This window comes from Trinickia dinghuensis, assembly GCF_003367175.1.
In the GTDB taxonomy this organism is placed as follows: Bacteria; Pseudomonadota; Gammaproteobacteria; order Burkholderiales; family Burkholderiaceae; genus Trinickia; species Trinickia dinghuensis.
Genome location: NZ_QRGA01000015.1, coordinates 1 through 112,896, shown reverse-complemented (window position 1 = coordinate 112,896; position 112,896 = coordinate 1). Strand labels below are relative to the sequence as shown.

General features: G+C 62.9%; 109 protein-coding genes (1 of these 109 only partly in view). 65 read left to right on the top strand and 44 right to left on the bottom strand.

Annotated elements, in window-relative coordinates; genetic code table 11:
* The 18 genes from DWV00_RS24360 to DWV00_RS24275 all read left to right on the top strand — a co-directional run.
* On the top strand, positions 1-2,209 hold the 3' portion of the coding sequence (locus DWV00_RS24360) for an efflux RND transporter permease subunit (RefSeq protein ID WP_115536179.1). 152 nt of this gene lie to the left of the window's left edge; only the last 2,209 of its 2,361 coding nucleotides appear in the window; its start codon lies off the left edge, out of view; its stop codon occupies positions 2,207-2,209.
* A 70-nt stretch (positions 2,210-2,279) separates the two neighbouring features.
* Positions 2,280-3,251 carry a WD40/YVTN/BNR-like repeat-containing protein gene (locus tag DWV00_RS24355; protein WP_115536178.1) on the top strand — a complete coding sequence of 324 codons (972 nt, stop codon included), beginning with the start codon at positions 2,280-2,282 and terminating at the stop codon, positions 3,249-3,251.
* A gap of 252 nt (positions 3,252-3,503) precedes the next feature.
* Positions 3,504-4,442, top strand: coding sequence for a helix-turn-helix domain-containing protein (locus DWV00_RS24350; protein ID WP_115536177.1), 939 nt, complete (start codon positions 3,504-3,506; stop codon positions 4,440-4,442).
* A gap of 315 nt (positions 4,443-4,757) precedes the next feature.
* The gene (locus tag DWV00_RS24345; RefSeq protein WP_115536176.1) at positions 4,758-6,257 is read left to right on the top strand and encodes an aldehyde dehydrogenase family protein; all 1,500 of its coding nucleotides are present in this window, start codon (positions 4,758-4,760) and stop codon (positions 6,255-6,257) included.
* Positions 6,258-6,355: 98 nt separating this feature from the next.
* Positions 6,356-7,804 (top strand): APC family permease, encoded by a 1,449-nt coding sequence (locus DWV00_RS24340; RefSeq protein WP_115536175.1) that lies wholly within the window; start codon positions 6,356-6,358, stop codon positions 7,802-7,804.
* Between the two features lie 267 nt (positions 7,805-8,071).
* Entirely contained in the window at positions 8,072-9,433 is a 1,362-nt protein-coding gene (locus DWV00_RS24335) for a DUF1329 domain-containing protein (RefSeq protein WP_342767005.1), read from the top strand.
* Positions 9,434-9,504: 71 nt separating this feature from the next.
* Positions 9,505-11,328, top strand: coding sequence for a DUF1302 domain-containing protein (locus DWV00_RS24330; protein ID WP_115536174.1), 1,824 nt, complete (start codon positions 9,505-9,507; stop codon positions 11,326-11,328).
* A 62-nt stretch (positions 11,329-11,390) separates the two neighbouring features.
* Positions 11,391-13,751, top strand: a complete 2,361-nt coding sequence (locus DWV00_RS24325; RefSeq protein WP_115536173.1) for an efflux RND transporter permease subunit — start codon at positions 11,391-11,393, stop codon at positions 13,749-13,751.
* Between the two features lie 42 nt (positions 13,752-13,793).
* A complete protein-coding gene (locus DWV00_RS24320) occupies positions 13,794-14,762 on the top strand; it encodes a WD40/YVTN/BNR-like repeat-containing protein (protein WP_115536172.1) in 969 nt (322 codons plus the stop codon).
* Positions 14,763-14,884: 122 nt separating this feature from the next.
* Positions 14,885-16,186, top strand: coding sequence for an NAD(P)/FAD-dependent oxidoreductase (locus DWV00_RS24315; protein ID WP_115536171.1), 1,302 nt, complete (start codon positions 14,885-14,887; stop codon positions 16,184-16,186).
* A 39-nt stretch (positions 16,187-16,225) separates the two neighbouring features.
* A complete protein-coding gene (locus tag DWV00_RS24310) occupies positions 16,226-16,588 on the top strand; it encodes a cupin domain-containing protein (protein WP_245965012.1) in 363 nt (120 codons plus the stop codon).
* 152 nt (positions 16,589-16,740) lie between these two features.
* Entirely contained in the window at positions 16,741-17,889 is a 1,149-nt protein-coding gene (locus DWV00_RS24305; protein WP_115536297.1) for an amine dehydrogenase large subunit, read from the top strand.
* 29 nt (positions 17,890-17,918) lie between these two features.
* Complete coding sequence (locus DWV00_RS24300; protein ID WP_115536296.1) at positions 17,919-18,473, top strand: MauE/DoxX family redox-associated membrane protein; 555 nt, start codon at positions 17,919-17,921, stop codon at positions 18,471-18,473.
* The gene (mauD, locus tag DWV00_RS24295) at positions 18,473-19,072 is read left to right on the top strand and encodes a methylamine dehydrogenase accessory protein MauD (RefSeq protein ID WP_115536169.1); all 600 of its coding nucleotides are present in this window, start codon (positions 18,473-18,475) and stop codon (positions 19,070-19,072) included. Before DWV00_RS24300 ends, mauD begins: the two co-directional genes overlap by 1 nt.
* A 37-nt stretch (positions 19,073-19,109) precedes the next feature.
* A complete protein-coding gene (locus DWV00_RS24290) occupies positions 19,110-19,643 on the top strand; it encodes a methylamine dehydrogenase light chain (RefSeq protein ID WP_115536168.1) in 534 nt (177 codons plus the stop codon).
* Positions 19,640-20,149 carry a c-type cytochrome gene (locus tag DWV00_RS24285; protein WP_115536167.1) on the top strand — a complete coding sequence of 170 codons (510 nt, stop codon included), beginning with the start codon at positions 19,640-19,642 and terminating at the stop codon, positions 20,147-20,149. Before DWV00_RS24290 ends, DWV00_RS24285 begins: the two co-directional genes overlap by 4 nt.
* Positions 20,146-20,616, top strand: coding sequence for a c-type cytochrome (locus DWV00_RS24280; RefSeq protein WP_115536166.1), 471 nt, complete (start codon positions 20,146-20,148; stop codon positions 20,614-20,616). The genes DWV00_RS24285 and DWV00_RS24280 overlap by 4 nt, the downstream gene beginning before the upstream one ends.
* Before the next feature lie 25 nt (positions 20,617-20,641).
* Positions 20,642-21,847 (top strand): MFS transporter, encoded by a 1,206-nt coding sequence (locus DWV00_RS24275; RefSeq protein ID WP_115536165.1) that lies wholly within the window; start codon positions 20,642-20,644, stop codon positions 21,845-21,847.
* 58 nt (positions 21,848-21,905) lie between these two features.
* Here the strand turns inward: DWV00_RS24275 and DWV00_RS24270 are convergent, their stop codons facing one another.
* From DWV00_RS24270 to DWV00_RS24225, 10 genes are all read right to left on the bottom strand, one after another.
* On the bottom strand, positions 21,906-22,847 hold the full coding sequence (locus DWV00_RS24270; protein WP_115536164.1) for a helix-turn-helix domain-containing protein: 942 nt from the start codon (positions 22,845-22,847) through the stop codon (positions 21,906-21,908).
* Between the two features lie 47 nt (positions 22,848-22,894).
* Positions 22,895-23,431 (bottom strand): 4-hydroxyphenylacetate 3-monooxygenase, reductase component, encoded by a 537-nt coding sequence (hpaC, locus tag DWV00_RS24265; protein WP_115536163.1) that lies wholly within the window; start codon positions 23,429-23,431, stop codon positions 22,895-22,897.
* Positions 23,432-23,624: 193 nt separating this feature from the next.
* Positions 23,625-24,368: an SDR family NAD(P)-dependent oxidoreductase gene (locus tag DWV00_RS24260; protein ID WP_115536295.1), complete on the bottom strand. Its 744-nt coding sequence runs from the start codon at positions 24,366-24,368 to the stop codon at positions 23,625-23,627.
* A 47-nt stretch (positions 24,369-24,415) separates the two neighbouring features.
* Complete coding sequence (locus DWV00_RS24255) at positions 24,416-25,540, bottom strand: amidase (protein WP_115536162.1); 1,125 nt, start codon at positions 25,538-25,540, stop codon at positions 24,416-24,418.
* 33 nt (positions 25,541-25,573) lie between these two features.
* A complete protein-coding gene (locus tag DWV00_RS24250; protein ID WP_115536294.1) occupies positions 25,574-26,083 on the bottom strand; it encodes a nuclear transport factor 2 family protein in 510 nt (169 codons plus the stop codon).
* A gap of 24 nt (positions 26,084-26,107) precedes the next feature.
* The gene (locus tag DWV00_RS24245; RefSeq protein ID WP_115536161.1) at positions 26,108-26,485 is read right to left on the bottom strand and encodes a hypothetical protein; all 378 of its coding nucleotides are present in this window, start codon (positions 26,483-26,485) and stop codon (positions 26,108-26,110) included.
* Between the two features lie 59 nt (positions 26,486-26,544).
* The gene (locus tag DWV00_RS24240; protein ID WP_115536293.1) at positions 26,545-27,744 is read right to left on the bottom strand and encodes an acyl-CoA dehydrogenase family protein; all 1,200 of its coding nucleotides are present in this window, start codon (positions 27,742-27,744) and stop codon (positions 26,545-26,547) included.
* Between the two features lie 224 nt (positions 27,745-27,968).
* The gene (locus DWV00_RS24235) at positions 27,969-28,355 is read right to left on the bottom strand and encodes a tautomerase family protein (RefSeq protein WP_115536160.1); all 387 of its coding nucleotides are present in this window, start codon (positions 28,353-28,355) and stop codon (positions 27,969-27,971) included.
* A gap of 73 nt (positions 28,356-28,428) precedes the next feature.
* Complete coding sequence (locus tag DWV00_RS24230) at positions 28,429-28,932, bottom strand: aromatic-ring-hydroxylating dioxygenase subunit beta (protein WP_115536159.1); 504 nt, start codon at positions 28,930-28,932, stop codon at positions 28,429-28,431.
* On the bottom strand, positions 28,929-30,212 hold the full coding sequence (locus DWV00_RS24225) for an aromatic ring-hydroxylating oxygenase subunit alpha (protein WP_115536292.1): 1,284 nt from the start codon (positions 30,210-30,212) through the stop codon (positions 28,929-28,931). The genes DWV00_RS24230 and DWV00_RS24225 overlap by 4 nt, the downstream gene beginning before the upstream one ends.
* A gap of 167 nt (positions 30,213-30,379) precedes the next feature.
* Between DWV00_RS24225 and DWV00_RS24220 the strand changes: the two genes are divergently transcribed.
* Entirely contained in the window at positions 30,380-31,300 is a 921-nt protein-coding gene (locus DWV00_RS24220) for a LysR family transcriptional regulator (protein WP_115536158.1), read from the top strand.
* A gap of 45 nt (positions 31,301-31,345) precedes the next feature.
* On the opposite strand, the gene DWV00_RS24215 is transcribed toward DWV00_RS24220, so the two are convergent.
* Entirely contained in the window at positions 31,346-32,317 is a 972-nt protein-coding gene (locus tag DWV00_RS24215; protein ID WP_115536291.1) for a PDR/VanB family oxidoreductase, read from the bottom strand.
* A 217-nt stretch (positions 32,318-32,534) separates the two neighbouring features.
* Entirely contained in the window at positions 32,535-33,512 is a 978-nt protein-coding gene (locus DWV00_RS24210) for an AraC family transcriptional regulator (RefSeq protein ID WP_115536157.1), read from the bottom strand.
* A 181-nt stretch (positions 33,513-33,693) separates the two neighbouring features.
* On the opposite strand from DWV00_RS24210, the gene DWV00_RS24205 reads away from it, so the two are divergent.
* Both DWV00_RS24205 and DWV00_RS24200 read left to right on the top strand, forming a co-directional pair.
* On the top strand, positions 33,694-34,800 hold the full coding sequence (locus DWV00_RS24205) for an NAD/NADP-dependent octopine/nopaline dehydrogenase family protein (RefSeq protein WP_115536156.1): 1,107 nt from the start codon (positions 33,694-33,696) through the stop codon (positions 34,798-34,800).
* 288 nt (positions 34,801-35,088) lie between these two features.
* Positions 35,089-35,733 (top strand): response regulator transcription factor, encoded by a 645-nt coding sequence (locus DWV00_RS24200; protein ID WP_115536290.1) that lies wholly within the window; start codon positions 35,089-35,091, stop codon positions 35,731-35,733.
* 122 nt (positions 35,734-35,855) lie between these two features.
* On the opposite strand, the gene catC is transcribed toward DWV00_RS24200, so the two are convergent.
* Genes catC through DWV00_RS24185 form a run of 3 tightly spaced genes read right to left on the bottom strand, consistent with a single transcriptional unit; the run spans position 35,856 to position 38,255 of the window.
* The gene (gene catC, locus DWV00_RS24195) at positions 35,856-36,146 is read right to left on the bottom strand and encodes a muconolactone Delta-isomerase (protein WP_115536155.1); all 291 of its coding nucleotides are present in this window, start codon (positions 36,144-36,146) and stop codon (positions 35,856-35,858) included.
* A gap of 38 nt (positions 36,147-36,184) precedes the next feature.
* The gene (gene catA / locus DWV00_RS24190; protein WP_115536154.1) at positions 36,185-37,087 is read right to left on the bottom strand and encodes a catechol 1,2-dioxygenase; all 903 of its coding nucleotides are present in this window, start codon (positions 37,085-37,087) and stop codon (positions 36,185-36,187) included.
* Positions 37,088-37,121: 34 nt separating this feature from the next.
* Positions 37,122-38,255 (bottom strand): muconate/chloromuconate family cycloisomerase, encoded by a 1,134-nt coding sequence (locus DWV00_RS24185; RefSeq protein WP_115536153.1) that lies wholly within the window; start codon positions 38,253-38,255, stop codon positions 37,122-37,124.
* 90 nt (positions 38,256-38,345) lie between these two features.
* Here DWV00_RS24185 and DWV00_RS24180 point away from each other — a divergent pair, with 90 nt between their 5' ends.
* Together DWV00_RS24180 and DWV00_RS24175 are read left to right on the top strand one after the other, a co-directional pair.
* Positions 38,346-39,236 (top strand): LysR family transcriptional regulator, encoded by an 891-nt coding sequence (locus tag DWV00_RS24180; RefSeq protein WP_115536152.1) that lies wholly within the window; start codon positions 38,346-38,348, stop codon positions 39,234-39,236.
* A gap of 180 nt (positions 39,237-39,416) precedes the next feature.
* Positions 39,417-40,901 carry a PAS domain-containing sensor histidine kinase gene (locus DWV00_RS24175; RefSeq protein WP_115536151.1) on the top strand — a complete coding sequence of 495 codons (1,485 nt, stop codon included), beginning with the start codon at positions 39,417-39,419 and terminating at the stop codon, positions 40,899-40,901.
* Between the two features lie 29 nt (positions 40,902-40,930).
* Here DWV00_RS24175 and DWV00_RS24170 read toward each other — a convergent pair whose 3' ends face one another.
* The 3 genes from DWV00_RS24170 to DWV00_RS24160 form a co-directional block, all read right to left on the bottom strand.
* Complete coding sequence (locus DWV00_RS24170) at positions 40,931-41,704, bottom strand: pyrroline-5-carboxylate reductase (protein WP_115536150.1); 774 nt, start codon at positions 41,702-41,704, stop codon at positions 40,931-40,933.
* A gap of 33 nt (positions 41,705-41,737) precedes the next feature.
* Complete coding sequence (gene dapA, locus DWV00_RS24165; RefSeq protein WP_115536149.1) at positions 41,738-42,643, bottom strand: 4-hydroxy-tetrahydrodipicolinate synthase; 906 nt, start codon at positions 42,641-42,643, stop codon at positions 41,738-41,740.
* A gap of 120 nt (positions 42,644-42,763) precedes the next feature.
* The gene (locus DWV00_RS24160) at positions 42,764-43,666 is read right to left on the bottom strand and encodes an N-formylglutamate amidohydrolase (RefSeq protein ID WP_115536148.1); all 903 of its coding nucleotides are present in this window, start codon (positions 43,664-43,666) and stop codon (positions 42,764-42,766) included.
* A gap of 264 nt (positions 43,667-43,930) precedes the next feature.
* Here DWV00_RS24160 and DWV00_RS24155 point away from each other — a divergent pair, with 264 nt between their 5' ends.
* From DWV00_RS24155 to DWV00_RS24125, 7 genes are all read left to right on the top strand, one after another.
* Entirely contained in the window at positions 43,931-45,001 is a 1,071-nt protein-coding gene (locus tag DWV00_RS24155) for an ABC transporter substrate-binding protein (protein ID WP_115536147.1), read from the top strand.
* Between the two features lie 107 nt (positions 45,002-45,108).
* A complete protein-coding gene (locus tag DWV00_RS24150) occupies positions 45,109-45,957 on the top strand; it encodes an ABC transporter permease (RefSeq protein ID WP_115536146.1) in 849 nt (282 codons plus the stop codon).
* Positions 45,954-46,799, top strand: a complete 846-nt coding sequence (locus tag DWV00_RS24145) for an ABC transporter permease (RefSeq protein WP_115536145.1) — start codon at positions 45,954-45,956, stop codon at positions 46,797-46,799. Before DWV00_RS24150 ends, DWV00_RS24145 begins: the two co-directional genes overlap by 4 nt.
* Before the next feature lie 14 nt (positions 46,800-46,813).
* Positions 46,814-47,983: an ABC transporter ATP-binding protein gene (locus DWV00_RS24140; protein WP_115536289.1), complete on the top strand. Its 1,170-nt coding sequence runs from the start codon at positions 46,814-46,816 to the stop codon at positions 47,981-47,983.
* Between the two features lie 7 nt (positions 47,984-47,990).
* Positions 47,991-49,418 carry an FAD-binding oxidoreductase gene (locus DWV00_RS24135; protein WP_115536144.1) on the top strand — a complete coding sequence of 476 codons (1,428 nt, stop codon included), beginning with the start codon at positions 47,991-47,993 and terminating at the stop codon, positions 49,416-49,418.
* Positions 49,419-49,551: 133 nt separating this feature from the next.
* Positions 49,552-50,547, top strand: a complete 996-nt coding sequence (locus DWV00_RS24130) for a LysR family transcriptional regulator (protein ID WP_115536143.1) — start codon at positions 49,552-49,554, stop codon at positions 50,545-50,547.
* 314 nt (positions 50,548-50,861) lie between these two features.
* Entirely contained in the window at positions 50,862-52,415 is a 1,554-nt protein-coding gene (locus DWV00_RS24125; RefSeq protein WP_115536142.1) for a methyl-accepting chemotaxis protein, read from the top strand.
* Positions 52,416-52,494: 79 nt separating this feature from the next.
* Here DWV00_RS24125 and DWV00_RS24120 read toward each other — a convergent pair whose 3' ends face one another.
* Positions 52,495-53,127 carry a glutathione binding-like protein gene (locus DWV00_RS24120; RefSeq protein WP_115536141.1) on the bottom strand — a complete coding sequence of 211 codons (633 nt, stop codon included), beginning with the start codon at positions 53,125-53,127 and terminating at the stop codon, positions 52,495-52,497.
* Between the two features lie 74 nt (positions 53,128-53,201).
* On the opposite strand from DWV00_RS24120, the gene DWV00_RS24115 reads away from it, so the two are divergent.
* Positions 53,202-53,867, top strand: a complete 666-nt coding sequence (locus tag DWV00_RS24115) for a TetR/AcrR family transcriptional regulator (RefSeq protein ID WP_115536140.1) — start codon at positions 53,202-53,204, stop codon at positions 53,865-53,867.
* A gap of 79 nt (positions 53,868-53,946) precedes the next feature.
* Here the strand turns inward: DWV00_RS24115 and DWV00_RS24110 are convergent, their stop codons facing one another.
* Both DWV00_RS24110 and DWV00_RS24105 read right to left on the bottom strand, forming a co-directional pair.
* Entirely contained in the window at positions 53,947-54,696 is a 750-nt protein-coding gene (locus tag DWV00_RS24110) for an NAD-dependent epimerase/dehydratase family protein (RefSeq protein ID WP_115536139.1), read from the bottom strand.
* A 198-nt stretch (positions 54,697-54,894) separates the two neighbouring features.
* On the bottom strand, positions 54,895-55,935 hold the full coding sequence (locus tag DWV00_RS24105; protein WP_245965022.1) for a GlxA family transcriptional regulator: 1,041 nt from the start codon (positions 55,933-55,935) through the stop codon (positions 54,895-54,897).
* Between the two features lie 432 nt (positions 55,936-56,367).
* Between DWV00_RS24105 and DWV00_RS24095 the strand changes: the two genes are divergently transcribed.
* The 10 genes from DWV00_RS24095 to DWV00_RS24050 all read left to right on the top strand — a co-directional run bounded on the left by DWV00_RS24095 (position 56,368) and on the right by DWV00_RS24050 (position 68,977).
* Positions 56,368-57,642, top strand: a complete 1,275-nt coding sequence (locus DWV00_RS24095) for a serine hydroxymethyltransferase (RefSeq protein WP_115536136.1) — start codon at positions 56,368-56,370, stop codon at positions 57,640-57,642.
* Between the two features lie 76 nt (positions 57,643-57,718).
* Positions 57,719-58,690, top strand: coding sequence for a dipeptidase (locus DWV00_RS24090; RefSeq protein WP_115536135.1), 972 nt, complete (start codon positions 57,719-57,721; stop codon positions 58,688-58,690).
* 90 nt (positions 58,691-58,780) lie between these two features.
* A complete protein-coding gene (locus DWV00_RS24085; protein ID WP_115536134.1) occupies positions 58,781-59,314 on the top strand; it encodes a DUF5943 domain-containing protein in 534 nt (177 codons plus the stop codon).
* Positions 59,315-59,435: 121 nt separating this feature from the next.
* On the top strand, positions 59,436-61,499 hold the full coding sequence (locus DWV00_RS24080; RefSeq protein ID WP_115536133.1) for an NADH:flavin oxidoreductase: 2,064 nt from the start codon (positions 59,436-59,438) through the stop codon (positions 61,497-61,499).
* Between the two features lie 2 nt (positions 61,500-61,501).
* On the top strand, positions 61,502-63,427 hold the full coding sequence (locus tag DWV00_RS24075) for a (Fe-S)-binding protein (RefSeq protein WP_115536132.1): 1,926 nt from the start codon (positions 61,502-61,504) through the stop codon (positions 63,425-63,427).
* A 6-nt stretch (positions 63,428-63,433) separates the two neighbouring features.
* Positions 63,434-64,618, top strand: a complete 1,185-nt coding sequence (locus DWV00_RS24070; RefSeq protein WP_115536131.1) for an electron transfer flavoprotein subunit alpha/FixB family protein — start codon at positions 63,434-63,436, stop codon at positions 64,616-64,618.
* Positions 64,615-65,400 carry an electron transfer flavoprotein subunit beta/FixA family protein gene (locus DWV00_RS24065; protein WP_115536130.1) on the top strand — a complete coding sequence of 262 codons (786 nt, stop codon included), beginning with the start codon at positions 64,615-64,617 and terminating at the stop codon, positions 65,398-65,400. Before DWV00_RS24070 ends, DWV00_RS24065 begins: the two co-directional genes overlap by 4 nt.
* 140 nt (positions 65,401-65,540) lie before the next feature.
* Entirely contained in the window at positions 65,541-66,782 is a 1,242-nt protein-coding gene (locus DWV00_RS24060; protein WP_115536129.1) for an aromatic ring-hydroxylating oxygenase subunit alpha, read from the top strand.
* 20 nt (positions 66,783-66,802) lie between these two features.
* Positions 66,803-67,972 (top strand): FAD-binding oxidoreductase, encoded by a 1,170-nt coding sequence (locus DWV00_RS24055; protein WP_115536128.1) that lies wholly within the window; start codon positions 66,803-66,805, stop codon positions 67,970-67,972.
* A 141-nt stretch (positions 67,973-68,113) separates the two neighbouring features.
* Positions 68,114-68,977, top strand: coding sequence for a glycine betaine ABC transporter substrate-binding protein (locus tag DWV00_RS24050; RefSeq protein ID WP_115536288.1), 864 nt, complete (start codon positions 68,114-68,116; stop codon positions 68,975-68,977).
* Positions 68,978-69,119: 142 nt separating this feature from the next.
* On the opposite strand, the gene purU is transcribed toward DWV00_RS24050, so the two are convergent.
* From purU to DWV00_RS24025, 5 genes are all read right to left on the bottom strand, one after another.
* The gene (gene purU / locus DWV00_RS24045) at positions 69,120-69,998 is read right to left on the bottom strand and encodes a formyltetrahydrofolate deformylase (protein ID WP_115536127.1); all 879 of its coding nucleotides are present in this window, start codon (positions 69,996-69,998) and stop codon (positions 69,120-69,122) included.
* A gap of 145 nt (positions 69,999-70,143) precedes the next feature.
* Entirely contained in the window at positions 70,144-71,706 is a 1,563-nt protein-coding gene (locus tag DWV00_RS24040; RefSeq protein WP_115536126.1) for a methyl-accepting chemotaxis protein, read from the bottom strand.
* A 306-nt stretch (positions 71,707-72,012) separates the two neighbouring features.
* Positions 72,013-72,297 (bottom strand): DUF3331 domain-containing protein, encoded by a 285-nt coding sequence (locus tag DWV00_RS24035; RefSeq protein WP_115536125.1) that lies wholly within the window; start codon positions 72,295-72,297, stop codon positions 72,013-72,015.
* Between the two features lie 239 nt (positions 72,298-72,536).
* Complete coding sequence (locus DWV00_RS24030) at positions 72,537-73,784, bottom strand: NAD(P)/FAD-dependent oxidoreductase (RefSeq protein ID WP_115536124.1); 1,248 nt, start codon at positions 73,782-73,784, stop codon at positions 72,537-72,539.
* Between the two features lie 58 nt (positions 73,785-73,842).
* Positions 73,843-74,307 (bottom strand): Lrp/AsnC family transcriptional regulator, encoded by a 465-nt coding sequence (locus tag DWV00_RS24025; protein WP_115536123.1) that lies wholly within the window; start codon positions 74,305-74,307, stop codon positions 73,843-73,845.
* A gap of 161 nt (positions 74,308-74,468) precedes the next feature.
* Between DWV00_RS24025 and DWV00_RS24020 the strand changes: the two genes are divergently transcribed.
* The 3 genes from DWV00_RS24020 to DWV00_RS24010 all read left to right on the top strand — a co-directional run bounded on the left by DWV00_RS24020 (position 74,469) and on the right by DWV00_RS24010 (position 77,845).
* A complete protein-coding gene (locus DWV00_RS24020; protein WP_115536122.1) occupies positions 74,469-75,500 on the top strand; it encodes a histone deacetylase family protein in 1,032 nt (343 codons plus the stop codon).
* Between the two features lie 58 nt (positions 75,501-75,558).
* A complete protein-coding gene (locus tag DWV00_RS24015; protein ID WP_115536121.1) occupies positions 75,559-76,647 on the top strand; it encodes an ornithine cyclodeaminase in 1,089 nt (362 codons plus the stop codon).
* An 85-nt stretch (positions 76,648-76,732) separates the two neighbouring features.
* Positions 76,733-77,845: a branched-chain amino acid ABC transporter substrate-binding protein gene (locus DWV00_RS24010; RefSeq protein WP_425452824.1), complete on the top strand. Its 1,113-nt coding sequence runs from the start codon at positions 76,733-76,735 to the stop codon at positions 77,843-77,845.
* Positions 77,846-77,938: 93 nt separating this feature from the next.
* On the opposite strand, the gene DWV00_RS24005 is transcribed toward DWV00_RS24010, so the two are convergent.
* From DWV00_RS24005 to phnG, 7 genes are all read right to left on the bottom strand, one after another.
* Positions 77,939-79,072, bottom strand: coding sequence for an alpha-D-ribose 1-methylphosphonate 5-triphosphate diphosphatase (locus DWV00_RS24005; RefSeq protein ID WP_115536120.1), 1,134 nt, complete (start codon positions 79,070-79,072; stop codon positions 77,939-77,941).
* A gap of 76 nt (positions 79,073-79,148) precedes the next feature.
* The gene (gene phnL, locus DWV00_RS24000; protein ID WP_115536119.1) at positions 79,149-79,901 is read right to left on the bottom strand and encodes a phosphonate C-P lyase system protein PhnL; all 753 of its coding nucleotides are present in this window, start codon (positions 79,899-79,901) and stop codon (positions 79,149-79,151) included.
* 29 nt (positions 79,902-79,930) lie between these two features.
* Positions 79,931-80,701: a phosphonate C-P lyase system protein PhnK gene (gene phnK, locus DWV00_RS23995; RefSeq protein ID WP_115536118.1), complete on the bottom strand. Its 771-nt coding sequence runs from the start codon at positions 80,699-80,701 to the stop codon at positions 79,931-79,933.
* Complete coding sequence (locus tag DWV00_RS23990) at positions 80,698-81,612, bottom strand: alpha-D-ribose 1-methylphosphonate 5-phosphate C-P-lyase PhnJ (RefSeq protein WP_115536117.1); 915 nt, start codon at positions 81,610-81,612, stop codon at positions 80,698-80,700. Before DWV00_RS23990 ends, phnK begins: the two co-directional genes overlap by 4 nt.
* Positions 81,609-82,769: a carbon-phosphorus lyase complex subunit gene (locus DWV00_RS23985; RefSeq protein ID WP_115536116.1), complete on the bottom strand. Its 1,161-nt coding sequence runs from the start codon at positions 82,767-82,769 to the stop codon at positions 81,609-81,611. The genes DWV00_RS23990 and DWV00_RS23985 overlap by 4 nt, the downstream gene beginning before the upstream one ends.
* Positions 82,760-83,416: a phosphonate C-P lyase system protein PhnH gene (gene phnH, locus DWV00_RS23980; protein WP_115536115.1), complete on the bottom strand. Its 657-nt coding sequence runs from the start codon at positions 83,414-83,416 to the stop codon at positions 82,760-82,762. The genes DWV00_RS23985 and phnH overlap by 10 nt, the downstream gene beginning before the upstream one ends.
* Positions 83,413-83,895 (bottom strand): phosphonate C-P lyase system protein PhnG, encoded by a 483-nt coding sequence (phnG, locus tag DWV00_RS23975; RefSeq protein WP_115536114.1) that lies wholly within the window; start codon positions 83,893-83,895, stop codon positions 83,413-83,415. The genes phnH and phnG overlap by 4 nt, the downstream gene beginning before the upstream one ends.
* A 298-nt stretch (positions 83,896-84,193) precedes the next feature.
* Here phnG and phnF point away from each other — a divergent pair, with 298 nt between their 5' ends.
* The 7 genes from phnF (at position 84,194) to DWV00_RS23940 (ending at position 89,908) form a co-directional block, all read left to right on the top strand.
* Positions 84,194-84,982: a phosphonate metabolism transcriptional regulator PhnF gene (gene phnF / locus DWV00_RS23970; protein WP_245965011.1), complete on the top strand. Its 789-nt coding sequence runs from the start codon at positions 84,194-84,196 to the stop codon at positions 84,980-84,982.
* The gene (locus DWV00_RS23965; RefSeq protein WP_115536113.1) at positions 84,979-85,731 is read left to right on the top strand and encodes a DUF1045 domain-containing protein; all 753 of its coding nucleotides are present in this window, start codon (positions 84,979-84,981) and stop codon (positions 85,729-85,731) included. The genes phnF and DWV00_RS23965 overlap by 4 nt, the downstream gene beginning before the upstream one ends.
* The gene (phnN, locus tag DWV00_RS23960) at positions 85,728-86,273 is read left to right on the top strand and encodes a phosphonate metabolism protein/1,5-bisphosphokinase (PRPP-forming) PhnN (protein WP_115536112.1); all 546 of its coding nucleotides are present in this window, start codon (positions 85,728-85,730) and stop codon (positions 86,271-86,273) included. The genes DWV00_RS23965 and phnN overlap by 4 nt, the downstream gene beginning before the upstream one ends.
* 327 nt (positions 86,274-86,600) lie before the next feature.
* Positions 86,601-87,500, top strand: a complete 900-nt coding sequence (locus tag DWV00_RS23955) for a phosphate/phosphite/phosphonate ABC transporter substrate-binding protein (RefSeq protein ID WP_115536111.1) — start codon at positions 86,601-86,603, stop codon at positions 87,498-87,500.
* The gene (gene phnC, locus DWV00_RS23950) at positions 87,497-88,351 is read left to right on the top strand and encodes a phosphonate ABC transporter ATP-binding protein (protein WP_115536110.1); all 855 of its coding nucleotides are present in this window, start codon (positions 87,497-87,499) and stop codon (positions 88,349-88,351) included. Before DWV00_RS23955 ends, phnC begins: the two co-directional genes overlap by 4 nt.
* Positions 88,352-88,356: 5 nt before the next feature.
* Positions 88,357-89,151 (top strand): phosphonate ABC transporter, permease protein PhnE, encoded by a 795-nt coding sequence (phnE, locus tag DWV00_RS23945; protein ID WP_115536109.1) that lies wholly within the window; start codon positions 88,357-88,359, stop codon positions 89,149-89,151.
* A gap of 100 nt (positions 89,152-89,251) precedes the next feature.
* Positions 89,252-89,908, top strand: coding sequence for an LbetaH domain-containing protein (locus tag DWV00_RS23940; RefSeq protein WP_115536108.1), 657 nt, complete (start codon positions 89,252-89,254; stop codon positions 89,906-89,908).
* An 18-nt stretch (positions 89,909-89,926) separates the two neighbouring features.
* On the opposite strand, the gene DWV00_RS23935 is transcribed toward DWV00_RS23940, so the two are convergent.
* The gene (locus DWV00_RS23935) at positions 89,927-90,232 is read right to left on the bottom strand and encodes a 2Fe-2S iron-sulfur cluster-binding protein (RefSeq protein ID WP_425452821.1); all 306 of its coding nucleotides are present in this window, start codon (positions 90,230-90,232) and stop codon (positions 89,927-89,929) included.
* Positions 90,233-90,547: 315 nt separating this feature from the next.
* Here DWV00_RS23935 and DWV00_RS23930 point away from each other — a divergent pair, with 315 nt between their 5' ends.
* Positions 90,548-90,838, top strand: coding sequence for a DUF1488 family protein (locus tag DWV00_RS23930; RefSeq protein WP_115536107.1), 291 nt, complete (start codon positions 90,548-90,550; stop codon positions 90,836-90,838).
* A 154-nt stretch (positions 90,839-90,992) separates the two neighbouring features.
* Here DWV00_RS23930 and DWV00_RS23925 read toward each other — a convergent pair whose 3' ends face one another.
* The 3 genes from DWV00_RS23925 to DWV00_RS23915 form a co-directional block, all read right to left on the bottom strand.
* Positions 90,993-92,324, bottom strand: a complete 1,332-nt coding sequence (locus DWV00_RS23925) for an NCS2 family permease (protein WP_115536106.1) — start codon at positions 92,322-92,324, stop codon at positions 90,993-90,995.
* 137 nt (positions 92,325-92,461) lie between these two features.
* Positions 92,462-93,217: a slipin family protein gene (locus tag DWV00_RS23920; protein ID WP_115536105.1), complete on the bottom strand. Its 756-nt coding sequence runs from the start codon at positions 93,215-93,217 to the stop codon at positions 92,462-92,464.
* Entirely contained in the window at positions 93,214-94,725 is a 1,512-nt protein-coding gene (locus DWV00_RS23915) for an NfeD family protein (protein WP_425452823.1), read from the bottom strand. Before DWV00_RS23915 ends, DWV00_RS23920 begins: the two co-directional genes overlap by 4 nt.
* A gap of 143 nt (positions 94,726-94,868) precedes the next feature.
* Here DWV00_RS23915 and DWV00_RS23910 point away from each other — a divergent pair, with 143 nt between their 5' ends.
* A complete protein-coding gene (locus DWV00_RS23910) occupies positions 94,869-95,312 on the top strand; it encodes a helix-turn-helix domain-containing protein (protein ID WP_147297968.1) in 444 nt (147 codons plus the stop codon).
* Positions 95,313-95,409: 97 nt separating this feature from the next.
* On the opposite strand, the gene DWV00_RS23905 is transcribed toward DWV00_RS23910, so the two are convergent.
* Positions 95,410-95,784 carry a VOC family protein gene (locus DWV00_RS23905; protein WP_115536102.1) on the bottom strand — a complete coding sequence of 125 codons (375 nt, stop codon included), beginning with the start codon at positions 95,782-95,784 and terminating at the stop codon, positions 95,410-95,412.
* Positions 95,785-95,998: 214 nt separating this feature from the next.
* Here DWV00_RS23905 and DWV00_RS23900 point away from each other — a divergent pair, with 214 nt between their 5' ends.
* The 4 genes from DWV00_RS23900 (at position 95,999) to DWV00_RS23885 (ending at position 99,872) form a co-directional block, all read left to right on the top strand.
* Complete coding sequence (locus DWV00_RS23900) at positions 95,999-97,243, top strand: alkaline phosphatase family protein (protein ID WP_115536101.1); 1,245 nt, start codon at positions 95,999-96,001, stop codon at positions 97,241-97,243.
* A complete protein-coding gene (locus DWV00_RS23895) occupies positions 97,240-97,488 on the top strand; it encodes a hypothetical protein (protein ID WP_115536100.1) in 249 nt (82 codons plus the stop codon). The genes DWV00_RS23900 and DWV00_RS23895 overlap by 4 nt, the downstream gene beginning before the upstream one ends.
* Before the next feature lie 108 nt (positions 97,489-97,596).
* Positions 97,597-98,670, top strand: a complete 1,074-nt coding sequence (locus DWV00_RS23890) for an LpxL/LpxP family acyltransferase (protein WP_115536099.1) — start codon at positions 97,597-97,599, stop codon at positions 98,668-98,670.
* Between the two features lie 11 nt (positions 98,671-98,681).
* Entirely contained in the window at positions 98,682-99,872 is a 1,191-nt protein-coding gene (locus tag DWV00_RS23885; RefSeq protein ID WP_115536098.1) for a TCR/Tet family MFS transporter, read from the top strand.
* Here the strand turns inward: DWV00_RS23885 and gcvA are convergent.
* Positions 99,855-100,805 (bottom strand): transcriptional regulator GcvA, encoded by a 951-nt coding sequence (gene gcvA, locus DWV00_RS23880; RefSeq protein ID WP_115536097.1) that lies wholly within the window; start codon positions 100,803-100,805, stop codon positions 99,855-99,857. The two genes, DWV00_RS23885 and gcvA, sit on opposite strands and share 18 nt — an antisense overlap.
* Before the next feature lie 249 nt (positions 100,806-101,054).
* Here gcvA and DWV00_RS23875 point away from each other — a divergent pair, with 249 nt between their 5' ends.
* From DWV00_RS23875 to DWV00_RS23865, 3 genes are all read left to right on the top strand, one after another.
* Entirely contained in the window at positions 101,055-101,972 is a 918-nt protein-coding gene (locus DWV00_RS23875; RefSeq protein ID WP_115536096.1) for a DMT family transporter, read from the top strand.
* Positions 101,973-102,058: 86 nt separating this feature from the next.
* Positions 102,059-102,763, top strand: a complete 705-nt coding sequence (locus DWV00_RS23870) for an SDR family oxidoreductase (protein WP_115536095.1) — start codon at positions 102,059-102,061, stop codon at positions 102,761-102,763.
* A gap of 101 nt (positions 102,764-102,864) precedes the next feature.
* The gene (locus DWV00_RS23865; protein ID WP_115536094.1) at positions 102,865-103,440 is read left to right on the top strand and encodes a pyridoxamine 5'-phosphate oxidase family protein; all 576 of its coding nucleotides are present in this window, start codon (positions 102,865-102,867) and stop codon (positions 103,438-103,440) included.
* 31 nt (positions 103,441-103,471) lie between these two features.
* Here DWV00_RS23865 and DWV00_RS23860 read toward each other — a convergent pair whose 3' ends face one another.
* On the bottom strand, positions 103,472-105,061 hold the full coding sequence (locus tag DWV00_RS23860; protein ID WP_181885577.1) for an MFS transporter: 1,590 nt from the start codon (positions 105,059-105,061) through the stop codon (positions 103,472-103,474).
* A gap of 155 nt (positions 105,062-105,216) precedes the next feature.
* Between DWV00_RS23860 and DWV00_RS23855 the strand changes: the two genes are divergently transcribed.
* On the top strand, positions 105,217-106,107 hold the full coding sequence (locus DWV00_RS23855) for a LysR family transcriptional regulator (RefSeq protein ID WP_115536092.1): 891 nt from the start codon (positions 105,217-105,219) through the stop codon (positions 106,105-106,107).
* Between the two features lie 58 nt (positions 106,108-106,165).
* On the opposite strand, the gene DWV00_RS23850 is transcribed toward DWV00_RS23855, so the two are convergent.
* A complete protein-coding gene (locus DWV00_RS23850; RefSeq protein WP_115536091.1) occupies positions 106,166-107,293 on the bottom strand; it encodes an aminotransferase class V-fold PLP-dependent enzyme in 1,128 nt (375 codons plus the stop codon).
* 128 nt (positions 107,294-107,421) lie between these two features.
* The gene (locus DWV00_RS23845; protein WP_115536090.1) at positions 107,422-107,844 is read right to left on the bottom strand and encodes a hypothetical protein; all 423 of its coding nucleotides are present in this window, start codon (positions 107,842-107,844) and stop codon (positions 107,422-107,424) included.
* A 222-nt stretch (positions 107,845-108,066) separates the two neighbouring features.
* Here DWV00_RS23845 and DWV00_RS23840 point away from each other — a divergent pair, with 222 nt between their 5' ends.
* From DWV00_RS23840 to DWV00_RS23825, 4 genes are all read left to right on the top strand, one after another.
* Entirely contained in the window at positions 108,067-108,711 is a 645-nt protein-coding gene (locus DWV00_RS23840; RefSeq protein WP_115536284.1) for a TetR/AcrR family transcriptional regulator, read from the top strand.
* A gap of 122 nt (positions 108,712-108,833) precedes the next feature.
* Positions 108,834-109,784, top strand: coding sequence for a DMT family transporter (locus DWV00_RS23835; RefSeq protein WP_245965009.1), 951 nt, complete (start codon positions 108,834-108,836; stop codon positions 109,782-109,784).
* A 250-nt stretch (positions 109,785-110,034) separates the two neighbouring features.
* Positions 110,035-110,319, top strand: coding sequence for a DUF3303 domain-containing protein (locus DWV00_RS23830; protein WP_115536089.1), 285 nt, complete (start codon positions 110,035-110,037; stop codon positions 110,317-110,319).
* Between the two features lie 275 nt (positions 110,320-110,594).
* Positions 110,595-111,341 (top strand): glucose 1-dehydrogenase, encoded by a 747-nt coding sequence (locus DWV00_RS23825; RefSeq protein WP_115536088.1) that lies wholly within the window; start codon positions 110,595-110,597, stop codon positions 111,339-111,341.
* Positions 111,342-111,440: 99 nt separating this feature from the next.
* Here the strand turns inward: DWV00_RS23825 and DWV00_RS23820 are convergent, their stop codons facing one another.
* Both DWV00_RS23820 and DWV00_RS34395 read right to left on the bottom strand, forming a co-directional pair.
* Positions 111,441-112,367, bottom strand: coding sequence for a glutaminase (locus tag DWV00_RS23820; protein ID WP_115536087.1), 927 nt, complete (start codon positions 112,365-112,367; stop codon positions 111,441-111,443).
* Positions 112,368-112,619: 252 nt separating this feature from the next.
* On the bottom strand, positions 112,620-112,896 hold a 277-nt coding region (locus DWV00_RS34395), incomplete at its 5' end, for a hypothetical protein (RefSeq protein ID WP_220274729.1).

The window sequence follows — 112,896 nt, the reverse complement described above, 5'->3', positions numbered from 1 at the left end:
ACACGAATACATCAAGACGTTCCAGAAGTACCGCAACGATTTGTTCGGCGCCAACCGTATTACGGTGGTGGTTCGTGCGCGCAACGGCAGCATCTGGACGCCGCAAGGGCTGACCCAGCTGTACAAGGTGACCCAGGCGGTCGAATTCCTGCCTAACGTCGATCGGCAGGGCGTGCAGTCGCTATGGACGCCGAACGTGTTCGTCAACGAGATCACCGAGGACGGCTTCCGCGCCAACCCGGTGATCGACGGGACCATCACGCCCGCCCAGCTCACTCCCGCGATCGTCGCGAAGGTTCGCCAGTCGGCAACCGACGGCGGCTATATCGGCACGCTCGTCTCGCACAATCAAGACAGTGCGATGATCACGGCCGAGCTTAACGAGCGGGACAGCGCGGGCAAGGTGCTCGACTACGTTGCGTTCAATCATTTGCTCGAGCAGCAGATTCGCAAGCCGTTCGAAAACGCCGGCTATGAAGTCCAGATCATCGGCTTCGCCAAACAGATCGGCGATATCGCCGACGGCGCACAGGCGGTGCTGGGCTTCTGCGGCATCGCGCTGTTGCTGACGGGGCTCGCGGTCTACTGGTACAGCCACTCGGTTCGCTTTACGGTGCTGCCGATCGTCTGTTCGCTGACCTCGCTCGTCTGGCAGTTCGGCACGCTCAAGCTGCTCGGCTTCGGCCTCGATCCGCTGGCCGTGCTCGTGCCGTTCCTGGTGTTCGCGATCGGCGTCTCGCACGGCATTCAGCAGGTGAACTACATCGTGCGCGAGCTCTCGCACGGGCACAGTTCGGTCGATGCCGCGCGCCATAGCTTCAGCGGCTTGCTGATCCCCGGCACGCTCGCGCTCGTCACGGCACTCGTCTCGTTCGTCACGCTGCTGTTGATTCCGATTCCGATGGTGCGGGAGCTGGCCATCACCGCTTCGCTCGGTGTCGGCTACAAGATCGTGACGAACCTGATCATGCTGCCGGTGGCCGCATCGTGCTTTCACTTCACGAAGACCTATGCCGACCGCGCGCTCGAGAAGCGCGAACGACGCTCGCAGTGGCTGCGCAAGCTCGCGCGCGTGGCCGAGCCCCGCAATGCCTTGATCGTGCTCGCAGCGACGGCAGTCGTGTTCGTCCTGGCCGCGTGGCAAAGCCGCGATCGCGTGATCGGCACGCTGCAACCCGGTGCGCCCGAGTTGCGTGCCGACGCGCGCTTCAATCGCGACGCCGTGTCGATTGCGAGCAACTACGATGTCGGGCTCGACTGGCTGACCGTAGTGTTCGAATCGAAGGGCACGGCGTGCGACAACCCGGCGGTGGGCACGTTCGAAGACGACTTCGCCTCGACGATGCAAAGCGAGCCCGGCGTGGTGTCCGTGCAGTCGTACCCTGGCATGCTCCGCACCTACAACGAGGGCTACAACGAGGGTAATCCGAAGATGAACGTGGTGCCGATCGACTCGGGCAATTACGGCGGGCTGTCGGCGGAGATCGGGCGCGTGAAGGGATACATGAACAAGGACTGCAGCATGACCGCGGTTCACCTTTTCCTGACCGACCACAAGGCGACGACGCTGAACCGCATTCTCGACGACGTGAAGCAGTATCGGGCCTCGCACCATCTCGATGGCGTGACGATCCGGCTGGCGGCGGGCAACGCCGGCGTGCTCGCGGCGATCAACGACGAAGTGGCGAAAAGCGAGCTGCCGATGATGCTGTACGTCTACGCGGCGATCCTGATCCTCGCGTTCCTGACCTACCGCGACTTGCGCGCGATGGCGGCGTGCTGCGCCCCGCTGACCGTGGCGACGTTCATCGGCTATTGGTTCATGAAGGAACTGCAGATCGGTCTCACGGTGGCGACGCTGCCGGTGATGGTGCTGGCGGTGGGGATCGGCGTGGACTACGCGTTCTATATCTACAACCGGTTGCAACTGCACCTGGCCAACGGCCAGACGATCGTGAAAGCGGTGGAGCACGCGATGCTCGAAGTCGGCGTGGCCACGATTTTCACGGCGATCACGCTCGCAATCGGCGTGGCCACGTGGAGCTTCTCGGCACTGAAATTCCAGGCCGATATGGGCAAGCTGCTCGCCTTCATGTTCATCGTGAATCTCGTGATGGCGATGACGGCACTCCCGGCACTGGCCGTCGTGCTCGAACGCGTGTTCCCGCGGCGCAAGCCGGTCAGGGCTCCCGGCCTGTTGAGTCACTGAGGCATCACTGAGGCATCAACGCGGTTGCCACTGTCGTGGCGCAATCGAACGCAACAGGAAAGGTTTCGCAATGATCAAGAATGCAATGGTGGCCGCGGTCCTTGCCACGCTCTGCGCGAGCGGGCTCGCGCAGACGGCCGACGGCCAGAGCACGGCGCTGAAAGTCACGCCCGCGCATGCCTGGGCCGAGCCGGCGCACGCGATGCTGCTCGATGCTGTCCATGCCGGCGCGCGGATGGTCGCGGTGGGCGAGCACGGCATCGTGCTGCTTTCCGACGATGGCGGGCGCAGCTTCCGGCAGGCTAAGCAGGTGCCGGCCTCCTCGACGCTGACGTCCGTGTACTTCGCCGACGCGCAGCATGGGTGGGCCGTGGGGCAGTGGGGCGTGATTCTCGCCACGGCCGACGCCGGCGAGACGTGGACGCTGCAGCGCTCCGACACCTCGATCGACCAGCCGCTCTTCTCCGTCTACTTCAAGGACGCCCAGCACGGCTGGGCAGTAGGATTGTGGTCGTTGCTGCTCTCGACGGAGGACGGCGGGCACACGTGGAACGTGGTGAAGGTGCCGCCTCCGCCCGGACGCAACCGGGCCGACCGCAACCTGTTCAAGATCTTCGCCGACCGCGCCGGCACGCTCTACATCGCAGCGGAGCGGGGCACGGTGCTGCGTTCGCGCGACGACGGCGCGACGTGGGAATACCGCAACACCGGCAACAAGGGCAGCTTGTGGGCCGGCGCGGCCGCGGCTGACGGTACGATTTTCGTCGGCGGCTTGCTGGGCCATCTCGATCGCAGCAGCGACGGAGGCGACACGTGGACCGCCGTCGATTCGGGCTCGACCGGCTCGATCACCGATCTCGTCGCAACGGGCAATCGCGTGCTGGGCGTCGGCTTGGACGGCTTCGTCTTCGGCGGCGCGACGGATGCCGAGCGGTTCACGGCCAAACAACGCGCCGATCGTGCGCCGCTCACGGGCATCGCGGTGACGGACGCCGGGGGCGAGATCCTACTGTCGAAGGAAGGTATTTTGAAGCCGGATTGATCGATCCGAAGAGATAGGCCCGAAGAGCGGGCCGCGCCCGGTCCTTGTTCGACGGGCTCGCGAAGGCGAAGCGTCTTACGGCGCTTCGCCTTTTTTTCGTGCGTCCGGCGTGGTGTATTCTGCGCGTCGCGCATGAAGCGCGGGTTGCTTCGGTATCGGGGTTTCGGCATAGAATCGGCGCATGCTTGGTCAAGAGTCCCAGTTGATCCATCTCCTTGGGGTGGGCCGAGAGCGGCGTCTTTGGAGGGGGAAATGGAGTTCGGAGTCCGCGCGCTGACCGACGTGCACGACCATTCGCTGGCCGTGAGCGGGTGGAATCAGGTGTACCGGCAGCTTTCGCCTGGGCGCTTCGAGAGCGTTGTCTTACAAGTGCAGGCGCCGGAGTTTCTTTTCTTCCGGGAGTCGACCAACCGGCGCGTTGCCCAGACCGGGGATGCGCCGCTCGGGTGCGCGTCTATCGCCTTGCCGCTCGAGCAGCCGATCACGGCTACGTTCCAGGGATGCCGTGTGGACGGCTATGCCCTGATGTTGCTGGGCGACGGCGAGGAATTTCGTTTCTATACTCCGGAATCGATCGATTACTTGGCTTTGAGTGTTCCCACGGCCAAGATGCAAGCGCTTGTTTCCACGGTCGTAGGCGACGAGGCGGTGGGGCTGCTCGACCGTAGCGTGCTTCCTATCTTGGGGAAACGCGGCGAGCAAACTAGCGTGGAGTTAGCTCGCTTTGTGCAGGCGTATCAGTGCAATCCCGATGTATTCGCCAATGCCGTCGCCTGCAAGCGGTTTCAGGACGAGATCCTGAGTGCGTTGATCGACCTTTTCGACCGAGAGAGCTTCGGCAAGCACGATCTCACGCACGCCACCTACGCGGAGATCGTCCGGCGCAGCGAAAAAATCATTCAGGACAACCCCGACGGGGAACAGACCATACTCGATCTGTGCGTGGCGCTTCGCTGCAGTCGGCGGACGCTCCAAACGAGCTTCCAGCGCGTTGCCAATGTTTCGCCGGTCGAATATTTGCGATCGGTACGTCTTAATGGGGTGAGGCGCCTTCTGCGATCGACGTACCATGAAGAACTGACGGTGGGAGACGCGGCGGCGCAGTGGGGTTTCACGCACCTCGGCTATTTCGCCCGCGAATATAGAAGTCTTTTCGGGGAGCTGCCTTCGCAAACCCCGCGCGCGCATTGATGCACCGCAGAGCGCGAGCACTTATCCTCGCCTCGCCTCATTAAAGAACCTTCCTCTCGGCGGCGAGACCGGCACTCCGGCTTTAACGCCTCGCTAGCCCGCGCTCGCCCTCGGAAAATGGGCAGGGGGTTTACCCCTAACTTCGCTGCTTCTGCCAATTTGGGCTAAATGCGAGCCGGCCGACCTGCTTAGAGTTGCGTCGTGCGGCTACCACCGGCAAAGCGTCTTTGGGATGCAAACGGCTCCTTTTAAAGCGCAACCGCTGCAAGTGTTGGCTTCTTTATTAGTTGGCTACTAAATAATTCGGATGGAGACATGAACAGCGAAGCGAAAGTTGAAGTGAGCAACGCCGTCAAAGCGTTCTTGAGCCGCGAGCTTTCCCTTTTCATCGACGGCGCTCCGTGTCCCGCGCATTCGTCGACGCGGCTGGACGTTTTCGACCCGTCGACGGGGCAGAAGTTGGCCAGCGTTCCCGACGCGGACGCAATCGATGTGGACCGCGCCGTCGCGAACGCGCGCCAAGCGTTTCGAGAGGGGCGCTGGCGCAGCCTGCGTCCCGCGGAGCGCGAGCGCATCCTGCTGCGCTTTGCCGACGTGCTGGACGCGCATGGCGAGGAACTCGCCCAACTCGAAACGCTCAATCAGGGCAAATCGATCAACGTGTCTCGTATGATCGACGTCGGGGCGACCCTCGAATATGTCCGCTACATGGCCGGTTGGGCGACTAAGATCACGGGCGAGACGCTCGACGTATCGATTCCCTTTCCGCCTGGAGCTCGCTTTACGGCCTATACGCGCAAAGAGCCGGTGGGCGTAGTCGCCGGCATCGTCCCCTGGAACTTCCCGCTGATGATTGCGGTATGGAAGCTGATCCCAGCACTGGCCGCGGGCTGTACGATCGTCATCAAACCATCGCCGGAAACGCCGCTAACGGCGTTGCGGCTCGCCGAGTTGGCCGTGGAGGCCGGCGTTCCGGCGGGCGTATTCAACGTCGTGACAGGGGGCCGCGATTGCGGCGCCGCGCTTGCCGCCCATCCGGACGTCAATAAAATCTCGTTCACCGGGTCGACTCCGACGGGCAAGCTGATCGGAGCGGCTGCCGTGCAGAACATGACTCGATTTTCACTGGAGCTGGGCGGCAAGAATCCAGCCGTGATGCTCGCGGATGTGGATGTCGACCAGGCGGTTCAAGGTGTCCTTGCCGGTGGGTTCCTCAACCAAGGCCAGGTCTGTGCGGCAGTGTCGCGAATCTATGTGCATCGCGACAAGTACCGGGCGATCGCGGATGGTCTTGCCGATGTCGCCAATGCAATGACGATCGGCCCCGGCCTCGACCCTTCCGCGCAAGTCAATCCGCTCGTATCCGCGCATCACCGCACGCGCGTGGAGGCGCACATCGCACGGGCCAAGGCGGATGGGCTGCGCTTCATTGCCGGAGGCGAGCGCCCCGAGCAGGCTGGCTACTATGTGCGCCCGACGGTCATCGACGACGTGCCGCCCGACGCGGCGATCATTCGCGACGAGGTGTTCGGTCCGGTGCTCGCGCTGGTGCCGTTCGACAACGTGCCGGACGCTGTGCGCCTTGCCAACGATTCGCCTTATGGCCTTGCCGCGAGCCTCTGGACCAACGATCTGCGCGCGGCGATGAACCTAGTGCCTCAATTCGAAGCCGGCACCGTATGGGTGAACTGCCACGTGCCGCTGGACCCGAGCATGCCGTTCGGCGGATACAAGCAATCGGGTATCGGGCGTGAATTCGGCAAACACGCAATCGACGGATTCACCGAAACCAAAGCTGTTTGCATCGCGCACTGAGCTATCCGGACAATCGCCGACGGCGATCGAATTTTTGCGATCGCCATCGGTTCCGATTGTGCAACGAAATTTCAAGCATCTAGACCGGAGCGAATTCAATGAGCGCTGCCACAGAAACCCAAACGTCGACCGAATTGCGCAAGGAGGCGCTAGGTCTCGGCTTCATTGTCTTCTTTGTCATTTCCGCCGCGGGGCCGCTCGTTGCCATTGCCGGCGGGCTTCCGATCGGCATCATGCTCGGCAACGGCGCGGGAACGCCTGCCTTGCTGGTTGCCACGGTCATCATCCTGCTGATGTTTGCCGCGGGCTACACGGCAATGGCGCGTCACATCACCAATGCCGGCGGGTTCTACGCGTTTACGGCCCGCGGTTTGGGCGGAACGGCCGGCGGTGCCGCCGCCTTGCTCGCCTTGCTCGGCTACAACACGATGCAGATCGGCCTTTACGGCATGTTCGGCGCCGTGACGTCGGGCTTTCTCGGCATGCACTTCGGCATCCACGCGCCATGGTGGGCATGCGCCGTCGTGGCGATGGGCAGTATCGCCGTGCTCGGCTATCGCCAAATCGATCTGTCGGCGAAAGTGCTTTCCCTGCTCGTCATGGGCGAATACGTGGTCGTGTTGATTCTCGATATCGCGATCTTGAAAGCGGGGGGCGTGCACGGCCTGGACGCCGTATCGTTCGAGCCGCACGTGTTCCTGAGTGGATCTCCGGCAATCGGATTCTTGTTTTGTTTTGCGAGCTTTATCGGGTTCGAGGCCACGACGATTTACAGCGAGGAAGCGAAAAACCCGAAGCGGACTGTTCCACTCGCCACCTACATCTCGGTGCTGCTGATCGGCGCGTTCTACGCATTCTCCGTCTGGTGCATGATCGTCGGTGCGGGCAGTGCGGAGACGGTCAAGGCGATCGCTGCGCTGTCCGATCCCACCACATTCCTTTATTCGTTATCGAGCCGGTATGCGAATGCGACGTTGACCGATGCGATGAGCGTGCTGTTCATCACGAGTGTCTATGCGGGCCTGCTTGCATTCCACAACTCGGCATCGCGCTACTTTTATGCGACGGGGCGAGAGGGGATCCTTCCGGGCCGGCTGGGCCGTACGCATCCCGTGCACAGCAGCCCGCACGTCGGTTCAGTCGTACAGACGGTGCTTGCTGCGGTCGTCGTAGCCGTCTTTATTGCATTCAACGCGGATCCCGTTCTGACGTTGTTCTCGTGGCTCACGAATGTTGCGACGCTTTGCATCATCGCGCTGATGGCGATGTCTTCGGCGGCCGTTTTTGCCTTCTTCAAGCGCCACCCGTCGAACGAAGAAGGTCGGCTCCGTGTCCGCGTATTGCCTGTCCTGTCGGGGATCGCACTGCTCGTGGTGCTCGTCCTGGCGATAGCCAACTTCCCGGTTCTCACCGGGGCCGGCCATCTGATCGCATATAGCTTGACCGGACTGCTGCCCCTTTTTGCGATCGCAGGCGCGCTTGCCGCATCTCGCTTGAGACGCCGCAACCCACGCGCGTTCGAACGGCTTGGATGTTCCAAGCTGTAGCGGGCCATATCCGACACGAGTTCGAAATCGGCTTGCGATTGCGTGAGGGCGCAACGCCGCTGCGCATCGATTTGCCGAGTGTCTCCATTTTGCATCCCGTACATCGACGAGCCGGAGAACCGCGCCGTCAGGGTTAGCCCGTGTACGGCGTTTGCCAATTTGCGCTAATGGCTTTTTTTTGGAATCTCTAGATTTCCGATAAGGAATTCTCGCATTGAATGAGACGCGGATTCCATGATCGGTCGAACATGACAGGAGTCGAAGCAAATGAACATGCCGGTGAAATTGATCGTGTTGGCGGTAATGAGTGCGGCGGCAACCGCTGCATTGGCTCAATCGTCTGGCAACCTGACGATGTCAGGAGCGGACGTCGCGGCCAGCAAGGATGGAACGATTCCGGCCTTCGAAGGGCAGAATGCCCCGGAGGCGGGATGGAGCGTGGGCAAGCCGCGCGGTGAATACTGGAAATACAAGAACGAGAAGCCGCAGTTCTCGATTACCGCGCAGAACGTCGCCAAATATGCCGACAAGCTTTCGCCGGGTGAGCTTGCACTCTTCAAGCAAATCAAGGGCTACCGCATGGATGTCTATCCGACCCATCGCGACTGCGGCTACCCCGAGTGGATTCAGGAGAACACCAAGAAGAACGCAGGCACCGCCAAGCTCGATGCGAGCGGCGATCACTTGCAAAGCGCTGTGCTGCCGGGCCTGCCTTTTCCCGCCGCCAAGACCGGACAGGAAGTCATCTGGAATTACCTGACGCGTTATCGCGGCATCGGCGCGCAGTGGTCCAAGATCAACACGCTTGTCTCGCCGCGGCCGGGCAGTACTGACTGGATCGATGTGACGAGCCACCAGACGTTGTACTTCCCGTGGGGCAAGAAGGGCGCGAATGCGCTGCGCTCCGACGAAGCGCTGTTCTCGATCTACTTCGCCTATGAGTCGCCGGCTGCTTTAGCCGGCCAAGGCTTGGTGCAGTCGTTCAACTTTGCAAACAACGACTCGCCTTCCTACTACTACTTCTCGGGGCAGCGCCGGGTGCGCAGAATGCCCTCGTACGATTACGATGCACCGCAGATCGGCTTCGAAAACCAATACACGGTGGACGAGCCCTGGCTCTTCAACGGGGATATCGATCGATTCGACTGGAAGCTCGATGGGACGAAGGAGATGTACGTCCCCTACAACGACTTCGGCATGTATGACTTCAAAAAGAGCGTGAGCGACGTCTACAAGACGGACGCCGTCGAGCCGTCGTCGCGGCGCTATGAACTGCATCGCGTCTACGTGGTCGAGGCGACGCTGAAGAGCAACATGCGGCACATTTCGCAGAAGAAGGTCCTGTACCTCGACCAAGATACTTATTTGGCGCTGGCGGGCGAGGACTACGACGCGCAGGGCAAGCTCTGGAAGGTCAAGGAAGGCTACCCCATCCCGATTTGGGAGTTGGGCGGAACCTGCGACGTCGAGCCGTTTGCCCAATACAACCTGACATCCGGGCGCTACGTGGCCGACCAAAGCGTGGTGGGGACGGGCGCGGACGTCCACTACTTCGAACAGTCGAACGACCCGCACTTCAGTTCGGATTTCTACACCGCAGAGAATTTGCGCTCCATTAGCGAGCGCTGAGCGCCGGCGCGGGGAAGCACGTGCGTTGTCAAAGACGCACGCCACCGATAAATCGACGAAACGGATCGAACATGAAGAGACCAGGGGCAAGGACATCCATATCGTTAGCAGTACTAAGCATATTGACGGCAAATGCTTACGGCTACGATTTCACGACGGGATTGGGCGATCTGAGCGGCTCATGGGTGACGAACGTGACCGCGGGCGGTGGGATTCGTACGAAGAGCCCGAGCTGCTCGCTGACGGGCGACCCGAACGCGTATGGCTGCGGAAGCGCTGCCAACGTGAACCAGTGGGGCTTCGGCGACGACGGCGATCTGAACTACCGCAAGGGGCAAGCGTTCAGTACCTATGTCAGCGCCACGAGCGAGCTGCTGTTCACGATGCCGAGCGAAGGCTACAAGTTCATGATCCGCGACACGGGCATGTACGACTTTCTGGTCGGCGACACCGCGCGAACGCCGCTGTCGAGTTCCGCGCTCTCTCAGGTCAAGTATCCGGTCCGCCTGCTCGATCTTTGGGGCGAGAAGGACTTTACGCTCGGCCGGGAAAACGCGCACGTGCGTCTCGGCAACCAGGTGATCAACTGGGGCGAGAGTTATTTCGCCACGGGCGGGATCAATGCGACGAACGCTGTCGATATCCAGACGCTGCTGATTCCGGGCACGCAACTGAAGCAAGCGCTGCTGCCTGCGCCGATGCTGAGCTTTGCCTCTGGCATCGGGCACGGATTCAGCACGGAAGGCTATTACCAGTTTCAGTGGAACAGCAATCGCTATCCGCCGGTCGGCACGTACTGGTCCGTTGCCAACAACTTCGGACGAGGCGCGGAGCCTGCCACGGTCAACGCCAACAATTTCAACGTTGGCGGCGTCGATGCGGGAACGATCGCGGGACCGAATAGCGGAAACTCGGCGACCCTCGCGGGAATCCAGCAGGGTTTGGTGAACGGCCAATATGCGGGGCCGCCGTACAACTCCGTCGGGGTACCGGTATCCACGGTGTTGCCCTCCCAGTACAAGCCGCAGTTCGGTCTCAAGCTGAACTACAAGCCGAAGAACCTCGACGTCAACTTCGGTTTCTACTACGAGAACTACACCGACAAGTCGCCGGTGCTCTCGACACTGGCGAACGGCTCGAACCAATGGTCGTACCTCGAGAACCGGCAGTTGTTCGGTGCAAGCGCGAACTTTGCGCTCGGGGACTGGGCGATCGGCACCGAGCTGTCCTATCGTCCGCGCGACGCCGTCGCACTGTCGAGCTGCTTCGGTGCGGGTGGCGCGCTGGATGCGAATACGAACGGCGTCAGCGGGATCGATTGCCAGCAGTGGGCCGATATGAAGAAGCTCCAATACGACATCAACGGCCAACTGAACCTCACGCAGAGCGAGTATCCGTTCCTGAAGCTGATTCATGCGGACATGGCCGTGCTGACGGCTGAACTGACATGGATCTATTACCCGGGCCTCAGTTCGAGCGGTGTGACACGCACGGTCAATGGCCAGACCGTCACGCAGGTAGCGGCCGCCGGCTACTACGCGTGGCTGAACAACGGTTCGAGTCTCGGCTACCCGATCGTCGAGGCTCAAGGAACGTCGAGCTCCGTCGGCGCCACGGTGGATTTCAACTGGACCTACGACGGCACGCTCATTCACGGTTGGCAGGTCACGCCCGGCGTCACATTCAACGACGCGCTCTACGGCTATACGCCGACGTTCTCGGCCAACTACCTGCAAGGTGCGAAGTCGCTGAACTTCTACGTGCTATTCAACCAGAACCCGACGGTATGGCAGGCCGGGATCAATTACACCGCGTTCTTCGGAGGGCATAACACGGTGGGGCAACCTTATGCGGACCGTAACTTCGTCGGCATGTTCGTCACTCGCAACTTCTGAACGGTAGCTGCCAAAAGCGCGGTGCGCGACGGCGCGCCGCCGATCTTCGAAGGGAAATACCCGTGCTAAATCGCTTAGTCCTCCGCCTCGAGAACCTCTTTTTCTCGCATCGCGGCCTTGTCATGGTGGCGATCGCGCTGTTTACAGCTGCGATGGCCTTCTTTGCTGTGCAGTTGAGAATGGAGGCCGGTTTCGAAAAGCAGATGCCGACTCGGCACGAGTACATCCAGACATTCCAGAAATACCGCAAGGATCTGTTTGGCGCGAATCGCATCACGGTGGTGGTGCGAGCCCGGCACGGAAGCATTTGGACACCCGAGGGATTGACACGCTTGTATCAAGTCACGCAGGCGGTCACGTTCTTGCCTAACGTTGATCGGCAAGGTGTCCTTTCGCTGTGGACGCCCAACGCGTTCGTGAACGAGATCACCGAAGACGGTTTCCGCGCGAACCCCGTGATCGACGGCACGATCACGCCGAGCCAGGTGACACCGGCAATTGTCGCGCGGATTCGCCAATCCGCCACCAACGGCGGATATATCGGCACGCTCGTTTCGCACAACGGCGACAGTGCCATGATCACGGCCGAACTGAATGAGCGCGATGCCTCCGGCAAGGTGCTCGACTACGTCCAGTTCAATCATCTGCTCGACGAGAAGATTCGCAAGCCGTTCGAAGACGCCGGCTATGAGGTGCAAATCATCGGGTTTGCGAAACAGATCGGCGATATCGCCGATGGCGCGAAGGCGGTGCTCAGCTTCTGCGCCATCGCGCTGCTGCTGACCGCGCTTGCCGTGTACTGGTACTGCCACTCGGTACGATTCACGGTATTGCCGATCGTTTGCTCCTTGACTTCGCTCGTCTGGCAGTTCGGTACGCTCAGGCTGCTCGGGTTCGGATTGGATCCGCTGGCCGTGCTCGTTCCGTTTCTCGTTTTCGCGATCGGCGTCTCGCATGGGATTCAACAAGTCAACTATATCGTGCGTGAACTGTCGCACGGACACAGCACGATGGAAGCGGCACGGAGCAGCTTTCGCGGCCTGCTGGTGCCGGGCACGCTGGCGCTCATCACCGCATTTGTTTCATTCATCACGCTTTTGCTGATCCCGATTCCGATGGTGCGGGAGCTCGCGATCACGGCGTCGCTCGGGGTGGGCTACAAGATCTTGACGAATCTCGTGATGCTTCCGGTCGCGGCTTCGTTCTTCAATTTCACGAAGGCCTATGCGGACCGTGCGCTCGAGAAGCGGGAGCGGCGATCGGCATGGCTGCGCAAGCTCGCGAGGGTCGCGGAGCCTAGAAACGCTTATTGGGTCGTTGCGCTAACCGGTGTCATTTTCGCGCTCGCCGTGTGGCAGAGCCGGGACCGTGTGATCGGCACACTCCAGCCGGGCGCGCCTGAGTTGCGCGCCGACGCACGGTTCAATCGAGATGCCGTGTCGATCGCCAGCAACTACGACGTCGGCCTCGACTGGCTGACGGTCGTGTTCGAATCCGCGGGTTCGGCCTGCGACAACCCGGCTGTCGGTTTGTTCGAGGATGACTTTGCGTCGACCATGAAGAGCGAACCGGGCGTCGTATCGGTGCAATCCTACCCGGCCATGCTGCGCGACTATAACGAGGGCTACAACGAAGGCAATCCGAAGATGAACGTCGTGCCGATCGATTCGGGCAATTACGGCGGCTTGTCTGCCGAGATCGGGCGCATCAAAGGGTACATGAACAAGGATTGCAGCATGACCGCCGTGCACCTGTTTCTGACCGATCATAAGGCGACCACGCTCAACCGCATTCTCGACGACGTCAAACAGTATCGCGCTTCGCACTTGATGAAGGGCGTCACGATTCGCCTCGCTGCCGGAAACGCCGGCGTCATCGCCGCGACGAACGACGAGGTCGAGAAAAGCGAGCTGCCGATGATGCTGTACGTCTATGCGGCGATTCTGGTTCTCGTATTTCTCGCCTACCGCGATCTGCGCGCGATGGTGGCCTGCTGTGCGCCGCTGACGGTGGCGACATTCATCGGTTATTGGTTCATGAAGGAACTCCAGATCGGCCTGACGGTGGCGACATTGCCCGTCATGGTGCTGGCAGTGGGCATCGGCGTCGACTACGCGTTCTATATCTACAACCGCCTTCAATTGCACATGGCGAACGGGCAACCGATCGTGAAAGCCGTCGAGCACGCGATGCTCGAAGTCGGCATCGCCACGATTTTCACGGCAATCACGCTGGCGATCGGCGTCGCGACATGGAGTTTTTCCGCTCTGAAATTTCAAGCGGACATGGGAAAGCTTCTGGCTTTCATGTTCATCGTGAACCTCGTGATGGCGATGACCGCATTGCCCGCACTTGCCGTCGTTCTAGAGCGGCTCTTTCCTCGGCGTACGCCTGTCCGGGCGCCGGGCCTCCTCAGTCACTGATTCGAAGCCGGCATTCGAAGCAAGCTCAACGAGCCTCTGATCATGAGAAAGAAATTTATCGGAATTGCGATTTCCCTCTGTGTCGGCCTGATCGGCGCGGCACAGGCGAACGATGCGGCAACTGCGGCGATCCCCATCGCCCCCGCGCGCACTTGGAAGGACCCCACGCACCACATGATGCTGGGCGCGGCGCACGCCGGTTCGCGCATCGTTGCCGTTGGCGCGCATGGAATCGTTCTGCTCTCGGACGACGAAGGCAAGACGTACCGGCAGGCCCGCACGGTGCCGGTGTCGTCCACGCTGTCCGACGTCTATTTCGCCGATGCTTCGCACGGTTGGGCCGTTGGCCAATGGGGCGTCATCATCGCCACGGACGATGGAGGCGAGACGTGGAAACTGCAGCGTTCCGACACGTCCACCGACCAGCCGCTCTTTTCGGTGTACTTCTCCGACGCCCACCACGGTTGGGCGGTCGGTCTGTGGTCGCTGATGCTGAGAACGGACGACGGAGGCCAGCACTGGAGCGTGGCTCGACTGTCGCCGCCGCCGGGCCGAAACAAGGCGGACCTCAATTTGTTCAGGATTTTTGCGGACAGAAGCGGGACGCTGTTCGTTGCTGCCGAGCAGGGGTTCGTCCTTCGTTCACGCGATGGCGGCGTCTCATGGGAATACCTGAAAACCGGGGGTAAAGGCAGCCTGTGGGCAGGGACGGTCGCGGCCGACGGCACGCTGTTCGTCGGCGGCTTGCTTGGCCATCTCTATGCGAGCCGGGACGAAGGCGGCACATGGGCGGCTGTGGATACCGGCACGGATAGCTCGATTACCGATCTCGCCACGGCGGGAGACCGCGTGTTCGGCGTCGGTCTAGATGGGTTGACGATCTCGGGCCAGTCAAACGCGCAGCGCTTCGTCGCGAAGCACCGGCAGGATCGTCAGTCCCTGACCGCTGTGGTGTTCTCGCCTACGCACACGGCCGTTTCCTTCTCGCAAGATGGCCTGGTAGGCCGATGAGTTGCCGATTCGTGATCACGATCAATGGGCCGGTTCGATAAAGTCCATTGACGCGCAGGCCCGGTGCGAAGGGCAGGATCGATCGGAGACCGGCTTCAGCGGCTTACATGGGATGACTGAAAATGCATGCGGACGAGACGCCCACTTACTACACGGCGACCAAGAAATACGATTTAAGCTTTCCCTCGCTGGAAGGCGATATCGAAGCGGAGGTCGTCATCATCGGCGGCGGCTTCTCCGGCATTCACACGGCCTTGGAATTGGCTGAAAACGGGTTGACCGATACGGTCGTGCTCGAAGGCCGCCACCTAGGCTACGGCGGCACGGGGCGAAACGGCGGTCAAGTCATGGCCGGAATCGGCCACGATTTGGCCGCGGTCAAGAACGACGTCGGCGAAGAAGGCCTCAAGACGATTTTCGCGTTGAGCGATTTGGGCCCCCAGATCATGCGCGCCCGGATCGAGCGGTACGGCATCGATGCCGATTTCAGAAGCGGCTACGGCTACCTCGCCTACAACGAGCGCCAAGCGAAAACGCTCAGGGATTGGGAGCGGGAATTCAAGTCGCTCGATTCCGGTTACGAGATTCGCTACCTGGAAGGCGCCGAAGTCAAAGCAATCGTGGGTTCCAACGTCTATCACGCGGCATTGCTGCATACCGGCGGCGGACACGTCCACTCGCTCAACCTATTGCTGGGCGAGGCGAAGGCCGTCACGGAAATCTATGGCGCGCGGATCTTCGAATACAGCCCTGCACTCGAAGTCACGTATGGCGAGAGGATCGTCGTCAGGACGGCCAAAGGGAGCGTGAGGGCACGCAAACTCGTTTGGGCGGTGGACGGCTTCAACAACCGTATCGAGCCGGAGTTGCACAAGAGCACGATCAACGTCTATGCGTTCAATTCGGTGACCGAACCGTTGAGCGAAGACTTGATCAAGCGCATCAGCCCGATACGGGGTGCCTATAGCGACATCCGTCCCGTCATCAACTACTACCGCGTGACGAACGACAACCGGTTGATGTTCGGCTCGTCGACGCAGGTTGTCGAACGCATGCCCGTCGATCTCAAGCAATGGAATCGCAAGTTGATGCTCGAGGTGTTTCCGTATCTGCACGACGTCAAGATCGACCTTGCATGGGGCGGGCCGATGGCGACCACGCGGAATTTGTTTCCTCAGCTCGGTTCCTTGCCGGGCAACGCCAACGCATTTTTCGTTCAAGGCTATTGCGGCTTCGGCGTTACGCCGAGCCAGATCATCTGCAAGATTCTCGCGGAAGGGATCCTGGGCGGCTCCGAGCGCTATCGGCTCATGAGTTCGGTGAGTCGCGCCGAGATCGGCGGAAAGGACAAGTATCGAGCGACGCTCGTGAGCTTGGGCAAAGCACTTCATCAGATTTCCGGCTACTGGAATGGGCGCCGTTGAGTCCCGTCCGTTTTCCGATATGAGGACGCCATTGTGAGCATGACACCCATTGATAGAAACACCCGCATCGCCGACCTCGACTCGTGGGGCAGCTTCGAAAAGCTCGGCGCGCAGATTTTCGAGGGCGGCGACGTGCAGGCATTTGGAAAGATGACCCATGGCGCGCCGACCGATGCCGTCAGTTCCGGCTATTTCGGAACGTCGAAGGGCAAGTATCGGCTGGTCTATCCGTTCAGCGAACAGGCGACGCTGCTGCAGGGCGAAGTGAGGATCGTCGACGAATCGACGGGCGCAAGCACGCTCTACAAGAGCGGGGACTCTTGGTTCGTGACGAAAGGCACGCAAACGGTCTGGGAAGTGCTGACCGACAGCTATACGAAGCACTATTTCGCTGTCGCTTGAGCGAGTTCACCGCGCGACGGGGCCGGTAAGATGTCGCCGTAATGTAAACGCAAGAAAAAACCCAATCGTTTGCCGATTTCGGAGTCGTCTTCGCAGGCTGCCGTCGCTATCTTGATGCTCATAGAGACATGCAGATGGCAAGTGGAGAAGACATGCAACGAAAGTGGAGATGGGCCCTGGCAATGGCCTGTGGTGCAACGATTGCGGCGCACGCCGGCGCGGTCGAACAGGCAGAGGATTTGACGGTTGCCAAGGTGCCGCCGTACAACCCGCACCAGATCGACGTGCTGGACGTGAACTTCCCATCGATGACCGATGGAAGAATTCACGTGCTCAGCGGCGACGACGGCAAGTATCTCGGCCAGATCGACGCCGGCTTCGCGGCGGGTTTCGCGATCAGCCCAGATCATAAGACGACCTACGTCGCGACCACCTATTTCTCGCGCGGTTCGCACGGCACGCGTACCGACGTCGTCGAGTCGACCGACAACGCGACGCTCGACATCGCGGGCGAGGTGGTGATTCCCGCCAAACACGCGCAAACCGTGCCGTCGCCGTACAACACGTCGCTGTCGGCCGACGGCAAGTGGCTGTACGTGTCCAACATCACGCCCGCGACGTCGGTCACCGTTGTCGACACGGCTACGCACAAGGTAGCCGGAGAGATCGACACCGACGGCTGCGTGCTGGCCTATCCGACCGGAAACGACCGCTTCACGTCGCTGTGCGAAAGCGGCAAGGCGCTGACGGTCGTGCTCGATGGCAACGGCAAGGAAAAGAGCCGAAAGTTGTCGGACGTTTTCATCGACGTAGACAACGATCCCGCGTTCGTCAACGCGGTCCACAGCGGCGGCGACTACTGGTTTACGACCTTCAACGGTAACGTGCGCCGCGCGAATTTCGCAGGCTCGGCTCCGGTATTCGGCGCATCGTGGCCGCTTGTTTCCGCACCGGAACGCAAGGCCGGCTGGCGCCCGGGCGGACTGCAGCAGACGGCGTTGAACGGTGCCACCCAGCGCCTGTACGTGGCAATGCATCAGGGGACCGAGGGTTCACATAAAGATCCCGCCAGCGAGATCTGGGTCTTCGACATGAAGACTCACAAGCGCGTCGCGCGCTGGAAACTGGCCGATCAGAAAATCGATCCGCTCCTGTCGATCCAAGTTAGCCAGGATGCGCATCCTCTCTTCTACGGGATCACGATCGCCTCCGACGTGGTGATTGCCGATGCGCTTACCGGCAAGGTCGAGCACGTGGTCAAGCAGGTCGGCCATACCGCATCCCTGCTGCTCAATCCTTGAGGGGGCACGCCATGGATTCGATATCCACGATCACGATCGACCCGGTTTTCGCGAACGTCGCGCTTGCCGCTGCCGCGATCGTTGCCCTAATGGGCGCCATCGCCAAGTTCCGTCAACTCGATGCATTCCAGCGGGCGGTTGCGAGTTTTCGGCTGGTGCCGCACGCACTCGTGCTGCCCTTCGCGGTGGCGGTGCCCGTTTGCGAGACGCTCGCCGTGGCCGCACTGCTCGCGCCGCAAACACGTGCGATCGGAGCCGTCGCATTGGGGACGCTGTTCGCGCTGTTCGCATTTGCGCTGGCGGTGAACGTCGCACGTGGCCACACCGATTTCGACTGCGGGTGCTCGGGCTTCGTCGCATCGAGCCACGACGCGCCGCACCGGATCGGCTGGGCACACGTCGGTCGCGCCCTCCTGCTGGTTGCGCTGGTTGCCTGTGCATGCGCGAGGCAGAGCTCGCGCGCCATCGTCTGGTTCGATTTTCTGAGCGTGTTCGGCGGCACGCTGATGGTCGTCTCGGCTCTGGTCGCCCTGGACGTCCTACTCGCTAATCGTCCGAAGCTGAATCACTTGAGGAATTCGTAATGGAACACGCATTGATCATTTCCAATGTCGTGCTGTGGGTGGCGGTTCTCGCACTCGGCGCCATCTCGCTTGCGCTCGCTCGCCAAGTCGGGATTTTGTATGAACGCATGATGCCGGTCGGCGCGCTGATGATCGACAAGGGCCCCGCGGTTGGGACGATCGGGCCCGCGTTCGAACTGAACGCACTGGACGGCAGGCGGGTCAAGGTCGGCGGCATCTCGCCGTCGGGCCGGGGAACGCTCGTCTTTTTCTTGTCGACGACCTGCCCGGTGTGCAAGAAATTGCTGCCGCTGCTGCCGTCGATTCAAGCGCGCGAAGCGGCGACGGACATCGTGCTGGCCAGCGACGGCGACACGACCGAGCATGCGGCGTTCTACAAGAAGCTCGGGCTCTCGCAGTTCCCGTACGTCCTCTCACAAGAGCTGGGACAGGCTTACCAGATCGGCAAGCTGCCGTACGCGATCCTATTCGACGAAGCCGGCACGGTGCGGGCAAAGGGCCTCGTGAATTCGCGCGAACACCTCGAAAGCCTGTTCGAGGCGAAGGATCGCGGCGTGGCTTCGCTGCAGGAGTTCGTGCATTCGGAGAAGCACGCGTGAACGCGTCATCACAACACGGAACGACAGGAAGACAAGCATGAAATGGTTCGATTCTTTCTTCGAGCGGTCGGCACGCGGGGTGGCGCAGCGCAGCTCGCGGCGCAGCGCGATGGCCACGCTCGGCCGCGTGCTGGTAGGTTCCGCGCTGGTGCCGCTGCTGCCGGTGGATCGCACCTATGCGGCCGGGAAGGGGGCTGCGAGCGCGCCTTCGCCGGCGTCGGCGGTATCCGACGATCCCTATAGCTGCGACTACTGGCGCTACTGCGCCATCGACGGATGGCTGTGCAGCTGCTGCGGCGGCACATCGAGCAGCTGCCCGCCGGGCACGTCGCCTTCGCCCATCACGTGGATCGGCACCTGCCGCAATCCGCACGACGGCACCGACTACATCGTGTCGTACAACGACTGCTGCGGCAAGACGTCGTGCGGCCGGTGCTTCTGCAATCGAAACGAGCACGAGAAGCCGCTGTACAAGCTCTCGTTGGACAACGACATCAACTGGTGCATGGCAAGCGGCAACGCCAACTATCACTGCTCCGTATCGGTTTTGCTGGGAGTCGCACAGAAATGAAGCATTCCACCCGAAGTGATCGCGGCCTGACGCGGCATGTCGTTGCCTGGTGCTGGGCAGGTGCGGCGCTGATCGGCGGGCAGGCGCATGCGCAGAACGTCCAGTACGCGCCAGGCAAGGTCATTTTCGACAGCAAGTGCGTGGTGTGCCACCAGGCCGGGGGCAAGGGGCAGGACGGACTGGCGCCGCCGCTGATCGAGTTGCCCGGCCGCTATGCCGCCCATGACGAAGGCCGTCAGCAGTTGACGATGACAGTGCTGAACGGCATGTTCGGTGCCATCACGGTCGACAGCAAAACGTACAACTTCAAGATGCCTAGCTTCAAGGCGATGTCGGACGAGGATCTGGCCGACGTTCTGAACTACGTGGTGTTCGACTTGAACGCGAAGCACGACGGTGCGAAACCGTTCACCGCGGCGGACGTCAAGGCGATGCGTGCATCGCCGATGGACGGCGCGAAGGTGCGGGAGCACCGCGACGTTGCGCTGAAAAGCATCGGATCATGAAACGCTCGCTCGCGTGGCGCGTCGCATTGCTGCTAGCGTGCGGCGCATCCTCCGCGTTGTACGCCGCCGAGCCCGATCGCGGATATGACGCGGCCTCCGCAAAGCAGGCTTGGGTCCTCAATTGCATGGGGTGCCATACCGCGGACGCGCACGGCATTCCCGGCAAGGTGCCGCCGCTGACCGGCGAACTCGGCCACTTCGTGCGGCTCCCGCAAGGTCGTGAATTCGTGATGCGCGTACCGGGCGCATCGAATTCCGCCCTGAGCGATGCGGACCTCGCGAACGTGTTGAATTGGTTGATCGACACGCGCAATACTCAGACGAAACCGGCGAATTTCAAGCCGTATACCGCGGAGGAAATTGCCGCCAAGCGGCGGCCGGCATTGACGCACGTAGCCGAACATCGAGCCGCGCTCGTCGAGCGCTTGCGCAAGGCTGGCGACAACGCGGTCGCTGACGGATACTGATCGCCTACCGAGACTGTCGAGCGCCATGACCATGTCGCATCCTGAGTTGATCGATTTCGGCAAGCCGGAAGTCGCGGTGGCGGCCCATGAGCGCTATCGGCTGTGGGTGGCCATCCTAGTCGGTATCGTCGGGCCCGAAGTTTTCATCGTTCAGCCGGCGGTCGTCGACGGATACGTCAAGTATCTCGGTTTCGGACTCGAGAGCGCGGGCTATGCCGCATCGATCGAAGTGTGGGGCATTGCGCTCAGCACGATCCTGCTGCCGTTCGTTTCGAAGCGAATCGACTGGCGGATGGTCGTCGCGGTTTCCGCGGTGATGATGATGCTCGGCAATGCCGCATCCGCGTTGGTGACCGACAGGGACGTATTCCTGGCGGCCCGGCTGTTGGTCGGCTTCGGCGCGGGCGGCCTGATTTCGATTAGTTTTGCGACGGTGGGCCTGACTCGCGATCCCGATCGCAACTTCGGCTACCTCGTCATGTGGGTGATGATCTATGGCGCGCTCGGGCTGTGGCTCGTGCCGTCCGTATTCGAGTTCGGCGGCTTGAAGCCTATGCTCTGGTTCTTCGCGGCCTTTCCCTTGACCGTGTTGCCTTTCGTCGGATTGCTGCCGCGCGGCGGAGACAGCGTGGAGGCCGAGCAGTCGAACGGGTACGAGCTTCCGCCGCGCATGAAGGCGTGCGCCCTCGCAGCGACGCTGATGTACTTCGTCGCGCTCGGCGGTATTTGGACCTATCTGTTTCTCGTCGGAACCGCGAACGGCTTTTCGGAGCAGAGGGTCGCCGACGGCTTGACGCTGTCCCAGCTCGCCGGCGTGCTGGGCGCTTGGCTGGTCGGCCTGTTCGGCGGGCGGGTCGGGCGTCGATTCACGCTTACCGTCAGCATCCTCGGCGGCGCGTTGTGTTCGCTCTTGCTGATCGGGCATGCGGCGTACGTCCCGTTCGTCGTGGCCGTCTGTGGCTACAATTTCTTCTGGAATGTCGCGCAACCCGCGCTTTTATCTTCGATGGCCGCATTCGACCGGCGAGGGCAGATGGTGCTGGCCGCCACCGCGATGCAGATGGTCGGCCTCGCGCTAGGCCCCGCGCTGGCAGCGTACATCGTGACGAACGGGGACTACACGCGCGTGATCGGAATCGGCGTCGCTCTGTTCGTGGTGAGTTGGTGGGCCATTCACTTGGCGGTTCGGAAACACGCGGCGCTGCTGCACAGCGATGCAGGACGGGTTTAGGCGCTTTATCCGATGTTCCACGCGCTGCCTGCGGCGGGCTTAGTCGGGCCCGGTCGGCTCAGTGAGGTCGGTTGTCCGAAGGCGCGGCGTCGAACAGTTTCCGGTAGTCCTGCGTGAAGTGGCCTGAATGAAAGAAGCCCCAATGCTGAGCGGCATCGCGCACGGTCAGCTCCGAGGGATGCGACGTGCGGAGCATCTGCCGGACGAAATTGAGGCGCACCGCGCGCATATACTCGATCGGAGATTTGTTCGTCACGAGGCGGAAGCTGTTTTGCACCGTACGGCGGCTGATGCGCAGCGCTTCCGAGATCTGTTGGACCGTCACCGGTTCCTGCGGATGCTCGACGAGCATCCGGTGCACGCGCGCCACGATGTCGCTGTGCGACATCCACGTTATATCGGCGTCCCGATCGTCACGTGCGCCGTCGAGCATCAAGTCCAGCAGCTCGACGAGCTGCGTCGAGACACATCGCTCCGCGAGGGCCGGGTCGGCGAGTTCGATCCAGGCACGCGCCTCGTCGACGAACCTGTGCCAGAAGCCGAGGATGTGTTGGCGCGTGTCGGATGCGACCGGCAAGGTCGCCGCATGTGTCGTTGTCAGCGTGCGTACGCGCTCTGCCAGCCGAGGATTGCCGTCGAGCTGCGACTGGCTGATCGCGATGCCGAGCAGTTCGGCCCCGCTCGGAAAGTGCATGAAAAAATCGCAATTCGACCGGCCGAAGATGACCGAATCTTTCTGCACCGACTGACCGGAAAAGGTGACGGGCTCCTGTGCATCGAGCACGATGCCGAACGCGACCGTGTCCCTCGGCGTGCTGCCGCGTTGCACGATCCGGCGGTTCACCGACTCATGGAACAGATGGATGTCGTCGGTATTGATCTGCTGCAACGTGCTGCGAAAGCAACCGGAATCGAGCTGGAAGTATTGCTGATCCCAGCCCGCGAGTAGCGCCGCGTGTTCGCCGGCGTCACTGAAAATCCGATCGTCGAGTCGCAGCATAAGACGGTGCAGTGTCGATGGGCCGAAAAGACAATATCGTCTGATAGTTAAGGGGTTTGCGTAACACGCGACACGCGATGAAACGCACGGCTGAAATATATCAGGCTGTCGCCGTCATGGCGAACCTTGATCGCCGACGCTTCGACGAACATCACCGAATGCGAGCCGACATCCTTCAGTTCGACGATCGTGCCTTGCAGGCTCACGAGCGCATCGCGAAGTACCGGCACACCGTGCGCGCCGTCGGCCCATCCCGGCAGCGCGAAGCGGCGCTCCATGGAAAGTTCGGTTTGCCCCGAGAAATGCCGGGCCAACAATTCGTGTTCCGCGGGCAGCACGTTGATGCAGACATGCCGGTTGTTTTCGAACACCGCATGCATCGCGCTCGACCGGTTGATGCAGACGAGCAATGTCGGCGGCGCATCGGTCACAGAGCAGACGGCGCTGGCGGTGATGCCGCAGCGGCCGCTCGGGCCCGCCGTCGTGATCACGTTGACGGCGGCGCCGAGATGCGCCATGGCTTGCCGGAAATCCTTTTGCGTGTCGGACAAGACGGCGACAGGCGAGTGGGCTGTATCTGACATGTGCGTTCCTGAGGTGCTGTGAGGCTTTATGGCAGGAGCGTGGCAGGACCCGTCACGAGGGGTCCTGTACTCCGATGACTCCAGCGTACGTCACGCGGTGTTTTAAAAACATCCGCATGATTGATGCGTGTTGTGGCGTTGCCGCCAATGCCGATAAAGGTTTCACCTATGCGAGCGGCTGCCCCGCAAGGGCTCAGCGCATGTAGAGGCCGCCGTTGATGTCCCAGCACGCGCCATTTGCGAAGTGAGCGTCGCCGGAGGCGAGCAGCACCGCGGCGTCCGCGACGAATTGCGCCGAGCCGAGCCGGCCGCCGGGCAGGCTGGCGAGGACCTGCTTCAGCTTCTCGGGCGCGACGCTCTCGTAGACGATCGGCAAGTCGAGCGGGCCGGGGGAAATCGCGTTGACGGTGACGCCGGACGCGGCGAGGTCCCGCGCGAACACTTTGGTCAGTGTCAGGGTGCCCCCCTTGGCGGCGGCATAGTGCGCACCTGTGGCGGAGCCGCCGTTCTGTCCCGCGAGCGAGGCGACGTTGACGATGCGGCCCGCGCCGCGCGCCGCGAAATACTGCCCGAACACCTGACAGCCGAATAGGACGCTGCGTAGGTTGACGTCGATCACTTGGTCGAACTGTTCGGCCGTGATTTCCATGACCGGTACGACCTTCGATGCGCCGGCGTTGTTGACGAGCGCATCGACTTTTCCCCATTGAGTGACAAGTGCGTCTCGCGCGGCGGCAAAATCGACTTTGGATGTGACGTCGAGTTTTAGGCCGGTCGCGCGGGCACCGGTCGGATCGAGGTCATGTGCGTGAGCGCGCACGGCTTCCTCAGCGATGTCGGCGAGCGCGACGCGATAGCCGGCGGCAAAGAATTTTTCGGCGACGACGGCGCCGAGCCCGCGCGCGGCGCCGGTGATAAGTACGACTCGATCGGACATGATCGTGGTTCCGTCGGTGAGTGTGCGTTGTTGCGCACGGAGTTGCGTCAAGCGGCGAATGCCGCCTCGAAATGCGCGGCGATCGCGCAGACGTGTTCGTCGGCTCCTTTGCGGCCGACGATCTGCAAGCCGGCCTTGAGCGGCGAGCCGGCCAGCGGCATCGGCATGCTCAGCGCGGGATGGCCGCTTAGGTTGAACGGCCGGATCAACGACGACATGGCAATCACCGATACGCCGCTGCGAGCTTCTTCCAATGTGATCGGCAACGCGGGCAATGTCGGCAGCACGAGGACGTCGGCATCGGCCAGCGCGCGGTCGATCTGCTCGGTGAAGCAGCGGCGCACGGATTCGGCATGTGCAAGTGCCGCGGGCGTTGTCGCCGCCGCTGCGCGCAGCCTCGCGTCGAGATCGGCGCCAAGCTTGCCGGTTTCGACGAGATGGCCGAATGCGGCGAACGTTTCCGCGTTGATGATCGATATGCCGGCATCGAATGCGGCACCGAGTGTGTCGAGGACGACGCCGTGCGATCGGCATTCGGCGCGTGCGGTTGCGGCATCGAGTGCAGCGAGGATCGACGGATCGGCGTTGACGGCGACGCGCGCGACCGTGCATTCCCGCAACGGCCGCAGCGCTCGCACCCGATCGAATCCGGGCGCAATGGCCGCCATCACCGCGGCCATCGTGCCCATGTCGCGTGTGAATGGGCCGACGCAATCGAGCGTCGTGTCGGCCGGCGCGACACCGCTCCGCGAGACGCGGTCGAAGGTCGGTTTCAAGCCAAGCACACCGCAGCATGCGGCGGGACCGCGAATCGAGCCGCCCGTGTCCGTGCCGAGCGCTGCATCCACCTGACCCAGCCCGACCAGCGACGCCGAGCCGCTCGAGGAGCCGCCTGGAATGCGCGCCGCATCCTGTGGATTGATCGGCGTGCCCGTGTAATCGTTGATGCCGGTCATGCCGAATGCGAGTTCGTGCATGTTCGCCTTGCCCGCGATCTGCCAGCCGGCATCGAGCAGTTGCCGGACGACGTCGGCATGGCGGGTGGCGGGCGGTGCATCGGCAAGCGCTCGGCTCGCCGCGCGGGTCGGATAGCCGGCGATGTCGATCGTATCCTTGATGGCGATCGTCGGACCGGGACCGCCCAGCGTGAAAGTGTCGATGAATCCGGTCATGGTGCGATGCCGCGTGAACGCGGCGCGGTTGACTCAGGGTTGAGGGGCGGCGGCGAGCGGCCACGGGCCGTTCAGGAGCCGCTCGGTACGGAAATGACGGATCAGCCAGCCAGTGCCGTTGGGGCTCGGCGAGAAATCGACGGTCAGTCGCGCGGCGATCAGCTCCGCACTGCCGTCGGCATAGCGCGAGGCCTGCAACATGATCCAGCGGCCGCATGCCGTCTTCTCGTCCGCGACGATCGATTCCGACGTCAGGAAATGCGCGTTGACCGCAAAATGCGGCGACGGCGGCAGGTAGCGCTGAAGCATCTCGACGATCGCGCCGGGCCCGACTAGCCGGCCGAATTTCTGCGCGTATTGCGGGCCGATGCCTTCCCACACGGCATCGTCGGTGAACAGGCCCGCGAGCGGTGCGCCAACGCCCGCATCCTCGGGGACGTCGCACAGCGCCATGTAGCGGGCCATCGTCGCGCGAACCGCGCGTTCCGCTTCGAGGGCCGCGAGGCGCGAGGCGAGCGCGTCGATCGAGATCGGAGATTGCATTGCCGGCGGCTTCACGGCGGCGCCTTACTGCGCGGGCCGCGCGATGGGCGGCACGGTCAGGGCGCGGCCGACCCGGGCCTCGATCTTGCCGTATCGCCACAGGTTGTATTCGCCGACGGGCGTCGTACGGTACAGATTGCAGACCGCGACGGTGGTGTCGTAATCGGCGACATCGGCCATGATGTAGAAGGTCCAGGGGGCGCTGCTGGACTGACCCACGACCAGGCGATCGTCGTCCATCACGCCGAGCACGCGCACCCCGGGCATGGCTTCGACGGCCGCGAGCATCGCGGCATACGCCTGCCAGACTTCGCCGATTTTCTCGCGCGGCAGATCGAAGAAGTTTTGCGTCACGCCGCAGCAGAACAGCACGCGCAGCGGCAGCGATTGGGAATCGGACATGGTAGGGGGCTCCTTTGGATTGTCGGTAATGAATGTGTTCAAAGTTCGCGGATCACCGCTCACAGATAGCCGGGGAAGGGTGCGAGGCCCGTGAACACCGAGCCGGCGCCGTCGAAGTTGCCTTCGCCGAGAAACGCGTGCTGCGTCACGACCATCGCGTCGCGCAGCAAGCGCTGCAGCGGATGCGTGCGATAGATGGCCGGCGTGCCGCCGAGACGATAGGCGCGTTCGACGACGCTCGCGCCCTCGCGCGCGATTTGGGTCGCGGCCAGACGCAGCAGGCTCACGTGCTCGGATGTGACGGCGTCGCCCGCGAGAATCGTGCGCCACATGCTATCGGTTGCGTCGTAGAAGAACGCGCGAGCGGAGCGCAGCTGTGCCTCGGCCTTCGCCAGTTCGATGCGGAAGTAGGCGCGATCGGCAAGGCGCGGGGCGCCGGTGGTGGTTTGGCGTCCGCCGGACATGCGATTGACGACGTCGAGCGCGGCGCGGGCTAGACCCAGGTTGACGACGGCGAGTACTTGCGCGGCGTAGGCGACGGTGGGGTAGCGGTACAGCGGTTCGTCGACGGTCGGCTGTCCGCCGCGCACGAAGGTCCACGCTTCCGGGACGAACTGATCCGCGACGCGCAAGTCGTGGCTGCCCGTGCCCTGCATCCCGACCACGTTCCAGTTCTCGACGATCTCGACTTGCTCGGGGCGGAACACCGCGGTGCGCGGTTTGTTCGGTGCCTCGTCTTGAGCGCCGGGAGTCGTGATCCCTACGCCGAGCCAATCGGCACCCTTGCAGCCGCTGGCGAACTTCCAGGTGCCGTTCACGCGCCAGCCGCCTGGTGCGGGTTGCGCCGGCTGCACGGGAAACAGGCCGCCCGCGAAGACCTGGTCAGGTCCGCTTTCGTACAGCATGGCTTGCGTCTCGAGCGGGAGCGCGGCGAGATAGACATTGGCGGAGCCGAAACTCGCGACCCAGGCGGCCGAACCGTCGGCCGTGGCGAGGCGCTCGATCATCGCAAGGAACTCGGTGGGGGCGAGCGCATTGCCGCCGAATCGGCGCGGCGTGCCGGCGCGATAGATGCCGGCTTTCTTGAACAGATCGACGACGTCGCGCGGAACGTGGGACAGTCGATCGAATTCATCCCGCCGTGCAGTCACGATCTCGATGAGGTCGTCCAGCGGCATTTCCGGTTCATACGAGTCTGCGGAGCCTGCGGCGCCCTGCGACGATTGGGACGGGTGAAGGGCATAAGCGGTATTCGGCATGGCAAGCTCCTGATCGGCTTGGAAGTGTCGTGCGCACGTCTCGTTCAACACGCGCGCTGGGTGGTGCGGCACATGGGGTCAATCATTTCGAGCCAGTGTAGAAACGATGGACATGTGCATCAATTGGTGCGATGGACTGTCGCACGGGTGACATCCCCGGCCTCGCTAAAGAAATCCTTAGGCCGGCCAAAAACGGCTGCTCACGCAGCACGCAGCACGCAACATCAACGTCCCAGCGCTTTCGCGGTCTTTCCGCCGAGACCGAAATCGGTATTGGGAATGTCCTTGATCACGACGCGCGTCGCTTGCAATGGCGCCTCGAGGACCTGTGCGCTCGCTTCCGACAACGCAGCGATCAGCGCGCGCTTTTGATCTTCGGTGCGGCCGGCGATGAGGATGGCGACGATCACCGGCAACGACGGCGGCGCGCCGTCGGCCGCGCTGCGGCCGCCGAGGCCGATATGCGCCGGCGGCAGTTCGGACAATAGAATTCGCACGGATTCGGCAGGCGCGCCGATCGATTCGACCGTCGCGAGCGTCAACCGGCGGATCAATTCAGCCTTGCTGGCTTCGACGTGTCCCGCCGGCAGAAAAACTTCGAGTGTGGGCATGGGGTTCGCAGGCAGTAGCGAGCGGCTCGGCACGGGTCCGCCGCCGCTTGCGCGAGTGCGGACCCATCGGCGCTCAGAGCAGGAAGCCGATTGCGCTCAGCGCTTCGGTCGAATCGATCAAGCGGACGACCTTGGCGGCGATGCGAATGTCGCCTTCGGTGTCGATGCGCAGCTGGTGCGTCACGTCGGCGGCGAACAACGTGGTGGCGCCGCGCTTGTACGCGGCCACTACCTGCGCCGATTTCAATTCGAGCGTCTCCGTCGAGCCGCTCTCGCGTGTGAAGCGCGACATGGTACGCACCGTTCGAGCCGCATCGGACGCCGATGCGGAATAGCCGGACAGCATCCGCTGCACGCGTTTCTCGCGCATGTCCCGGTCGTCGTACACGTAATTGAGCGTCGCGGAAAAGTCGGTTGCCGTCGGATCGATCGGCACCACATAGACGCCCGTGGGGTCCCATAGGTCGAGCCACGCGCGATAGTCGCGGCGGTCGAGCATTTCCGCCTCGCGCCAGACGAATTCGACCGCGCGTGCGAAGGTTTCTTGCGAGTAGAGTGCGTTGCGATCGTCCATCATGCCTGCTCCATCATCTTGCGCCACTGTTGATACGCTTCGCGCATGCCGGTTTCGTCGGTCGCGTGCGCGGTCTTTTCGCCGTTGGGGGCGGTCGCTTCGCGGTTCAATCCGCGATTGACCAGAATCGGCACGTCCGGTCCGGCGTACGCGCCACGCTGCACGCGTTCCCATGCTTCGGCGTCGTCGGGGCTGCCGAAGCCGAACGGGCCTTGGAAGTGCTCGTGAATGCGCAGCCGCACGCGGTTCGCTTCGTCGGGGCCGCCGTCCATCCCGAGCGCAACGTGGCGGATCTCGGTCTCGTGCGCGGAGATGGGCCGCAGGACGCGGAAGAACGCCATTGACAGCGCGAGGTTCGGGAACAGATTCAGGTTGAAGCCGACGCCCATCAAGGAACGTACGATGCGGCGCACTTCTTCCGGCGAGTGGCGTTCGGCGAGCGTCGCGGCGAGCGGTTGAAAGCGATCGGGCAGCGGCGCGCCGTCATCCTGGTCGAGATCGACGAGTTCCGGCACGAGCACCGCGAGGCTATGACCGTTGCCGAGCGAACGGCAGAAGGCGGCGTCGCTGGTCATGAAGCTCGTAATGACGGCGGCGGTTTCGTCGTCGATCGATTTCATCCAGGACTTGTGCACGACCGGAAAGTGATAGAGGTCGGTCGTGTTCTCGAGCTGGATCTTCCAGTTGCCCTTGAACTTGAACTTGTGCTCGCCGTTCGCTTTGATCGGATAGCCGGCGCCCTGCTTCATGAACAGATCGATCCACGGCTTCGCGCCGCCGAGGAAATCTTCGAGCGGTTCGATTTCCTGGTTGAAGCTCGCGAAGATGAGGCCTTGATAGACGCCGGCGCGCAGCTTCACGAGCGGCAGGTCGGCCTTGTCGCAGACGCCTTCGTAACCGTCGCCGTAGGGCAGCGCGCGCAGCGTGCCGTCGAGTGCGTACGACCAGCTGTGGTAGGGGCAGGTGAAGCCTTTGGCGTTGCCTTTGTGCTCCTCGCAGACCGTTGCGCCGCGGTGGCGGCAGCGATTCTGCAGCACATTGATCGCGCCGGTTTTGTCGCGCACGACGATCACCGGCTGGCGGCCGATCGTCGCCGTCACGAAATCGCCCGGGTTCGGCAGCTCGCTTTCGTGCGCGACCCAGATCCAGGTGCGGTAGAAGATCCGGTCGAGCTCGGCTTCGAACAGCGCGGGATCGTGATACATCGCGGGGGCGATGCGATCGGCTTGCGCCAGACCGCTCAACGCGCTCGTATCGATGGTTTGGTAGGAGGTATCGCTCATCGTCGTCGTGGGGAAAGAATCGCGAGGCATCGCGAGGCATCGCGAGGTCTTGGTTGGGCTGCATGCGGCGTCACACCGGCACGACAAGTCTCACGTCCCTAGGTATATCCGTCAAATTAATCTAAAATTGGTCGTTAAATAAGTGAGGCAAATAATATGGGTGCGCCATGACGTCCATCGATCACGTCGATCTCAATCTGCTGCGCGTGTTTCACGCAATCGTCGAAGAACGCAGCCTGACCAAAGCCGGTGAGCGGCTCGCGCTCACGCAGCCTGCCGTCAGCTACGCGCTCGGGCGCCTGCGGACGCTGTTCGACGATCAGTTGTTCATTCGCACGCGTGCCGGCATGCAGCCGACGCCGGTCGCGCTCGAGCTTGCCGGCATCGTCGGCCAGGCGCTTGCGATGGTGCGCGAAGCCCTGCGCTACGCCGAGACGTTCGACCCCGCCGTCAGCACGCGCACGTTCCGGCTATCGTTGTCCGATGCGGGCGAGATGGCGTATTTGCCCGCGATCTGCAAGGCATTGCGCGAGCGGGCGCCGCGCGCGACGCTGAGCGTGCGGCCGATGCCCGTTGAAGAAATCGAGGAGGCAATGCGCTCGAGCCGCCTCGATTTCGCGATCGGCAATCTGCCCGAGCTGATGCCGCGGACGCGCCATCAGGTGTTGTTCGAGGAAACGTACGTCTGCATGACGGCACGCCGCCGCGGGTTGCCGAAAACGCCGGGCTTGAGTCTGGACGAGTTCGTGCGGGCCGCGCACGTGCAGGTGAAATCGGTCGAGCACAGTCATCACGCGCTCGACGACGCGCTCAGAGCGAAAGGAGTGGGCCGCAACATCGCGCTCGAAGTCCCGCATTTCGTCGCGCTGCCGGGTGTGCTGTCGGCGACGGATCTATTCGCGACGTTGCCGAAGCGGCTGGCGCGCATTCTCAATCGTGACAACGGGTTTTGTTTGTACGAACTGCCGGTGCGAGTGCCGGCCGCGCCCGTCACGATGCACTGGCACGAGCACTTCCACGAAGATCAAGGTATCGCGTGGATGCGGGCGCTGCTTGCCGAGATCGTGCAGCACTTCGAGCAGATGTAATGCCGTGCTCGTTGGAGCGGCCGGCGGCCGCCCCATGCGCCGCAATCAAAGATCGAGGACGAGTACCGGCGAGTTGGCCCGCGACACGCAGCAGCAAATGACCGTGTTGCTGGCTCGCTCGGCCTTGCTCAAGCAGTGGTCGCGATGGTCGGGCTCGCCTTCGATGACGGGAATCATGCAGGTGCCGCACACGCCTTCGCCGCACGAGGTGTCGATTTCGACACCGGCGCGGGCGAGGGCGTCGACGATCGACACGTCGCGATCGACGCGGACCGTTTGCCCGCTGCGCTGCAAGCGCACCTCGAACTCGCCCGCTTTCTCTGCCGTGTCCGGTTGCAGGGGTTCGGCGGCAAAGCGTTCGAGATGGATCGATGCCTCCGGCAGGCGCTTGCCCGCTGCGTCGACGACCCGATCCATGAACGGCCCTGGACCGCACGTGTAAACGTGCGCGCCGGCATCGAGCGTCGCAACGCAGCGATCGAGTTCGGCAGGGAGATCGTTAGGCTCGATACCGAAATGAAACGTCACGCGCGAGGCGAACGGCTCCGCCGACAGTGCCGAGGCGAACGCGGCATGACCGAGGTCGCGGGCGAAATAATGCAGCCTGTAGCTGGCGCCCCGCTTATCGAGCGCATGGGCCATCGAAAGCAGCGGGGTGATGCCGATGCCGGCGGCAATCAGCACGTGCTCGCCGGCATCGGCGGCGAGCCGGAACAGATTCCGAGGCGCGCCGATCCATAACTCGGTGCCCACTCGTACGTCGTCATGCAGCGAGCGCGAACCTCCGCGCGATTGCGGCTCCTTCTTCACCGCGAACAGATAACTCCGATGCGCGTCGGGATCGCCACACAGCGAGTATTGCCGCGTAATGCCCGACGGGGCCGTGACATCGACGTGTGCGCCCGGTTCGTACGCATCGAGCGGCTGACCGTCGACCCGCGAGACCTGGAAACAGCGGATGTCCTGCGCTGCGTCGATCAACGCATCGATCCGAACCTTGTGACGATTCGCTTGCATGGCAAATTCCGTGATGAATTCAATCAATAGCCGACCGGCGTGGCTTGAACAGCCAGCCCGGAGTGAAGGATAGGGGTGGGCATCACATAAATCAAATCGATTAAAAATAGGTGATGAAATCAGTGTGGCTGATGTTACGGTGAGGCCTCGAACATGGCCTCACAGCCGGCGCCCTCCAGGAGAGAGGGCGCCGGCGCGAAGCGCGAGGCGGGGGGAGTCATCGCAAACGCTTCGGTGTGGCGGACGGCGCGTATCCGTAGCGCTGGACATATGCCTTGGTGAAATGCCCGAAGCTGTAGATCCCGTTCGCGATGAACGCGTCGCTGACGCTGCGGGCATCGCCGCGTTGCAGCGTGCCGTGCACGGCCTCCAGGCGGCGATCGCGTATGTAGGCGACCGGTGTCGTGAGCATGAACTCACGGAAGCCGTTCTGAAGCGTTCGCGGCGACACCCCAACCGCTTTCGCGAGCGTGGCGAGCACCAGCGGTTCGGCGAGGTGAGCATCGATATAGTCGCGTGCGCGGCGAACGTGAATGGGAAGCGGCGGCGGCGTGCCGCGCGCGAGCGCGTCGCTGTAGGTGTGCGGCATGTGCGTCAACAGTAAGGCCGTAATCCATTCCGTCAGATCGGGACGAAGCGAAGCATGGCTTTCACCGAATGCCGGATCGGCGGCGATGCGGCACAAGTATTCGAAGGTCGACAACACGAGCGCGGCGCCCGTGCGTTGAGCGCTCGCCGCCAGTTCGAAGCGCAGTGGCTGTCTCAATGTCGCCTGCAGCATGTCCTGAAGCTTTTGCTCGAGCACAAAGCGATCGAGCCGCAGCACAAGATTGCGGCAATCCGAGGTGGTCAGTAGGCGGCCCGAGGGTGTCGGCGACGAAACGGTTAGCTCCCCCGATTTGGCTCGCGTCACAGTGGGGCCGGTCTGCAATTCGCAGGCGCCGGCGAGCGTCAGACGAAACAGGAATTGATCGACGTTTTCTCCAAAGTCGATCCGCGTTTCTTGGCCGTAACAGAGTTCGACCAGCGTTGCCCGATGCAGCGGCACCGCGTAAAGCTCCGCGCGAATCGGCCCGCGGCCGCGTACGTCCATCCGGTGCGGCCCGAGCCAAAGCAGGACTTCTCGCTCAATGTCTTCATGGAGGCGAGCCGACGCGAGGCGATTCGGTGCGGTACGGGACAGGATGTTATCCATGTTATCGCCTCGATTCGGAAACTCGGCACGTGCCGGTTACGAAGACGAGACGCATCCGTCTTATCCGGTCGCATCGATTGCATTTCCGTTGCGCGAATCGGAGCGGCATTGCGCGATCTGAAGCGACGCCACGCGCTATGGCACGTAATCTCGGCATGAACAACCCTAGCTGGAGACAACGATGAAGGTGTGCGTATTGGGCGGCGGTCACGGGTGCTATGCAGCCGCAATCGATTTGCTGGAGAAAGGGCACGACGTCACGTGGTGGCGTCGCGATGCCGGACAGCATGCGCGGCTGAGCGAACAGGGCGCATTGACCGTCAAGGATTTCCGCGGAACGCGAAGCATTTTTGTCGGCGACATGGAGGGTGGGATCCGCCTGAGCGGAGATCTTTACGCTGCCGTTCACGACGCGCGCCTCATCGTGATTCCGCTGCCCGCGATCGCGCACGAAGCGCTCGCCGCGCAGCTCGCACCGCTGCTCGAAAATGGTCAAGTCGTGTTTTTGCCGCCGGGTACATTCGGAAGCTATGTCTTCGCGCGTGCCGCGGCCGATTGCGGCAATCGGGCGGACGTTGCATTCGCCGAGACGGGTACGTTGCCGTACCTGGTGCGCAAGCACGGCGAACGCGATGTCGTGATCAGCGCCTACGCCACGCGTCTGCCTACGGGCGTGTTCCCGGCGAGAGCGGCCGATTGGGCGTTCAAGATTCTGACGGCAGCTTACCCGTCCATCGAGCCGATCGAGGATGCACTGTCCGGCGCGCTGATGAATGCGGGGCCTATCATCCATCCGCCGCTCATCCTCATGAATGCCGGGCCGCTCGAGCATTTCGATTCCTGGGATATCCATAACGAGGGCACTCAGCCGGCGATACGCCGCGTCACCAGCGCGCTCGATGCCGAACGCGTCGCGGTCCGTGAAGCGCTTGGGTATGGTTCGCCGCATTTTCCGCTCGCGGACCATTACGCCGCCGAGGGCGACGAATGGATGTACGGCCGCGGTGCGCACGGCAAGCTGACGGACAGCGGCGATTGGCGAGAAACGATCGATCTGAAGACTCATCGCTACATGCTGGAAGACACCCGGCTCGGGCTGTCGTTCATCGTGTCGTGCGGACGTTGGGCCGGCGCGCGAACGCCCGTTGCCCAAGGACTACTGAGCATCGCCAGCGCCGTGTCTCAGCGCGACCTGTATGCCGAGGGCCGTACGCTGGAGCGGCTGGGTCTTGCCACGTTGCCGAGAAACGCGATGAGCGCGTTGCTCGCCGAAGGGTGTGTTCCATAATGACCGCGGAAATCACAGCCTAAGTCATAGAAAGCGGAACGCATATCGGCGTGAATGGCTTGACGGATGTGACTCATACCTACTTGCCTAAAGGTTTTACCTAGTCGATTCGAGCCGTGCGCGAATAAGCCCGCGGCGGCGGGTCGATTAGGTGTAAATGGGGTTTTCAGCAAGATACCGGCTCGCTATGATGTTTTGCATCTTTGCGCCGGCGCGCGATGTGCGATGCGCGACGCTGAATGGGAGCCGAATTTTTTGGCGCGCTCGATGTACATACTCCAAGACTTCATGAAACCTCCGACGCCCCCGCCTGCTCCGATCGTCTATATCGTCGACGACGACGCCGGCATGAGAACGTCGCTCGCGTGGTTGCTCGAATCGGTCGGCATCCGCTCCGAAGGCTTCGAAAACGCGACGGCTTTCTTCGCACGCTTCGATGCTACGGTCCCGGCATGTTTAGTACTCGACGTACGCATGCCCGAGACGAGCGGTTTCGATGTGCAAGCCGAACTGAACGCCCGCGGCGCGACGCTGCCGGTCATTTTCGTCAGCGGGCATGGCGACATCCCGATGTCGGTGCGCGCGCTGCAGCAGGGCGCGATCGATTTCGTCGAGAAGCCGTACAACTCCCAGCAGATGCTCGAGCGCGTGCAGCGTGCAATCAAGCTTGCGCAGCAGCGGCATGCCGTGAGCGAGCGTCAGCGCGAATTGCGCCGGCGGCTCGATGCGCTGACAGTGCGCGAGAAGGAAGTGCTGCGCGGCGTGATCGACGGGAAGGGCAGCAAGCAGATCGCCTCGGATCTGTCGATCAGCGTGAAGACGGTGGACGTCCATCGGGCGAGCATCAAGGACAAGCTCGGTGCCGCATCGATCGCCGCGCTCGTGCGCGACGTGATGGCGGTGTGGGGCGGCGAAGCGAACGCGCCCCGCTGATATTGATCGTCGGCCGTTCCCTGCGGTTCGCATGTGCTGTCTGCCGGCACGAAATGCGGGCGGCGCGAGCGTCGGATAGAACGAAAGCCGCGATGCCGTGTACCCGGCCTCGCGGCTTTCGTTCAGCGGTCGTCGTCGTGGATCGACGACGGATGCCGGCACAGGGCGCGCGCTTGCACGTCCATGTAAGGGAAGAGTGGCAGTTGGCTCAACAGATCGTGCAGTTGCGCGGGGCTTTCGACGTCGAAGATGCTGACGTTCGCGTACCGGCCCGCGATGCGCCACAGATGCCGCCAGATCCCTTCGCGTTGCAGGCGCTGCGCCATCGCCTTTTCCTCCGCCTTCAGGCTCGCGGCTTTGGCGCTATCCATATCGGGCGGCAGGTTGACGGTCATTTCCACATGAAACAGCATGTTCTCTCCTTGCCGGGTGGCGTGCGGTTCGGTGCCGATCAGCCGTGCGCGCGGACGCGCTCGACATCGGCGGCCGGCACGTTCGCCTGTTCTTTGACCAGCGTGAAGTCGAAGTCGATCAGCGCGAATTGGCCGTCGATGCCGTACGGCTTGCCTTCCGCGCCTTCCGCCTGTTTGACCGCCGGAATGAGGCCGTCGCGGGTCGCGAACGCGAAGTCGTCCCAGATGAGCGGATCGCCTTCGATGTTGATCTGCGTCGTGAGCTTGCGATAGCCGGGCACGGTCACGAAGAAGTGGATGTGCGCCGGACGATGGCCTTCCCGGCCGAGCAGATCGAGCAGCTGCTCGGTCTTGCTGCCCGGCGGCACGCTGTAGCCGACCGGGAGCACACTGCGGAAGCTGTAGCGGCCTTGCGCGTCGGTACGGATCGAGCGGCGCAGGTTGAACGCGGGCTGCGATTGATCGAAGTACGAATAGCAGCCGAGATGGTTGGCATGCCAGACTTCGACGAGTGCGTTCGCCAGCGGCTCGCCGCTATCGCCGCGCACTTGGCCGCGCATGATGAGCGTCTGGCCCGGTTCGGTGCCGTCGTCGAGTCGCGCGTGGCCATTGGATTCCGGCGCTCCCGCGACGTACAGCGGCCCTTCGATCGTACGCGGGGTGCCCCCGCGGATGCCGGCTTTTTCTTCAGCCTCGTCCATCCGCACGTCGAGAAAGCGCTCGAAACCGAGGCCGGGGGCGATCAGGCCAAACTCCTTGCCGGCCTCGTTCAAATAGTTGAGTGCGCCCCAAAACTCGCTCGGTTGCACGTCGAAATCCTCGATCGTGTGGAACAGGTCCTTGACGATCCGATTGACGATCGCGCGCACGCGCGGGTTGCCGGGCTTCTTGGCCGCGTCGTCGAAGGTCTTGAGCAGCGCATCGATGGCTTGCTTGTTCATTCGTGTCTCCAATATCGTGGGATGTATGCGGGAATCAGGGGGCGCGGCGTCGCATCCGTTCGATGCGCGCCCAGTCGAAAGCGATGCCGAGGCCGGGCTCTGTCGGCAGGTGGAGCTTGAAATCCGTGTATTTGAGCGGCTCGACGAGAATGTCCTCGGTGAGCAACAGCGGGCCGAACAATTCGGTTCCCCATTTCAGCGAGCCGAACGTGCTGAACAGTTGGGCCGACGCCATGGTGCCGGCCGCGCCTTCGAGCATTGTGCCGCCGTACAGGTCGATGCCTGCCGCCGCGGCGATCGACGCCACGGCTGCCGCACCCTGCAGGCCGCCGGATTGCGCGATCTTGACGGCGAAGACGTCCGCCGCGCGGCTCGTTGCCAGGGCAAACGCATCCACCGGCCCGCGCAGTGCTTCGTCCGCCATGATCGGGACGTGCGCGAGTTGCGTCAGTCGCTTCAGGCCGGCATGGTTCGTCGCGGGGATAGGCTGCTCGATGAGGCTCACGCCGGCTTCCGCAAGCCGCGGGCCGGCCCAAATCGCGTCGGTTTCGGTCCAGGCTTGGTTCACGTCGATGCGGACATCGCCGCGTTCGCCGAGTGCGCGCTTGATCTCGATCACATGCGCGACATCGTCGGCGACACTGCGCGAGCCGATCTTCAGCTTAAAAGCGCGATGGCGGCGCGCTTCGAGCATCGCTTCGGCTTCCGCGATGTCGCGCCCGGTGTCGCCGCTGGCAAGCGTCCACGCCACGTCGACCGCATCGGTCAAGCGGCCGCCGAACAGTTCGGACAGCGGCACGCCGAGACGGCGAGCCTGCGCATCGAACAGTGCGGTTTCGAGCGCGCATTTCGCGAAGCGGTTGCCTTGAAACAGCTTGCGTACGCGCGCCATCGCGGCGCCCGGACGCGTTGCGTCGCCCCCTTTCAAGAGCGGCGCGAAGTAGGTGTCGATGTTGGTTTTGATGCTTTCGGGGCTTTCCTCGCCATAGGCGAGGCCGCCGATCGTCGTGCCCTCGCCGACGCCTTCGATACCGTCCGAGCATCGAACTCGAACCAGTACAAGCGTCTGACAATTCATCGTGGCGACCGACAGCTTGTGCGGCCGGATGGTCGGCACATCCACGAGCAGCGTCTCGATGCACGCTATAACAGCACTAGTTGATATCATTCGTTCCTCCTGCTGGGGTACATGATAGGAACGAGCGCACGGCAGCGTCCAACACCGTCTTCGAATACTTCCATACTTTCGAGGTATGAAATGGAATTGCGTCAGCTTCGGTACTTCATTGCCGTTGCCGAGGAAATGAACATTACGCGCGCGGCCGAGCGTTTGCACATGACGCAGCCGCCGCTCAGCCGACAGTTGCAAGCGATCGAGGACGAGATCGGCCTGCCGCTGTTCGAACGGGGTGCACGGCCCTTGCGGCTCACCGAGCCGGGGCGTGTGTTTTACGCTCAGGCCAAGCGCCTCGTCGATCAAGCGGACGAACTCGGACCGCTGACTCGGCGGCTTGCGCAGTTGTCCGAGCGGATCGTGATCGGCTTCGTGCCGTCGGCCCTGTACGGTCCCTTACCGGATGCGATCCGCGCGTTTCGCGAGATTCGGCCGGGCGTCGAGTTGTCGATGATCGAAATGTTTACGCTCGAACAGCTCGGTGCGTTGAAGGGAGGGCGGATCGACATCGGATTCGGGCGCCTGCGGTTCGACGACGATCAACTCGTGCGCGAGGCGCTGATCGAGGAGCGCTTGATCGCCGTGCTCCCGGTCGGACATCGGCTAGCCGACCCGAAGCGGCCGTTGTCGCTGGCCGATGTTGCCGGCGAAACGCTGATCGTTTATCCGAGTACGCCGCGGCCGAGTTTTGCGGATCAGCAACTCTCGGCGCTGCGCGACGGCGCGTTGAAACCTTCGGCCGTGCACGAAGTTCGCGAGTTGCAGACCGCGCTCGGCCTCGTCGCCGCGAATGTCGGCGTCACGCTCGTGCCCGAAAGCGTGGAGGGCGTGCGGGTCAAGGGCGTTGTCTATCGCCGCTTGCCGGAGCCGATCGCGACATCCCCGATCATCATGAGCCGGCGGTTGCTGGAGCAAAGCCCGACCATCGAGGCGTTCTGCGCGGTCGCGCGCACGATGTTCGCGCCCGGAGGCTGAACGCCCGCGGGTTCAAGAGGCCGGCAATCGGCGCGTGCGGCGAACGATATCGCTGCAGGTGCTTTCTAGGGCGGTAAAGAAATCTTCAGATGCGGCTGCGGCGCCCATGTGCTACGGTGCGATCCGTATCCCGCGCCGATGTGCCGTGTGGCGTGCGGCGCTTCCTTGCCGAGTTCGATCATGACGTTTCCCGCCGAAGACGATTTCCGCCGTTTGCTCGATGCGCTGACGTCGTGCGTGCTGCTGCACGATGCGCAAACCAAGGCAATCGTCTGGGCGAACCGCGCCGCGTGCGTGGCGCTCGGCTTCTCGGTCGAAGAATTGCTGCCGTTGAAGGCGAGGGACATGACGCGCCCCGAGCCGAAATACCGGCGCGAAATCGGCGTGGGCGCGATGGACCGAGCGATCACCGAAGGGCCGCAGGTGTACGAGTGGTGCTATCGGTCTCGCGCCGGGGTCGATATGTTGTCCGAGGCCGTCGCCACCTACGTGCCGCTGAGCGGGCGCGACGTCGTGATGGTGCAGTTTCGCGACATCAGCGCGGAAGAAGCGACGCGCCAGAAGTTGCGCCGATACGAGGCGCGACTGCGTGAATTCATGCAGGATCTCGACGAAGGCGTCGCGGTGGTGACGCCGAGCGGCGGGGTGCAATTCATCAGCGAATCGGGACGCCGGGTTTTGGGCCTTGCGCCCGACGAAGCGCTCGGCGCCGTGCTCGACTACTGCACCGAAGCCGATCGGGATCGGTTGATCGCGCAGCTGCGCGATGCGCCGAGCGTGCGCCCTTCGGAGCCGCAGCGCTACCGGATCGTGCGGCGCGACGGCACCCCATGCTGGCTGCGCATCACTTGCCGGCACGTGCAAATCGAAGGCGATCTCGACGGCCTGCTCGTTCATTTCCGCGATATCGGCGGCGAGGTGGTGATCGAGGACGCGCGCCGCACCGAGGCGAGAATGCTCGAATACGCGGGGCGCTACAACGCGATGGGCGAGATGGCGACCGTGATCGCACACGAGCTCAGCCAACCGCTCGCGGCGGTGCGCAACTTCATCGAGGGGGCAATCCAGCGCTTGAACGCGGGCGGTGCCGTCGACGACGCAATATGGGGATTGCGCAGCGCGGATCGTCAGGCCGAGCACGCCGCGCTGATCATCAAGAGCGTTCGCGAATACATCGTCAAGCGAGAGCCGGAGGTGGTCGTCGCCGACTTGCGCGACATCCTGTCGGATGTTGCCTATTTTATCGAATTGCGGGCAAGAGAGGCGGGCGTTGCGGTGACCATCGAGCAGGCCGGCGTTCCGCTGCCGATTCGCTGCGAGCGCGTTCTGATCGGGCAGGTGATTCTGAATCTCGCGTTCAACGCGATCGAGGCGTTTGCCGGCTTCGTGCGCGTGCCGAGTACACCGCGCACCCTCGTGCTCGGCACGGCACAGGCGATGGACGGGCTGGCCGAGCTACGCACGATCGACAATGGCCCAGGCGTCGCGGATGAAGCTCACGCCGTATTGTTCGACGGTTTTTTTTCGTCGAAGGCCGGCGGCAATGGAATCGGGCTGTCGCTGTGCAAAAGCATCGTGACGCGCCACGGCGGCAGGATATCGGCCTCGCCGGCCCGAGGCGGCGGGCTCGATTGCCGCTTCGCTCTGCCGAAGAGCCGCACGTAGGCAGAGCGAAGCGGCGCGTCCCGGTCGGCTTACGCTCGGCGTATCCGCTGATAGACGTTCTCGATCGCACGCAGACATATTTCCGGCGATCCGCTTTCCCGCATCTCCTTTGCAACCTGTTCGTTCAGGCCGCCGGCGGTCGACACACTCGCGGCGAGCGTCGAGAATCGATCGGCACTGTTGCGGGCGATCGAACCGAGGCCGGAGTAAAAGGTCGCGAGAAAGCCTTTCGCCGAATCGTAAGTGACGCCTTTCTCAGTCAGCCATTGAGTATAGGTTTCGAGCATGGAGAAGTAGGAGCCCATCAGCGCGGTTGCAGCGCAGAGCGCGTCGAACGGAACCTCTTCGTCGATGCAGATAGCCTCCCCGAGCGGGGCGAATATCTCCGTGGCGAGCTCATCGGTGGGGAAGATGATGGTGGGGCCATTCAAATCGGCAACCATGGGTAAAGGCGCCAGACGGGTGATGCGCGCGACGTTCGGCATCAGTTCCTTGAGCCGGACGTGATTCACCGTGGCGATGAAGCTCAAGACATGATGCGTCGATTTGAAGCGAAGCGGCGATAGCACTTCGTGCGCGACTTGGGGAAGAACGGCAAGGCACACGATGTCGCAATTTTCCAGCACCTCCTGATTGCCGGCCGCGACTTTGACGAACGGGAACTGCGACGCCAAGCGCGCCGCGACGGCGGCATTTCGTGGGGACAGCCATACCTCCGAAGGCTGACCCGATACCTTCGCTAGCCCCGTTACGACAGCCTCGGTGATCGAGCCTGTTCCGATAAAACCGATCTTCCTACTCATAGGTTCCTCACTTCGCACGGAAAGGGCAGGGGATCAAAGTTCGGCTTCACGCGATTGATACTGCGCAAGCATCTTGCGCAGTTTCTCGCGTAGCTCCATCGAAGCCGGTTGAAGCGGCGTGAGCACGTCGCCGAAATCGTTGCCCATGATCGCCAGGGCAGCTTTGATCGGAGCAGGGTTCGGCTCCGAGAACAACGCGTCGATCAGCGGGCGCATGTTTGCGGCGTGGAAGGCCGTGGCTTCCGCGAGCTTGCCTTGCAATCCGAGCGAAAGAAGATGGAGCCAGTGCTTCGGAATCACGGTGGACGTGCCGACGATTCCGCCGACCGCGCCCATTGCCACATGCAGCGGGAAGACATCTTCCTCGCCGCTGAGGATCGACATGTTCTTGCCGGCGGCCTGGACGACGCGGACCTGCTGCGAGAGATCCGGGCTGCATGCCTTGATGCCCACCACACGCGTCATTTCGGCGAGCGACGCGATCGTTTCGACGGTCAACGGCACGCCGGTACGGTAGGGAATGTCATACAGGACGATGTCGGCATCGATTTCGTCCGAGAAGCGCTTGTAGTAGTCGAGAATCCCTTGCTGCGTCGGGCGGTAGTAGTAGGGCGTGACGACCATCAGCGCCTTCGCGCCCTCGGCGGTAAAGGCCCTTGCATTGTCGAGCGCGTCGCCGATACCCGGGGAAATGATGCCGGGGATGACCGGCACTTTGCCGTTCACGGCTTCGATTGCGGCGGCAACGACTTTGCGGCGCTCGTCCGCTGCGATCGCCGTGTATTCCCCCGTTCCGCCCAGCGGCACGATGCCATGGACGCCGGCTTCGAGAAGATGCTTGATTTGCCGTTTGAGCGGCTCGCCGACAAACCGGCCGTTTCCGTCGAAAGGTGTCGGAACGGCGGTAAAGATGCCCTTGTATTGGGATTGCGTCGTCATATGAGTAGCCTCGAATGGGTGGAGAGGAACGGCATCGGTGCCGCACGGAACAAACCTTAAGTGCTGTATTTCACGTTCATTGCGTCGATCGCGGGCGCTTATAGTTTTTATCGGCGGACTTTATGTACGCTGCTCGGGATTGGCTCCGAAAACATTCGGATTTTGCGAGTTCAAGGCCGCTTTAGAAAACGAAGCAAGCGCGCGGGGCAGTCCACGCAGTTCATCCTCGATCGCGTGAAGCAGGTCCGTCATCAACGTGTCGCTGCTGCCGGGCGGCGGGCTTTCGGCGCTACTCGCCGTCGCGATCGCGCATTGGGCGGCACAGTCGCCGCGCAAGCGCCCCGCGATCTCCATTTCGAGCGCGTGAACCCCGGCTCGAGGGGTGCCGTAGTGCTGCGCGGCGAAGGCCCCGGCGATCTGTCCGTTGACGACCCAAGAGCGCCCATGTGCACGCACGGTGTCGGTGAGCGCCTTCACTAGCCGTGGATCGCAGGCTTTGCCCAGGTTCGTGCCGATGTTGCAATCGAGCGCGCCGGGCTGTAGCCGGTACGGCGACAGCCACCAACTCGCATGGGAGACGAGCAGCAAGACGTTTTCGTGCAGGCCGCGCAGCCGCTCCAGTTCGGCGACGACGACATCGTGAAACGGCCGCCAATACTGTTCGACTCTTCGTTCGACTTCCTCCAGGTCGAGCTCCGCCCCTGGCTCGTAAAGGGCTTCGTTCCCCGCGTTGTAGGTTCGGCACAGGCGAAGATGCCCGAAGCTCGGCGCGAGCGAACGCCTGTCGGCAGCCACATTGAAGTCGATGACGCAAGGGTTGAAGCGCGCCGTGATCAGCGATGCGCCGGCGCGCCGCGCCGCCGTTTGAAGCAGCATTCCGGCGGGGTCGACGATGCGCCCTTGTACCGGCGCCCACGCAGTGTGCCGGCGCAGTTCGGACGGCACGTCGGTGCCCGTATGCGGCGTGACGACGAGGATCGGCGAGTCCGCACGGACGATTGAATCGCATCCTGGAGTTTGCATGTCGAACGCCCTTTCGATTGTTCGCGTTTCATCTGACGCATGACGCATCGCGGGTTCGGGACGCTCGCACGTCCACGCTGCGAATCCTAGTGGACCCCAAGTGGAATCTAGGCGCTCATAAACGCCGTCAATTGTTTCTATAAGCGCTCGCGAAGCAACGTTGCGGAATATTTTCAGGCACTAACTTTTCTCCATGAGGCCGTTTGACGTCTTCCCGGATACGCCCGTACCCAACCGCACGCCTCCTTACAAAAAGGTAATGCCATGACTTCGAACTCGAAACCGGATCTTCCCCGACGCAGGTTCATGCAGGCGACAGGCGCCGCGCTGCTGACCGGCGCGATCGGCGCACCGATGGTGATCACCTCCCGCAAGGCAATGGCGGCGGGAAACCTCGTCGTGGTGAGCTGGGGGGGCAACTATCACACCGGTGTCGAAGAAGCGCTGGCCAAGCCTTTCGAAAAGGAATTCGGCATCCATGTGACGCTTGTCGACACCCCCGATCTTGCGAAGGTCAAGGCGCAGGTGATGACCAACAACGTGGAGTGGGACGTGTTCGATGCCGTCGGTCCGATGGCCATGACCGGATCGAAGGACGGCTTTTGGGAGCCGCTCGATCCAGCGCTTTTCAATACGAAGGACCTGATCAAACCGTTGACGAAGGACGGCGTGCCGTTTTACAGCGCCACCGGCGGCATGTGCTGGAACAACAATAAATTTCCCGACGGCAAGCATCCCCTGACCTTTGCCGAATACTTCGATTTCAAAAAATTTCCCGGCCGGCGCACGCTCCGCAATCGAGTGAGCGAGACGCTCGAAATCGCGCTGCTCGCCGATGGCGTGCCTCCGGAAAAAATCTACCCGCTCGACGTCGAGCGTGCGTTCAAAGCGCTGGATCGCGTCAAACCGTATATCGCGAACTGGGTCGACCAGACACCGCAGACGGTGACGCTCGTCGAGACGGGGCAAGTCGACTTCAGCTACACGTATGCGACGCGTGTCAAGGCAGCACAGGAGTCTTCCCTCCCGATTGATTTCTCGTTCAAGCAAAACCTCATCATGTTCGAGTATCTCGTGGTGCTGAAGAACGCGCCGAACAAGGCGAATGCGATGAAGTTCCTGCAATTCGCCTTGCGTCCGGACAGGCAAGCCGCATTGATGGACTTGCACGGCAACACGCCGGCTAGCCGTGCGGCGTTGCCGATGATGAAGCCCGACGTGCGCAAGTGGTTGTCCGATCCCACGAGCAAGGCCAATTTGGTCATCAACGACGCGTGGTGGGCCGATCACTACGATGAACTGTCGCTGCGGTTCAAGGAATGGGTGATGGGCTGAGCGAGATGGGTGCGGACCGGCTCGGCTCGGCTCGGCTCGGCTCGGCTCGGCCAAGCGCCTGCGAACTCGATCGGCACGGCACAGTACGGCTTTGAAAAGGAGGAGCGATGAGATGGCGCAATGAGGGGCTGCTTTACGTTGGGCCCGCCACTATCTTCATGTTTTTGGTGTTGTTCGTGCCGATTGCCTATGTCGTGTACACGAGCTTCTGGACTGCGAGCGGCCCCTCGCTCGCGGCCTACGAGCGGCTCGCGCACAGCGCGCTCTTCCTGCGCACGCTATGGTCGACGTTCGCGATCAGCATCACCGCCGCGCTTGCGAGCCTGCTGCTCGGCTATCCGATTGCGATGCATCTGGCCCGGCAGAAGCCGCGCAAGCGAGCGGTCTACATGGTGCTCGTGCTGGTGCCGTTCTGGACGAGCATCCTCGTGAAGAGCTACGCGTTCACCGTGCTACTCGGCCGCGACGGCATCGTCAATAAACTGCTCTCCGCGCTCTTTCATGCGCCGATTCACCTGCCGCTGCTGTTCAATCGGTTCGGCGTGATGGTCGGCATGACGAACTACTTGATTCCGTTCGTGGTTTTTCCGGTTTTGGCCAGCCTGCTGGCGATCGACCGCTCGATCTATTTCGCCTCGGAGATCGCCGGCGCGCGGCCACCACGCATCTTCTGGCGGGTCACGCTGCCGCTCAGCATGCCCGGCGTCGTAGCGGCGGTGCTCAGCACGTCGGTGATGTCGATGGGGTTCTTCGTGATTCCGGCACTGCTCGGCGGCCGCAAGGACGCGATGATGTCCAATCTGGTCGACTTCTACACGCGCGAGGCGCTCGACTGGAACATGGCCTCGGCGATCGGCGTGATTCTGCTCGGCATCGTGGTGCTCGCCGCGCTGGGCGGCGAATGGCTCCAGAAGCGAGGCATGCAGCGCAGTACTCAAGGGAGGGCCTTCGTATGACTCCATCGACACAAATGGCGTTGCCCAAACGTAGCTCGGTGGTGGTCGACCGGCTCGCGCGGCGCTATGCGGGGCTTGGCAATGTCGCCGCGTTTGCGGTCTACGCGTTCATTCTCGTGCCGACGCTGATCGTCATCCCGATCTCGTTCGGCGGCAGCGGCGAGATGAGTTTTCCGCCGCGTGTCTGGACGTTCGAGCTCTACCGGCAGTTGTTTTCGGCGAGCAGCTGGGTCGGACCGATCCTGCAGAGCATCCGGGTCGCGGGGCTAACGATGGTGATATCGGTCGTGCTCGGTGTGCCCGCGTCCTATGGGCTCGTGCGCTTCGACTTTCCGGGAAAGCGCCTCGTCATGCTGCTGATGATGAGTCCGATCCTCGTCCCCGTCATCGTGGTCGCACTCGGGCTCTATCTCTATCTGTCGCGATTGCACCTGGTCGGCACGACGGCCGGGCTCGTCGCGAGCCACGTCGCGTACGTGACGCCCTTCATGATGATGACGGTCATGGCCGGCGTGAAGAAGCTGGATCCGGCGCTCGAATTCGCGACGACCATCATGGGCGCGAAGCGCGGCACGGTGTTCTTGAAGGTCGTGATGCCGCAACTGGGGCCATCGATCTTCGCCGGAGCACTGTTCGCGTTTCTGGTCTCGTTCGACGAAGTCGTGCTCGCATGGTTTTTGACAAGCCCGGCCACGACAACCCTCCCGGTGAAGATGTACAGCAGCATCCAGTGGGACATTTCGCCCGTGATCGCCGCGGTATCGGCGTTGCTCACGGTGCTCTCGCTGGTGTTTTGCTGCTTGTCGGCGTTCTTGCAGCCGCGGGCACCGCAGTCACACTAATGTTGGAGAAATGCATGTCTCACGTACTGCTGAACAACGAAGGGCGGCGCGCCGCGGGTGGGAGACCGGAAGACGGCGCGGCATCGCGCGCGGCGTGTGGGGTGACAGGAATGAAAGACGCCATCTCGTTCGAGGGGGTTGCCAAGGCATACGGCGATTCGACGGCCCTTCACACGACCAATCTCGCGGTGCGCGAGGGCGAGTTCCTGAGCTTGCTCGGCCCGAGCGGCTCGGGCAAGAGCACGATCTTGAACATCATCGCGGGCGCGGTGGCGCCCACGAGCGGCCGAGTGCTGCTGGACGGCAAGGATGTGTCGACGGTGCCGCCGCGTGAGCGCGGGCTCGGCATGGTGTTTCAGAACTATGCGCTGCTGCCGCACCTGAACGTGTTCGACAACGTCGCATTCCCGTTGCGCATCCGCGGCCTAGGCAAGGATGAAATCGCGACGCGCGTGCGCGGCGCACTGGAGCGGGTAGGCTTGACGGGCTACGAGCGGCGCCGGCCGCGCGAGATGTCGGGCGGTCAGCAACAGCGCGTCGGGATTGCACGCTGTATCGTCTATTCACCCTCGGTGATCTTGATGGACGAGCCGCTCGGCGCGCTCGACAAGAAACTGCGCGATCAGCTGCAAGGCGAAATCAAGCGGCTGCATAAGGATCTCGGCACGACGCTCGTCTATGTCACGCACGATCAAGAGGAAGCGCTCAATCTCTCGGACCGCGTGTGTCTCATGAACGGAGGACGCATCGCGCAGATCGGCACGCCCGACGAGTTGTATTTCGAGCCGGTCAGCGAATTCGTCGCCGATTTCGTCGGCGAGTCGAATCTGATCGAAGGAACGGTCATGGCCGACGGCCGGGTGACCACAGCCGACGGCCTTGCACTCGCGGTGCACAGCACAGACGGTCGGGCCGTGGGGGCGCGTGTGAAGGTGTTGGTCCGGCCTGAAAAGATCGCGGCGCTCGACGGCGAGTCGTCCGTCGCGAACGGCGAAAACGTATGCATCGGCACGGTTGTGCAGACCTCGTTCGTCGGCGGGATGTCGCGCATCGAACTGCAGCGCCCGGGCGGTGCGCCATTGCTCGTCAAGACGATTTCGACGCGTGCCGCCGAGCGGCTGCCGGTAGGGCAGCCGGTGACCGTGCGGTGGTCGGCTCGCGACAGCATCGTACTCAAAAACTAGGACGGACATGGAAACGGAAAAGATCGTCGAAGCGATGCGCGAATGCGTGGGCGCGACCGATGTCGTCGGCAACGCCGTGGAGATGGCTCATCATTTGATCGACTGGCGCAAGCGTCACTCCGGCGTGGCCGCCTGCGTGGTGTTTCCGCGCAGCGTCGAGCAGGTGTCGCGCGTGCTGGCCTTTTGCAACGCCAACGGGATCAAGGTGTTCCCCCAGGGCGGCAATACCAGCGTGTGCGGCGGCTCGGTGCCGGATGCGAACGGGAGCAGCATTCTCCTGAATCTCGCGAAGATGAACCGCATCGTCGAACTCAATGCGGCGGACAACTCCGTCACGGTCGAGGCCGGCTGCATTCTCGCCGACATCCAGCAAGCCGCGCTCGACGCTGATCGGATGTTTCCGCTCACACTCGGGGCCGAAGGCTCGTGCCAGATCGGCGGAAACATCTCCACCAACGCGGGCGGCACCAATGTCGTTCGCTTCGGCAACACGCGCGATCTGGTGCTCGGTCTGCAGGTCGTATTGGCGGACGGCCGCATATGGAACGGGCTTCGAACGCTGCGCAAGAACAACAGCGGCTACGATTTGAGAAACCTCTTCGTCGGCGCGGAGGGAACGCTCGGAATCGTGACTGCCGCCAGCCTGAAGCTCTATCCGCGCCCTTGCGCGAAAGCCACTACGATGCTGGGCTTTCATGACGTGCGGGCTGCGGTGACCGAAGGCGTCAAGCTTCAGGCGCGGTTTCCGAGCGAACTCGTCGGCCTGGAAGTGATTTCCCGCAGCGAGTTCGAAATATCGCTCAAGCATGCGGCGAAAACGCGCAACCCATTCGAGAAGACGCCGGAGTGGGTGGTTCTCGTCGAACTCGCCGCGACATCGGGCTCGAGCGAGGCACTGACGGACCAGCTGACCGACTATCTGCGTGGCTCGTTCGAAGAGGGCACGATTCAAGACGCTGTTGTCGCATCCACGGAACAGCAACGCGCCGATCTCTGGAAGATTCGCCATAGCGTGACGGAATCCAACATGAAGGAGGGGATGGGGCTGACGCACGACATTGCGGTTCCGACTTACCGGATCCCCGACTTCGTCGAACAGGCCGGCGAAGCGCTGGCGCGGCATTATCCGGACACGGTTCCGGTCGTGGTCGGGCATATGGGCGACGGCAATCTTCACTACATCGTCATGTTCAGCCACGAGCACTGGGCTCGGATCTCCGACAAGCCACGAACGCAGCTCGAATTGAGCCATCTGCTCTACGACATCGCGGCGGGAATGGGCGGCACGTTCAGCGCGGAGCATGGCATCGGCGCGCTGCACGTTCCCGAGATGTCTAAATACAAGGATCCCGTCGAGGTCGCGTTGATGCAGTCGATCAAGAACCTGCTCGATCCTCTCGACACGATGAACCCGCGCAGAGTCTTGCCGAAGTGACCGCTCGGGAGAGCGTGCGCGCGCATACGGTAAAGGCTTCCTTGTGGCTAGGAGTCAGTAATTCCCCCATTGGACGCCGGCCCCTACGAGGCCCTACTATGTCTACTGTGTGTAGACACACGGCTGCCTTTCCATGAAAGAAATTTCGGGCGAGCAATATCCCGAGTGGGACCTGTTGGTCAGTTGGGTCGCGGTCGTCGCGTCCGGCTCCATATCGCGAGCTGCTAGCCAACTCGGCATTTCCCAAGCAGGGCTCTCGCAGCGCGTCATGGCGCTCGAGAGCACGCTGGACGCGAATTTACTGGATCGGACGACGCGACCCGCTCGACCGACCGACGCGGGAAAACGGTTGTATGAGCAAGCAACGATTCTGCTGCAGAGCGCCGATCAAATGGTCGACAGCGTCCGCAACCTCACGCGCGCGAAACGCAACGTCGTGCGATTGGGGTGCATCGATTCGTTCGCCGCCGTCGTTGGCCCGATGATCATCAAGGCGCTCGTCGGAACGTCGCACCAGGTCCGGCTTTGGTCGGGCATGTCGTCCGTGCTTCATGGCCAGCTCGAGAGCCGGCAGCTCGATCTGGCCGTCACCAATCGCGGCCCCGCCGAATCCGCCGGCATTCATTGCCAGCTCCTGTTTTCCGAGCCGTATGTGGTCGTGTTGCCCGCGTCGTTCCAAATCGATCGGCTGACGACCTTGACCGAACTCAGCAGCCATCTGCAATTCATTCGCTACAGTGCCAGGCAGATCGTCGGGCAGGAAATCGAACACTGTCTGCAGCTGCATTCGGAAAACATCGAACGAAGCTGCGAGTTCGATGCGTCCGATCCGCTGATGAGCCTCGTCGCCGCGGGGATCGGTTTTGCATTGACCACCCCCTTGTGCATCTGGCAGTCCCGGCTGTACTTGCCCGATCTCAAGGTCCTGCCGCTGTCGGCTTTCTCGGGCAACGGCCGTCCCTACGCGGAAATGATCCGCTCGTTCTACATGTGCTTTCGCGAAAACGAACTCGGCAGCCTGCCGAGATCGCTGCACGATTTGATTCGCGTCGGATACGAATCGCAGATCGCGAAAGAGATGGCCCACGGCCTCGGCATGCCGGTCGATCAAGTCTACCTGCACCCGTGAGCTCGCTCACGCGGTGACGCGCTCAACCGCAACGCAGTCCTCGGCGGGATACCGTCCCCGACGCGGGAGACGCATGGCCTCGCGCTAGGTATTTCCCCGAAGCCTTGATTCGTTGATATAAGGTCGAGTGACCTATAGAATAAACGAATCGCATCCACCGGACACGTTCGGCTTTGGATGGAGCTACGGTTTTGATCTGGAAATATCCAAATTTTCATTGATCGTGAATATATGTTCATCCCGTGTCGGGCCGACACGATTCCGTATTTATAGGTCAATCGAACCAGTTTTGAAGGGCGGGGTTAGAAGAACATATGATCGGCAACCAAACCGTCAAAGCTAGGCTGCTCCAAACGCTTGCTCTGCTATCCGTGCTGATGGTCGCCGGAAACTTGATGGGACTGTTGAATGGCTACCGCGCGTTGGTTGCGATGGAGCGTATCAATCGCGTCGATGCCCGAGGCGTCGAGCTTCTGATGACGATCAAAGCGGATACGCTGGATATCGTTGCCACGTACTCATCGTTGGGTTCGTTTCAGAGTTCGGACCGTCCGGCTTTGCTGAAAGGCGTGGACGATGACATGAGGCGGATAGACGGCAGCCGGACAGCGTATCTGAGCCTCCAGGATTTCGACGCACATCCGTTGGAACAGTCGGCGTTCGTCGGGAATCTAGGCAGGTTGCGGTCGTTCCTCGAAGGCATGAAGGCGAAGCGGTCCTCCATGGATGCAACGGCATTGGGTAGGGAGATGACTCAATCGTTCGACACGTATGTCGCCTTCGAGGCATCGCTCGAGAAGCTGATAGACATCCGAAAAAGGGATGCCGACGCGCGCTTTCTAGCTGCTCGGCGGCAGACGAAGCAACAACTCGTCGTGCTCGTCCTCATCTGCGTATGCGGGTTGACGGTGGCAACGGCGAGCTATGTCTCGTTGTCGAGAAAGGTGATTCGGCCGATCGGCGATGCGGCCGAGGATTGTGAGCGCATTGCGTCGGGCGATCTATGCGCGACCCGCCCCAAGCCCATGCACGGCGGAGAAATCGGAAGATTATTCGATGCGTTCACGCATATGGAGACGAGCCTGAACGAAATTGTCGGTGACGTTCGCCGCGGCAGCGAGTCGGTTGCGAACGCCACGGTGCAGATCGCAATGGGCAATGCCGATCTGTCGCAGCGCACCGAGAGACAGGTGGCGGGCTTGCAAGCCGTGGTCGAAGATTTGCAGGAGCTCGCGGCTCGGGTCGAGCGGAACTCGAATCGTGCCGGCGCCGCTCTCGCGGTAGTGTCCGACGTGGCCGGCATCGCCGCCAGCGGGCGCGAAGAAATGAACAAGGTCGTGTCGACGATGCATCGTATCGTTCAAGGCTCGTCGAGAATGAACGAGATCATCGATGCGATCGAATCGTTGTCGTTTCAAACCAATATTCTGGCGCTCAACGCCGCGGTGGAATCGGCTCGGGCCGGCGAGCACGGCAGAGGGTTTGCCGTCGTGGCATCCGAGGTCCGAAATCTCGCCCAGCGTTCAGCGGCGGCCGCGCGTGAAATCAGTGAACTGATCCGCCATTCGTCGCACGAGATCGGCCAAGGGAGCGAGCTAGTCGGCACCGCAGGGCGGCAGATGGATCGAATCACCGACGCCGTTCGGGAAGCAAGCGTCCTCATGGAAGAAATCGCCGAAGTCTCGACCGTGCAGAGCGACGACATCAATCGCACCAAGGTGGCACTTGGCCAAATCGAACAAACCACACTGCAAAACGCGGCGCTGGTGGAGCAGGCGTCGGCGGCTGCCGACGAGTTGCAGGCGGAGGCCAGTCGGTTGGCCTCCGCCATGCAGTTTTTTACGACGAAGGAGATGGCGGGAATCTAACGTTTCACGGCGGCCTTGCGGATACGCATTGACTAGGTCCATTGTTGGAGCGCTCCGTCATCTCCTCGCGCGCAAAGCACTAACCGTTCTGGCGAGCAAGTTCGGCGCGATACAGCCCGAGCTCTTCTTCGAACCCTCGTGCGGCGGCCGGGCGAGCGGAAAAACGCTTGAAAAAGCCGAGCACGGCGGGCCATTGCGATAAGTCGATGTCGCAGTAACGCGCCCAATTCAATACGACGCCCAGATAGATGTCGGCCACGCTGAAGCGATCGAGCAGCCATTCCCGCGAGGCTAGATGGGCCTGCAGCGCCCCCATCCGAAGCGGCACGTGCTCGCGCGCATAGCGCTTGACTTCGTCGCTCGCTTCCTTGTCCAGCATCGGAACGAACACCGCCTTGTGCAATTCGGTACTGATAAATCCAAGCCACTGCTGAAGCCGAGCACGTTCGAAACCACCGATCGGCGCCAGCTTCGCGGCAGGAAAATGATCGGCCACGTAAGGCAGGATGGCCACGTTTTCATAGAGCAACGTGCCGTCGTCCGTGCGCAAAACCGGCACCTGGCCAAGCGGATTGATCGCGAAAAACTCGCTGCCGTCCTCCACGCGCTTGAGCTTGTTATCCACCTGCACGTACCTCGCGTCATAGCCTGCTTCGTAGAACGCGATACGCGTGGCCAGCGAGCACGCAAGCGGCGAAAAGTACAGATCCATGTCTCGTTCCCCTCGTTGATTGGTTTTTGTACTATAGTGAACAAAAATTCAGGCGGTCAAGTATTTTATTCGAAATGGTACAAAAAAAGACGGAAGACGAGCAGACGGAGCCGAAGCGTGCCCGTGGGCGCCCGCGCGCATACGACGCCGAAGACGCGTTGAAGCGCGCGCGCGATACGTTCTGGCAAAGCGGCTACAGCGCGACGACACTCGACGATCTGAGCGCCGCGACGGGCATGAATCGGCCCAGCTTGTACGGCGCGTTCGGCGATAAACGCGCGCTGTATTTGGCAACGCTTCAGCGTTACATCGAGGTCAGCCGAGCGGGGATGGACCAGGCGTTGGCCGGCGACTTGCCGCTTGGCGAAGCGCTGCTGCACGTATATGACCTGGCTCTGGGGATGTACTACCGCGCGGGCAGTGCGGCAACGGGGTGTTTTCTGACCGGTACGGCAGTGGCCGAGGCGATCAACGACGAAGACGTTCGTTCGATCCTTGCGGATGGATTGCGCGTGTTCGATCGCTCGTTCGAAGCGCGTTTCATGCGCGCGCAGCACGGCGGCGAGTTGGATCCGAATGCCGATCCGGCCATGCTTGCGAAGGTCGCATCGGCGATCTTGCATTCGTTGGCCATACGCTCGCGCGCGGGAGACAAGCGTGCGGTCCTGCGCGCGACGGCCGAGGCAGGCGTGGCGATGATCTGCGGCGCGGGGCCGGGCGCGGGCAGCCGGGGAAAATGAACGGCCTTTGCATGTCAGCGGCCGCCACATAGGTAGCGCGTAACGCGAGGCCGTGGCGCGTCAGGCTATCTTTCCGCCGTCATTGAGCGACGTGTTGCTGCAGGCGCATGTCGGGCCGCCAGCCGAGTTCGCGCTTGGCCTTCTCGCTCGTGACTTCGGCGCCGTTTTCCGCAACGTTGAATACGCCGCCCGTCGAACGTTGAACCGCGAGCAGCGCGGCCCACGCCGCCGCCTCGACATGCAGCGGGCTCGCACCCTGCGGCGCATCGCGGCCGGTGCCGGGGCCGTACAAGTTGCCGTACCGAAGCACGGTGCCGATGCCGCCCGATTCATTGATGCTCAACACCCAGCGCTCGAGCGCCGCGACGCCCACGACCGTCACGGCGCGCGCGCCTTCGGTGCCGAGATCGAGCGGCTGCGATTCGGCATGGGGTGTGGCCCCGGGCGCATAGGCCCACGCGATGCTTTGAGCGACGATGCGCTCGCACCCGGCGGCGCGTGCGGCCGAAACCAGATTGGCCGTACCCTCGCCGCGAATGCGGGCGTTGCGCACGGTTGCATCGCTCATCCGCTTGGGATCGAGTCCCGGCGGCAAGTCGGTCAATTGATGAATGACGATCGAAGGTGCGATGCACTCGATCGCATTGGCCAGCGTTTCGCGGTCGAAGACATCGACGAGCACCGGGTGCGCGCCCGCTTCGCGCATGCCGTCCATGCGTTCGAGGTGACGCGTCGTACCGTACACCTCGTAGCCGGATTCGACGAGCAGCGGCGTCAGTACGGCGCCTACGGCACCCGCCGCGCCCGCCAAGAAAACCTTTTCTTTCATGGGTACGATCCTCCCGATTGACGTGCGTCATTTTGGCGGGGCGATGCACCAGCGAAAAGGTCCAAAAAACGAGAAAACGACTAGGCCATCGAATGGTCGAATGATCAAGCCGGTCGAGGAAAGGGGGCGGGCGACGCTAAGCGCGGCGGCGAGGCGATCGGCGATCGGGCGGATCGCCGAATACCTCGGAAGCAGGAATCAGACGTGCAATGCCGGCGCCGTCGTTGTCGCGCCGGGGCGGGCGAGCGGCGCCACCTGTTTGCGGCGTTCGCGCGTCGGCGCGGTGCCGAACGCGTCGCGATAGCTCTTGCTGAAGTGGCATGCCGATTGGAAACCGCATGCCATCGTGATGTGCATGATCGACATATCGGTCTGCAGCAGCAGTTCGCGCGCGCGGCGCAGCCGCAGCGTGAGGTAGTAATGCGTCGGCGTCATGCCGAGGTGCTCTCGGAACAGCCGCTGAAGCTGCCGTTGCGACATGTTCGCAAGCCGCGCGAGCTCCTCTCGCGACAGCGGCTCCTCGATGTTGTTCTCCATCAGTGCGATGACTTCGAACAGCGATTTGTTGGCCGAACCGAGACGCGCGACGAGCGGCATCCGTTGTTGAGCGCTCGTATCGCGCACGTGCTCGACGATGAACTGTTCGGCGATTTGCGTGACGCGGGGCGTGCCGATTCTCGGTGCGATGAGATGCAGCATCATGTCGAGCGGCGCGACGCCGCCCGTGCAAGTGATGCGGTCGCGATCGACGACGAACAGCTCCTTCAAGAAGCGCGTGCCGGGAAACTCTTCCTTGAGCGCCGACATGTTCTCCCAATGAATCGCGCAGGCATAACCGTCGAGCAAACCCGCGCGAGCGAGCGCATAGGTGCCCGTGCACAGACTGCCGAGCGCCGTGCCCATGCGTGCGAAACGGCGCAGCTCCGACAGATGCGTGTTCGTCGTCGAATGCTGCACGTCGACGCCGCCGCAAACGAAGACGACGTCGGGCTGCTGTTCGAGCGAAGCGATGGGAACCGTGTCGACGGACAAACCGTTGCTTGCCACGATGGGCCCGCCGTCGGGGCTCACCACGGTCCACCGGTACAGCGTCTGGCCGCTGAGATAGTTCGCCATCCGAAGCACTTCGACCGCGTTCGAAAACGCGATCATCGTGAAGTTCGGGAGGGTCATGAACGCGAAGTTCGACAGCGACGCAGTGCGGTCGGGGGACATGGGAGACTTTCCTTCGATTCCTATCTATTGCTGCCGCGGCTCGCTTGCTTCGGAGCGGCGGGGGCGCGTTTCATTGTGGCTTCCAGGGCAACAAGCATGCCATACGGCTTAACCCTAGGGCGAGCTGGCACGCGGCCCATTGCTGCACCACACGTATGCGCTGATGCCCAACGGTAAAGAGGGAAAGCATTTTTTTGATCTCTTTGTGGTGCAATGCAGCATGAGGATCGCCGGTGCGCTTCCGATGCGTCCGATGGTCGCGCGGCCGGTTCGGGCTCGCATCGGCGTCACTCATCCGACTTGTCCAAAACGGACGCGCGTGTCGGAAAAGGCCAAGAAAGCGTCTGAATTCGTAAATCGGCCAACAGGGCGAACGACAAGAATAGAGCCGTCAACCATGCACGCCGGCACGCCTCTCGATCCACCAGCACGCCGCGCCCTCACTACGGATACGCCATGTCGAATACAGAGCCGCTTTTCACGCAGACGCTTGCCGACCGCGACGCCCCCGTGCGCGCGGCCGTTCTTCGGGAACTCGAGCGGCAGCAGTCGCAAGTGGAATTGATCGCATCGGAGAACATCGTCTCGCGCGCCGTGCTCGAAGCGCAGGGCTCCGTGCTGACCAACAAGTACGCGGAAGGCTATCCGGGCAAGCGCTACTACGGCGGCTGCGAATTCGTCGACGAAGTCGAGGTGCTGGCGATCGAGCGCGTGAAGCGGCTGTTCGGCGCCCAGTATGCCAACGTGCAGCCGCATTCGGGCGCGCAGGCCAACGGTTCCGTGATGCTCGCGCTGGCCAAGCCCGGCGACACGATGCTCGGCATGTCGCTCGACGCCGGCGGCCACCTGACGCACGGTGCCAAGCCCGCGCTGTCGGGCAAGTGGTTCAACGCCGTGCAGTACGGCGTGAGCCGCGACACGATGCTCATCGACTACGATCGGATCGAGGCACTGGCACACGAACACAAGCCGAGCCTCATCATCGCCGGCTTTTCGGCGTACCCGCGCAAGCTCGACTTCGCGCGCTTCCGCGCGATCGCCGATGCGGTGGGTGCGAAGCTGATGGTCGACATGGCGCACATCGCGGGCATCATCGCGGCCGGCCGTCACGACAATCCGATCGAACACGCTCACGTGGTCACCTCCACGACGCATAAGACGCTGCGCGGCCCGCGCGGCGGCTTCGTGCTGACGAACGACGAAGATATCGCCAAGAAGATCAACTCGGCGGTGTTTCCCGGCCTGCAAGGCGGCCCGCTCATGCACGTGATCGCGGGCAAGGCGGTCGCGTTCGGCGAGGCGCTCGAAGACGGCTTCAAGCGCTACATCGACCGCGTGCTGGCCAATGCGCAGGCACTCGGCGCGGTATTGCGCGAAGGCGGTGTCGATCTCGTGACGGGCGGCACCGACAATCACCTGCTGCTCGTGGACTTGCGTCCGAAGGGCCTGAAGGGCACGCAGGTGGAGACGGCGCTCGAACGTGCCGGCATCACCTGCAACAAGAACGGCATTCCGTTCGATACCGAAAAGCCGACGGTCACGTCGGGCGTTCGTCTGGGTACGCCGGCCGGCACGACGCGCGGCTTCGGGGTCGAGCAGTTCGAGCAGATCGGACGCCTGATTCTCGAGGTATTCGATGCGCTGACGCGCCATCCCGAGGGCGATGCCCAGACCGAGCAGCGCGTGCGCCGCGAAATCTTCGCGCTGTGCGAGCAATTCCCGATTTATTGAAGAACGCAAAACGGAAGCGCATATCACCGCGCTCCAAGACGACTTTCATTCGACTAGCCCAAGCCCGGAGCATTCGATGTCCACGTTGCACGACAACAGCATCATCATCGACGGTCTGAACATCTCCAAGTTCGAGCGTTCGGTTTTCGAAGACATGCGCAAAGGCGGCATCACGGCCGCCAACTGCACGGTCTCGGTGTGGGAAAGCTTCACCAAGACCGTCGACAACATCGCGCTCATGAAGCAGCAGATTCGCGAGCACAGCGAAATCCTGACGCTCGTGCGCACGACGGCCGACATCGCCCGCGCCAAGAAGGAAGGCAAGACGGGCGTGATCCTCGGTTTCCAGAACGCCCACGCGTTCGAGGACAACCTGGGCTACATCGAAGCGTTCGCCGACATGGGCGTGCGCGTGGTGCAGCTTTGCTACAACACGCAGAACCTCGTCGGAACGGGGTGCTACGAGCGCGACGGCGGCCTGTCCGACTTCGGCCGCGAAGTGATCACCGAGATGAACCGCGTCGGGATCATGGTCGATCTCTCGCACGTCGGCGGCAATACGTCGTCGGAGGCGATCGCGTTCTCGAAGAAGCCCGTCTGCTACTCGCACTGCCTGCCCTCCGGCCTCAAGGAGCACCCGCGCAACAAGAGCGACGCGCAATTGAAGGAGATCGCCGATGCCGGCGGCTTCGTCGGCGTCACGATGTTCTCGCCGTTCTTGAAGCGCGGCCCGGACTCGACGATCGAGGACTACATCGAGGCCATCGACTACGTCGTCAATCTGATCGGCGAAGACACGGTGGGCATCGGCACCGACTTCACGCAAGGCTTCAGCGTCGACTTCTTCGATTGGCTCACGCACGACAAGGGGCGTTACCGCCGTCTCACGAACTTCGGCAAGGTCGTCAACCCCGAAGGCATCCGCACGATCGGCGAATTCCCGAACCTGACCGCCGCGATGGAGCGCGCAGGATGGAGCGAGACGCGCATCCGCAAGATCATGGGCGAGAACTGGGTACGCGTATTCGGCGAAGTGTGGGGCGCATGACGGGTCGTCATCGTCGTCATGGATTGCCGAACGATTGCCGCACGATTGCCAAACGATTAGTGAACGAATTAGCTAGGTAGGGACCTTCTCATGCAACCGCAAATTCCGATCAACGTCGACGCCGACACCGGCGTGTGGACGACCGATGCGCTGGCGATGCTCTACGTGCCGCGCCATTTCTTCACGAACAACCATGTCGCCGTCGAAGAGGCGCTCGGCCGCGAAGCGTACGCCGAGATTCTGTACAAGGCCGGCTACAAATCGGCCTATCACTGGTGCGACAAGGAAGCGAAGCAACACGGTTTGACCGGCATGGCCGTCTTCGAACACTACCTGAAGCGCTTGTCGCAGCGCGGATGGGGACTGTTCAAGATCGTCGAAGCCGACCCGGCGAGCGCCTACGCGCGCATCGAACTGCGCCATTCGTCGTTCGTCCTGGCTCAGCCCGAGAAGGAAGGCAAGCTCTGCTACATGTTCGCGGGCTGGTTCGCCGGCGCGATGGACTGGGTCAACGACACCGAAGCGAGCGGCAAGGGCGCGCCGCGTTCGCAGTCGAAGGAGACGCAGTGCGCGGGCGAAGGGCACGAGCACTGTGTGTTCGAAGTGTCGCCGATCGGGCATTGATCCGATCCACGCCACGGCAATGAAACAACCAAGCAACCAAGTAACTAAGCAATACGCAGCGAAGCAATAACGCAATTTAAGCACTACGGCTCGTCACAGAATACGCTCGAGGTCGATCGACATGCGCTACCCCCATCTGTTCAAACCGATGACGCTGAACAAGCTGACGCTGCGTAACCGCATCGTCAGCACGGCGCACGCGGAAGTCTATGCGGAGCCGGGCGGGTTGCCCGGCGATCGGTACATCCGCTATTACGAGGAAAAAGCGAAGGGCGGCGTCGGCCTGGCCGTATGCGGCGGTTCGAGCCCCGTGTCGATCGACAGCCCGCAAGGCTGGTGGAAGTCGGTGAACCTCGCAACGGACAAGATCGTCGATCCGTTGTTGCGCCTGGCCGAAGCGATGCATCGCCACGGCGCGAAGATCATGATTCAGGCCACGCACATGGGCCGACGCTCGGCGTTCCACGGCGAGCATTGGCCGCATCTGATGTCGCCGTCCGGCGTGCGCGAACCCGTGCACAGAGGTAATGCGAAGATCATCGAAGTCGAGGAGATCCGCCGCATCATCACCGATTTCGCGGCAGCCGCGAAGCGGGTGAAGGACGCCGGGATGGACGGCATCGAGATCTCCGCCGCCCACCAGCACTTGATCGATCAGTTCTGGAGCCCGCGGACGAATTTCCGGACCGACGAATGGGGCGGCAGCCTCGGCAACCGTCTGCGCTTCGGTGTCGAGGTGCTTCAGGCGGTGCGCGAGGCGGTGGGCCCCGACTTCGTCGTCGGGCTGCGCATGTGCGGCGACGAATTTCATGAAGACGGTCTCGATCACGAGCAATTGAAAGAGATCGCACAGGCGATGTCGGAGACGGGCCTGATCGATTATCTCGGGGTGATCGGCTCCGGCGCCGATACGCACAACACGCTCGCGAACTGCATGCCGCCGATGGCATTGCCGCCCGAGCCGTTCGTTCACTTGGCCGCCGGCATCAAGTCGGTCGTCAAGGTTCCCGTCATGCACGCGCAAAGCATCCGCGATGCAGGTCAAGCCGAACGCCTGCTGGCGTCGGGGATGATCGATCTCGTCGGCATGACGCGCGCGCAGATCGCCGATCCGCACATGGTCATCAAGATCCGCGACGGGCGCGAAGACGAAATCAAGCAGTGCGTTGGCGCGAATTATTGTATCGACCGGCAGTACAACGGCCTCGACGTGCTATGCGTGCAGAATGCGGCGACGTCGCGCGAAGCGTCGATGCCGCATGTGATCGAAAAGTCGCGCGGCCCGAAGCGCAAGGTCGTGGTCGTCGGCGCGGGCCCCGCCGGGCTGGAAGCGGCGCGCGTGGCACGTTCGCGCGGCCACGACGTCGTGCTGTTCGAGAAGAACACGGAGGTGGGCGGCCAGATCGTCCTGGCTTCGAAGGCGCCGCAGCGCGAGCAGATGGCGGGCATCGTGCGCTGGTTCGACATGGAAACCAAGCGTCTCGGCGTCGATCGCCGCATGGGCGTCGAAGCCGACGCGAAGACGATCATGGCCGAGAAGCCCGACATCATCGTGTTGGCCACGGGCGGCCGCGCGTTCTCCGATCAAGTGGCGGGATGGGGCGTGGCCGATGGGCTCGCGGTCAGCTCGTGGGACATTCTCTCCGGCCGCGTCGAACCGAAGCAGAACGTGCTCGTCTACGACGGCGTCAGCACGCACGCCGGTGCCGGCGTAGCCGATTTCATCTCGAGCCGCGGCTCGAACGTGGAGATCGTGACGCCCGACGTCAAGGTGGCCGACGATTGCGGCGGCACGACGTTCCCGATCTTCTATCGCCGCCTATACGCACAGGGCGTGATTCATACGCCGAATTACTGGCTCGACCGCGTGTACGAGGAAGACGGCAAGACGATCGCCGTGTTGCGTAACGAGTACACGGAGGAGCAGGAAGAGCGGGCCGTCGATCAAGTCGTGATCGAGAACGGCAGTACGCCTAACGACTCGCTCTATTGGGCGCTCAAGCCGGAGTCGGTCAATCGCGGTCAAATCGACGTGCACAAGCTGTTTGCCGCCGAGCCGCAGCCGTCCCTGTCCGAAGAATTGGGCAACGGCCGCTTCCTCCTGTTCCGTGTCGGCGATTGCATTTCGATGCACAACATCCACGGGGCGATCTACGACTCGTTGCGGCTTTGCAAGGACTTCTAACCATGAGCCCGGCATTTCTCATCACGGTGCTGCTGTGGCTTTCGGTCGCCGGCCTGGCGTTTGCCGTCGCCAAACGCTCGTCCTATTGGCGCCTGGGGCGTGCGACCGCGCCCGGTACATTCGGCATCTGGAACCTGTTCTCGATTCCCAAGCGCTATTTCGTCGATCTTCACCATGTCGTCGCCCGTGATCCGTATATCGCCAAGACCCACGTGGCGACGGCGGGCGGTGCGATCGGCGCGCTCGCGCTCGTCTTCATCAACTACGGCCTCGGCATCTACTCGCCGTGGCTCGACAAGCTGATCTTCCTCGCGGCGCTCGCGATGCTGATCGGTGCCGTCTTCGTCTGGCGCCGCCGGCATGCGAAGGACGTGCCCGCGCGACTGTCGCGCGGCCCGTGGAATACGTTGCCTTGGCTGCTCGGCTCGTTCGCGTTAGGGCTGGCTTTGTTTACGCTGGTCCCCGCCGGCATGATGTCCCGCGCGTTCGCCGTGATCTGCGCCGTGCTGATCGGCATCGGCGCCTTCGCGATGACGATGGGAGCCGCCAAGGGCGGGCCGATGAAGCATGCCATCGCGGGACTGCTGCATCTGGCGTTCCATCCGCGGCAAGAGCGCTTCGCCGCCACGCGAGATTCGTATACCGGAAACGGCACCGCGACGCCTCCCACGGCGTTGAAGATGCCCGACATCGACCATCGCGACTACGGCGTGGCGAAGCCGGTCGAGTTTCGCTGGAACCAGTTGCTGAGCTTCGACGCCTGCGTGCAGTGCGGCAAGTGCGAAGCGGCATGTCCGGCGTTCGCATCGGGCCAGCCGCTCAATCCGAAGAAGCTGATCCAGGATCTCGTGGTCGGCATGGCGGGCGGGACGGATGCCGCCTACGCCGGTAGCCCGACGCCCGGCATTGCGGTCGGCCGCCACGCTGGGCAGCCGAACGGCCCCATCGTCTCGGGCTTGATCGAAGCGGACACGATCTGGTCGTGCACGACGTGCCGGGCCTGCGTCCAAGAATGCCCGATGCTGATCGAGCACGTCGATGCGATCGTCGACATGCGGCGGAATCGGACGCTGACCGAAGGCGACATTCCCGGCAAGGCTCCGGAAGTGCTGGCCAACCTCAGAGAAACCGGAAGTGCCGGCGGCTACGACATCGCCGCGCGCTACGACTGGGCCGTCGATCTGAACGCTCGCGTCGCGCAGCCCGGCGTTCCCGTCGACGTGCTGCTCGTTGCCGGAGAAGGTGCGTTCGATATGCGCTATCAACGCACGCTGCGCTCGCTCGTCAAGGTGTTGAACAAAGCCGGCGTCGACTTCGCCGTGCTGGGCGGGACGGAAGCGGACACGGGCGACGTCGCGCGCCGCCTCGGCGATGAAGCGACGTTCCAGCGGATGGCCAAGCGCATGATCGGAACGCTCGGCGCATTGAGCTTCAAGCGGATCGTGACGGCGGACCCGCACGTCATGCATAGCCTGCGCAACGAGTATCGTGCGTTCGGCGTGCGCTACGAGGTTCAGCACCATACCAGCCTCATCGCGGAGCTCGTGGAGTCGGGCCGGATTTCTCCCAAAGCTTCGTCCGCACTGACCGACAAACGCATCACCTATCACGATCCGTGCTATCTCGGCCGCTACAACGGCGAAACCGAGGCACCGCGGCGCGCGCTCAAGTCGATCGGCATCAAGGTCGTCGAGATGGAGCGCAACGGCATGCGCGGACGCTGCTGCGGCGGCGGTGGCGGTGCGCCGTTGACGGACATCCCGGGGAAGGCGCGTATTCCCGACATCCGCATGGGCGACGCGAGGGCGATCGGCGCCGACGTGGTTGCCGTCGGCTGCCCGAACTGCACGGCAATGCTCGAAGGCGTGGTGGGGCCGCGGCCGGAAGTGCTCGATGTTGCCGAACTCGTTGCCGCCGCGCTGGAGTGACAAGCCATGAATACGATCAAACGAATCGATCCACGCCGGCCTTTCGTCATCGCAGTGTCCGGGCTCAGACGCATTACGCTCGGCGAACTGCAAGTTGCGGGGGCAACGAATACGACGACCTTCGCCGCCGCGCGTGGAGCCCATGCCGAGGCGCCGAAGCCGCGCCGTATCTATGAAGCGGGTGGCCGCACGTTGCTCGTCGCGGCCCATACCGATCGCGGCGCGCTCGACGAACATGCGCGCCAGGCGCTTGCGGCGGCTGCCATCGTCGCGGATGCGAAGACCGAAGTCATCCTGCTCGTATTCGGCGAGTTGACCGACGATGCCGCGGTGCTCGGCGCCGACAAGGTCGTCGAACTGCCGGCGCTTGCGCGGCCCGCGTTCGCCCCCGATAAGGCGCTTGAAGCGTTGCGCGAATGCGTGGCCGCGTTCTCGCCCGAGCATGTCTTGATGCCCGACAACGCGACGGGCGACGGCGATCTGGGCCGCCGCTACGCCGCGCGGGCGAAGGCGAGCATTGCAACGCACGTCGTCGAGATCGATGCCGCGCATGTGGGCTGCTATGCGGGAGCAGGTCAATCGTTCGCCACGCGAACCTGGCCGGACGTGATCTTGCTCGACCTCGATGCCGTTTCCGCGAAGCTGCCGTTCGTGGGCGCCGGCGAGCGCATCGCGCCGCCGGCCGGCGGCGAGGCGACGAAGGCCGGCGGTTCGGGCCTATACGCAGACCGCGGCACGACTCAACTCGATGCTGCGCAAGTCGCGCTCGAAGAGGCCGACTTCATCATCTCCGCCGGCAACGGCGTGACCGACATCGCGGCCTTCGAGGCATTGGCCCGTACGTTGGGTGCCGCGATCGGAGCCAGCCGCGTGGCGGTCGACAACGGTCATTTCACGCGCGACAAGCAGGTGGGGGCGACGGGCAAAACCGTCAATGCCAGCGTTTATATCGCGTTCGGGATCTCGGGTGCCGTCCAGCATTTGCAGGGCATCAAGGACTGCCGGCATGTGATCGCGGTGAACCTGGATGCGAGTGCGCCGATCGTCAAGCGCGCGAATCTGACGCTCATCGCCGATGCGAAGGGGACGATTGTTGCGTTGACCGATGCGGTCGGCGATGCAAAGCAGGGCCGTCCGGCCCCGGTCGCGGCGGCAGCCGGCACCAACGTTCATGAGGGCTTGGCGGCATGAAAGCACTAGCAAAGCTGGATCGAATCGCCGTACTCGTTTCGGTCGGACACCATCGCGTCAGCGGCGTGTCTTGCTACAGCCGCAACGACGCGGCGGCGCTCGAAATCGCGCGCTCGCTCGCGAAGCAGCACGGTGCGCAACTCGAAGTCGTGCATGCGGGCGACGCATCGAACCCCGCGCTGACCGATTACTTGGCGCTCGGCGCACCGCGCATCGACGTGCTCGCGTGCGGCGACAGCGACGACGCGGCCGCGCTGCTGGCCGAGCGTTTGCGCGGCGTGCCGCTCGTGCTGACCGGCACGCGTGCGGAAGGGGCGTACGACACGGGCATGCTGCCGTATCGGCTGGCCGATGCGCTCGGGTATGCCCTGATCGATTCGGCACTCGATTTGTCCATGGACGATGACCGACTTGTCGTGACGCAATTTTTGCCGAAAGGGTTCCGCCGCAGCGTCGATGCCGCACTGCCCGCCGTCGTGGCCGTTCACCCCCAAGCCGCCGTTACGCCGCGCTACGCCTATGCACGCGCGGTGGCCGGCACCATCGAGCCGCAGCGTACGGCCCCGGCCCGCGATGCCAATGCCGGCGCGTGGCAAATCGGGCCTGTTCAGCGAAAGCCGATCAAACTCGTTGCCGCCGAAAAGCGCTCCGGGCATGCCCGCATGATGACGGCAACCACCACGGAGAGCCGTGGCGGAAACGTCGTAATTGAGGGGAGTTCGGTCGAAAAAGCACAAGCGATCCTGGGGTATTTGCGCGAGCATCGACTCATCGATTACTGAATTCGCAACGGTTTTTCTCCGCCGGCATAGGCGGGAAGGCCGCTCTTGCGAGAAGCACTCGAACAGCACCTAACGGACGCCCGGCACGTTAAGCACGTCAAAGACGTCCAGCACGTAAAAGTAAAGCATCCGGAGCAGACATGACCGTATCCGTAGACATTCGCGCACTCATCGAACGGCGCAAACAAGGCTACAGCCTCGAAGCACCGTTTTACCGCAGCGAAGAAATCTTCGCGCTCGACATGGAAGCGATTTTCCGCAAGCACTGGATTCACGTCGCCATCGAGCCGGATATTCCCGAGCCCGGCGATTACGTGACCGTCGAGTTGGCCGGCGAGTCGGTGTTGATCGTGCGCGACGACGACATGTCGGTCCGCGCGTTCCACAACGTGTGCCGCCATCGCGGCGCGCGCCTTTGCAATGAGGACAAAGGGACCGTCGGCAATATCGTCTGCCCCTATCACAGCTGGACCTACAACCTCAGCGGCGCGCTGATGTTCGCCGAGCATATGGGCGAGAAGTTCGACCGCTGCAAGCACAGCTTGAAGTCGGTGCACGTCGAAAGCTTGGGCGGCCTGATTTTCGTTTGCCTGGCCGAGGAACCGCCCGCCGATTTCGCGGTGATGCGCGCGGCGATGGAGCCGTACCTGCTGCCGCACGATCTCGTGAACTGCAAGATCGCGGCCCAGGTGGACATCATCGAAGAGGGCAACTGGAAGCTGACGATGGAAAACAATCGCGAGTGCTATCACTGCGTCGCGAACCATCCGGAGTTGACGATTTCGCTCTACGAGTACGGCTTCGGCTATCAGCCGTCGCCGGCCAACGCCGAGGGCATGGCCGCGTTCGAGCGCACCTGCGTCGAGCGCGCCGCGCAATGGGAGGCGATGAGCTTGCCGTCCGTCGAAGTCGAGCGGCTGAGCGATGTCACCGGCTTCCGCACGCAGCGCTTGCCGCTCGACCGGGAAGGCGAATCGCAAACGCTCGACGCGAAGGTCGCTTCGAAAAAGCTGCTCGGCGAATTCCGGCAGGCGGACCTGGGCGGCCTGTCGTTCTGGACGCAACCGAATTCGTGGCATCACTTCATGAGCGATCACATCGTGACGTTCTCGGTGATTCCGCTCTCGGCCGGCAAGACGCTCGTGCGCACGAAGTGGCTGGTGCACAAGGATGCCGTGGAAGGCGTCGATTACGACGTCGAGAATCTGACGGCCGTCTGGAACGCGACCAACGCGCAGGACCGCACGCTCGTCGAATACTCGCAGCGCGGCGCGGGCAGCAGCGCCTACGAACCGGGCCCGTATTCGCCGTTCACGGAAGGGCTCGTGGAAAAATTCTGCGATTGGTACATCCGGCGCCTGGGCGCGCACGTCGGCGCGTAGCCGATAGACGAGGCAATGAAATGATGCGAGACGCGCAAACATTCGAGCCGCAAGAGGCACGCCTTACGCGCCCCGCGTTCTGGCGCGCGCTCGGCGCAACGTGGACGAGCGACGAAGAGGAAACGCTCGTCTGCTGCCAGGTTCGGCAAGAAACGCACGATGTGAAGAGCTTTTTCTTCATGTCGCGCGAAGGGCGGACGTTCTCGTTCGAACCGGGGCAGTTCATCACGCTCGAACTCGAGATCGACGGCGAGACGATCAATCGCTGCTACACGATTTCGTCGGCGCCGACACGGCCTCACACGATTTCGATCACGGTCAAGCGCGTGCCTGACGGCAAGGTATCGAACTGGCTGCACGACAACCTGCGCGCCGGCGATACGGTGCGCGTGCTGGGGCCGGCCGGCGAATTTACCTGTGCGCGGCATGCGGCCGGCAAATACCTGTTCTTGTCGGCGGGCTCCGGCATTACGCCGCTGATGTCGATGAGCCGCTCGCATCACGAGCTGGGTGAGGATCGCGATATCGTCTTCGTGCATAGCGCCCGCACGCCCGACGATATCATCTTCGCCCGCGAACTCGACCTCATCGCCGCGAATCAGCAGCGCTTCCGGACGTCGTTCGTCTGCGAGCGCATGGGGCAGCGCACGAATTGGCCGGGGATCACCGGTTTTTTGACACTGCCTTTGCTGCGGCTGATCGCACCGGATTTCATGGAGCGCGAGATCTTCACTTGCGGCCCGGCACCCTATATGAAAGCCGTGCGCGATCTGCTCGATGAAGCCGGCTTCGACCGAACGCAGTATCACGAGGAAAGCTTTTCGTTCGACTCGCTGTCTCCCGCCGAGCAGGCCGCGGCGACGGAAGGCGAGCACGCGCCGGCCGAAGCGGCAGAAGCGGCAGAAGCGGCCGAGGCCGACGGCGCAACGAAGTTCTCCGTCTCGTTCACGAAAATGCGCCGCGACATCGAATGTGGCGCGCACGAGCACGTGCTCGATGCGGCCAAGCGCGCAGGTGTGCGCCTGCCGGCGTCGTGCACACAGGGCATGTGCGGCACCTGCAAGGTCAAGCTGGTCTCGGGACAGGTGGATATGCGCCATAACGGCGGTATCCGTCAGCGCGAGATCGACCAAGGCATGGTGCTGCTTTGCTGCAGCAAGCCGCTTAGCGATCTGGTCGTGGAGAAATAGGCAAGACTCAGACGAATAGCGGCAAACGGTCGTCGTTGGCGGACAAACCGATGTCGGAAAACGCACTCACCGACGATTTTTGACTACTCAATCTAAAGCTTGATTCACCGCTTCGCGGATGGACGACCAGGAGACATGACCATGAAGCTTTTCAAACAGTTGATGCTGACGGCCGCGATTGGTGCGGCGCTCGCGACCGCGTTGCCCGCGTTCGCGGACGGCAAGCCGACGATCAAGATCGGCTACGTCGAAGGCTGGGACGACAGCGTCGCGACCTCGAACGTCGCGGCACAAGTGATCGAAACGAAGCTCGGCTACCCCGTCAAGCTCGTGCCCGTGGCGGCTGGCGTGATGTGGGGCGGCGTGGCGCGCGGCGATCTCGACGCCACGCTGTCGGCTTGGCTGCCTGCCACGCACGCCTCGTACTGGGCGCAGTACAAGTCGAAGGTCGAGGATCTCGGCATCAATTTCAACGATGCGAAGATCGGGCTCGTGGTGCCGGACACCGTCAAGGTGACGTCGATCGCGGATCTCGAAGCACAAAAGGACGCCTTCGGCGGGCGGATCGTGGGCATCGATGCGGGCGCCGGCGTGATGAAGAAAGCCGACGATGCGATCAAGGCCTACAACCTCAGCTATCAATTGATGCCGAGTTCGGGCAGCGCGATGACGGCCGAACTGGCGCGCGACATCCACGCGAACAAGCCCATCGTCGTGACGGGCTGGGCGCCTCATTGGATGTTCGCGAAGTGGAAGCTCAAATTCCTCGAGGATCCGAAGAAAGTCTTCGGCGGTGCGGAACACGTGGACAACGTGATCAACCCCGAACTCGAGAAGAAGGCGCCGCAGGTGGTCGAATTCTTGAAGAAGTTCCAGTGGAAGCCGGGCGAGATCGACGGCGTCATGCTGGCGGCGGAGAACGGCACGAAGCCTGACGATGCGGCGAAGTCGTGGGTGTCGGCGCACCCCGATCGCGTGACGGACTGGCTTTCCGACGTGAAGTAGGACTCAGGAAAGCAAGCAGAGCAGAACAGAACAGAGCAAAGACAGAGTGTCCCATCCGGGGCGCACGGCCGAGAAGGCCGCTGCGCCCCGCTTTTTTTGAGGGGAAGAGCGCCGGGCCGATCTCCGACGCCTTTCCTTACGCTTATTGCAAAACGACGGTCCGCTCGCCGTTGATGAAGACGCGCCGCTCGATGAACGCTTTGACGGCGCGCGCGAGCGTAATGCATTCGACGTCGCGTCCGACGGCCAGCAGGCGTTCCGGGCTATGCGAATGATCGACGCGCTCGACGGTCTGCTCGATGATGGGGCCTTCGTCGAGATCGTCGGTGACGAAGTGCGCGGTCGCGCCGATGAGCTTCACGCCGCGCGTGTGCGCTTGGTGATAGGGCTTCGCGCCCTTGAAGCCGGGCAGGAACGAGTGATGGATATTGATCGCTCGGCCGGCGAGCTTGCGGCTCGTTTCCTCTGACAAAATCTGCATGTAACGCGCAAGCACCATCAATTCCGCGCCGGTCGTCTCGAACAGATCGAGCAGCCGGGCTTCCTGGCGGGCCTTCGTGTCGGGCGTGACGGGCAGATAGTGGAACGGCAAGCCGTGCTGCACGGCCATCGGTTCCAACGTCGTGTGGTTGGAGGCGATGCCGACGATGTCCATCTTCATCTCGCCCATGCGCCAGCGGAACAGCAAATCGGCCAAGCAATGCTCGAGTTTCGACACCATGAGCAGCACTTTGGGCCGCACGTCGGCATCGTGGATGGCCCACTGCATGTCGAAGCCGGCGGCGATCGGCGTGAACTCCGCTTTGAGGCGGTCGACGTCGAGCGCCGCGTCGTGCGCCCGCGCTCCGTGGAAGACGCAGCGCATGAAGAAGCGCTCGCTGAGGTCGTCGTCGAACACGGTGAGTTCGTCGATGTATCCGCCATGCTTGTCGAGCAGCGCGACGACGGCGGCGACTTGGCCGGCGGCGCTCGGACAGGCGAGCGTGAGCACGAATTGGTGAGAACGATCGGGAGTCGACATAGAAATAGCCCTGGTCTCCAAGAAAATGCGCGAGGTCTACGCCGAGTGCCTGAGCACTCGGGACCCACTGCGCGGCATGCTCAAGTAGACCAAACCGAATTTTTTGCCGATAGAACCGAATCGCCGTGCCGATGGTATCCGTGCGTCAGGCGGCGCTCGCCGGCAGCCGGAACCGCGCCACGGCGTCGTCCAGGCGGCGGCTCTGGTCTTCGAGGGAGGCCGCCGCGGCCGCGGCCTCTTCGGCCAGCGCGGCGTTGCGCTGCATCGCTTGCTCCATGTGCGAGACCGACGCATTGACCTGTTCGATCCCGATCGATTGCTGCTCCGACGCGAGGCTGATCTCGGCGATGATCGTGCGCACGCGTTCGACCGCATGTGCCAGTTCGCTCATCGTCGCGCCGGCCTCGCCCACCAGCGTGCTGCCGCCGTCGACGCGCTGCGTCGAATCGCCGATCAGCGTCTTTATTTCCTTGGCGGCCGACGCCGAGCGCTGTGCGAGATTGCGCACCTCGGCCGCCACGACGGCGAAGCCGCGGCCGTTTTCGCCGGCCCGCGCCGCTTCCACCGCCGCGTTGAGGGCGAGGATATTGGTTTGGAACGCGATGCCTTCGATGACGCCGACGATGCCGGCAATCTGCGTCGAGCTCGTCGAAATCGCGTTCATCGTGGCGACGACGCGGGCCATGGCGTCGCCGCCCTTGGCTGCGATGTCGTTGGCGCTCGCCGCGTAGCTGTGCGCGTTGCGCGCATTGTCGGCGGTTTGACGCACGGTGGCCGTCAATTGCTCGATGCTGGCGGCGGCCTCCTGCAGGGAGGCGGCTTGCTGCTCCGTGTGATCCGATAGCTCCATGTTTCCATGCGCAATCGTGCGGGCGTCGCCGACGATCGATTCGGTACTCGCTCGCACTTGGCTGACCGTCTGCGCGAGTCCCGCCTGCATCTGGTTCAGGCCCGTCATCAGATGGCCCATTTCCTTCGCGCGCGCGACCGACACGCTATGGGTCAAATCGCCGTGCGCGATGCGGTCGAAGTGATCGACGGCCGAGTTGACCGGCGTGACGATGGCACGGGCCAGCGTTCGCTGCGTCAAGAAGCCGACCACGAGTGCGAAAACGGCAGCGCCGCCGAGTACCCAGAGTGCGTTGTGAAACCGCGCGTCCGCCGCCTCGAAGCGCGCCTTCTCGCGGTCCACCTGCAGGTTTTCCAAGGCGGTGATCGCGTCCTGATAGGCAGCGAATAGCGCCGGCGGCGCCTCGCGCTGCGTCGAAAGGAAGTCGACCTCATCGTCCTGGTCCAACTGCGACAGCGCTTTTTGCACCGTTTGCGTCATGAGTGCCTGACGGCGCGTGAGCAACGTGTCGAGCAGTTTTTTCTCGACCGCGTCGGGCGTATGCAGTTGCCGGTAGGCGGCCAACTCGTCGTTGCTCTGCGCAAGCAATTGATGCAGGCGCGCGATTTCGGCTTTCGCGGGCTGCCCCGCGCTGATCAACTGCTCGACTTCGCTCAATCCGCCGCGCAGCACGAGCAGCCGCTCCGAGCTCGTTTTCAGGTGGAGCAGCGCGGCGGTGTCGTCGCGATACATGGCGGCGAGCGCGGCATTGCCGGCCGAGAGCATGGCGATCGCGCCGGCGATGACAAGGATCAGCAGCGCCGTGTAGCCGGCGATGGTGGCGGCCAGGCCGCCTCGAATCGAGAGCGATGTTTGCATGGCGATATTCACGTGCTATGCGCCCGTTCGGCGGGCGGGCGCCGATGCGCGTCGGAGGACGGCAAGCGACGGTCGGGCAGGCGCCGAATTTTCGGCGCTTACCGCGTGAATATCGGCAGGCGTGATGCGCTGCTATTGCCAGAAGGCGACGGAGGGCTGACGAATTGCGACAACGGCGACAGCGAAGACTGCCGTGACCGGCGGGAGTCGTGCAAAATGCACACGGCTACTTCTGATCATGAAAGCCGATGGCGGGCAACTACGAAAAATCGTAGCGGTATCGTCCCGCCTAAATAGAATGACTCATTACTCATCCGCCGCATGACGAAACGCATCGACCGAAATCATTGCGGCCGCGTTCGCGGGGGCCGGGCGTTCCGCCGGACGAAATACGGCATCGCCGCGGCGAATGGCCCGGCGCGAAACGATGCAGGTGCCCGACGAATTGGCCGAGCGCCGCCGCCAGCGCTGTTCCCCATAATGGCAGCGGCCGGGCTCGACCCAGCGGATGATCAGCGTGGTGTCGGATTGTTCGAGAATTTCGATTTGGACGCGGCTTACGTCTACGGCGTGAGACTTTTTCGTCCTCATAGCAGCTCCTGGACTCAAGCTTTGTAAATGTATTCGGGTCGAGCCAGGATCGCTATCGTTATATCCGTAGAAACACCATTCTCCAAATTGCAATAATCGAAGTTGGCTTACGCCAATTGGCACAAATCTGCACACATTTATGCACCGCGCTGTGTTAATGCGTCGCTTAATACGCTGGGTTGCTAGGTTCGTTTAGTAGCGGGAGGGGGCAGGAGCTGGCGGGAGGCCGGCCCGCGGGTTCAAAACCGGTTGGCGCGATAGGGCCGCGGATCGGTGAAGGGCGTCGCGCCGGTCATCATTTCGGCCAGCAGACGGCCCGTGACCGGGCCCAGCGTCAGGCCGTGGTGCGCGTGCCCGAAGGCGAACCAGAGCCCGCGGTGCCGAGGCGCCGGCCCGATGACGGGGCGCATGTCCGGGGTGCAGGGACGCAGCCCGAGCCAAGGCTCGGCATCCAGGCGTTGCCCGAGCCCGAAGGCCGGGCGTGCATAGGCTTCGGCGCGCCAAAGCTGGATGCCGGTGCGCGGCGCCTCGCGCGCGGCGAGTTCGACGCCCGTCGTCAAGCGCAGGCCGCGCTGCATCGGCGCGATGACATACCCTTGCTCGCGATCGAGGACCGGGCACTTGAGCGGCGTACCGCGCGTCGCCGCATAGTGCATGTGGTAGCCGCGTTTCGCGCGCAGCGGGATCCGATAGCCGAGCGGCGCGAACACGGTGTCCGACCAAGGCCCGAGCGCAACTACGAGTTCTCGGGCACTGAGCACGCCATCCCGGGTTTGCACGGTCCATCCGTCGCTGTCGCGGCGCGCCGTTGCGGCGTCGCCCACGAACGTGGCTCCGCCGCATGCCTCGAACAGCGCGGCATAGGCCTTCGTTAGCGCGCCCGGGTTCGTCACGTCCTTCGGGTCGCGCCAATGCAGGCCGCCGCAAAACGTATCCGACAGCGACGGTTCGCGTTCGCGCAGTGCCGCGCCGTCGAGCGTGTCGAGACGCAAGTCTTGCGCGCTCGCCAACGGTTTGGCGCGCTCGGCCGCAAGCGCGAATTCTCTCGGAGTCCTAAACGCTTCGATCCACCCGCCGTCATAGGCGAGCGAAGCGGCTGGCTCGCCGACGCGCGCCAGCAAGGCGTCGTGTTCGTCGACGCACGCGCGAATGAGCGGCAGCATGTCGCGCGCGGCCTGGGCGAGCCTCTCCGGCGACGATTCGTACCAGTAGCGCGCCAGCCATGGAATGAAACTCGGCAACGCCTTGTAGTCCCAATGGAGATCCGTCGATCGATTGCGCGCATACCGGAGCAGCACGCCGAGATCGCGCGGAAACGCGTACGGCACGACCGCCGACCGTTCGATGAGCCCGGCATTGCCGAAGCTCGTTCCTTCTCCCGGGGCGAGCCGATCGACGAGGGCGACACGCCGCGAACGGTCTTGCAGGTGAACGGCGCAAGACACGCCGACGATGCCGGCGCCTAGAACGATTACGTCGAAATCCATGGGAAGGGTCCGATTGAGTTGAGTCCGATGCCGGCGCAATCCAATTGCGATCCGCGCGCTAGCTTTCGTCCGGAATCGGAAGCTGCGACGAGAGCTTGACCTCCCGCAGCGTCAAACTCGACTGGATCCACGCGACGCCGGCTTGCCGCCGCAGCACGCGTTCGACGAATTCGCCGTAAGCGTCGAGATCGGTCGCGACCACCTGCAGGATGTAGTCGGCGTCGCCCGTCACCTTGTGACAGGACAGCACTTCGGTCCGGCTGCGGATCACGGCCTCGAAGTCGTCAGCCGTTTGATCCGAATGAATATTGATCCGCACCTGCACGAACGCAAACAGATCCAACCCGACGGCGCGCCGATCGATCGTCGCGTGATAGCCCGTGATCACACCTTCGTCCTCCAGGTGCTTGCGGCGCCGCCAGCAGGGCGTCACGCTCAGCGACAGCTTCTCTCCGAGCGCCGCATTCGACAGCGCGCCGTCGTCCTGAAGCAGACGCAGCATCGACCGATCCACCGTATCCATTTCGACCTTGGGGCGCTTTGTGCTCACGATTTTTGCTCAATTCGGTTGTTTCGTAGACAAACTATCCAATAGTCTAGGCTCAGCCGAAATCGAAAGCAAAATCTTTGCGGGCGTCCGTCCGTAGACTGTTCGTATTGTTCAACGCAACGCGACAGTCAACCATGCTCACCATCTACAGCAGCGATCATCGCTTTCACCACGGCGTCGAACTGAAGGACGGCGCGGTTTCGGAGTCGTTCGAAAAGCCGGCTCGTGCCGAGACCGTTCTGGCACGCGTGATGGCCACCGGACTTGGCGACGTCGTCAGCCCGAAGTCTTATGACCGGTCGAGCTACGTCGGCGCGCACAGCGAGCGGTACGTGCAATTCCTGGCCGGTGCTTGGAACGAGTGGGCCGCGACGGGGCGGACATGTCAGGCCTTGCCGCTCGTATGGCCCGTGCGCGGATTGCCGAGCACCGAGGTGCCGCAATTCATCGACGGCAAGCTCGGTTTCTATTCGATGGACGCGGGTTCGCCCATCAACGCCGGCACCTGGGACGCCGTTTGCTCGAGCGCCAACTCGGCGCTGACCGGGATCGACCGTTTGTCGGGCGGCGCGCGCTCGGCGTTTGCGTTGTGCCGCCCGCCGGGACATCACGCCGGCCGCGAATACATGGGCGGCTATTGCTATTTGAACAACGCGGCGATCGCCGCGCAGCGCTGCATCGAGCAGGGCGCGAAGCGCGTGGCCGTGCTCGATGTCGATTTTCACCACGGCAACGGCACGCAGGACATCTTCTACGACCGTTCCGACGTGCTGTTCATATCGATCCATGGCGATCCGGCCGTCTCGTTTCCGTACTTCTCCGGCCATGCCGACGAGCGCGGCGTGGGACCGGGCGAGGGATTCAATCTGAATCTACCTTTGCCGAAGGGGACGGCCATGAGCGAATTCGAGCGTGCGCTGCTTCAAGCGGGCGCGGCGCTCGCCCGGCATGCGCCCGATGCGCTGGTCGTTTCGCTCGGTGTGGATACGTTCGAAGGCGACCCGATCAGCCACTTTCGCTTGCGCACCGCGGACTACCTGCGGGTGGGGGAAATCGTCGAACGGTTCGGTGTGCCGACGCTCTTCGTGATGGAGGGCGGCTACATGGTCGACGAAATCGGCGTCAACGCAGTCAACGTGTTGCTGGGGTTCGAAGGCAGAGCTTGAAGCGGCACGACACGAAGTTTCCGCCCGATGGCGGATCAAAAATATAGGAGTGCTAAATATGACGAGATATATCGATGTGAACGACGTGTCGAAGTTGATCCAGGAGGTGGGCATCACGCGTGTCCTGACCTCGATGGCCAGCTACGTCGAGCAGGACTATCGCCGGTGGCACACGTTCGACAAGACGGCCCGCGTGGCGAGCCATTCGCCGGACGGTGTCATCGAACTGATGCCGACGTCCGACGCAAAACACTACTCGTTCAAGTACGTCAATGGACATCCGAAGAACACGAAGGCCGATTTGCTGACGGTGATGGCGTTCGGTGTGCTGGCCGATGTCGATACCGGCTACCCGCTGCTGCTCAGCGAAATGACGCTGACGACGGCGATTCGCACCGCGGCGACGTCCGTCCTCTTTGCGCGCTTTCTGGCGCGCAAAGATGCGCGATCGATGGCGTTGATCGGCAACGGCGCCCAAAGCGAATTTCAGGCGATTGCCTTTCATGAGGTGCTCGGGATCAAGGAGGTTCGTCTATTCGACGTCGATGAAGAGGCGACGGAGAAACTCATGCGCAATCTCGCGCCCTTCAGGCAGCTGCGCGTCGTCCGCTGCGACAGCACGGCCGACGCCGCGCGCGGCGCGGACATCGTAACGACCGTGACGGCGGACAAGACGAACGCCACGATTTTGACACCCGACATGATCGAAGCCGGCATGCATATCAATGCGGTCGGGGGCGACTGCCCGGGCAAGACCGAACTGCATGCGGATGTGCTGCGGCGATCGCGCGTGGTGGTCGAATACGAGCCGCAAACGCGTATCGAGGGCGAAATTCAGCAATTGCCCGTTGATTTTCCCGTCACCGAATTCCATCGGATCGTGTCGGGGGAAGAGAAGGGCAGAGAGTCGGCCGAGCAGGTGACGGTGTTCGACTCCGTCGGCTTCGCACTCGAGGATTTTTCCGCGCTTCGCTATCTGTATGCGGTCTCGCGCGAGCGAAACATCGGCACCGAACTCGATCTGATTCCCGCGCCGCACGATCCGAAAGATCTGTATGGCATGGCGATCGGAAGCCTTCATGGCGAACGCGCGGCGGCGGCGGTTGAGGCCGCACAGGCTCAGACGCCCGTCCTTATCCGGCATTGAGGAAAGCAGCACGCAAAAACGGCGCATGGGTGCGCTTCATAAATGGAGACGAGAAATGAAGATGAGAAGTCACACTCGGTACAACATGGTCGTGGCTGCCGCAGCCTTGGCCGTCCCTTTCGCGGCGCATGCCGATGACGTGGTGCGAATCGGCCACGTGGCGCCGCTGACCGGCGCGATCGCGCATCTGGGCAAGGATAGCGAAAACGGCGCGCGGCTCGCCGTCGAGGAAATCAACGCGAAGGGCCTGGTGATAGGCGGAAAGCACGTGACCCTGCAACTCGATCCGCAAGACGACGCGGGCGATCCGCGGACGGCCACCCAGGTCGCGCAAAAGCTTGTCGACGATAAGGTGGTGGGCGTCGTCGGTCATTTGAACTCCGGTACGTCGATTCCCGCGTCGAGGATTTACAAGGATGCGGGCATCGTCGAGATCTCGCAGGCCGCAACCAACCCCATGTACACGCAGCAGGGGTTCAATACGACGTATCGCGTCGTGGCGACCGATGCGCAGCAGGGCCCGGCGTTGGCCAGTTACGCGGCGAAGAGCCTCGGTGTGAAGACGGTGGCGATCGTCGACGATGCCACGGCCTACGGACAGGGTCTCGCCGACGAATTCGAAAAGGCGGCCAAGGCGGACGGCATCAAAGTGTTGTCGCGCGATGCGACGAACGACAAGGCGGTCGATTTCCGGGCGATCGCCACGAAGATCAAAGGGGAGAACCCCGACGCGATCATGTACGGCGGCATGGATGCCACGGGCGGACCGTTCGCGAAGCAAGCCCGGCAGTTGGGTGTGCGCGCGAAGGTGCTGGGCGGCGACGGCGTGTGCTCGACCGATGTCGTGAAGCTTGCGGGGCCTGCCGCCGACAACATCGTTTGCTCGGAAGCCGGCATGGCGCTCGAGAAGATGCCGGGCGGGGCCGAGTTCGCGCGGAAATACGAGGCGCACTTCCATCAGCCGCTGCAGGTCTACGCGCCATTCTCCTACGACGCGGTGTACATCATCGTCGATGCGATGAAGCGGGCGAATTCGACCGACCCGGCGAAGATCCTGGCGGAAATGCCCACGACCGACTACAAAGGCGTGATCGGCGAAACGACCTTCACCGACAAGGGCGATCTTCGTCACGGTGCGATTTCGATCTTCTCGTACAAGGACGGAAAGAAGATCCTGCTGGACGTCGTCGAAATGTAATCGACGTAAGCAACGTAATCGTTCGCGGCGGCGCGCACATCGGCGTGCCGCCGCCCCTCCGATGGCCGATTCGGCGCATCGGGTTTGCGTTTCTCACGTCACGCGATTACCGCGAACGTAAGTCGCGCGTGGTACCGGAATGGCGCCGCTCAGCCGCACACGAACCATATCGGCGCGCAAGCCGGATTCGATCGCACCTCTGTCGTCGAGTCCCACCGCCTTTGCCGGCACCGTCGAAACCGTCGCGACGGCGCGCGGCAACGACCATCCCGCGTCGCGCACGAGCTGAAACGCGGCCATCATCAGGCTCGACGGCACGTAGTCAGACGAAAGAATGTCGAGCAAGCCTTCTTTGGCGAGTTCGAGCGCGGACACGTTGCCCGAGTGCGACCCGCCGCGCACGACGTTGGGCGCCCCCATGACCGTGGCGAGCCCGTGCTTGCGGGCCGTGTGCGCCGCGGCCATCGTCGTCGGAAACTCCGAAATCGCGATGCCGTCGCGCACCGCTTCCTCGACGTGCTCGACGAGCGTGTCGTCATGGCTCGCGACCGATATGCCGAGCGTCTTGCAGCGATCGACGATGCAGCGGCGATGCGTATCCGCATAGCGAGTCTGCAACTCGGATAGTTCGACGAGCGCCGTCTGCATCTTTTCCTCGCTCCACTTGCCGTTGCGCTCCTGATACTGGCGCCACTTCGCGGGATCGCGCCATTGCCGCTGGCCCGGCGTATGGTCCATCACCGACGCCAGCTTGACGAGCCGGTGGATGCCGAATTCATCGAAGAGTTCGACGACGTCTTCGGTTCCGACTTCGCAACGCAGATGCAGGAAATGGTCTGCGCGCAGCAGATCGTGTTCGGCGAGACGATCGAGCGCCGAGACGGCATCGCGATGAATCCGGTCGCCGCGCAGGCCTGCGTCGGTACGCGAACCGATGGCCAGCGAATCGAAGACCGTCGTGATGCCGGCGGCGGCCACCTGCGCGTCGTGAATGACGAAAGCCGCATCGACGTTCCACATGACACCGGGACGCGGCGCCAAATGTTTCTCTAGATTGTCGGTATGAAGTTCGACGAAGCCGGGCAGCAGGTAGTCTCCGTCCCAGTCGTCCGCGGCGGGTGCGCTCGTCGTCCCCGAGGCCACGTCGGTCACGAGCCCGTTTTCGATACGGACCACCCCGATGAATTCTTCGTCGCGCGTGACGATCCGCGCATTCTTGATCAACATCCCGCTACTCCGTATTCTCAGTGAAGAGAGTTTGTCCCTACCCGTTATCGACTGAACCGGCGAATGCCCATGCGGGTCACGCGGCGACGAGCATCGATACCGGTTCGAGTTCGAGCCGCCGCGTGGCGACTTGCTCGCGCGCCGCTTCGTCGTGAAAGATACCGACGATCGCGGCGCCCCGCAGGCGAGCCTCGACGATGACTTCGGCAACGACCGCGCGATTCGGCGCATCGAGCGAGGCCGTCGGTTCGTCGAGCAGCAGCACCGGATGCTCGGCGATGAGGCCGCGGGCAATATTGACGCGCTGCTGCTCGCCGCCCGAGAACGTAGCCGGGGCCAGATGCCAGAGCCGCTCGGGGATGTTCAGGCGGGCAAGCCACGCACGCGCTTTCTCCAACGCATCGGCGCTATCGACTCCGCGCGCAATCAGCGGCTCGGCAACGAGATCGAGCGTGGGCACGCGCGGGATCACGCGCAGGAACTGGCTTACGTAACCGATCGTATCGCGGCGAACGCGGATGACTTCGTGCGGGCTCGCACGAGTCAGCGAGATGCACCGCTGCGCGCCGGCCTCGCTGCGGACCCTGATCGACCCGGCGCTCGCCAGATAGTTGCCGTAAAGGCACCGCAGCAGTGTACTCTTGCCTGCGCCCGACGGGCCCACGAGTGCCACGCACTCGCCGCGCGAAAGGTCGAGATCGACGCCGCGCAGGGCAGGGATGGGCTGGCCGCCCTGGGTGTGCAGCACGAATGTCTTGGCGATGCCGCGCGCGCGCAGCATCAAGCTGTCGTCGTCGACGAAGCAGGTATCGATCGACTCGTCAATCATTTGGGATTCCTCTATTCCTTGAAGGCCGCCTACGCGGGCAGCACCGACGACACCAGCAACTGCGTATAAGGATGCTGCGGGTCGTCCAGGACCTGATCGGTCAGCCCGGCTTCGACCACGCGCCCGCCTTGCATCACCATGAGACGGTGCGCAAGCAGACGCGCGACGCCGATGTCGTGCGTCACGATCACGCAGGCCAGATGCAGTTGTGCCGTCAGCGTTCGCAGCAAATCGAGCAGGCGCGCCTGCACCGAGACGTCGAGGCCTGCGGTCGGTTCATCCATCAACACGAGGCGCGGACCGGTGACGAGATTGCGCGCGATTTGCAGCCGCTGCTGCATGCCGCCCGAGAACGAGGCCGGCAAATCGTCGATGCGCCCGGCATCGAGCTCGACGCGCCGCATCCAGCTCGACGACGTCTCCCGAATTCGTCCGAAGTGACGCGCGCCGACCGCCATGAGCGGCTCGCCGATGTTGGCGCCCGCCGACACGGCCATGCGCAGCCCGTCGCGCGGATTCTGCTCGACGTAGCCCCATTCCGTGCGCATGAGCGCACGCCGGCGCGGCTCGGAGATCGTCAGCAGATCCAGCGTCTCTCCGTCCGCCGTGGCATAGGCCAGCGCGCCGGACGCGGCGCGCATGCGCAGCGCGATCGTGCTCAGCAGCGTCGACTTGCCCGATCCCGATTCGCCGACCACGCAGAGCACTTCGCCGGAATGGAGATCGAAGCTCACGTCCTCGCAGCCGGTTCGATCGCCATAGCGCGTCGTCAATCCGCGCACGCTAAGCAGGGGGCTCATGCGCGCTCCTCCTCGGTTTCGGCCACCGGAGCGTCGGCCGATCCCGCATCGCCCGCTTGGCCTTGCGCCGCATGCTCCTGGCAGAAGTCGCTGTCCGAGCAGACGAACATTCGCTTGCCCTTGTCGTCGACGATCATTTCGTCGAGAAAGCTCTCTCTGGAGCCGCATATCTCGCAGGCATGCTCCCATCGTTGGATCTCGAACGGATAATCTTCGAAATCGAGGCTGCGTACGCTCGTATAGGGCGGTATCGCATAGATCCGCCGCTCGCGTCCGGCACCGAAAAGCTGCAGGGCAGGGTTCATGTGCATCTTGGGATTGTCGAACTTCGGAATCGGCGACGGCGCGGTCAAATAGCGGTCGTTGACGATCACGGGATAGTCGTATGTGGTGGCGATGCTTCCGTGCTGAACGATGTCCTCGTAGAGCTTCACGTTCATGAGCCCGTATTCCGTCAGCGCGTGCAGCTTGCGGCATTCGGCAAGCCGCGGCTCGAGCCGGTACAGCGGTTCGGGCATCGGCACCTGGTAGACGAGGATCTGCTTATCGGTCAGCGGCGTTTCCGGAATCCGGTGGCGCGTTTGGACGATCGATGCCTCGACCGTGCGCGTCGTCGTCCGCACCCCGGCCGTGCGGGCGAAGAATCGCCGGATGTTCACGGCATTGGTCGTATCGTCCGACCCCTGGTCGATGACCTTCAGCGTATCGTCCTGGCCGATGATCGCCGCCGTCACCTGAATGCCGCCCGTGCCCCAGCCGTACGGAAGCGGCATTTCGCGCGAGCCGAACGGGATCTGGTGGCCCGGAATCGCAACGGCCTTCAAAAGCGAGCGCCGTATCATCCGCTTCGTCTGTTCGTCGAGATAGGCGAAGTTGTAACCTTCGACGGTTGCGTCCGCATCGATCATCATGCGCTCTCCTTCTCTTCGTGACTCGCGCGCAAGCGGCGGACCAGTTCGAGTTCGGACTGGAAATCGACGTAGTGGGGCAGCTTCAAATGCTGCACGAAGCCCGAAGCCTCCACGTTGTCGCTGTGATAAAGGACGAACTCGGGGTCTTGCGCGGGGGCCGTCAAGGCTTCGCCGAGTTCTTCCGCGCGCAGCGCCCGATCCACGAGCGACATGGCCATCGCCTTGCGCTCCGAATGCCCGAAGGCCAAGCCATAACCCTGCGTAAAGCTGGGCGGTGTCTTCTGGCTGCCGGAGAACTGATTGATCATCTGGCACTCGGTCACTTCGATCTCGCCGAGTTCGATGGCGGTGCCGAGTTCGGGGATGTCCATTTCGACGGCCACGCTGCCGAAACGGATTTCGCCCGCGAACGGATGGCTGCCCGCGTAGCCGCGCTGCGTCGAGTACCCCATCGCCAGCAGGAAGCCTTCGTCGCCGCGTGCGAGATTTTGCAGGCGCACGGCGCGGTCCGCGGGCATCAGGAGCGGCTCGAGCGCAAGGTCCACGGACGGCAGCGGATGCTCGGACGGACGCTCCTGCTCGATGAGGCCCTCGGCGTCGAGTAAGGTCACGACGCGCGGTATCGTTGCAGCATGCCCCGCGTCCGGCGGGCAAGCGCGCTCGACGGCAGCCGCGCTTGCAGGCGAAGCGCATTCCGGCGAACGGCGCTCGGCCGAGGCTTGGCGCCCCCGCTCCTGCCCCATCGACCCTTCCGCCAGCAGCGAGAAATCGAGCAATCGCTGCGTATAGTCGTACGTCGGCCCGAGCAATTGCCCGCCGGGCACGTCCTTGAACGTCGCGGAGATCCGGCGCCGCACCTCCATGCGCTCCGTCTCGATCGGCACGGTGTAGCCGAAGCGCGGCAGCGTCGTGCGGTACGCGCGCAGCAGAAAGATCGCCTCGACGAGGTCGCCGGCCGCCTGCTTGATCGCCAGCGCCGCGAGATCTTCGTCGTAGACGGAGCCTTCGGTCATGACGCGCGCGCAGGCGAGCCGCATCTGTTGACGGATTTGCGCGACCGTCAGTTCGGGCTCGGCGCGATCGCCCCGGCGCGCTTGTTCGAGCAAACGCCAAGAGGCCTCGATCGCGCGCTCGCCTCCCTTGACTGCTACGTACATGAGTTGACCTCCACTCGCGTGGTGCGCGGAATGCCGATCACGGATCGTCCGCAGACCAGATAACAATCGATGCCGCACGGTGCATGCGCCGCGAGCGACGCGCGCTCGTGCCAGAACGTATCGGCGATGCCGGCCGGCGCGATGCCGACGCTCGACCGGATGCCCGGCCCCGATAGTGTGAGCGGCCGGCCGCCTTCGAGCGCTGCGGCGCGTATCAGCAGCGTGGCGGAATTTTGCGGCGACTCGGGCGTGCCGAGCGAGAATGCATCGAGCGGCGGCATGTTTTCGCCGTCGACGATGTAGGCGAAAGCGGCTTCGTCCGATTCGTCGGCCAGCGGCGCACCGGTGTGGAAACGGATGGCCTGTGCCAGCGCGGCGTCAGGCGCTTGGAGCCACACCGGCGTGGAAAAATCCACCAGCGTCAGCATGGCCGCGAACGCCGCGGCCGGCCACTGGCGATGCACGTCGTCGTCGAGCGCCACGTCGATCGAGCCGATCGTGCCGGGCCGGGCGAGGACGTCGAGCAAGACGCGAAAAGAGGCCTGCGCATCGTGCACGGGATCGGCGAAGCCGCGAACGAGCTTGTCGAGTGTATTAATCGTATTGAGCGTATTGAGCGTATCGAGCGAGGAAAGCGGGTTAGTCATGATTCGCCTCGGACCATCGTATAGAAATCGACGCGCGTCGATGCCGTATCCGAGGCACGCTCGCGGCGCGCATCGTCAAGCGTCCGAACGAGCGGATCGAGCAGCCGCGCGCGGAGCACGTCGTGCCAGCGCGCGGACTGCAGCATGGCGTCGGCGAGGGCCGCCAGTTCCGCGCGCCGTTTGTCCCGCCCCAATTGATAAGCGACGCCGACGGCGCCCGGGTCGTCGCCCGATTTCAACCGCAGCACGGCTCGCGTCACCGTAGCCTCGCCGACGTTGAACGGATCGCCGGTGCCGCCGACGCGTCCTCGCACCATTGCAAGGCCGGTTTCCGGCGCGCGCAGCCAATCGAACGCCGGCAGCGGCGCGCCTTCGCAGACTGCGTCGAGCGCCGACGCTAGCAGCGGGCGCGGCGCCCGCGCCAGTTGTGCGAGCCAGCTTCGCCGCTCGGGGGTGACTTCGGAAGATGACGCCTGCATATGCCCGATTTCCTCGATGATTCAGAACCCTACGCAGCCACGGCGAACAAATGATGAAGCGCCGAAGCCCGGAATGAAGATGGCCGGTATCCGTCTTTTGATGTCTTTTTACATCTGGTGGTCTAGACGTCTATACCAACTAGATCGCATGCTAACATATGACACATCGAAGATGTGTGGCGGTTGTGTGGCGCAATCGTGTCAGCGAATATTCACATTCGTGCCCATGATCGACCGCGGTCGCGCCGCTACAATGGCCCCGGAATTAAATATTCGAACCGATCGGAATGACAGAACGATGAAACGCAGCAACAACGGACGGGCAACGGACGGGCTCGCGCTGGCTGGCCCCGCGAGCGCGCTCGAGCGCGGAGCGGGGGTGGCCGTATGGCGGCAGATCGAGCAGGTTCTGGCGTCGGAGATCGCGGCCAGCGGGTTCGGCGAAGACGGCCGCCTGCCGAGCGAGGGCGAACTCGCGAAGCGCTTCGGCGTCAATCGTCACACCGTGCGCCGCGCGATGCTCGGGCTGGCGGCACAGGGCCTCGTAAGCGTCGAACAAGGGCGGGGCACGTTCGTGCAGCCGGGGGCGATCGACTACTCGATCGGACGCCGCACGCGGTTTACCGAGAATTTGCGCGAGCAAGGGCACTCGGCGCACGGCACCGTGCTTTCATCGGCATCCGTGAAGGCCGAGCCGAAGGTTGCCAAGGGCCTCGGTTTGCGCACGGGCACGCTCGTCTATCGGATCGAATCGCTTCACGCGGCGGACGACGTACCGCTCACGTATGCACTCGCCTGGTATCCGGCCGCGCGCTTCGCCGGATTGCCGCAGGTGCTGGAGCGAACCGACGGTGGATTTTCGGCTGCGCTCGCCGAATACGACGTCAGCGATTACTCGCGGCGTTGGAGCCGTATCGGCAGCACGCTGCCGGATGCCGAAGTGGCGCGCCGGCTCAATATCAACCGCCAGCAGCCGGTGCTGTGGGTCGAGAACGTGGATGTCGATGCCGACGGGGTGCCGATCAAGTACGGCATGACCTATTTCGCAGCCGACCGGGTGCAGCTTTACGTGGAGCAGGACGTATGACACGGCGCGCCTGGAACGGCGAAGCGTTCGAATGGACGGCCGAGAGCCGGTTCGCGATCTATTACGCTCCTTCGCGCGGCTCGGCCTGGTGGGACGCCGGTTGCCGGTGGCTCGCGGGCGATCCGGAATCGGGCGAGGCCCTCGAGCCGCCGCTGTTGCCGGCGCTCGCCGAGCGTTCGCTCGACGTGCCCAGCCTTTCGCATGCGCCGCGGCGCTACGGCTGGCATGGAACATTGGTCGCGCCGGCTCGGCGCGCGATCGGGATTGCCGGTGACGATATCGTCTCTCATGCACGCGCATGGGCCCGCCGCCAGCAGCCGTTCGAATTGCCCGTCGAAGCGGCCGCGCTCGAACGATTCGTCGCGATCCGGCCGGCGACGGAGGGCGGTGCCGCCGCGATGCAGGCGCTTGCCGCCGACGCCTTGCACGCGTTCGCTCCATTGCGTGCGATGCCGAGCGAACAAGAGCAACAGGAGCGGCGCCGTCGCCTCGGGGCGGCGTTGAGCGAGCGTCAGCGCGCGTTGCTCGACCGGTGGGGCTATCCCTATGTCCTCGAAGAATTCCGGTTTCATATGACGCTCAGCGATTCGATCGACGCTCAGGAACGGCAGGTGCTGATCGATTGGTGGAGCGAGCACGTGCCGAAGCTGGGCCCGCTGTCCATCGAAGGCGCCGCGCTTTTCGTCGAGCCGCGTGCCGGAGAACCGTTCGCGCTCGTCGCGCGGCTACCGTTTGGAGATACGCAATGAAAGGCAGGCTCGTCTACTTCATGGGCCCGTCGGGCGTCGGCAAGGATACGTTGCTCGCCTTCGCGCGCAATCGCGTCGGCACCTCGCGCGTGCTGTTCGCTCACCGCTATATCACGCGCGCGCCCGGCGCCGGCGGGGAAAATCACATTTGCCTGAGCCAAGACGAGTTCGTGACGCGCGCCGGGCTGGGTCTTTTCGCGCTCCAATGGTCGAGCCACGGCATGCGCTATGGCATCGGCATCGAAATCGATGCCTGGATGGCGCGCGGCTTCACCGTCGTCGTCAACGGCTCACGTGCCTATCTGGGAGAGGCGGCTTCGCGATATCCGGCGCTGACGGCCGTCCATATCGACGCGCATCCGGACGTGCTCGCCGCACGTCTTGCCGCGCGCGGAAGAGAAACCCGCGACGAAGTACAAGCGCGGCTTGCACGCCGCGTTCCGCTCGCGCTCGACGCGGATGTCGCGTTGGAGACGATCGACAATTCGGGCGGGATCGAAGAAGCCGGCCATGCGCTCTTAGCGGTGCTCAGGTCCGCTTGACCACGGTAGCGCCCGTAACGCCCGGAGCACCTGCAACGCCCGGAGCACCCGCAACGCCCGCAACGCCCGCAACCGCATTCCGCTGCAACCGCATTCCGCTGCAACCCCCTTCTGTTTTCCCTTCGATCGACTTTCGCATCCGGGCCGATAGACGTCTAGACGTCCGGATATCTGGCTGTAATTCGCGATTGCCGAGAAACGCGCTTCTCGTTCACAAATTCATCATCTACGCATTCCACAATGCCCGGAAGTTGACGAAGCGCCGATGCTTCCTGTCCGCGCTGTCCACGGTCATTCGATGCGCAACCACTTGGGGAAAGGGAAGATATGAAGGTATCCAAAGTTTTCGCCGCCGTCGCGTTCGTCGCGAGTTTTGCTGCCCATGCGGCTCATGCCGAGGGGACTTGCCCCAACGACGGCGTCGTACGCTTCGGCGTCGAACCGTACGAATCGGCTCAGCGGTTGCTGCCCGTGTACAACGACCTGGCGGATCTGATCGGCAAGAAGCTCGGCTGCAAGGTCCAGTTGTTCGTTGCAACGAGCTACAACGCCGAAATCGAAGCCATGCGCAACGACAAGCTCGAGATCGGCGAGTTCGGCCCGCTCGGCTATGTGCTCGCTCACCAGGTTGCCCATGCGGAGGCCGTCGCGACGTTCGCGGGCGAAGACGGCAAACCGGCTACCTACACGGCGTCGATCGTCACGTGGCCGGGATCGGGCGTGAAGACGATCGCCGACATCAAGGGCCAGTCGTTTGCCTTTTCCGATCCGAGTTCGACGTCCGGGCACCTCTTTCCGGCGTACGGTCTGAGCAAGAACAGCATCGATCCCGACCATGGCGTCAAGGCGATCTACGCGGGCAGCCACACTGCGTCTTACGAAGCGCTGCGCAACCACAAGGTGCAGGCCGGCGAACTGAACAGCGAGGAAATCGCGAGCGCGAAGCTGCATAACGAGTTCGATCCGAAGGCTTTCGTGACGCTCTGGCAATCGCAGCCGATTCCGCTCGATCCGCTTGCCGTGCGCGGCGATTTGCCGGCCGAGTTCAAGACGCGTCTCGCGAACGTATTGAGCTCGCTCGATCTCCACGAGTTGCCGGAAGCCGATCAGAAGTTCTTGGCGGCGAACGAGAACCCGGCGCTGAAGACGACGCCGCAAACCGACGCGTCGTACGACCAGATCCGTGATTTGATCAAAACGCTGCATGTCGACCTGGCAAAACTGTGAACACGATCCTCGGAACCTCGGGCGCCGCGGCGTTCGAGCCGGAGAGCCTGCGGCATGATCGCGCCGTGGCGCGGGACGCGGCGCGCGGCGCCGCGCTCGCGTCCGGTGTGAAGCTCGCCGTGCGCAATCTGACGATGCGTTACCCGAACGGCCATACCGCGCTCCAGGACATGAATTTGTCCGTCGAGGCGGGCGACATGGTCGTCGTGCTCGGCAGCAACGGCAGCGGCAAGTCGACGTTCATGAAATGCGTCGTCGGCTTGAACCGGCCGACGACCGGGACCGTCGAGGTGGCGGGGCGCGATCTCACTACGCTGTCGGGCAAGGCGATGCGCGAAGCGCGAATGCCGCTTGCACTGATCTCGCAGCACGCGAATCTCGTGCGCCGCCGCAGTGTGCTCGCCAACGTCTGCTGCGGCGCGCTTGGGCGGCATCGCACCCTCGCCACGACGCTCGGTCGCATGCCGCGCGACGAAATCGATCCGGCGCTGGGCTATCTTGCCGAGGTTGGCCTTGCCGAATTGGCCGGCCAGCGCGCGGGGACGCTCTCCGGCGGGCAGGCGCAGCGTGTCGCGGTTGCTCGCGCGCTCGCTCAGGCGCCGCAAGTGCTGCTGGCCGACGAGCCCGTGGCGAGTCTCGATCCGGAAGCCGCCGACGAAGTCATGCGGCTCTTGCGCCGCTTGGCGACCGAAGATGGGCTTGCCGTGGTTTGCGTGCTGCATCAACCCGAACTCGCCACACGCTATGCGGACCGGCTCGTCGGGTTGCGCCGCGGTAAAACCGTCTTCGATCGTCCGGCATCGGATGTCTCCCAGCGCGAGATCGCGGATCTTTACGTGGCGGATGCATGATTAGTATGACTAACGAACTGCCGGTGGCAGGCCGCACTCCGCTTGCCCGCCAACTCATGATGATCGGCGCGGCGCTCGTCCTCGTGGCGCTGTTCGCGCAGGCGTGGGTCGTCGTGCAGGCGCGGCCGCAGGATTTGGTGACGGGCGCGCACGGCATGGCCGACATCATCTCGCGCTCCCTGCCGCCCGCGTTCGATCAGTTCAAGCCGACGCTGATGCCCGTGCTGGAAACGATCGATCTGGCGATTTTCGGTACCGTGGTCGGCGTCTTGCTCGCGTTTCCGCTTTCGATTCTCGCTGCTAGAAACATGACGCCTGCCAAGCCGCTTTACTACGCGGCGCGCGGGGTCATCAGCCTGACGCGGTCCGTCCCCGATCTCGTCTGGGCGCTGCTGTTCGTGACGGCGGTCGGCCTGGGCCCATTTCCCGGTGCATTGGCGCTCGGTGTCCATTCCATCGGCATGCTCGGGCGGCTCTTCGCCGAAGTCATCGAAGACATGGACATGGGGCCCGTCGAGGCGTTGACGCTGACCGGCGCCAGCCGGCTGCAGGTGTTCGCGCACGCGGTCGTGCCGGGGGTGCTGCCGTCGCTGCTCGGCATCGCGCTGTACCGTTTCGACGAAAACCTGCGCTCCTCGCTGGTGCTGGGCTTTGTCGGCGCAGGCGGCATCGGCTTTTTCCTGCTGACCGCGATGAACTTGTTCCAGTATCAAACGGTCGCATTTCTGCTGATCGTCACGTTCGTGCTCGTTACCTGCGCCGAACGGATGTCGGCCTACCTTCGCCGCTTGGTTGCTTGAGCACGGTTTGCGCAACGCTCGAGTACCGGTCAATGCCGCTTAAGCGTCGCCCGAGCGCGAAAGTCCTTCGTACGAAGCATCAGTGTCAGTCAGGAAATCCATGTACATCGAGAAGATTGGCGGAGTCGATCCGTGGACGCTCGGGCGAGCGTTGACGGAGCAGCCCGATATCGATCCGACCGCGGTTGTCCGCAAGAGCGATTTGGGCCGTTATACGTATCTGGGCCCGCGTAGCCACATTGCCAACTCGACGTTCGGCGATTACAGCTACGCGATGGGCGACAACCAGATCGCGCACGCGCGCATCGGCAAATTCGTCAACATCGCTACTTGCGCGCGCATCAATCCGCCCAACCACCCGACCTGGCGCGCGACGCTTCACCATTTCACCTATCGCTCGCGTTCCTACGGCCTGTCGCTCGACGACGATCAGGAGATTTTCGGCTGGCGTGCGCAGGATGAGGTCGAGATCGGGCATGACGTCTGGCTCGGCCATGGCGCGATCGTCCTGCCGGGCGTGAAGATCGGCAACGGTGCGGCCGTCGGCTCGGGGGCCGTCGTGACGAAGGACGTGCCGCCGTTTGCCATCGTGGTCGGCGTGCCGGCGCGCGTGCTGCGCTTGCGTGTGGACGAACGCACGGCGGAGCGCCTCCAGCGAATCGCGTGGTGGGACTGGCCCCAGGAGCGGATCGATGCGGCGCTGGCCGATTTCCGCGCGCTCGGCGCCGAAGCGTTCGCCGAGAAATACGACGTTTGAGGTGCCCGCCCGCCGAGTTCAGAGCGGCTCGGCGTCCGGTACCCACAAGACAAGATCGGTCTCGGCTACGGCCACGCATGGCAGGATGAGCCCCTCGGCCTTTTCCTCGCGAGTGAGACCGGGCCACTCGATGCGGTAACGCACTTCTCCTGCCACGAGTTTGCACAAGCAGGTGCGGCAGGTGCCGTTGCGGCACGATCGCGGCAGCCGCACCCGTGCGGCGGCCGCTGCCTCGAGCAAGGTGAGGGAGCCGGGCGACTCGAACGTGTACCCATGCGGTTCGACGCGAACGGTAGGGGTCGGGCGTGAGGGCGGTGAAATCATGATGGCATTGTCCCCGATCTGCTTGGTTGCCGTCAGGCGTTAGGCGCCTTCGACGGTAATCGGCACGCGTCCCGGAAAAGGGTTCGGACGCCTATCCATTTTCGGCCCGCATTCCAGACCCGTTTCGTCGGACTAAATGTCTTTGGGGACATATTTCACAAGGAAAACTTGCTCCCCGCCGCAAACGTCCTAAAGTTAACGAAATTGGCGTGAACGGCGTCGTTCTCGCCAGTCAGCCCGCGCTTCCAGCAAGAAGGAAGCACTCCCACTTGGCGCGGTTGTCGGCGTGTTTTCGTCACGGCAAAGGCGAATCCTATGCAGATCAGTTTTCCCAACGAAGCGCCCGAGTACTCGGGGCGCGAGCTGAAAGTGGCGTTTCCGGCGCTCGTCAACGGCGAGCTCATGTGGTGCAGCATCACGGCCGAAGCGCTCGAGGATCATTTCGGCGCGGCTTCGCCGCGGCTTGAAGACATGGTCGGCGCGTTCGACGCGCATCGGCCGCGAATCGAAGCGGCGACACGCAGGCTGCTCGCGGAGACGAGCGGCCAATGCCTGACGCTGCGCAGCGGCTACGTCAGGTTCTACGAAGCGAACACTCGCGCTTAGGGTTTTCTCTCACGTTCGACCGGCGCCAACAAAAAGCCGCCGCTTTGGGGCGGCGGCGTGGTTGCGCGCGGTTTTCCGCGTCTTTCCGTGTTTTTCCGTGTCGGTCCGTATCCGCCCGTATCCGCCCGTATCTGTGCGGACGCCGCGCGACGCCTCAACCCCCGCCTAGATAGAAGAAGCGGAACAGAAAGATCGCGGCGATGATCCAGACGATCGGCTTGACTTGCCGCGCCCGCCCGGTAAACAGCTTGAGGCCGGCATAGGTGATGAACCCGAACGCGACGCCGTTCGCGATCGAATAGGTGAACGGCATCAGCAGGGCGGTCAGCACGGCCGGCACGACTTCGGTCGCGTCGTCCCAGGGCAGATCGGCCAGTTCGCGCAGCATCAAGCACGAAACGTAGAGCAGCGCGGGCGCCGTGGCGTACGCAGGTACGACGCCGGCCAGCGGCGCGATGAACAGACTCGCCAGAAACAGCACGGCCACGGTGATGGCCGTCACGCCCGTGCGGCCGCCCGCTTGCACGCCCGACGCGCTTTCGATGTAAGCCGTCGTGGACGACGTGCCGAGCAACGAGCCCGCGACGATGGCGGTGCTGTCGGCGAGCAGCGCCTTGTTCAAGCGGTTCATCTTCCCTTCGACGAGCAGCCCGGCGCGGTTGGCCACGCCCATCAGTGTGCCGGTGGCATCGAACAGTTCGACGAGGAAGAACACGAGCACGACGTTCAGGATGCCGGTGGAGAGGGCGGCGTGGATGTCGAGGTGAAACAGCGTGGGAACGATCGAGGGCGGTGCCGAGACGACGCCGTGAAATTGGTTTCCGCCGAAGAAGAACGACAGCACCGTCACGCCGAGAATGCCGATCAGGATCGCGCCGCGCACCCGCAGGTGGTCGAGCGTCACGATCGCGAAGAAGCCGATGGTCGCGAGCGCGACGTCGGGCTTGCGCAGATCCCCGAGCGTGACGAGCGTGGCGGAGTTGCCGACGACGACGCCGGCCGTCTTCAGCGAAATGATGGCGAGAAAGAGCCCGATGCCGCCTGTTATAGCGGCACGGATCGAACGGGGGATGCCGTTGACGATCATCTCGCGCACGCCGAACAGCGTGACGACCAAGAACAAGCAGCCGGAAATGAAGACGGCGCCGAGCGCGGCTTCCCAGGTGAAGCCCATGCCTTTGACGACCGTATAGGCGAAGTAGGCGTTCAGTCCCATGCCCGGTGCGCAGGCGATCGGGTAGTTCGCGTAGAGGCCCATGATCAGCGTCGCGATGGCGGCCACGAGGCAGGTCGCGACGAACACGGCTTCTTTCGGCATCCCTGCGTCGCCGAGGATCGCGGGGTTGACGAAGATGATGTAGGCCATCGTCAGAAACGTCGTGACGCCGGCCAATATTTCCGTGCGCAGATTGGTGCCGGCTTCTTCGAAGCCGAAATAGCGTTGCGCCGATTCCCAGAACGCCGGGGCCTTGACTTGTTCTTCCATGAGTGGGTGTCTCCTAGCGATTGCGGCGGCGGCCCACTGCGCATGGGCCCATCCGCGGACAAGCCGCACAGTTTAATAGCGGCCCCGCGCCGACGCCAGCACGGCGCGTGCCGCGGGAGCGGGCGGGCACGGGCGGCTCAGCGCTTGTTGAGCAGGTTGCCCAGCAGCTCGATCGGTATCGGAAAGACGATGGTGGAGTTTTTGTCGGCGGCGATCGTCGTCAGCGTTTGCAGGTAGCGCAATTGCATCGCTTGCGGTTCCCGCGCGAGCGTTTGCGCCGCTTGCAGCAGCTTTTCCGAGGCTTGCAGCTCGCCGTCGGCGTGGATGACTTTGGCGCGGCGCTCGCGCTCGGCTTCCGCTTGGCGGGCGATGGCGCGAATCATCGACTCGTTGATGTCGACATGTTTGATCTCGACGTTCGAGACCTTGATGCCCCAGGCATCCGTTTGAGCGTCGAGCACTTTCTGGATGTCGGCGTTCAGCTGTTCGCGCTCGGCCAGCAGCGCGTCGAGTTCGTGCTTGCCGAGCACGGCGCGCAGCGTGGTTTGGGAAAGCTGGCTCGTCGCCTCCAGGTAACGGGCCACTTGGATAACGGCTTTTTCCGGATCGACGACGCGAAAGTACACGACGGCATTGACCTTGACCGAAACGTTGTCGCGCGTGATCACGTCCTGCGGCGGCACGTCGAAGACGATCGTGCGCAGATCGATGCGCACCGCTTGCTGCACGATCGGCATGATCAGCGCGAGGCCGGGGCCTTTCACTTTCCAAAAACGGCCGAGCAGGAAGACGACGCCGCGTTCGTATTCGCGAAAGATGCGGATCGACGAAGCGATGATGACGACCACGATCAGGATGATGATCGTGCCGAAGCTGAAGGTGAAACCGATCATGAGGACACTCCGCGTTGTTGGGGGTCTTCCGCTTGAACGACGTCGAGCGTGAGTCCGTGCCGGCCCGTGACGCGCACGCGAGCGCCGGCCGCAATCGGTGCCGCGGCGCACACGCGCCAGCGCTCGCCGTGCACGCGTGCCCAGCCGATGCTCGCGCCTTGCGCTTCGTCGCGTCCTGCGTTGCCCGGTTCGTTTCCCACTGCGTTGCCAGCCTCGTTTCGCACGGGCGCGAGTGCGGCGTCGATGATTTCGCCGATGCTGCCCACGAGCGCTTCGCCGCCCGAGACGACGGGCCGTTTGCGCGCGCGGTAGGCGAAGCTCGAGACGAAGAAGACGAACACGGCGCCCGCGGCGGAAATGGCGGCGATCGTCGACAGCGGGATGCCGTATCCGGGCTGGTCGGTATCGATCAGCATGAGCGCGCCGGCGGCGAACGCGACGATTCCGCCGAAGCCGAGCGTGCCGAACGTGGGCAGGAAGGCCTCCGCGATGAGGAAGGCGATGCCGAGAAAGATCAGTGCCAAGCCCGTATAGCTGATCGGCAGCAGTTGCAGCGCGAAGAGGCCGATCAATAGACAGATCACGCCGGCGACGCCGGGCAAGACGAAGCCGGGATTGGCGAATTCGAAAAAGAGCCCGTACATGCCGATGGTCAGGAGGATGAGCGCGACGTTCGGGTCCGTCACGACGGCCAGGACGTGGCTGCGCCAGTCCGGTTCGAACGTCACGATTCGGGCGTGCGCGGTCGCCAGCTTGTGCGCGCCGTTTGCGGTTTCGATGGTCCGGCCGTCGAGTTTCGTCAGCAGATCGGGCAAGTCGCGTGCCGTCAGATCGACCACGTGTTGGGCGAGCGCTTCGTTGGCGGAGAGGCTGACGGCTTCGCGCACGGCGCGCTCGGCCCAGTCGGCGTTGCGGCCACGCAGTTGGGCGAGGCCGCGGATATAGGCGGCGGCATCGTGGATTTGTTTGCGCGTTTCGGTCGATTGGGTATCGGTTGCGGGCGCCGAGGCGGGGCCTTTGTCGAGTCCACTTGCGGGTTTCGGTTCGGGCGGCGCGATGCCGGGGCCGCCGAGTTGGATCGGGGTGGCTGCGCCGAGATTGGTGCCTGGGGCCATCGCCGCGACGTGGCAGGCGTAGACGATATAGGTACCGGCGCTTGCGGCGCGCGCGCCGCCCGGTGCGATGAACGCGGCGACGGGTACGGGGGAGGCCAGGATGGCTTTGATGATTTGCCGCATCGAGGTATCGAGCCCGCCCGGGGTATCGAGTTCGATGACGGCCAACTGGGCCTGGTCCCGCGCGGCGCGTGCCAGCGAGCGCGTGATGAAGTCCGCGCTTGCGGGGCCGATTGCCCCGACGACGGGGATAACGGCAACTTCGCCGACTTGGGATGAATCCGCGGCTGTCGCGCAGGCGGCGAGGGCGAGGAGTGCTGCGATGCAGCGAGCGAGCCATGCGCGCAGCCTCGCGTGGGGGCGCGCTTGACGAGTCGACGCGATTCGCGGCAACGGATGGGTTTTCATCGTTTTCAGTCGACGCATGCGAGCGCGCCGCCGCCGGCGGGAAAAGCCGCCCTGACACTGAAAGATTAGGACGATTTCGGACGATACGCTGAATCCCGCGTGCGGAAGCGAGCGTGGTGCTGGGGTAAGTGAATCTGAAAATTCGTGGAATCAGGTTGAATAGCGAGGAAACGGCTCTAAGCTATCGCTATCTCATAGACGATAGCTTGAAGATGAAGCAGATGAAGCGATTGCGGAACAGACGCCCGGACATGTGCAAAGCCACGCCTAGCTTGCAGCGTGATCATGTCGTTGTGCTCGGTGATGGGCCAGTCGAACTCGATGAGTTGATAGCCGAACTAGAATCTGTCCACGGGGAGGATTTTCTTGCCGACGCGCGAAAATGGGCTGCTGTAACTGTGTACGGACACAGCAATACGCTCGCGAGTCTCAGGCTGAAGGCTGGGTTATCGCAAGCGCAGCTAGCCTCGCGAATGAATATGACGCAGTCGCAGTTGGCGCATATTGAACGTGGCAAAAATGATATCCCAGTGTCGATGGCCTTTCGCATCGCTCAAGCCTTGGGGCTGTAAGAGGCTCCTGTTCCAAGCCTGCTTGTTTTCTTGATCCCCGATATGCTGCCGCCCGTTGATGAACTCGTTGCACTCGACGCGCTTACATTGCAGCGGGCTACGCTCCCGGTTCGTGGCAAACCACTTCGATGTTGTGCCCGTCCGGACCGATGACAAAGGCGGCGTAGTAGTTCGCATGATAGTGAGGGCGCAGACCGGGCGCGCCATTGTCCTTGCCGCCCGCTTCCAGAGCCGCGCGATAGAAAGCGTCGACTTGCTCGCGATGCTCGGCCGCGAATGCCAAGTGAAGATGCGCCGGTTTCTCCTCGGTTTGGTACAGACACAACGACGCCTTACCCTTTGGACTGAGCTCGACGCCGTAAGTCGGCGGTCCCTCCGCGACTACAGCCACGCCGATCGGCTCGAGTGCCTTCAGGAAGAATGTCTTACTTGCTGCAAAATCGCTGACGCCGAATTTGACGTGATCGAACATTCTTTCGCCTTTTCCAGGGTTCGTTGTGATGTGACGGCCACTATACGTCGATCGGCAAGACAATTGCCGGCGAACATCGCAGAGCGAATAGAGAAATCCGCTACGGAAATCCGGATGACGCGCTGCCGTATGTGCTAGAACGACAGAACGCGCCAACAACGAGGCGAAAAACAAAAAACAGGCCGGTCGGGGGAGAGAACGACAGGAGCGCACGATGGATGCGAACGCAGCGGCCGCAAGCAGTTTGGAGAACATCATTCAGCACGTATTCGTGCTGATGCTGGAAAACCGGTCTTTCGATCATTTGTTCGCGCTCTCCGGCATTCCCGGAATTGTCGCCGCCACCGGCGAAAGCTCGAACACCTACAACGGCGCCACTTACGCGTTCGCCGACGGCGCACCGGGCCGGATGCCCACCGACCCCGGGCATGAATTCACCGACGTGCTCGAGCAGCTTTGCGGCGCCGGCGCGAAATTCCAGCAAGGCCAGCCGTATCCGGCGGTCGACAATTCCGGCTTCGTCTCGAACTATGCGACCACCCGTACCGAAGGTGCCCCGCCGCAATCCGGCGACGTGGCCGACATCATGCGGGGCGTCGACGTTCGTACGCAGTGCCCCGCGCTATACCAACTCGCAACACAGTTCGTGCTGTGCGACGGCTGGCATGCCTCGATGCCGGGGCCGACTTGGCCCAATCGCTACTTTCTGCACGGCGCATCCTCTGCCGGGCTCGACCATTCGCCGACATCGGCCGAGATGTGCGAATGGGAAGGGCTGAAAGGCTTCGTTTATCCGAACGGATCGATTTTCGACGCGTTGGGGAAAGACAACTACCGCCTCTACCAAGACCATCTCGGCGATCCGCTAGGCCACATCCCGCAGGTCGCGTCGATCGAGGGTATCAGCGTCGGCGATGTCGACGACTTGGCGCACCTTGAGGCCGACCTTGCCGCGGGCTACACCGCTCGCTATACGTTCATCGAACCGAGCTACGGCGACATCATTAACGACACCTACGAACACGGCAGTTCGCAGCACCCGATGGATGGCCTCGCCGCCGGCGACCAACTCGTCGCGCGCGTGTACAACGCGATCCGCAGCTCGCCCGTGTGGGACCGGAGCCTATTCGTGATCCTTTACGACGAGCACGGCGGCTTCTATGACTCGGTGGATCCCGGCCCCGCAAGCGCGCCGAACGACGGCGCGGCGGCGAAGCTGAATGCGAGCGGCTTCGGGTTCGACGTGTACGGCGTGCGTGTCCCCGCCATCGTTGTGTCGCCATGGGTCGAAAGGGGCAAGGTGGATAACACCACGTACGATCACAGTTCGGTGCTGGCAACCCTTCAACGCCTGTTCGGTCTCCAGCCGCTAACGGATCGCGACAAGAACGCCAAAGACTTGCTGCCGCTGATTACCCACAATTGCCGCCAAGACTGCCCTGCGAGGATCGGAACATGAGCCAAACGACTTCCCTCCATGAGCGCGATCACGAACCCGTGCCCGATCCCAGCACGCTGATGGGGCTGCTGCATGTGCTGCGCAAGGCCCACATTGAACTTGTCGGCGAGGAGGTGGCGCACAAACGGTTCAGTCAGGTATCCTCGCGTGGGGATGCGAGGCAGTACATCAACGAATTGATGCCGCATCTGGCGAAGGAGCGCGAGAAACGGCGGCAGCAGCGGCATAGCGGCGGGAAAAAATAGGCAGCCTGCCGAGCCAGTGTGGTTCGAGCGCTATCTCGACATGGGGATGTCGGGTGAATGTTGACATAGTGAAGCGTGACCACGCCGTACTCGGACTACAGAAAATAAATGGCCGATCCAATAAGAGACCTGTCCTTACCTGTTCCATCGAATCAGATCGACGCCTTCACGCTTTTGCCGCGTAGGCACGGAGATATCCAAACCGCGGTTGTGAACCTCGTCAACCGCCTCGCCCCGCGGGTCTCTCCGGCGAGCCAGCCCTTTTTTGCGCAAAAAATCGCTGAGGCGATCGCCGGCGGGCCAAACTCAATGGTCAACAGCATGTTCCTCCGCCAAAGCATCATCCGCGGGGGGACCGCGACGGATGACCAGGTGATCGAGGGCCTGGCCGCGTGGGTCACAGTCCTCTTCGATCTCGGCAACCTGCAACACGACCGGGGCAGAGCGCTGGACCTCGAAGCCCGAATTCCCGATGAAGCGCTGGCCAGTCTTTCCCATGCTCTCGCCAAATCGAGCAACGGCTGCATCCTTGCGGTCCCCCACATCGGCAGCATCGAACTGTTCGCGGCGCATCTGAAAGATCGCGGAGTCGACATCGGCTTCGTCTATTCGATCGGCGATAAGCCAACCCCCACGGAACAGTGGATTTATGAAGGCCGATGCGCTACTCGCGGAATGCCCATAGCGTTTGGACGAAGGAGCACCGGGGCCAAGATTGACCGAGTGCTCGGGCGCAATGGTGTCGTGTTGATGGTGGTGGATGTTTACCCGAGCGCCAAGTACAAGGGAATCGTTGCCCGGGTGCATGATGCCGAGTTCAACTATCCCCCCGGGCCGGCAAGGTACGCGCGGTCCGGCACGCTCGTTCTTCCGGGCTTCGCATCGCGCCGGGACGCTGCGGGTTTTTCGATGAACATTCTTGACCCGATCGAATATTGCGCGTCGATGCCCGAGCAGGAGGCCGCTTCCGATCTGACCCAAAGGCTAGCCGTCCATATCGGCGGGTTCATTTCCGCACAACCGGCGGCATATTGGCTCTGGCATCCGATCCCCAACGATCCGTTCCTTGCGGTCGCGCAACGGCAGCGGACGGACCTCCTGGATTCGGTTGCCGCGTCGCATCCCGATGACGAGGCGACGGCGTTGGCGGTGGAAGCGGTGGACTCGACGCTGGTTGCGTGAAAGGCGAACCCATGAAGCGCTCGTTGATCGTGATCTTCGCCACCGTCGCGCTCGATGCGGCGGGCATCGCGCTGATTTTTCCGATTCTGCCGGGGCTGCTCCGCTCGATGACCGGCACCAAGGAAATATCGTCGCTGTTCGGTGCGATGTTGGCGGTGCACGCGTTGATGCAGTTTGTCTTCGCGCCCGTCCTCGGAGTCCTGTCGGATCGTTACGGCCGCCGCCCCGTGCTGCTCCTTTCCCTCGCGGGGACGGCCGCCGACTATTTGGTCATGGCATTCACGCCGCATGTCTGGCTGCTGTTCGCCGGCCGTGCCGTGGCTGGGCTGACCGCGGCAAATACGGCGGTGGCCATTGCTTACATCGCCGACATCACGCCTGAGGCCGAGCGCGCGCGCCGATATGGCCTGTTCCATGCCTTTTACGGCGCGGGTTTCGTGTTGGGCCCGGTCATTGGCGGCGCACTTGGCGACGTTTCTGTGCGCGACCCATTCCTCGCCGCAGCCGCGCTGAACGGCGTCAACTTATTGCTCGCACTTTTGATGCTGCCCGAGTCGCATCAACCCGCGCGGACGCCAATCGATTGGCGAGCACTCAATCCTTTCGTGCCGCTGCGTTGGGCCATCGCGTTCCGCGCACTCGTGCCGCTGCTCACGGTCTTCCTGCTCATTGGCCTCGTCGGCCAGACCTACTCGACCATTTGGGTGCTTTTCGTCGAGGACCGCTTCGGCTGGACCGGAACCGAGGTCGGTCTTTCGCTAGGCACATTCGGCGCGCTCGTTGCTCTGGCGCAGGGTTTCGCCGTCGGCCCGGCGACGCGACGGCTCGGCGAACGCGGCACGCTGCTGCTCGGCATCGTTTGCGAAGCGGCGGCCTTGCTCGTCCTCGCCTTCGCGCGGGCAGGCTGGGTTGCGTTCGCCGTGATACCGCTGCTCGCGTTCGGCGGAATCGGGCTGCCCGCACTCCGGGCGCTGCAGACCAAGGCCGTCGATCGCGAAAGCCAGGGCCAGTTGCAGGGCGTCGTTGCAAGCCTCGTGAGTCTTGCAGCGATTTTCGGTCCGCTCATCTTCAGTTGGGTTTATGCGTATTCGCGCCCGGGCTGGAACGGGCTCACGTGGATCATCGGCGTGGCCATCTACGCCGTTGCCGTACCGGTCGTGCTCACGGTGGCGAGGCCGAGTTTGTTACATAGGAGCACTTGATCTGGATAAAGATCGGGCAGCATGTGCGTCTTCGGCCTGCCGCGCCTTCGACGCCTGGACGTGCAGCCACTTCCGTAACGTGGCCACCGGCTCCGACTGACGCGGCTTGCGCGGCGACACCAGATAGAAGCCCGCATGGGTCCGATGCGCCAATTCAAATATGCGGACCAAGCGTCCCGCGGCAATATCCCGCGCAACGAATTCCAGATTGGCCAACGCAATTCCCTGGCCTTCCGCCGCTGCATCGATCGCAAGCGAGGTCTGGCTGAACCGGATGTTCTTCTCGACAGTCAGCGGTATCTGTTGACGAAGCAGATCGGCCAAGAACTGCGGCCAGAGATTGTGTGTGTCGTGCAGCAGCGTATGTTGCGACACGATCTGCTTTCCTCGACGCTCGCCTCGGAGAATGTCGGGACTCGCCACCGCAACCTGGATGTCTTCGAACAGCAGGTCGGTGTCGAGACCCGCTCCAAAGGGCGGACGACCGTACCGAACGGCAAGATCGATTCCGTCTCGCTGGAAATGCGATAGGCGATCTGTCGCAACGATACGCAGATCGGTATCCGGATTGGCCGAAGTGAAATCGGGCAAGCGTGGAATCAGCCACTTTGCGGCAAACGTCGGCGTGACGCTGATGGTGATCTTCAGCGGTTCAGGCCGTAGCGCCTTGGTGGCATCGATCAACAAGTCGAATGCGCGGCGCACGCTGACGGAGTAGGTTTCGCCGTTTTCGGTTAGCGCGATTCCCCGTCCTCTACGCTCGAACAATTTGAGGCCCAGGTTCGTCTCGAGCCCCCGAATATGCTGTCCGACCGCGCCCTCCGTGACGCGCAGTTCCTCCGCCGCGCGGCGGAAGCTCAGGTGGCGGCTGGCCGCCTCGAACGCGCGGAGCGCATTCAGCGAGGGAAGGGATTCGTCCTGATCGTCATCCATATAACAATAGTTTTACTACTGTATTAAGGCTGGAAAACTACGGCATCGCAGCCCACCTCGAGTGCTATTCTGAACCCTAATCGGGTTGTGCTTCTGAACACCGTGGGCCACCGGAAACTGCCACGAGCTTAGCACTATGTCGATAGAAAAAGTGTAGCGAGATACGGGGCCGAGCGCCCGAAGGCGCGAATCCAACCACAGGCGGAACCATCGGATGGTGGCAGCCTGGTTCGAGCGGCATGGACGAAGATGAAGAAGTCGGCGCTATTTGCATTTTTCTTTCTAGGCGGCCTCTGGGGCTCCAACTTCATCTTCATGAAGTCGGCGGCCGAAGTCGTGACGCCGGCCCAGGTGACGCTGCTGCGCGTCCTCTGCGGTTTCATCCCGATCCTGGGCTATGCCTTGGCAACGCGGTCGCTGAAGTGGTCGCATTTGCGTTTTGCGCATCACTTCTTCGTGATGTCCTTGCTCGCGACGACGATCGACTATTTCACGTACGCGGAAGGTGCGGCACGCATGCCGTCGGGCGTCGCCGGGATGTTGAGCGGCACGATCCCTATCTTCGCCGTGATCTGTTCATGGCTTCTGCAAGGCAAGGAAGGGATAAGCGTCTGGAAAGGGGGCGGCGTGCTGCTCGGTTTTCTTGGCGTGCTGCTCATCGCTCACCCGTGGTCGGATAGCGTAGACCGAAGCGAGCTCGCCGGCGTGTGCTGGATGTTGGGCGGATCGCTGAGCATGGGACTTTCGTTCATCTACGCCAAACGGTTCATCACTCCGCTGAAGATCCCCGGCGTGGCACTGACAACCTATCAGGTCGGGTTTGCCTCGATCTATCTGTACGCTGTCGTCGGCCTTGACGGAACGGGCGCGTTATTCGCTCACCCGAAGGCGGCGGTCGAACTCGTATTGGGACTTGGCCTTCTGGGAACCGGCGTGGCGTATCTGGCTTACTACCACATCGTCGAACATCTCGGCGGTCTGGCGGCATCGAGCGTGACCTATATTCCACCTGTGGTTGCATTGGCGATCGGCGTGCTCGTCGTGGGCGAACCGATCACGACGACGGCCTACGTGGCGGTGGCATTTATCCTGGCCGGGGTCGCCGTCATGCAATTCGAGGAACCGCTGCGGCGGCTCTGCCGGAAGATCGGAGCGTCGACGGCTTAATTTCGGCGCGCGCGTCAAAGAGCAGTCACGGGCGCGTGATCGGAAGAACGATTTTCAACGAAAACAGGAGCAAAGCCATGTCTGGAGTGTCTGGAGAGAAAGTCGCACTCGTTACGGCGGCCGGCAAGGGGATGGGCGCGGCCATCGCTCGCGAACTCGCGGATAGCGGCTTTCGTCTCGCGTTGATGTCGCCGTCGGGCGGCGCGGCGGAGCTGGCCAAGGAACTCGGCGGGTTTGGCTTTACGGGTTCGGTGACCGAGGCGGCCGACATCGACCGATTCGTTCAAGAGACGCTGGAAAGATACGGCCGCATCGACGCGGTGGTGAACAATACCGGCCACCCGCCGAAAGGCGATCTGCTCTCGATCGAAGACGAGCAGTGGCATCTAGGGCTCGACCTGATCGTGCTCAACGTTGCGCGCGTGCTCCGGCGCGTGACCCCGGCGTTCATCGAGCAGGGAGGCGGGGCGGTCGTCAATATCTCGAGCTTTGCCGCCGATGCGCCAGAGCAGGCCATGCCGGTTTCGTCGGCACTGCGTGCGGCGTTGAGCTCGTTCACGCGGCTCTATGCCGAGCGTTACGCGAAAGACAAAATCCGAATCAATTCGGTGCTGCCGGGGTTCATCGATAGCTGGCCCGAGACGCAGGAAATCGTCGCGCGAATTCCGATGAACCGTTTCGGAAAGACGCAGGAGATTGCAAAGACAGTGGCGTTCCTGCTTTCGGATGCCGCGGGCTACATCACGGGGCAGAACATTCGGGTCGACGGCGGTATCGTGCGCGCGCTATAGCTGGCCGCTTGCACAAGCGCAATCGGCCCGCCCGAAGAAGCTGCAGAACATCAATAGAATGCACGGCGGCCTGCCGTGCTCGATCGACCGCATTCGACCGCATGAACGAGATACTCGACGAGATCTGGGCGTTGCTTCATGCAGGCGCAAACGCCGGGAAGGAACGTTCGCCCTTTACGATGCTGCAGGCTGCGACGATCGGGCTGGACGGCGCGCCCGCGGTTCGCACGGTCGTCCTGCGTCGAGTTTGCCGCGAACTGCGTTCTCTCATGTTCCACACCGACGTGCGGTCGACGAAAGTCGCCGAATTGAAAGCCGACTCGCGCATTTCGCTGATCGGCTGCGATCTCGATGCTGGCATCCAGGTCCGCGTGCGGGGGACTGCGCGCATCGTCGAGGATCGGAACGAAACGAGAGAAGTCTGGGATTCGAGCAGGCCCCGGTCGCTGATCGTCTACCGCGCGCCGCTTGCTCCGGCGACGCCGGTCGCCTCTCCCTTCGACGCGCACGCTACGATGGAAACCGATGCTACGGCATCGGCCGGCTTCGAACATTTCTGTTTGGTCGACATAGCGGTTTCTGAATTCGATTACCTGCACTTGGCGCAAGACGGGCACATTCGAGCGAAATTCATCTTCGAACAAGGTAGATGGCGCGGCCAATGGGTTGCTCCATAGTCATGTCCGGGCCGACGATCGATTGCTCATATCACCGCTTTCGATCCGCTGTTGCGGCGGCGGTCCCGGCCCACGATGGTTCGGGGCTATCGCTGTATTCGTACGTTACCGGTTCGTCTTGCACACGGACCCGACTCAGGAACGCGAACACCGCGACCGCGTTGAGCAGCGTAATGACTGTTAGTCCATCGAGTAGCCGGCCGAACGCGGCATGGTAGGAGACTAGGAGCGTCGCATGAGCAACCTGCGGCAGCCTTGCGGCGGCGTGCGCGAGGTCCCCCGTGGCAAGGCTTGCGGCAGCCTGGGCGAGGGTAGCCGGTTCTGCGTCGGGCGCCACCGCGTGAAGGCTGCTCTGCACGAGCGCGGCGAGCAGCGCGCTCACCACCGCGAGTGCGACGCCTTCGCCCGCGACACGCGTGGTGCTGAAGATGCCCGCGGCCATGCCGGCGCGCGACTTCGGCACGACACTGACGGATAGCCCATCCATCAACCCCCAGGGCAGCCCCGCGCCTACGCCGATCGAGAGCATCGGCAATATCGCGTCCTGCCCGGTGCCCGTGCTCAGCCTTCCAGCGAGCGCATGCAGCCCGGCCGCGGCGATCGCAAGCCCGAATCCCGAGATGGCGCCCGCGGACATCCAGCGGGTGAGCGTCGCCGCGGCGAACGGCACGATCAGCATCGGTAACGACAGCGCGAGCATCAGCTCGCCCGCGTGGATCTCGTCGTAACCGTCGATGCCGACGAAGCGCAGCGGCAGTACAACGAGCAGCACGACGTAACAGTAGCAGGTGGCGATGGGCAGTACCTGGACTCCGATGAAGCGCGGGTATCGGAACAGCGACAAGTCGAGCATCGGTCGCTCGGTGTGCGTCTCTACGACGACGAACGCGAGCGCGAATGCGATGGAGGCAGCGAGCAGCACAATGACGGGCGCCGCCGTCCAACCACGGGACGGCGCTTCGATCACGCCCCACGTGAGGCAAGCGAGTGCGGCGGTGAACGTTGCGGCACCGGCCCAGTCGAGCCGGCGTGCGTGCGGGTCCAGCGACTCGCGCATTCGCGGCACACCGAACGCGAACGATAGCGCACCCGCGAGTGCGCCGGTCGCGAAGATCGAACGCCAGCCGAACTGCGCGATCAGCCAGCCAGCTAGTACAGGACCGAACGCGAGACCGACTCCGAATGTCGCGCCGAGCGCACTGAAGGCGCGAGTCCGCGCGTGGCCGTCGAATTCCTGCGCGAGCGCCGCAGTGCCGCCCGCCAGCGCCGCCGCCGCTGCAACGCCTTGCGCCGCGCGCAGCAGATCGACGGCGACGATCGTCGGCGCGAAGCCCAGCGCGAGCGAACCCATCGCGAAACCCGCGACACCGTACGTAAAAAGCCGTTTGCGGCCGAAACGGTCCGCGAGCGTGCCCGCTGCCATCAGCAGGCTGCCGAACGCGAGCATGAACGCGTTCGTGATCCAGCTCATCGCAACGGGACTGCCGCCGAGCTCGCGGCCGATCGCGGGTGTCGCGACCGCGCCGGCGGAGAACGACAGCGGCAGCGCCAGCGCGGCCATGCAGACGGCCGCGAGCACGACGAATCGCCTAGCCGAACCGGAAGAATTTGCAGCGCCCATCATCGCTCCTCGTCGAATGCCGGAGCAGCGCGACGCGATGCTCCAAGTTCAGCGGCAAACGATAATTCGGATTCAATTCGAGAAAAACAACGTACTATTCCGAAGATAGCGGATTTAAATTCCGCAATGAATCGGATCTGCAAGGTCGAACCGGCATGGACAACTTGAATGGCATCGTCGCATTCGTGCGGACCGCGGAGGCGCTCAGCTTCGTCGCGGCCGGGCGCAAGCTCGGCATCTCCGCGTCGGCGGTCGGCAAGACGATCGCCAAGCTCGAGCAGTCGCTAGGCGTGCGGCTGTTCAACAGGAGCACGCGTCGCGTGACATTGACGGAAGAAGGGCGGCATTTTCATGAGCGCTGCCACCGGATCCTCGAGGAACTGCGCGATGCGGAGGCCATGTTGTCGAAGGCCGCTCAAACGCCACGCGGCCGGCTGCGCGTGAGCCTGCCCGTCATCGGCTACCGCTTCCTATTGCCGGTGCTGCCCGCATTCAGCGCCCGCTATCCGGACGTCGAACTCGACCTCGATTTCAACGATCGGCTCGTCGATGTTGTGGAAGGCGGATTCGACGCGGTGATCCGTAGCGGCACGCTCACCGATTCGAGCTTGATGTCGCGCCGGCTCGGGCCATTCCGCTTCGTGTTGTGCGCGTCGCATCAATACGCTGCACGTGCCGGTTTACCGCGCACGCTTGCCGAGTTAGCCGAGCATGGCTGCGTGCGCTATCGGTTTCCGACCACCGGCAAGCTGCAGCCGTGGCTGCTGTCGGACGATGGCAGCGAGCCGCCGAACCTGCGCGCCGCAATGACGTGCAACAACATGGAGGCCTTGCGCGGCGCGGTGATCGCGGGTTTCGGGATCGGCTTCATGCCGGATTTTCTAGCGCGTGACGCGATTACAAGCGGGGCGCTTGTCACCGTGCTCGACAATCATCCGATCTCGCCCGGCCAGTTCTCGATCCTGTGGCCGTCGAGCCGCCAACTGTCGCCGAAGCTGCGCGTGTTCGTCGACTTCATGTGCGAGACCTTGTTCGCGGAGCCGTGATGCGCGGCGGCGCGAACTTCCAGGGCCGATCGGCAAAGATCGGCTCTGGATCCGCAGGTCAAAGAATGCGGTTCAACGCGTCGGCGAACCTAGCGACCGTGCCTTCGACGTCATGGAGCTTTTCGAGGCCGAATAACCCGATGCGGAAGGTTTTGAAATCCTCCGGCTCATCGCATTGCAGCGGAACGCCGGCCGCGACTTGCACGCCGATGTCGGCGAATTTCTTGCCGGATCGGATGCCGTCGTCCTCCGTGTAGCTGACCACGACGCCGGGTGCCTGAAAACCTTCGGCCGCCACGCTTTTGAAACCTTTGCTGGCCAATAGCGAGCGAACGCGTTTACCGAGCTCGAGTTGCTCCGCTTTCACCTTGTCGAAGCCGTATGCCTCGGTTTCCCGTATCACGTCGCGCAGCGTCGTGAGGCTATCCGTCGGCATCGTGGCGTGGTAAGCGTGCCCGCCGTTCTCATAGGCTTCCATGATCTGAAGCCATTTGCGAAGGTCGCAGGCGAAGCTGGTGCTGGTTGTCGCGTCGATTCTTTCGCGGGCAAGAGCGCTGAGCATGACCAGTGCGCAGCAGGGCGACGCGCTCCACCCTTTTTGCGGCGCACTGATCAGAATATCGACGCCGGTGGCCTGCATGTCGACCCAGACCGTACCGGAGGCGATGCAATCGAGCACGAACAGGCCGCCGACGGCGTGCACGGCGTCGGACACCGCGCGCAAATAGGCATCGGGCAGCATCATTCCGGACGCGGTTTCGGCGTGCGGCGCAAACACGAGATCCGGCTTGTTTTCCCTGATCGCGGCGACCACTTCTTCGATCGGCGCGGGCGCATAGGCGGCCTGTCGTCCTTGTTCGACCGGACGTGCCTTCAGCACGATCGACTCGGAAGGAATGCCGCCCATATCGAAGATCTGCGTCCAGCGGAAACTGAACCAACCGTTGCGGACGACCAGGCACTTCTTGTTCGTCGCGAACTGCCGGGCAACGGCTTCCATGCCGAAGGTCCCGCTGCCCGGGACGACAACGACCGACTTCGCGTTGTAGACCTTTTTCAGTGCGCCGGAAATGTCGCGCATGACGCCTTGAAAGCGTTGCGACATATGGTTGATCGAGCGGTCGGTGTAAACGACTGAATATTCGAGGAGCCCCTCGCGGTCGACATCGGGAAGTAAACCTGGCACGCTCGCCTCCGGTAAAGGATGAACAATGTGGGCAGTATCCTTGGTTCGATACCGCCGCCAACGATGCAAATACGCTTTTCTACTTCACGTCAGCAGATTCTAACGAGAGCCGCCTGTCGCTGTCAGCCTTACCTTCCCGTCGGCGGTTGTGGATTATTGGCCGGGTTCGTATCGAACCGGCTCACGCTTTCGATGCCCGCTTTGTCGACGAGCGCCGAGAACTGCGCATAAAGCCAGTCGGCCGTGTCCTTGTCGTAGACCTGTTCATCGCCGACGTACACCGTAAACGACCTCAGGTACTTCGCCCTTTTTTCGGGGTTGCCGATCGTATCCTTCGTCCATTGATACAGCGGATACCGGTTTCGGCCCGCGCGCTCCGCTTCCTCGACATATTCGGCGAATGCGTCGAACTGGCACTTCAACGACGCATTCCGCTCGCGCAACACGGTTTCGAGTAAATCGCGCCGCTCGTCCTGCACGTGCGCCCTCAGCGCATCGGCGAGTTCGGGAACGACGGTGATCCGGATTTGGAACTGCCAGGCTTCTGCCATGCCTCTCTCCTGTTGCGACGAGCAGCGTACCCGCTGAGGCCCGCATCGACCAACTTCACGGTTCGTCGATGACGTGTCAATGGCCGAGTAGCCGCGGTCGACATTATGCCGAGTCGCGCGCCGAGTCGTGCGCGCGGCGATTACGGCGATGTCATCGACGATGAAAGGGCGGCCGTGAGGATGGTGTTGATTTTGGGAATGAATGGTCCTATTATCGGCTGCATGGATACCTCAGACACATCGCATCCTCGTACGCGTGCTCTTCGCGCGGATCGCACGCCTGAACGCGGACGACCGCGGGAATTCGACGTCGACCGCGTGATCGAGGCGGCGGCACGCGTGTTCTGGGAGCATGGTTACCATGCGACTCCCGTCGACGTGCTGTGTGAAGCCACCGGCGTCTTTCGAGGCAGCATGTATAGGACGTTTGGCGATAAGCATGGCTTGCTCATTGCCGCGTTCGATCGTTATGCCGAGGGGGCGGTTGCGCGCTTGAAAGAGCGGCTGTCCGCCGACGTACCTCCCGCTGAGGCTTTACGTGGAGCGCTCCTGCACTACACGAAGGTAAGCGGCAATCTGCTCGAACGGCATGGGTGTTTCATTACGAACGCCGCCACCGAGCTTTTGCCGAGCGATGAAGCTCTGCGTCCGCATATCGAATCGACGCTGCAGCGCATCGCGACACAGTTCAGCCTGGCGATTGCGCGCGGCCAGCAGGCCGGTCAGTTCGATCGGAGTCTCGATGCGGAGGCGGTCGGGCGGTTCCTGCTTTGCATCGTTCAGGGAATGCGCGTGCTCGGCAAGGTCGACATGAACGAAATGGCGCTGGCGTCGATCGTGGATATGGCCATGCGCGCGCTGACCTGACGCAACGAAGGCCCACAAGGGGCGAGCACGATCTCGGCGAAGACGAGGACAAAGACGGCGCTCGCCGATTTTTTTGTCTATTTTGGGAACGATTAGTCATAAATTCGAAATCGGCTTCTTCCTTGCCGCAAACCAGCTACTGGAAAGGCGTCGCGCTGTGTCTCACCGCGACGATTCTGATGGGCGTCATGTTCCCCGTCATGACCGACGCATTGACGCATGTCGATCCGTTCACCTTTACGTCGCTGCGTTACCTCATAGCGGGTATCGCGTTCGCCATGCTGCTGCGACGCCGGGAAGGCGCCAACGCGTTTCGGGCGGACGGCCATTCGCTACGGGCGGCGTGGCTTTTAGGATCGATCGGTTTCTGTGGATTCGGCTCGTTCGTGTTTCTCGGGCAGCAATTGGCGGGGCCGGAGGGGGCGCTCAACGCCTCGATCATGATGGCGACTCAGCCAATGATGGGGCTGCTCGTCAATGCTTTGGTGCGGCGCTCCGCGCCCCCGTTGCTTTCGCTCGGGTTCGTCGTGATTTCATTCTCGGGGGTATTGCTCGTCATCACGCGGGGGGAACTACTGACAGCGTTACATGCGCCTCAGCACTATGCGGCGAGTGCGCTCATCGTCATCGGGGCGCTGTGCTGGGTGATTTATACATTTGGCTCTTCGTATTTCACGCGCTGGTCCGCGCTGAAGTACACGACGATGACGACCTGGCTAGGATTGACCACCATCGTCGGGTTGAACGTGGTTCTCATCGCCGTGCACGCGATCCCTGCGCCGGCCATTGCAACCTTGAGGGAGATCGCGCCGCATCTGGCCTATATGGGACCGATAGCGGGTTTCCTGGCGATTCTCTTCTGGATCTCGGGCAATCGAATCTTGGGGCCGATGAACGGTGTGTTGTTCATGGATGTCGTTCCGATCACGGCATTCATCGTTTCCGCGTTGATCGGCGTGGTTCCCAATACGGCCCAGGTAGCGGGAGCATCATTGACTGCCGCCGCGCTGCTGATGAATAACGCCTATTTGCGGCAACGTTCCCGCCGAGCGGTCGCCCCGGCACTGACCTGACTTTGGGGAAAGACGCCGGAAATCATAGGCGTCGATTGCGGCTTGCCGCTACAGGCTGGACTTTGGCGATTTCGATCGCGGTGAATTACCTATTCTCATCGGATGTCTCGCGGTCTCGAGTCGTTCCGGTGGACGGCACGGGCGGCACGGCGTTGCGTCGTCGGCGGTGAAGCCGCCGCATCGCCGCGACGCTCCTGGGCGGTGCGGTACGCCACGAGCTTCATCCGTCTACTACTTTGGGACGTCGATCATGAAGTTCATCGTTCAGTGGAAAGGGATGCCCGCTGTTCAACAGGCGGCAATCGCCCGCTTTATGAAGACGGGCGCCCGCCCACCGGAGAACGTTGTCATGCTGGGCCGCTGGCATACGCCGGGTGAAGTGGGTGGCGTGGCCATCGTCGAAGCGACGGACGCAAGCGCGATTGCGAAGTGGACGCTCCAATGGAGCGATTTACTTTCGTTCACCTTGACGCCTGCGCTGACGGATGAAGAGCTGGGTGCCGCTTTGGCCGCTCATCAGGCTGCGGCGGGCTAGTTCTTGAAGCGGGCTTTGGGGTGCGGAGTCAGCCATTCCAAAGCCCGCGTGCCGATGCCGCGGAAATATAAACCGTCATTCGTTCCGCAGTCGGGCATGCGGCGCCGCGCCGAACGGGCAGGCGGACACGCATTGTTCGCCAAATCCCCCAGGTCAATTCGCCCCGAGCCGCTTTATCGCAGCGCGGCGACTCTCTACATTCGATCCACCGCAGGCCGATTGGCTTGCGAAGCAGATTTTCGTTCAATGCTATCGAATCGATTGGAGAAATGAATATGGGCAAGCTCACTGGCAAAGTGGCCGTCGTCACCGGTGCGTCGAAGGGTATCGGCGCGGGTATTGCCAAGGCGCTCGCGCGGGATGGCGCTTCGGTGGTCGTCAATTACGCAAGCAGCAAGGCCGGTGCGGACGCCGTCGTCGACGCGATCACGTCGGCCGGCGGCAAGGCGATTGCCGTTGGCGGAGATGTATCGAAGGCTTCGGACGCGCAAGGCATCATCGACGCGGCGATCGAAACCTATGGCCGCATCGACGTCCTCGTCAACAATTCGGGCGTCTATGAATTAGCGCCGATCGAGGCGTTCACCGAAGAGCAATTCCACCGGCAGTTCAATATCAACGTGCTGGGCCTGCTGCTCACGACGCAAGCCGCTCTCAAGCATTTGGGCGAAGGCGCGAGCATCGTCAATGTGAGTTCGGTCGTGACGACGATCACGCCGCCGGCGAGCGCCGTCTATTCCGGTACTAAGGGGGCTGTCGATGCGATCACGGGCGTGCTGTCGCGCGAACTGGGGCCGCGCAAGATCCGGGTCAACGCAATCAATCCCGGTGTCGTGATCACGGAAGGCACGCACGCGGCCGGGATCGCCGGGTCGGACTTTGAAGCGATGGCGGTGAGCCAGACGCCGCTCGGCCGTGTAGGTCAGCCGGACGATATTGCTTCGATTGCTGTGTTTCTCGCATCCGACGATTCGGGCTGGCTGACGGGCGAACACATCGTCGCGAGCGGCGGCATGCGCTGAGGATACTGGGGCGCGGCTGCGCAAGCCGTGCTCGAGTTGCGGTGAAGGAGGTGGCGGCATTTACGGATGCCGCCACCTATCAGCCGTGACCGCGATGCATCAAAAGATCGACCGCCCCGAGTAGGTCGTCAGCCACTCCAAGGCCTGAGTCCCCGCCAGCGAATTGCCGTTGGCATCGAGCCCCGGCGACCAAACGCAGACGGCCATTTCCCCCGGCAGGACCGCGACGACTCCGCCGCCGACCCCGCTTTTCGCCGGCAACCCCACTCGATAGACGAAGTCGCCCGCGGCATCGTACGTGCCGCACGTCAGCATCAGGGCCGACAAGCGCTTGGCCGAACTGGAATCGAGAACCTGCTCCCCGGTAGCGGGCGAGATGCCGCCGTTCGCAAGGAACAGCGCCGCGCGCGCAAGCTCGATGCAGTTCATTTCAATGGCGCACTGACGGCAATACGCGTCGACGACGGTTTCCGGCGGCATCTCCAGATTGCCGAAGCTCGCGATGAAGTGGGCCATCGCGCGGTTGCGGTCGGCGTGCTGCAGCTCCGACTGTGCGACGCGCGAGTTGTAATCGATGTCCGCCGCGCCGGACAGGCGGCGCACGAATTGCACGAGCGCGGTCTCGGCGCGCACGAAGCGACGGCTCAGCACATCGGCAACGACGAGCGCGCCCGCATTGATGAACGGATTGCGCGGTTTGCCGCGTTCGCTCTCGAGCTGCACGAGCGAATTGAACGCCGTGCCCGATGGTTCGCGACCGACGCGCTGCCAGAGGGCGTCGCCGAGCAATTGGAATGCGAGCGTGCAGGCGAACAGCTTCGAGATGCTTTGGATCGAGAAGCGCTCGCTGGCATCGCCGACGGTGAACACTTGTCCGTCCAAGGTGACGACGGCCATGCCGAACCGCTCCGCCGGCACCTTGGCCAGCTCGGGTATGTAGTTGGCGACGCGGCCCGTCGTTCGCCACGGTTCGATGTCGCGGTAGATCTGCTCGAGGATGAGCGGGTAATTCGGCTGAAGGTTCATTGTGCGTTGTCGTTGACCGATAGGCGTGCGAGAGGCCCGACCGCGCAGGGCCTCTATATAGGAGCCACTGCTCGGAGCCCGTATGGAACCCGCAAGCGCTGGGTGTCGTCAAGCGGCGGCATGCGTGTTGCGATGCCGTCTTTGGTCGTTCTTTGGTCGTTCTTTGGCCGTTGTCGGAGTCTGAAAAACGCCCTCTCAAATTTCGCTTGCACGACTCACGGAAGGCGCCTAGAATTGCGCCCTTTCGTGCAGTCAGTGTGACTGAGCGAAGAGAAGCGGGGCCTTGCGCAGAGCGGTTTTGCGCGGGGTTCGCGGCAATGGTTTGTTAGCGAGTGAAGTTAAAACGAAGCTAAAAAAACTGTTGACGCGATGCAAGAAGTTCTGCATAATCTCGTTTCTCTGCTGCTGACGCAGCAACGCAAGACGGGCGGTGCTAGAGGAGAAGGTGTTCTGGTGCTGCTGGCGGTTAAGCGACGCGATCTTTAAAAATTTACAGCCGATAAGTGTGGGCGCTTGATGGCGGACGCGG

What these genes read in the sequence shown, in the direction of transcription:
- DWV00_RS24355 (WP_115536178.1), top strand. Translation starts at nt 2,280, where the DNA reads ATGATCAAGAATGCAATGGTGGCCGCGGTCCTTGCCACGCTCTGCGCG.
- DWV00_RS24350 (WP_115536177.1), top strand. Translation starts at nt 3,504, where the DNA reads ATGGAGTTCGGAGTCCGCGCGCTGACCGACGTGCACGACCATTCGCTG.
- DWV00_RS24345 (WP_115536176.1), top strand. Translation starts at nt 4,758, where the DNA reads ATGAACAGCGAAGCGAAAGTTGAAGTGAGCAACGCCGTCAAAGCGTTC.
- DWV00_RS24340 (WP_115536175.1), top strand. Translation starts at nt 6,356, where the DNA reads ATGAGCGCTGCCACAGAAACCCAAACGTCGACCGAATTGCGCAAGGAG.
- DWV00_RS24335 (WP_342767005.1), top strand. Translation starts at nt 8,072, where the DNA reads ATGAACATGCCGGTGAAATTGATCGTGTTGGCGGTAATGAGTGCGGCG.
- DWV00_RS24330 (WP_115536174.1), top strand. Translation starts at nt 9,505, where the DNA reads ATGAAGAGACCAGGGGCAAGGACATCCATATCGTTAGCAGTACTAAGC.
- DWV00_RS24320 (WP_115536172.1), top strand. Translation starts at nt 13,794, where the DNA reads ATGAGAAAGAAATTTATCGGAATTGCGATTTCCCTCTGTGTCGGCCTG.
- DWV00_RS24315 (WP_115536171.1), top strand. Translation starts at nt 14,885, where the DNA reads ATGCATGCGGACGAGACGCCCACTTACTACACGGCGACCAAGAAATAC.
- DWV00_RS24310 (WP_245965012.1), top strand. Translation starts at nt 16,226, where the DNA reads ATGACACCCATTGATAGAAACACCCGCATCGCCGACCTCGACTCGTGG.
- DWV00_RS24305 (WP_115536297.1), top strand. Translation starts at nt 16,741, where the DNA reads ATGCAACGAAAGTGGAGATGGGCCCTGGCAATGGCCTGTGGTGCAACG.
- mauD (WP_115536169.1), top strand. Translation starts at nt 18,473, where the DNA reads ATGGAACACGCATTGATCATTTCCAATGTCGTGCTGTGGGTGGCGGTT.
- DWV00_RS24290 (WP_115536168.1), top strand. Translation starts at nt 19,110, where the DNA reads ATGAAATGGTTCGATTCTTTCTTCGAGCGGTCGGCACGCGGGGTGGCG.
- DWV00_RS24285 (WP_115536167.1), top strand. Translation starts at nt 19,640, where the DNA reads ATGAAGCATTCCACCCGAAGTGATCGCGGCCTGACGCGGCATGTCGTT.
- DWV00_RS24280 (WP_115536166.1), top strand. Translation starts at nt 20,146, where the DNA reads ATGAAACGCTCGCTCGCGTGGCGCGTCGCATTGCTGCTAGCGTGCGGC.
- DWV00_RS24275 (WP_115536165.1), top strand. Translation starts at nt 20,642, where the DNA reads ATGACCATGTCGCATCCTGAGTTGATCGATTTCGGCAAGCCGGAAGTC.
- DWV00_RS24270 (WP_115536164.1), bottom strand. Translation starts at nt 22,847, where the DNA reads ATGCTGCGACTCGACGATCGGATTTTCAGTGACGCCGGCGAACACGCG.
- hpaC (WP_115536163.1), bottom strand. Translation starts at nt 23,431, where the DNA reads ATGTCAGATACAGCCCACTCGCCTGTCGCCGTCTTGTCCGACACGCAA.
- DWV00_RS24260 (WP_115536295.1), bottom strand. Translation starts at nt 24,368, where the DNA reads ATGTCCGATCGAGTCGTACTTATCACCGGCGCCGCGCGCGGGCTCGGC.
- DWV00_RS24255 (WP_115536162.1), bottom strand. Translation starts at nt 25,540, where the DNA reads ATGACCGGATTCATCGACACTTTCACGCTGGGCGGTCCCGGTCCGACG.
- DWV00_RS24250 (WP_115536294.1), bottom strand. Translation starts at nt 26,083, where the DNA reads ATGCAATCTCCGATCTCGATCGACGCGCTCGCCTCGCGCCTCGCGGCC.
- DWV00_RS24245 (WP_115536161.1), bottom strand. Translation starts at nt 26,485, where the DNA reads ATGTCCGATTCCCAATCGCTGCCGCTGCGCGTGCTGTTCTGCTGCGGC.
- DWV00_RS24240 (WP_115536293.1), bottom strand. Translation starts at nt 27,744, where the DNA reads ATGCCGAATACCGCTTATGCCCTTCACCCGTCCCAATCGTCGCAGGGC.
- DWV00_RS24235 (WP_115536160.1), bottom strand. Translation starts at nt 28,355, where the DNA reads ATGCCCACACTCGAAGTTTTTCTGCCGGCGGGACACGTCGAAGCCAGC.
- DWV00_RS24230 (WP_115536159.1), bottom strand. Translation starts at nt 28,932, where the DNA reads ATGATGGACGATCGCAACGCACTCTACTCGCAAGAAACCTTCGCACGC.
- DWV00_RS24225 (WP_115536292.1), bottom strand. Translation starts at nt 30,212, where the DNA reads ATGAGCGATACCTCCTACCAAACCATCGATACGAGCGCGTTGAGCGGT.
- DWV00_RS24220 (WP_115536158.1), top strand. Translation starts at nt 30,380, where the DNA reads ATGACGTCCATCGATCACGTCGATCTCAATCTGCTGCGCGTGTTTCAC.
- DWV00_RS24215 (WP_115536291.1), bottom strand. Translation starts at nt 32,317, where the DNA reads ATGCAAGCGAATCGTCACAAGGTTCGGATCGATGCGTTGATCGACGCA.
- DWV00_RS24210 (WP_115536157.1), bottom strand. Translation starts at nt 33,512, where the DNA reads ATGGATAACATCCTGTCCCGTACCGCACCGAATCGCCTCGCGTCGGCT.
- DWV00_RS24205 (WP_115536156.1), top strand. Translation starts at nt 33,694, where the DNA reads ATGAAGGTGTGCGTATTGGGCGGCGGTCACGGGTGCTATGCAGCCGCA.
- DWV00_RS24200 (WP_115536290.1), top strand. Translation starts at nt 35,089, where the DNA reads ATGAAACCTCCGACGCCCCCGCCTGCTCCGATCGTCTATATCGTCGAC.
- catC (WP_115536155.1), bottom strand. Translation starts at nt 36,146, where the DNA reads ATGCTGTTTCATGTGGAAATGACCGTCAACCTGCCGCCCGATATGGAT.
- catA (WP_115536154.1), bottom strand. Translation starts at nt 37,087, where the DNA reads ATGAACAAGCAAGCCATCGATGCGCTGCTCAAGACCTTCGACGACGCG.
- DWV00_RS24185 (WP_115536153.1), bottom strand. Translation starts at nt 38,255, where the DNA reads ATGATATCAACTAGTGCTGTTATAGCGTGCATCGAGACGCTGCTCGTG.
- DWV00_RS24180 (WP_115536152.1), top strand. Translation starts at nt 38,346, where the DNA reads ATGGAATTGCGTCAGCTTCGGTACTTCATTGCCGTTGCCGAGGAAATG.
- DWV00_RS24175 (WP_115536151.1), top strand. Translation starts at nt 39,417, where the DNA reads ATGACGTTTCCCGCCGAAGACGATTTCCGCCGTTTGCTCGATGCGCTG.
- DWV00_RS24170 (WP_115536150.1), bottom strand. Translation starts at nt 41,704, where the DNA reads ATGAGTAGGAAGATCGGTTTTATCGGAACAGGCTCGATCACCGAGGCT.
- dapA (WP_115536149.1), bottom strand. Translation starts at nt 42,643, where the DNA reads ATGACGACGCAATCCCAATACAAGGGCATCTTTACCGCCGTTCCGACA.
- DWV00_RS24160 (WP_115536148.1), bottom strand. Translation starts at nt 43,666, where the DNA reads ATGCAAACTCCAGGATGCGATTCAATCGTCCGTGCGGACTCGCCGATC.
- DWV00_RS24155 (WP_115536147.1), top strand. Translation starts at nt 43,931, where the DNA reads ATGACTTCGAACTCGAAACCGGATCTTCCCCGACGCAGGTTCATGCAG.
- DWV00_RS24150 (WP_115536146.1), top strand. Translation starts at nt 45,109, where the DNA reads ATGAGATGGCGCAATGAGGGGCTGCTTTACGTTGGGCCCGCCACTATC.
- DWV00_RS24145 (WP_115536145.1), top strand. Translation starts at nt 45,954, where the DNA reads ATGACTCCATCGACACAAATGGCGTTGCCCAAACGTAGCTCGGTGGTG.
- DWV00_RS24140 (WP_115536289.1), top strand. Translation starts at nt 46,814, where the DNA reads ATGTCTCACGTACTGCTGAACAACGAAGGGCGGCGCGCCGCGGGTGGG.
- DWV00_RS24135 (WP_115536144.1), top strand. Translation starts at nt 47,991, where the DNA reads ATGGAAACGGAAAAGATCGTCGAAGCGATGCGCGAATGCGTGGGCGCG.
- DWV00_RS24130 (WP_115536143.1), top strand. Translation starts at nt 49,552, where the DNA reads ATGAAAGAAATTTCGGGCGAGCAATATCCCGAGTGGGACCTGTTGGTC.
- DWV00_RS24125 (WP_115536142.1), top strand. Translation starts at nt 50,862, where the DNA reads ATGATCGGCAACCAAACCGTCAAAGCTAGGCTGCTCCAAACGCTTGCT.
- DWV00_RS24120 (WP_115536141.1), bottom strand. Translation starts at nt 53,127, where the DNA reads ATGGATCTGTACTTTTCGCCGCTTGCGTGCTCGCTGGCCACGCGTATC.
- DWV00_RS24115 (WP_115536140.1), top strand. Translation starts at nt 53,202, where the DNA reads ATGGTACAAAAAAAGACGGAAGACGAGCAGACGGAGCCGAAGCGTGCC.
- DWV00_RS24110 (WP_115536139.1), bottom strand. Translation starts at nt 54,696, where the DNA reads ATGAAAGAAAAGGTTTTCTTGGCGGGCGCGGCGGGTGCCGTAGGCGCC.
- DWV00_RS24095 (WP_115536136.1), top strand. Translation starts at nt 56,368, where the DNA reads ATGTCGAATACAGAGCCGCTTTTCACGCAGACGCTTGCCGACCGCGAC.
- DWV00_RS24090 (WP_115536135.1), top strand. Translation starts at nt 57,719, where the DNA reads ATGTCCACGTTGCACGACAACAGCATCATCATCGACGGTCTGAACATC.
- DWV00_RS24085 (WP_115536134.1), top strand. Translation starts at nt 58,781, where the DNA reads ATGCAACCGCAAATTCCGATCAACGTCGACGCCGACACCGGCGTGTGG.
- DWV00_RS24080 (WP_115536133.1), top strand. Translation starts at nt 59,436, where the DNA reads ATGCGCTACCCCCATCTGTTCAAACCGATGACGCTGAACAAGCTGACG.
- DWV00_RS24075 (WP_115536132.1), top strand. Translation starts at nt 61,502, where the DNA reads ATGAGCCCGGCATTTCTCATCACGGTGCTGCTGTGGCTTTCGGTCGCC.
- DWV00_RS24070 (WP_115536131.1), top strand. Translation starts at nt 63,434, where the DNA reads ATGAATACGATCAAACGAATCGATCCACGCCGGCCTTTCGTCATCGCA.
- DWV00_RS24065 (WP_115536130.1), top strand. Translation starts at nt 64,615, where the DNA reads ATGAAAGCACTAGCAAAGCTGGATCGAATCGCCGTACTCGTTTCGGTC.
- DWV00_RS24060 (WP_115536129.1), top strand. Translation starts at nt 65,541, where the DNA reads ATGACCGTATCCGTAGACATTCGCGCACTCATCGAACGGCGCAAACAA.
- DWV00_RS24055 (WP_115536128.1), top strand. Translation starts at nt 66,803, where the DNA reads ATGATGCGAGACGCGCAAACATTCGAGCCGCAAGAGGCACGCCTTACG.
- DWV00_RS24050 (WP_115536288.1), top strand. Translation starts at nt 68,114, where the DNA reads ATGAAGCTTTTCAAACAGTTGATGCTGACGGCCGCGATTGGTGCGGCG.
- purU (WP_115536127.1), bottom strand. Translation starts at nt 69,998, where the DNA reads ATGTCGACTCCCGATCGTTCTCACCAATTCGTGCTCACGCTCGCCTGT.
- DWV00_RS24040 (WP_115536126.1), bottom strand. Translation starts at nt 71,706, where the DNA reads ATGCAAACATCGCTCTCGATTCGAGGCGGCCTGGCCGCCACCATCGCC.
- DWV00_RS24035 (WP_115536125.1), bottom strand. Translation starts at nt 72,297, where the DNA reads ATGAGGACGAAAAAGTCTCACGCCGTAGACGTAAGCCGCGTCCAAATC.
- DWV00_RS24030 (WP_115536124.1), bottom strand. Translation starts at nt 73,784, where the DNA reads ATGGATTTCGACGTAATCGTTCTAGGCGCCGGCATCGTCGGCGTGTCT.
- DWV00_RS24025 (WP_115536123.1), bottom strand. Translation starts at nt 74,307, where the DNA reads ATGGATACGGTGGATCGGTCGATGCTGCGTCTGCTTCAGGACGACGGC.
- DWV00_RS24020 (WP_115536122.1), top strand. Translation starts at nt 74,469, where the DNA reads ATGCTCACCATCTACAGCAGCGATCATCGCTTTCACCACGGCGTCGAA.
- DWV00_RS24015 (WP_115536121.1), top strand. Translation starts at nt 75,559, where the DNA reads ATGACGAGATATATCGATGTGAACGACGTGTCGAAGTTGATCCAGGAG.
- DWV00_RS24010 (WP_425452824.1), top strand. Translation starts at nt 76,733, where the DNA reads ATGGTCGTGGCTGCCGCAGCCTTGGCCGTCCCTTTCGCGGCGCATGCC.
- DWV00_RS24005 (WP_115536120.1), bottom strand. Translation starts at nt 79,072, where the DNA reads ATGTTGATCAAGAATGCGCGGATCGTCACGCGCGACGAAGAATTCATC.
- phnL (WP_115536119.1), bottom strand. Translation starts at nt 79,901, where the DNA reads ATGATTGACGAGTCGATCGATACCTGCTTCGTCGACGACGACAGCTTG.
- phnK (WP_115536118.1), bottom strand. Translation starts at nt 80,701, where the DNA reads ATGAGCCCCCTGCTTAGCGTGCGCGGATTGACGACGCGCTATGGCGAT.
- DWV00_RS23990 (WP_115536117.1), bottom strand. Translation starts at nt 81,612, where the DNA reads ATGATGATCGATGCGGACGCAACCGTCGAAGGTTACAACTTCGCCTAT.
- DWV00_RS23985 (WP_115536116.1), bottom strand. Translation starts at nt 82,769, where the DNA reads ATGTACGTAGCAGTCAAGGGAGGCGAGCGCGCGATCGAGGCCTCTTGG.
- phnH (WP_115536115.1), bottom strand. Translation starts at nt 83,416, where the DNA reads ATGACTAACCCGCTTTCCTCGCTCGATACGCTCAATACGCTCAATACG.
- phnG (WP_115536114.1), bottom strand. Translation starts at nt 83,895, where the DNA reads ATGCAGGCGTCATCTTCCGAAGTCACCCCCGAGCGGCGAAGCTGGCTC.
- phnF (WP_245965011.1), top strand. Translation starts at nt 84,194, where the DNA reads ATGAAACGCAGCAACAACGGACGGGCAACGGACGGGCTCGCGCTGGCT.
- DWV00_RS23965 (WP_115536113.1), top strand. Translation starts at nt 84,979, where the DNA reads ATGACACGGCGCGCCTGGAACGGCGAAGCGTTCGAATGGACGGCCGAG.
- phnN (WP_115536112.1), top strand. Translation starts at nt 85,728, where the DNA reads ATGAAAGGCAGGCTCGTCTACTTCATGGGCCCGTCGGGCGTCGGCAAG.
- DWV00_RS23955 (WP_115536111.1), top strand. Translation starts at nt 86,601, where the DNA reads ATGAAGGTATCCAAAGTTTTCGCCGCCGTCGCGTTCGTCGCGAGTTTT.
- phnE (WP_115536109.1), top strand. Translation starts at nt 88,357, where the DNA reads ATGACTAACGAACTGCCGGTGGCAGGCCGCACTCCGCTTGCCCGCCAA.
- DWV00_RS23940 (WP_115536108.1), top strand. Translation starts at nt 89,252, where the DNA reads ATGTACATCGAGAAGATTGGCGGAGTCGATCCGTGGACGCTCGGGCGA.
- DWV00_RS23935 (WP_425452821.1), bottom strand. Translation starts at nt 90,232, where the DNA reads ATGATTTCACCGCCCTCACGCCCGACCCCTACCGTTCGCGTCGAACCG.
- DWV00_RS23930 (WP_115536107.1), top strand. Translation starts at nt 90,548, where the DNA reads ATGCAGATCAGTTTTCCCAACGAAGCGCCCGAGTACTCGGGGCGCGAG.
- DWV00_RS23925 (WP_115536106.1), bottom strand. Translation starts at nt 92,324, where the DNA reads ATGGAAGAACAAGTCAAGGCCCCGGCGTTCTGGGAATCGGCGCAACGC.
- DWV00_RS23920 (WP_115536105.1), bottom strand. Translation starts at nt 93,217, where the DNA reads ATGATCGGTTTCACCTTCAGCTTCGGCACGATCATCATCCTGATCGTG.
- DWV00_RS23905 (WP_115536102.1), bottom strand. Translation starts at nt 95,784, where the DNA reads ATGTTCGATCACGTCAAATTCGGCGTCAGCGATTTTGCAGCAAGTAAG.
- DWV00_RS23900 (WP_115536101.1), top strand. Translation starts at nt 95,999, where the DNA reads ATGGATGCGAACGCAGCGGCCGCAAGCAGTTTGGAGAACATCATTCAG.
- DWV00_RS23895 (WP_115536100.1), top strand. Translation starts at nt 97,240, where the DNA reads ATGAGCCAAACGACTTCCCTCCATGAGCGCGATCACGAACCCGTGCCC.
- DWV00_RS23890 (WP_115536099.1), top strand. Translation starts at nt 97,597, where the DNA reads ATGGCCGATCCAATAAGAGACCTGTCCTTACCTGTTCCATCGAATCAG.
- DWV00_RS23885 (WP_115536098.1), top strand. Translation starts at nt 98,682, where the DNA reads ATGAAGCGCTCGTTGATCGTGATCTTCGCCACCGTCGCGCTCGATGCG.
- gcvA (WP_115536097.1), bottom strand. Translation starts at nt 100,805, where the DNA reads ATGGATGACGATCAGGACGAATCCCTTCCCTCGCTGAATGCGCTCCGC.
- DWV00_RS23875 (WP_115536096.1), top strand. Translation starts at nt 101,055, where the DNA reads ATGAAGAAGTCGGCGCTATTTGCATTTTTCTTTCTAGGCGGCCTCTGG.
- DWV00_RS23865 (WP_115536094.1), top strand. Translation starts at nt 102,865, where the DNA reads ATGAACGAGATACTCGACGAGATCTGGGCGTTGCTTCATGCAGGCGCA.
- DWV00_RS23860 (WP_181885577.1), bottom strand. Translation starts at nt 105,061, where the DNA reads ATGGGCGCTGCAAATTCTTCCGGTTCGGCTAGGCGATTCGTCGTGCTC.
- DWV00_RS23855 (WP_115536092.1), top strand. Translation starts at nt 105,217, where the DNA reads ATGGACAACTTGAATGGCATCGTCGCATTCGTGCGGACCGCGGAGGCG.
- DWV00_RS23845 (WP_115536090.1), bottom strand. Translation starts at nt 107,844, where the DNA reads ATGGCAGAAGCCTGGCAGTTCCAAATCCGGATCACCGTCGTTCCCGAA.
- DWV00_RS23840 (WP_115536284.1), top strand. Translation starts at nt 108,067, where the DNA reads ATGGATACCTCAGACACATCGCATCCTCGTACGCGTGCTCTTCGCGCG.
- DWV00_RS23830 (WP_115536089.1), top strand. Translation starts at nt 110,035, where the DNA reads ATGAAGTTCATCGTTCAGTGGAAAGGGATGCCCGCTGTTCAACAGGCG.
- DWV00_RS23825 (WP_115536088.1), top strand. Translation starts at nt 110,595, where the DNA reads ATGGGCAAGCTCACTGGCAAAGTGGCCGTCGTCACCGGTGCGTCGAAG.
- DWV00_RS23820 (WP_115536087.1), bottom strand. Translation starts at nt 112,367, where the DNA reads ATGAACCTTCAGCCGAATTACCCGCTCATCCTCGAGCAGATCTACCGC.